We start from the raw sequence: 113,365 nt of genomic DNA, 5'->3' as shown, positions 1-113,365 counted from the left end.
AGCTCGCGCCGGATGGCGGCGGTGACCTGCTTGTCGTTGTAGCCGCCCACGTAGGTGAGCACCGGGTGTCGTTCCTCGGGCGGGGTGAGGATGGTCGACATCTCGCGGATGCCCGCCAGGCTCATCTCCAGGGTGCGCGGGATCGGGGTCGCCGACATGGTCAGCACGTCGACGTGCGTGCGCAGCGCCTTGATGTGCTCCTTGTGCTCGACGCCGAAGCGCTGCTCCTCGTCGACCACCACCAGGCCGAGATCCTTCCACCGCACGCCCGTCTGGAGCAGGCGGTGGGTGCCGACCACGATGTCGACCGCGCCGTCGGCCATGCCCTCGAGCACCGCCCGCGATTCGGCCGGATCGGTGAACCTGGACAGGCCCTTCACGGTGACCGGGAATCCGGCGACGCGCTCGGTGAACGTCTGCAGGTGCTGCTGGGCGAGCAGCGTCGTCGGCACCAGCACGACCACCTGCTTGCCGTCCTGTACCGCCTTGAACGCCGCGCGCACCGCGATCTCGGTCTTGCCGTAGCCGACGTCGCCGCACACCACCCGGTCCATCGGAACCGGCTTCTCCATATCCGACTTGACCTCGGCGATGGCGGTCATCTGGTCGACGGTCTCGGTGAACGCGAACGCGTCCTCCATCTCCTGCTGCCACGGCGTATCCGGCCCGAACGCGTGACCCGGCGCCGCCTGCCGCGCGGCGTAGAGCTGCACCAGCTCGCCCGCGATCTCGCGAACGGCCTTGCGCGCCTTGCGTTTCGTGTTCGCCCAGTCGGAGCCGCCCAACTTGGACAGGCTCGGCATCTCGCCGCCGACGTAGCGGGACAGTTGATCCAGCGACTCCATCGGCACGAACAACCGGTCGCCTGGCTGGCCGCGCTTGCTCGGCGCGTACTCGATGACCAGGTACTCCCGGCGCGCGCCGCCGACGGTGCGCTCGATCATCTCCACGAACCGGCCGATGCCGTGCTGATCGTGCACCACCATGTCGCCCGCGGTGAGGGCCAGCGGGTCCACCTGGTTGCGCCGTTTGGCGGGCAGCCGCTTGCCCTCGGCGGGCGCGGTGACGCGGTTACCGGTCAGATCGGACTCGGCGACCACGACCAGCCCGGCGCCGTCGAACACGAGACCGTCGTGCAGGGAGCCGCACAGCACGCCGACCACGCCCGGGTTGGGTTCGGCGCCCGCGTCCAGCGCCGCAGCGGGCACCTCCGCGTCGGCCAGTCGCTCCAGCACGCGCTGCGCGGTGCCGTGACCGGCCACGACGACAACGGCGCGACCACCGGTGGCCACGTGCGCGCGCAACGAGGCGAAGATCGTCGCGACCAGCTCGTCGGAGCCGCGTGCCGCGGGACCGGCCAGCACCGGAAGCACGACCTCGGCCGGATCGCCCGACTCCAGCGGGCTCAGGCTCCACCACGGCAGCCCGTGCCGATCGGCGCTCTCGTGGATCACCGGCAGCGCGCGATACGAGGAGGCCGCCAGATCGAGGCCGTTCCCGCCGAGCGGCGCGGCGCCGCCGAACGAGGCCGCCGTCCACGACGCCTCCAGGAACTCCTCGCCGGTGCGCACCAGGTCGGCGGCGCGGGTGCGGATCTTCTCCGGATCGCACAGCAGCACGTGCGTGCCCTCGGCGAGCTGCTCGGTCAGCAGCCGCAGCTCACCGGGCTGCAACACCGGAAGCAGCGCCTCCATGCCGTCCACCGGGATGCCCTCGGCCAGCTTCTCCAGCATCTCCACCAGCGCGGCATCGGCGGCGTTCGCCTCGGCGACCTCCGCCGCCCGCGCCCGCACCTCGGGGGTGAGCAGCAGCTCGCGACAGGGCGGCGCGACGACGACGTCCACCTCGAGTTCGCCGATCGACCGCTGATCGGCGACCGCGAACGGCCGCAGCTCGGTCACCTCGTCGCCCCAGAACTCGACGCGCACCGGATGGTCGGCGGTCGGCGGGAACAGATCGAGGATGCCGCCGCGCACCGCGAACTCCCCGCGCTTGCCCACCATGTCCACCCGGGTATAGGCGAATTCCACCAGGCGAACGAGCAATTCGTCGAAATCGAACTCCGCGCCGACCCGCAGCACGATCGGCTCGATGTCGCCGAGACCGGCCGCCATCGGCTGCATCAGCGAACGCACGGTCGTCACCACCACGCGCAGCGGCTCCGGGAACACCGAATCCGCCCGCCCGTCGCCCGACCCCCGCCCCTCATCGAAACGCTTCGCGTTGCCGTAGTCCAGCGCGAGCCTGCGCAGCACCTCCAGCCTGCGCCCGACCGTGTCGGCGCCCGGCGACAGCCGCTCGTGCGGCAGGGTCTCCCAGGAGGGGAACTGCGCGACCGTCTCGCCCAGCATCTCCTGCAACTCGACGGTCAGATCGTCGGCTTCGCGGCCGGTCGCGGTCACCACGACCAGCGGACGCTTGGCCGCCACCGTCGCCGCGACGAACGGCCGCACCGCCGACGGCGCCACCAACTCGACCGACGATTTCCCGATCAGCTCGGTGACCGTGCGCAGCGCGGCATCCGCCCCGGCCGCCGCGACCAGTCCTGCCAGTGGTGGACGGTGGGTGGACATCGACAACTCCTGAGCTCAAGCGGGCGTTTCGAGCGGCGAACCGAGTCTATTGGCGCGCCGACACGCGCAAGTTCGCAGGGGTTCCATTCCGGACGCGGGCCACGTTGACCACCCTCGCGATCACGGGACAGACCACTACCCGCGAGGGATTGTCCCAGGATCGGTGGGCCGGCCCCTGCCGGTCGTCCGACAGCACCTCGCCCAGCCATCACCTCTACGTCGGACGAGGGTCAGGCGGCGTGGCGGATGAAGCCGACCGCCAGTTGCTCGCCTTCGAACGCGAGGTTCAGTTCGGCTTCCAGAGCGATGGACAGGCGGTGCAGCAGGGGCAGTGTAAGGGTCACGTCGCCGCCTTCCATGCGAAGCCAATCACGGTCATACCTTGGCGCAGGCGGTCATTGGCTTTCAGGAGCGCCGAAGATGTTGCGCTACGCCGCTTCCCGCCCCTACGGCACGTAGCGGCGCAACCGTCGCGCGGCGAATTCGCGGAAGTACGAGAGCTTTTCCGTCGGGACGATGGACGGCAGCAGGAAGTACCAGGCACGTTCCATGCGGGTGGCCATCTGGTCGATCGACTCGGTCCCGACCGCGACGATGTGCACGCCCGCGGTGACCTCCTGCAGCAGCAGGCCGACGATCTCGGGATCCAGGTCGGATTCCAGATCGCCTTGGGCGATGGCACGTTCGGCCAGGAGGCGATAGGTATCGCCCCAGGTCTTGGCGATGTTGTCGCCCTGAGCGCCGCGGTAGTCGCCGATCTGGTGGGTGAGCTTGAGCATGGCGCCGACCATCGGGTCGTTCATCGACAGGTCGGCCACCACATAGGTGATGCCGATGCACGCCTCCAGCGCGGGCACTCGCGGATCGAAGAAGCCCTGGCACGAGCTGATCAATCTCTCGTTGCCCTGATCGACGACGGCGCGCGCCAGTTCTTCCTTCGAACCGAAGTGAAAGTACAAGGCGCCCTTGGTCACGTTGGACTGCGCGATGATCTCGCTCAGGCTCGCGTTCGCATATCCCAAGCGCAGAAAGACATCGGCAGCGCCCGCAAGGACGGAATCGCGGGTGATCTCCGCGCGCGCTTGCCTAGCCATCAGATCCGCCTGTCATCCCTAAAACCAGCCATCCTGAAGTAGACCGACATCCCGAAGTAAGACCGACATACCGCCCGAACAGCACCCAGAGGATGGGTGAACCGTACCACCAGGTGGGCGCACGACAGTCAATTCGAGCATTCGGCCGAGCCTCCATCGCAATTCGCTGGTTAACCACCGGTCAATCCGACGTGCCCGCGCGCCATTCCGAAACCAGCCGCGGATCGGCCTCCAAGTGGCTCAGGCCGTTCCAACAGAGATTCACCAGATGCGCTGCCACAACCTCTTTGGGTGGTTCCCGCACGTCCAGCCACCACGTCGCGGCTGTGGAGACCATACCCACCAACCCCTGCGCGTAGAGAGTCGCCAGGCTCGTGTCGAAGTCGCGCCGCTCGAAATCACCGGCGAGGATGTGCGCGACCTGGTTGACCGCCTCGTTGAGCAGGCTGGAGTAGCGACCGTCGTCGGTGGTCGCGACCTGGTCGCGCACCAGGATCCGGAACCCGTCGGTGCGCTCCTCGATATAGGTGAGCAGCGCGAGCGCGACCTGCTCGAGCCGCACCCGCGAACGGTTCTGTGTGAGCGAGGACGTGATCATGTCCAGCAGCATCGACATCTCGCGGTCGACGACCACCGCGTAGAGCCCCTCTTTGCCGCCGAAGTGTTCGTACACCACAGGTTTGGAGACCTGGGCGCGCTGCGCGATCTCCTCGATCGAGGTCGCGTCGTACCCGCGTTCCGCGAACAGCGCCCGGCCGATCTCGATCAACTGCTGGCGCCGTTGGGTTCCCGTCATCCGCGGCCGAGACACGCTGTTCCGCCTCTCCGTGTCATGTCGCCGGTCCTGAGCGCCTCGCCGGTTCCGCACCGAGCCACCGAGCGGGCCGTGCTCGGGTCCGGGCGTTCCGGGCGAGTTGTCCATGTTCTTGCGAAATCAGTCGTTGTGTCGGGGCGTCCGGCAGATACCTCGCCCTCGGGCAGAACCTTACCGTCAAACGGCAACTGTTCCAGACAGCGGAGTCCCCCGGGGCCGGCGAACGTGCTAACGCGCGCGTGGGACGGGATCGGTTCGACGTGAGACGGGTCTTCGTGCGAGGATTCAACCCGTGCCGAGGCACAGCGGCGGTTCCGTTGATCCGCCGGTGTGGCGATCCGCCGTAGTGTAATGGCAGCACCTCTGATTTTGGTTCAGATAGTTCAGGTTCGAGTCCTGGCGGCGGAGCACACCGGCACGGTGACTATCGTTGGCCCCGCACATCGCTGACCAAGCACTCATAGCCAGCACGATGACAGGCAGCCGAGGGAGATCCATGCCACAGCAGACCGCCGTCGTCGTTCTCGCCGCCGGAGCCGGGACGCGAATGCGGTCGAAGACCCCCAAAGTTCTGCATTCGCTGGCCGGCCGAAGCATGCTCGCGCACGCGCTGCATGCGGCGAACGAGATCGACCCCGCGCACCTCATCACGGTGGTGGGCCACGACAGAGAGCAAGTCGGCGCCGCGGTCGCCGAAGTGGCCGCCGAACTCGGCCGCGACATCACCCCGGCTCTGCAGGAGGAGCAGCTCGGCACCGGCCATGCCGTCCAGTGCGCGCTGCGCTCGCTGCCCGAGGACTTCACCGGCGATCTGCTGGTCACCTCCGCCGACGTGCCGCTGCTCGACGGACACACGCTGGCCGCGCTGCTCGACGAGCACCGCAGCTACACCGAGCGCTCCGCGGTCACCGTCCTGACCTTCGTCCCGGACGACCCGAACGGCTACGGCCGGATCATCCGGGACAAGGACGGTCAGGTCGTCGAGATCGTCGAGCACGCCGACGCCACCCCCGAGCAGGCCGCGATCAGCGAGGTCAACTCCGGTGTGTACGCGTTCGACGCCGCCGTGCTGCGCACGATGATCGGCAGGCTGTCCACCGCCAACGCCCAGCACGAGCTGTATCTCACCGACGTGCTGCGCCTGGCCCGCGAGGCCGGGCATCCGGTGCACGGCGCCCGCCTGGTCGACGCGGCCAAGGTCACCGGCGTCAACGATCGGGTGCAGCTCTCGCAAGCCGCCCGAACCCTGAACCGCTACATCCTGGAACGCCACATGCGGGCCGGTGTCACCATCATGGATCCGGCCACCACCTGGGTGGACGCGAGCGTGCGGATCGGCAGGGACGCGGTGCTGCGGCCCGGCGTGCAGTTGCTCGGCGCGACGGTCATCGGCGAGGACGCCGAGATCGGGCCGGACAGCACGCTGACCGACGTGCTGGTCGGCGACGGCGCGAAGGTGGTGCGCACGCACGGCGAGCAGTCCACCGTCGGACCGGGCGCGGCCATCGGACCGTTCAGCTACCTGCGACCGGGCACCGTGGTCGGCGATTCCGGCAAGCTCGGCGCCTTCGTCGAGACCAAGAACGCCACCATCGGCGCGCACTCCAAGGTGCCGCACCTCACCTACGTCGGTGACGCGACGATCGGCGAACACAGCAACATCGGCGCTTCCAGCGTCTTCGTCAACTACGACGGCGTGCGCAAGCATCACACCGTGGTCGGCTCGCATGTCCGCACCGGCAGCGACACCATGTTCGTCGCACCGGTGACCGTGGGTGACGGCGCGTATACGGCGGCGGGTACTGTACTGCGCAGAAACGTTCCACCGGGGGCGCTCGCGGTGTCGGGTGGAGCACAGCGCAATATTGAGAACTGGGTGCAGCGGTACCGGCCGGGGACCGCGGCGGCGATCGCGGCGGCGGCAGCCATCGCGGCCGACGAGATGTCGGGTCAGGCAATCGAGCAAAAGGATGGCAAACAGCAGTGACCGCGTCATGGATCGATAACCAGAAGAACCTGATGCTCTTCGCGGGACGCTCCCATCCTGAGCTGGCCGAGCAGGTCGCCAAGGAACTCGACGTCCATGTCACGCCCCAGATCGCGCGCGACTTCGCCAACGGTGAGACCTTCGTTCGCTTCGAGGAATCCGTCCGCGGTTCGGACGCCTTCGTGCTGCAGAGCTTCCCGGCGCCGGTGAACCAGTGGCTGATGGAACAGCTCATCATGATCGACGCGCTCAAGCGCGGTTCGGCCAAGCGGATCACCGCTGTGCTGCCGTTCTACCCGTACGCGCGGCAGGACAAGAAGCACCGCGGCCGTGAGCCGATCTCGGCCCGCCTGGTCGCCGACATGCTGAAGACCGCGGGCGCCGACCGCATCATCACCGTCGACCTGCACACCGATCAGATCCAGGGCTTCTTCGACGGCCCGGTCGACCACATGCACGCGCTGTTCCAGCTCTCCGAGCACGTGCGCGCCAACTACAGCCTGGAGAACATCACCGTCGTCTCGCCCGACGCGGGCCGCGTGAAGGTCGCCGAGAAGTGGGCCGACGCGCTGGACGGCGCGCCGGTGGCGTTCATCCACAAGACCCGCGATCCGCTGGTCCCGAACCAGGTGAAGTCGCATCGTCCGGTCGGTGACGTCGACGGCCGCACCTGCATCCTGATCGACGACATGATCGACACCGGTGGCACCATCGCCGAGGCCGTGCGCGTGCTGCGCGAGGCGGGCGCGGGCGACGTCGTCATCGCGGCGACGCACGGCGTGCTCTCCAACCCGGCCGCCGAGCGTCTCGCCGCCTGCGGCGCGCGCGAGGTCGTGGTGACCAACACCCTGCCGATCACCGAGGACAAGAAGTTCCCGCAGCTGACGGTGCTGTCCATCGCGCCGCTGCTGGCCCGCACCATCCGCGAGGTCTTCGAGAACGGTTCGGTCACCGGCCTGTTCAACGGCAACGCGTGACGCTTCCCTAGCAACACAGCGGCCCGGGCTTCGCGCCCGGGCCGCTGTCGTTTCGTCGGCCGGGTACGCGTCCTGCGCGTTCGCTCCGGCCTTGCGCGGGCTACTGACGGCCCCCGTCCGGCAGCGTCCTCCGGGTGTACCGCCGCATTCGCTCCGGCCGCGCGCGAGGCCGCCCACGGACTATGTCCGGTAGCGCCTGCAAGCCCGCGCTGGAGTTGGCCGGGCGAACGTGATACCCATGTGGGGCAATCGAACACGTAGAGGGGGGCGCCGCCATGACCACGCCGCAGGAACCGCGACCTGGCATCGACATCGGCAAGTCGGGGGCGCAGGACGACCGCCGGACGGCGGAGACCCAGGTGTACCAGCCGCCGAGCACGGCGCCGGAGACGCAGGTCTACCAGCCCGGGCAGGCGCACGGTTCCGGCACCGCGCCGGAAACGCAGGTGTACCAACCCGGTTCGCCCAGTCTCCCGGAAGCGCCGGTCTATCAGCCGCCGGAGCCGCCCGCGGCTCCGCAGTATCCGGCCGGTGGCGTGTACGGGTATCCGCCGCTCGACGGCGCTCCGGCGGGCACGCCGGCCGGGGGCTACCCGCAGCAGCCGAGCCCGTACGACGCGCCGCCCGCCTACCCGCCCGCGTACCCGGCGGCGCCCGCTCACCCTTCCGCGCCGGGCTATCCGCCCGCATCGGGCTATCCGGCCGCGCCGGGTTACCCTGCCGCACCGGGTTATCCGGCGGCGCCGGGCTACCCTGCCGCGCCCGGCGGCGGCTACTCGCCGTACCCGGCCGGACCCTACCGGCCGACTCAGACGCAGACGCTGTCGATCATCAGCTTCGTCTGCCTCGGCCTCAGCGTGCTGGGTGTCGGTTTCTGCTTCTTCCCCATCCTGCTCACCGGACCCGCGGGCATCATCCTCGGTTTCGTCGGGCACACCAAGAACGAATCGCTCGGCAAATGGGCGGCCATCGCCAACGCCGTGGTGTTGGTGCTGGCGGTCCTGCTGGTCGTCTTCGCCTTCGGAATAGCGAGCTACTCGTATTAGTCACGGACTCGACGGATCCGCGAATTCGCGGCGTCGAGTTACCCCCGTCCCGGCATCGGCGGGACGATACTGGGACCCATGAACCGTGACCCGCTGGACATGGACATGGGAGACGACGAGCAGGAAGACGAGATCCGCGAGTACGAGCGCTACATCGAGAATCCGCCGGAGAACCTCGCCATCCGCGATCGGGAGAGCGAGGACGACGGCAGGCTCGGCATCGGCGAGGACTTGGACGAGCGCTGGACCCGGCGCGGCCAGCGCGCCGAGGACGTGGACGACTCGACCCTGCCCGCCGAAGAGGCGGCGATGGGAATCATCGACGAATCCGACTTGGAACGGTAAAGCTCGAACCACGTGGTACCCGGGGGTTGCTAGGCGCATACGACCAGGAGGCCGCTGATGAGCACACCCAAGAATCCCGACGAGTCGTCCGAGGACAAACCGCTGACCGGCAGCGCACCGCAGTCGGGGCAGGAATCGGGGGCGTCGCTGTCGAAGAAGCCGGAAGAACCCGAGCCGACGGGCACCGAATGGGCGACTCCCGCGTCCGCACAGCCGGTCCCGGGCGAGTCGACGCAGCCGCCGTCGGCCTCCGGTGGGACCGAGGCGGCGAGCGAACCCTCGGCGACCTCGGGCGGTGGGCCGTCCTCGGCGTCCGGTAGCGCGACGGAACCGCCGGTGACCGGCTCGGCGCCGCAGTCGACCGGGCCGGAGGGATGGAATCAGCCGGGGGCGGGTCAGCCCGAGTATCCGTTCGGCGGGCAGCCCGGCTACCCCGGTGCGGGGCCCGCCAGCTATCCCTCGAGCGAGCAGCCCGGCGCACCGGGACAGCCCGGCTATGCGACGGGTGGGCAATACGGCTATCCAGGCGGCGAGAAGCCGGGCGAGCAGTCGTATCCCGGCGGCCAATACCCCGGCGGACAGGGTTATCCGCCCGGAGGCCCGTCCTCGTACTCCACTTCCGATCAGGCCGACTACCCGGCGGCGCAGCCTTATGGACAGCCGCAGCACGGCGGCGCGTATCCGCAAGGCCAAGGCGGCTATCCCTCCTATCCGCAGCAGGGCCAGCCCTTCGGCGCCGAGCAGCCGAGGAAGCCGGGCACCCAGACGATGTCGATCATCGGTTTCGTCTGCGCGGCGCTCGCGCTGTTCCTGTGCCCCATCCTGTTCGGCCCCGCGGGTATCGTGTTCGGCATCCTCGGCCACAACAAGGGCGAGCCGCTCGGCCGGTGGGCCGCCATCGCCGCGGGCGTGGCGCTGATCGTCGGGCTCATCCTGAGTTTCGCGGTACTCAACACCGATTTCGTCCCCGACCAGAATTGAGTCGGTGGCCCGCCGTAAGTTCTCGGTCATGAGTGGTTTCGGTGGATTTCCGTTGGCCGGACTCGATTTCTACGAGGACTTGGAGGCCGACAACTCCAAGGCGTTCTGGAACGCGCACAAGTCGGTGTACGAGGACGCGGTGAAAGCGCCGATGGTCGCGCTGACCGCGGAGCTGGAAGCCGACTTCGGCACCGCGAAGATCTTCCGTCCCTATCGCGACGTGCGCTTCGCCAAGGACAAGTCCCCGTACAAGACGGCGCAGGGCGCGGTGGTCGGCACCGCGCCGGGCGTCGGCTGGTACGTGCAGATCAGCGCCGCCGGGCTGTTCGTCGGCGGCGGCTTCTACTCCGGGACACCCGCCCAGGTCGCCCAGCTGCGCGCCACGATCGATGACGACGTGCGCGGCCCGGAGCTCGAGAAGATCCTCGCGAAGCTGACCAAGGCGGGGTTCACCATCGGCGGCGACAAGCTGAAGACCAAGCCCAAGGGCTACGAGGCCGACCACCCGCGCATCGACTTGCTACGACACAAATCCCTGACCGCGAGCCGCCAGTTCGGTGCGCCCGAATGGCTGGAGACGCCACGCGCCGCCAAGGAGGTCCGCAAGGCCTGGGAGACGATGCGCCCGTTCATCGATCGACTGACCTCGATCGTCGGACCGGCCAACGCGTAGGTGGAGTCCTGCACCGCCGAGCGCGGTACGACGCTCACCGCCCGGCAGACGTGCAGTCGGCACTGCCGGGCGAGGCACGGCGCGAGGAGGCCTTCGAGGACCTCCCACCGCTAGATCCGCGCGGCGAGCACCAAGGCGAAGCGATCGTCGTCGTCGGTCCACACCCGCTCGGTGCGGAAACCAGCGGCGGCGAGTTCGTCATCCAGCCCGTCGACGCGGAACTTCGCGGAGATCTCCGTGCGCAACTGCTCGCCGCGCGCGAAGTGCACCGTGAGGTCGAGGTCGGCGACGGTGACCGTCATGTCCTCGGTCGCCGCGAGGCGCATCTCGATCCACTCGCGCTCGGCGTCCCACAGCGCGACGTGCGCGAACTTCTCCGGATCGAAGTCGGCCCGCAGGCGGTGGTTGAGCACGTGCAGGACGTTCCGGTTGAACTCCGCGGTGACCCCGGCCGCGTCGTCGTAGGCGGGGACGAGCACGTCCGGATCGATGACCAGCCCGGCGCCGAGCAACAGCCGCTCGCCCGGCTCGAGCACCTCCCGGATGCCCGCGAGGAATTCGGCGCGCTCGTCGGGCACCAGATTGCCGATGGTGCCGCCGAGGAAGGCGATCATCCGGCGGCCGCCGCGCGGGAGGTTCCGCAGAGTGTCGGTGAAATCGCTGACCACGCCGTGCACGCCGAGCGCGGGGAACTCCGCGGCGACCTGCTCGGCCGCCGCCCGCAGCGCCGCCGACGAGACGTCCTGCGGCACATAGGTCTTCAGCGGACCTTCGGCGGTCAGCGCGGAGAGCAGCAGGCGGGTCTTGTGCGCCGAGCCCGCGCCGAGTTCGACGAGGACCTCGGCTTGCGCGATCCGCGCGATCTCGCCGACCACCCGTTCCAGCAGGGCGCGTTCGGTGCGCGTCGGGTAGTACTCGGGCAGTTCGGTGATGCGCTCGAACAATTCGCTGCCACGGGCGTCGTAGAACCACTTGGGCGGCAACCACTTCGGGTCGGCGGTGAGCCCGCGCCTGGCGTCGGTCCGCAGTGCCGTCGTGAGATCCTCGTCGGAGAGATGGACTTCCAGCGTCGGTGCGGTCATGGAGTGGACCTTTCGGTATCGGGCGGGATCAGCTCCTCGATCGAGAGCACCCCGGGCCTGGCGATCACCAGCTTCCGGTCGGGAATCGGCTGCCAGCGCGGATCGTCGTCGTACGGTTCTGAGGAGAGGATGGCGACATCGTCGGTGACGAGCGCGGACAGCGCGTGGTGCACCGTGGTGGCCCACACCTGTTCGCCGTCGCCGATCAGCAGGTTGAGCCGGGCCGTCGGCATGTGCCGGAGCACGGCGTCGACAAGCAGACGCAACGCGGTCGCCGGGGTTTTCGCGTAGTCGGCGGATTCGGTGGAGCGCAACAGGTCTCGCAGCAGCACCCACAGGGCCGCGGAGTCGGTCGCCGCTTCGGCCTCGAGCAGCCGGGCGGTCTCGAAGAGGCGGGTCGCGCCCGCGCGGGTCGCGGCCACGTCGAGGTCCGAGGTGACCGCGGTGAGCACCCGTCGCCACTCCGGTATCGCGCCGTTGTGGCTGAAGGCCCAGCGTCCATCGATGAAGGGCGCGCACGCGGCCCGTTCGACGGGCATCCCGACGGTGGCCGAGCGGATCGAGCCGAGCACCGCGCCCGAAACCAGCTGGGGCAGCACCTCTTCCACCGCCGGATCGGTCCAGATGGGGTCGGGATTGCGATAGCGGCTCACCTCGGGCGCGCCGCCCGCGCCGTTTCGCCACCACGCGACACCGAAACCGTCGGCGTTGATGGTGCCGCCGCCGCGCATCTCCTTCGGCGCCCACGCCTGCGTGCGCAGGGAATGCGTTCCGCGCGTCAACAATTCGCCGACCGCCGCCGGCGGGCCGACGTAACCCAGGTGCCGGCACATCAGATTTCGTCCCGCCCCAGGTCGCGGGCGAGGCGGAAACCGGAGAAGATCTGGCGGCGGATCGGGTGGTCCCAGTTGCGGAAGGTGCCGCGGCAGGCCACCGGATCGGTGCCGAACGAACCTCCGCGCAGCACGCGATAGTCACCGCCGAAGAACACCTCGGAGTACTCCTTATACGGGAACGCGCGGAAGCCGGGGTAAGCCTCGAAGCCCGACGACGTCCACTCCCAGACATCGCCGATCAGCTGGTGCACACCCGCGGGCGACGCGCCCGCCGGGTACGCGCCGACCTCGGCCGGTTCGAGATGGCGTTGTCCGAGATTGGCTGTGGCGGAGTCGGGTTCGGCATCGCCCCACGGGTAGCGGCGTTCGGCGCCGGTGTCCGGGTCGTACCGTGCGGCCTTCTCCCACTCGGCTTCGGTGGGCAGTCGCTTGCCCGCCCAGTTGGCGTAGGCCTCGGCCTCGAACCAGCAGACGTGCAGCACCGGCTGGCGCGGACGCAGCGGGGTCATCACGCCGAAGACCCGCCGCCACCAGTGTCCGGCCGGATCGCGGTCCCAGAACTGCGGCGCCACCAGCCCCGCTGCGGTGCGGTGCGCCCAGCCGCGCTCGGACCACAGTTCGGGGCGTTCGTAGCCGCCGTCCTCGACGAAGGCCAGGTACTGCTCGTTGGTGACCGGCGCGGCGTCGATCGCGAAGGCGGGCAGATGAACCCGGTGCGCGGGGCGTTCGTTGTCCAGCGCCCACGGATCGGTGGAAGTGCCCATGGTGAACTCGCCCGCCGGGATGATCACCTCGCCGGAGGCCGGGATCGCCGCGGCGGGCGCGCTCGGCGCGGCGAGCACCGCGGCGCCTGTGCGCAACTGGTGGGTGGCCAGCATGGTCTCGTCGTGCTGCTGCTCGTGCTGGGCGATCATGCCGAACGCGAAACCGCCGTCTACCAAGGGGTTTCCGCGCAACGCGCTGCTGTCGAGCACGTCGAGCACCTTGTCGCGAACGGTGCCGACGTAGCCGCGCGCCTCGGTGGGATCGAGCAGCGGCAGCCCGGGGCGATTGGACCGCGCGTGTTTGAAGGCGTCGTAGAGTTCATCGATGTCGGCTCGGACGGGATCGCGTCCGCCCACGTCGCGCACCAGCCACAACTCCTCCTGGTTGCCGATGTGCGCGAGGTCCCAGACCAGCGGGCTCATCAGACGGGAATGCTGGGCGACGAGTTCGGCCTCGTCCACGACGTCGGTCAGGCCGTGCGTCCTGGTGCGCGCGGTGGTGAGCACCTCGGCGATCCGCTCACGGAGTCGCTCGGTGCCGGAATGGTCGGTGGGGGCGAAAGTTGTCACGGTAACGCTCTCCGGGCGGTAGTCGTGCGGCGGGACGTGCCGCGTCCTCGTCGAATGATGCTGTGCGCGTGTCTGATTCGCGCTGTCACGACGCGGCCTCCACCCGGGTGTCGGCTGGAGTGCGGCCGCCGCGACATCGTTGCGAAGCGTCGTCCAATTCGCGGGCCGCCGACGGCGTGCGGGCGTGCGCGGCGGCGAGGTCGAGCAGGTCGACGGCGGCCTTCCTGATCTCCGTGTCCACGAGGCCGTAGCGGGCCGCCTGCAACCACCGGCCCGCGACGGGCGCGGCGAGCGTGGTCGCCTCGGCGACCACGGCGGGCGCGGACAGCAGCGCTTCGAACGCGTGGACCGGGACCGTCCAGGTGTCGCCCGGCTGCGCGTCCAGATAGCGGACCTCCAGGTGGCCCGAGGCTCTGACCTGCGGGAACAGGGTCGTCAGGTGGTAGTCGAGGTCGGCGGTGTCGGGGCGGCGGCCGATCTCGTCGTCCAGCGCGCCGGACAGCCAGTCGGCGAAGGTCGCGCCCGGCGGGGCCGTCCACCCGGCGCCATTGCCGTCCGAGGGCGCGTCCGGTCTTCGGACGCACAGCAGCGGCACGTCCAGCGCCCAGCGGGCGTAGGCGGTCACCGGGTCGGACCATTCCTGCACCGGCGGGCGGGTCCTTGCGTTGTCCAGGCGCAGCCAGGCGCGCATCCGCTGGGAGGCCCACGCGCCTTCGGGCGCGCCGCGGAGCGCGGGCGAACAGGCGAAGGCGGCGACCAGGGCCGGACCCATGGCGTACAACGCGGTCCACCTGGCGGTGACCTCGGCGCGGTCGGCGCCCGCGTCGACGCTGACCTGGGTGGCCGCGGTATTGCACATCATCAGCTTGCCGAAGGGGCCGATTCCGCCGAAGGACTGCTCCATGGCGCGGTAGCGGGGCAACTGCAACACCCGCTTCGGGCGGCGGTCGGCATCGGCGGAGAGGGAAAGTGTTCGGATGCACCGGGTTTCGAGCAGCTCGCGCAGCAGGCGGGCGTCGCCGATCAGACGCTCGCACAGCTCGGCGGCGGTGGCATACGGTGCGCTGGAGAGTTCGATCTGACCGCCGGGTTCGAGGGTGACCCGGCTGCCCCCTGGCAACGGAAGCGCCGGAGAATCGGGGGCGATGGACCGCGGTGCGTGCGGTCCGAGCGCGGCTGCGAAGGCAGACAGCTGCGGGCGGGGGGCCGCGGCGGACCCGGACGCCGAACACTCACCCTGCACGGTGAGCCACTCGAGCTCGGCGCCGATCAGCGTCGGTGGCCCCAGCTTGAAGCAGACGCCGCCGACGTAGGCCTCGGCGACCGCGCGCGAGGACAGCTCGCCGGGCTCGATGGCTTGCCTGGCCGATTCCGGATGTTCGAGCGTGATCGCCATGCCAACCTCCACCTGAGTTCGTGCGCGGGGCCGGACATCCGTCCGAACACCATGATCGTTGTTCGTGTCGCTGTCTCCGCGCCCGAACACCGATCCGAACGCGCTCTCACCGTGGTTCCGTTCAAACCAGGGTAGCCACGGATACCGACAAATATCCGTCCAGCAGTCGAACAGACGGTCCGACCTGGGGCGCTGCCGAGCGCCTGCGCGGGGTCTTCGGTACCGATAATGTCGTCGGCATGCTGGACGAGACGCGGGTACGCGAAGACACACCGGGCTGCCGGTCCGATTCCGGGCTGGTCTTCCTCGACAGCGCGGGTTCCTCGCTCCCGCCCGAGATCGTTCTGGACACCGTCGTCGACCACCTGCGCAGGGAGGCCGAGATCGGCGGCTACCGCGCCGCCAACGAACGCCTCGACGACCTCGCCGCGGTCAAGACCGCGATCGGCGCGCTGATCAACGCCGACCCGAGCGCCATCGCCCTCAGCGACAGCGCGACGCGCTCCTGGGCCGACTTCTTCTATTCCGTCCCGCTCGGACCGGGCGACCGCGTGCTCATCTCGGGTTCGGACTACGCCAGCAACGCCATCGCGGCGATCCAGCGGGCCCGCGCGGTCGGCGCCACGGTCGAGCAGATCCCCAACGACGGCAGCGGACAGCTCGATCTGGACGCGATGGCCGAGATGGTCGACGAACGGGTCGAGCTGGTGTCGGTGTTGCACGCGCCGACCAACGGCGGGCTGGTGAATCCAGCCGCCGAGGCGACCAGAATCGCGCACTCGGTGGGAGCGCTGGTGTTGCTCGACGCCTGCCAGTCGGCGGGCCAGATCCCGATCGACGTGGCCGAGCTCGGCGTCGACGCGCTCTCGGTCACCGGGCGCAAGTGGCTGCGCGGGCCGCGCGGCACCGGATTCCTCTATGTGCGACCGGAATTGGCCGCCACGATGGAACCGCAGCGACTGGACCTGCACAGCGCGGAGTGGACCGGTCCCGAGGAGTACCGGCTCGCGCCGGACGCCAGCCGCTTCGAGTTCTGGGAGTGCGACGTGGCCGCTCGGCTCGGGCTCGGCGCGGCCGTTCGATACCTGCTCGACCTCGGGCCGGAGGATGTCTACGCGGCGATCGGCGCGCGGGCGGAGTACCTGCGCAAGGCGCTGCCCGAGATCGACGGAGTCACCGTGCGCGACAATGGCGTTCGGCACAGCGGCATCGTCTCGTTCACGGTCGACGGCGTGTCCCCCGCCGAGGTGCGCGACCGGCTCGCGGCCCAGAACATCACGGTGACGGTCAGTCACGCCAGTTCCACCCTGCTGGACATGACCGCGCGCGGGCTGGACTCGGTGGTGCGCGCGTCGCCGCACTGCTTCGTCTCCTTCGAGGAACTCGACCGGTTCGTGGCCGCCGTCGCCGCCCTCTGATGTCGCAGCGCGAGCTCGTCGTCCTCGGCACCGCCAGTCAGGTGCCGACCAAACACCGCAACCACAACGGTTATCTGCTGCGCTGGGGTGCGGAGGGTGTGCTGTTCGATCCCGGCGAGGGGACCCAGCGGCAGATGGCGTTCGCCGGGCTGGCGGCGGGCGACATCACGCGCATCGCGGTCACGCACTTCCACGGCGACCACTGCCTCGGGCTGCCCGGCATCGTGCAGCGGATCAATCTCGATCGGGTCGCGCACCCCGTGGACGTGTACTACCCCGCGTCCGGCGAGGTGTATTTCGAGCGGTTGTGCAATGCGACGGCGTTCTACCGGACCGTCGAGCTGCGGGCGCGGCCGATCGCGGGGCCCGGTGCGTTGCCCGCGCCCGACGCGCCGTTCGGGATCGAAGCGGTGCCGCTGTCGCATCCGGTCGAGGCGTTCGGCTACCGGCTGACCGAGCCTTCCGGGCATCGGATGCTGCCGGAGCGGCTGCGTGCCCGCGGCGTGCGCGGACCTGATGTCGGTCGGCTGCAACGCGAGGGTTCACTCGTCGTCGACGGCGTGACCGTCACGGTCGACGAAGTCAGCGAACCACGGCCAGGCCAGAGTTTCGCCTTCGTCATGGACACCCGCCTGTGCGCGGGCGTGCACCAATTGGCTTCCGGCGTGGACGTTCTGGTGATCGAGGCGACCTTCCTCGACGCCGACGCCCACCTCGCCGACGAATACGGCCACCTCACCGCGGGCCAAGCCGCCCGCGTCGCCGCCGAAGCCGGCGCCCACACCCTCGTCCTCACCCACTTCTCCCAGCGCTACCGCACCCTCGACGGCCACCGCGCCGAAGCCGAGAAGTATTTCACCGGCGAGCTTTTCATCGCCGAAGACCTCGCCCGCATCCCCTTCCCCCCGCGCCGCTGATCCACGAACAGATCGTCGGCGAACTCGGCCACCGTCGCGCGGAAGGCGTTCAGAGAAGGTGTAATTCGAGGATTTGGTCGACGAGGGTCGGGTCGTCGGCGGTGGGGGCGATGAGGGTGAGGCTCTGGTTGGCGCGGAGGGTGGCGAGGCCGTGTAGGGCGGTCCAGAGGAGGAGGGGGCGGTCGGGGGCCGTGGGGCTTGCCTGGCTGACGAGGTCGGCGAAGCGGTCGAAGAGCGGGAGGGTGGTGGCGCGGAGGTTGGCGCCGGAGCCCTCGAGCAGGTCGTGGCGGAACATGAGGGTGAACATCTGCGGGCGGGTGGCCGCGAAGTCGACATAGCCGATCGCCATGCGGCGCAGGCGATCTCGGGACGGGGCGCCCGCGTCGTCGGTCGCGGCGAAGCGCGCGGCGAGATCGGCGAAGCCGCGCGCCGCGATGGCCGCGAGCAGCGCCTTGTGGGTGGGGAAATGCCGACGCGGCGCGCCGTGCGAGACGCCCGCGGCGCGAGTGATCGCGCGCAGCCCGAGTCGATCCGGACCTTCCTGTTCCAGCAGTTCGACGCCGACGGCGATCAGTCGTTCGCTCAGGGGTTCGTTCCCGGTCACGCAGACATTGTGCACGTCGGTCCGTCGGCCGACGAACGCCGGGTAGACAATGTCTACGCACTCCGGTAGACATTGTCTACACGTTTGTCGACGGAAGGTTCCCCGTGTGGTATCGCCTGTTCAAGCACGTCCTGCTCGGTCCGCTGCTGCGGATCATCGGCCGACCCGAGGTGGTCGGCCTGGAGCACGTGCCGCGCAGCGGGCCGGTGATCATCGCCGCCAACCACCTGGCCGTGATCGACTCGCTGTACCTGGCGCTCGTCCTGCCGCGCCGGGTCACCTTCCTGGCCAAGCAGGAGTACTTCACGGGCACCGGGTGGAAGGGGCGCTTCAACCGGTGGTTCTTCTCCGCCGCGGGCCAAGTGCCGGTCGACCGGACCGGCGGCACCGCGGCCGCTGACGCCTTGGCGGCCGCGACCCGAATCCTGGAGGCGGGCGGCGTCTGGGCAATCCACCCGGAGGGCACCCGATCGCCGGACGGCCGGGTCTATCGCGGGCGCACCGGCGCGCTGCGGGTCGCCATCGCGACCGGCGCCCCGGTGGTCCCCGTGGTGCTGTCCGGGACCGACCGGGTCAATCCGCGGGGCAGCCGGATGTGGCGATTCGCCAAGGTGCGCGTCCACTTCGGCGCGCCGCGCTACTACCCGCCCGCCGAGGCGCGGGCGGACGCGCGCACCGAGACCGACGCGCTGATGCGGGAGCTGGCGCGGCGATCCGGTCGGCAGTACGTCGACTCCTATGCGGCCACGTTCCACGGCACGACCGCGCGCCGGTCGTCCGCACGAGCGGACCTGAGGTCTCGCGACCACCACTGATGCGCCGCTAGGTCAGCGCTCGCGACCCCGCTGAGGCATCGACGTCACGGCGATCCGCCGGAATCACCGTCGCGCGGGCATGAGTACCGCCGTGCCTGCCACGGCAGGGGGATGAACCACCGCCGAGGGGTTAACGTCGCGGCGATTCGGCGGGATAGTGGGAGGAGGCCGGATGCTCGGTCGAGCTGTGACGAGGAGATCGACAAATGAGCAGGTTCACCGATGAGATGTACGCGACGGGGCGGTCCTCCGGACGCGGCCTGGTGACCGGGGAGCCGGGTGCTCCGCTGCGGCAGACCTGGAGCGAGGTCCATCGAATCGCGCGCCGGATGGCGGGCGGACTCGCGGAGGCGGGCATCGATTACGGCGACGCGGTGGGCGTGCTCGCGGGCATGCCGGTCGACATCGCACCGGCGTGCCAGGCGATCTGGATGCGCGGCGCGTCCATCACCATGCTGCACCAGCCGACTCCGCGCACCGACCTCGCGGTGTGGGCCCGCGACACCGAGACCGTGCTCGGCATGATCGAGGCGCGCGCGGTGGTGCTCGGCGCGCCGTTCGAGGCGGCGGAACCGCTGCTGCGCGAGCGCGGCATCACCGTCGTGCGGATCGACCAGTTGGCGGAGGGTCCCGAGATCGAACCGGTGCCGACCACCGAATCCGATGTGGCCCTTCAGCAATTGACCTCCGGCTCCACCGGATCGCCGAAGGCGGTGCGGATCACGCACGGCAACTTCTACGTCAACGCCTACGCGATGTTCGATCGGGTGAAGTTCCAGCTCGACAACGATGTGATGATCAGCTGGCTGCCGCTGTTCCACGACATGGGCATGGTCGGATTCCTCAGCGTCCCGATGCAATTCGGTGCCGAGGTGGTGTGCGTGACGCCGCTCGACTTCCTGACGCGGCCGCTGCTGTGGGCCGAGCTGATCGACAAGTACCGCGGAACCGTCACCGCCGCACCGAATTTCGCGTATTCGCTGCTGGCCCGCAGGCTGCGGCAGGCCGAGGACGGCGCGCTCGACCTGAGCAGCGTCCGGTACATGTGGAACGGCGCCGAACCGGTTGACCCCGACACCATGGACGCGCTGGCCGAGGCCGGAAAGCGCTTCGGGCTCAACCCGATGGCGCTCACCCCCGTATACGGCATGGCCGAGACGACGCTGGCCGTTTCCGTCCCGGACCCCGGCCTCGGCCAAGTGCTCGACGTCATCGACGCCGATCTGCTGGAGGCGCTCGGCAAGGCGGTTCCGGTGCCGGAGCAGCACATCGGCCATGCCAACGTGCGCCGCCTGCCGACCCTCGGCTACCTGGTCGATCACCTGGAGGGCCGGGTGGTGGACGGGGAACGCCAACCGCTGCCGACCCGCTCGGTCGGCGTCATCGAATTGCGTGGTCCCGCGGTGACTTCCGGATACGTGACGGTCGACGGCTTCCGTCCGGCCCAGGACGCGGACGGCTGGCTCGACACCGGCGATATCGGTTACTTCACCGAAGACGGCCTGGTGGTGGTCTGCGGCCGCAAGAAGGACGTCATCATCATGGGCGGGCGCAATATCTTCCCGACCGACATCGAGCGCGCCGCCATGCGGGTGCCTGGCGTGCGCCCCGGCAATGCGGTCGCGGTCCGGCTGGACGCGGGACAGAAGCGCGAGAGTTTCGCCGTGGTCGTCGAATCCAACGACCACCAGAATCCGGCCGAGGTCAAGCGCATCGAGCACGACATCGTGCACGCGGTCTTCTCCGAGGTCGGCGTCCGCCCGCGCACGGTGGCCGTACTCGGCCCCGGCGCCCTGCCGAAGACCTCGTCGGGCAAACTGCGCCGCTCCGCCACGGCGATTCATTTGCACTGAACGCGCCAGAGACACCCTCTCGTGCCTCGGTCGGAGGTCGACGCCGCGGATCTTCCGAATCAGCACCGAGCCCGGCACGCCACTCAGCTGCACGCGGTGTGGCACGGCGGTTCCGCACGATCGCGGGCAGCGACCAGGAAAGCCCTGTGCCTCAGTGCAATTGGTTCTGCGCCGTCTCCAGCCCGACGCGCAGCAACAGCTCGACCGCGTCGGCGGCCTGCTCGACGATCACCGGCACTTCCTTGCGCTCGGGCGCCGAGAACGGCTTGAGCACGAAATCGGCCGGGTCCTGCCTGCCGGGCGGCCGCCCGATGCCGATCCGGGTGCGCACGTAATCCTTGGTGGTCAGCGCGCTGGAGATGGATCGGAGGCCGTTGTGACCACCCTCCCCGCCGCCGCGCTTGAGCTTGACCGCGCCGAAGGGCAGATCCAGTTCGTCGTGCACGACGATCACCTCGGTGGGCGGCACCGAGAAGAACCTGGCGAGCGCGGCCACCGGCCTGCCGGAGAGATTCATGTAGGACCGCGGCTTGGCGATCAGGACCTGGCGACCGTCGAGGCGGGCCTGCAGCAGGTCGGCTCCGGACTTCTTGTGCACGGCGAAACGGCCGCCGACGCGCTCGGCGAGCACGTCGGCGACCAGGAAACCGACATTGTGCCGGGTGCGCTCGTACTCCGGACCCGGATTGCCAAGTCCGATGACGAGCGCGGGCCCGGTCGTGGATTCGGTCATCTACGAACCGGTTCCGGGCGTCCTTACTCGGCGCTCTCGGCCTCGGCTTCGCCCTCGCCGGCCTCCGGCTCGGCGGCGGGCGCGGCGATCACGTTGACGACCAGGGTCTCGGCGTCGGCGGCCAGGGCGACACCGGAGGGCAGCTGGATCTCGCCCGCGGTGATCTGGGTGCCCGCCTCGACGCCCTCGACGGAGACCTCGATGGCCTCGGGCAGGTTCAGCGCCTCGGCCTCGATGGAGATGGTGGTGGCTTCCTGGGTGACCAGGGTGCCCGCGGCGGCGTCACCGGTGACGGTCACGGCGACGTCGGCGGTGACCTTCTCGCCACGCTTGACGATGAGCAGATCGGCGTGCTCGATGTAGCGGCGAATCGGGTGCACCACAACGGATTTGGTCAGCGCCAGCTGCTGCTTGCCGTCGATGACGAGGTTCAGCACCGCGTTGGTGCCGTGCTCGCGCAGGATGGCGGCGAAGGCCTGGGCGTTGAGGGCGAGGTGCTGCGGGTCGGCCTGGTGGCCGTACAGCACGGCGGGGACATTGCCCGCACGACGGGTGCGACGCGCGGCTCCCTTGCCGAACTCGGTGCGTACGGCGGCTTCGAGAAGGTTGACGTCGGACATGACTGGATCTACTCCTACGGCTCTTCCGGGCTGTCAAAGGTGCCCGCCAGGGAGGGTGGCGCCCTGGGCTGGGGTTCTGGTCTACTCGTCGGGGCGAAGACCGAACGAGGACGGCCGGAAGCCGCGCCGCGTCGATCACGGTGTCGCAAAAACGTCTGCGGACACCCTCGCCGAGACAACCCGAACACCATACCCCAGCTCACGTGCGGCAGATGAATCGGGTGGTCAGACGCGGTTCGGCGGGTCGCAACCCTGGTCGCGTAATCTGGACCGGTTGTCTATTCGCCGAGCCTGCGAAAGGTTGCTCACGTTGACCGCCCCTGAGGACGTCGTCGCGCCCACCCCGCGCGGACTGCCCGCCGAGGTCGCCCGGCGCCGCACTTTCGCCGTGATCTCCCACCCGGACGCGGGCAAATCGACGCTCACCGAGGCGCTGGCGCTGCACGCCAGGATGATTTCCGAGGCTGGCGCGATCCACGGCAAGGCGGGCCGCAAGTCGACGGTCTCCGACTGGATGGAGATGGAGAAGGCGCGCGGCATCTCGGTCAGCTCCACCGCGTTGCAGTTCAACTACCGCGCCGCGGGCTCCGATGTCGACAGCGTCATCAACCTGGTCGACACCCCCGGCCACTCCGACTTCTCCGAGGACACCTACCGGGTGCTCACGGCGGTGGACGCGGCCGTGATGCTCATCGACGCCGCCAAGGGCCTCGAGCCGCAGACGCTGAAGTTGTTCCAGGTCTGCCGCCACCGCGGCATCCCGGTGATCACCGTGATCAACAAGTGGGACCGGCCCGGCCGCGCGCCGCTCGAGCTGCTCGACGAGATCGAGGAGCGCATCGGCCTCACCCCCACGCCGCTGTTCCTTCCGGTCGGCATCGCCGGTGACTTCCGTGGTCTGCTGCGCCGCGGCGCCGACGGCGCGGCGCTCGAATACATCCACTTCACCCGCACCGCGGGCGGCGCGACGATCGCGCCGGAGGACTCGATCACCCCGGAGTCGGCCGAGGTCCGCGAGGGCGAGGCGTGGACGACGGCGGTCGAGGAGAGCGAACTGCTCTCCGCCACCGGACAGGACCACGATCAGGAGCTGTTCCTCGCCGGGCAGACCTCGCCGGTCATCTACGCCTCCGCGATGCTGAACTTCGGCGTGCGCCAGCTGCTGGAGACGCTGGTGGCGCTGGCTCCCGCGCCCGGATCGCGCAAGGCCGTCGACGGCACGCCGCGCGCCACCACCGACCCGTTCAGCGCCGTGGTGTTCAAGGTGCAGGCGGGCATGGACACCGCGCACCGGGACCGGCTGGCGTTCATGCGGATCGTGTCGGGCGAGTTCGAGCGCGGCATGGTCGTGACGCACGCGCAGACCGGGCGACCGTTCGCCACCAAGTACGCGCTGACCGTGTTCGGTCGTGAGCGCGCCACCGTCGACACCGCCTACCCCGGCGACGTGGTCGGCCTGGTGAACGCGACCGCGTTGGCGCCCGGACACACCCTCTTCGTGGACAAGAAGGTGGAGTTCCCGCCGATCCCGTCCTTCGCGCCGGAGCACTTCGCGGTGCTGCGCGCGCGGACCGCTGGCAAGTACAAGCAGTTCCGCAAGGCCATCGACCAGCTCGATTCCGAGGGCGTGGTGCAGGTACTGCGCAACGACATCCGCGGTGACGCCGCCCCCGTGCTCGCGGCCGTCGGCCCGATGCAGTTCGAGGTGGTCACCGCGCGCATGCTCGCGGAGTTCAACGTCGAGACGAACATGGAGCACCTCGGCTACTCGCTGGCCAGGCGCACCGACGCCGCCTCGGCGGAGGAACTCGGCCGTCAGCGCGGCGTCGAGGTGTTCACCCGCAGCGACGGCGCGCTGCTCGCCCTGTTCAGCGACAAGTGGCGGTTGCAGTACATCGAGAAGGAACACCCGAAGCTGACGCTGGAACCGCTGGTCGCCGCCGCCGACAACTGACGGCGGCGCCCGCTTCAAGTGGAACCGCCCAGACCTGCTCGCGTAGCGATCCCGGTGCGGCGCAAGGATTTACGCTTCGGCGGCGGCCGGCGCGCCGATCGGCAGCGGGAACGAATGGTGTTCGTGGGTGACCTGCCAGCGGCCGCCGGACTCGCGCAGGCCGATGGTCAGCCGTAACCGGTTGGCCGGGTCGACGCGGAACTCCTCGGGCTTGCCACAGCGCAGCAGCGCGTACGCGAACGCCACGTCGCTGCCCGCGGTGACGTCCAGCGACACGATCTCGAACACCGCGCCCTCGGCGAGCCACCGGAAGAACGGCGGCCAGGTCTCCCGATAAGCGTCGATGCCGCGCACGCCGTCGTTCGGCGGGGGCACGTCGTACATGACGATGTCATCGGCGTGGTCGGCGAGCACTCCGGCGAGATCGCCCGCGCGCACGGCGGCGGCCCATCGTTCGATCAGCTCGCGAATCCGCGTTTCGTCGTCCATGGTCGGCATTCCCTTCGGTACGGCCGCCGGGTGCGGCGGCGTGCGGGTCCATCCCGTCGTCCGTACAACCCGGGCGCCGCGCCGAACTCATCGGTGCGCGCGAAAGTTCAAGGCAGTTCGACCGGCAGGCCGAAAGACGGGAAGAGCCCGGGCTCGAGGAACGAGACCACCTCCGCGATCCGGCCCTCGCGCACCGCGACCACGTCCAGCGCCATCGCCGCGAACACCGCGCGCTGCTCCTCCCAGAGATAGGTGCCGAACGCGAGCTGGCCGTTGGCGGAGGCGAGCACAAAACGCCAGCGGTACCGCAGCGGACCGTCGAGCAGGAACCCGCGAATGGCGGCCTGCCCGGCGTACCACTCGGGCAGCGGCGGCATGGAGTACTTCGCGTCCGCGCTGAGCAACGCGACGATCGCCGTGACGTCGCCCGACTCCCACGCGGCGGCGTATCGCACGGCCAAGTCGCGGATCTCGTGGTCGGCCATGGTGTGCAGCGCGCGCTGCTGAGACTGCGCGGGCAGCCGCGCCTCGACCCCGGCCCGCGCGCGCTGCAACGCGCTGTTGGCCGAAGCCACGCTGATCTCCAGCAGTTCGGCGGTCTCGCGGGCGGAGAAACCGAGCACGTCGCGCAGCACCAGCGCGGCCCGCTGGAGCCCGGGCAGATATTGCAGTGCGGCGACGAACGCCAGCTCCACCGCCTCGCGCGCCTCGTATCTGGCCTCGGGCGCCCTGCCGCGCACATCGGCATCGGGATAGGGCTCCAGCCAGGCGATATCGGTCAACGGCGCGCCGGGGCTCAGGTCCACCGGCAGTTCGCGGCGGCGACGAGTCTCGAGCAGAGTCAGGCAGCGGTTGGTGGCGATCCGGTAGAGCCAAGGCCGCAGCCCGGCGGGGTCGGTCAGCTTGTCGAGGTTGCGCCAGGCTCGCACCAGCGACTCCTGCACCGCGTCGTCGGCGTCGTGCACCGAACCGAGCATGCGGTAGCAGTGCACGCGCAGCTCCGCGCGCAGCGGGGCGACCAGCCGTTCGAACTCCGCTTCGGCCGTCCGCACGGAACCCGCCGTCATTCTTCTTCGGGTTCCCGCGGCGGCGGCCCGCTGCCCGGATCACGCTCCACCGGCGCGATGCCGTCTTCCCTGGCGATCAGACCCCAGCGGCTCGAGGTCAGGCGCAGGCTCGGCAGGTCGCTCAGCGAGACCACCACCTCGTAGGTGCGCTCGTACCCCGTGTGCGCGATCCGCCAGTGGCCGTCGTCGCAGCGCACGTAGCGGTCGGTGTAGAAGGCCGCGCCGCGCAGCAGCATGTTGTGCGCGGGGATCAGCACCGTGTCGGCGAGATACCAAGTGCCCGTTGCGGTGTCGCCGTCCACGTCGACCTCGGGATGGTCGCAGCGGTGCTCGGTGATGACGTGCGGGCCGAGCGTGTTGCGCATGAAGGCGAGGAAGGCGTCCCGCGATTCGAACTGGAGGTATTCGCTGTAGGTCGCGGTGGCCTCGGGAATCATGGTGTCGGCGAATTCTTCCCAGGACTTCGTGTCCAGCGCGCGCAGGTAGCGGAACTTCAGGCGGCTGATGGCCGCGACGTCGTCCATGCCCGGCCGATCGGCGGGCGGCCGGATGACGCGCCGCGGATCCAGGAGGTCACCCTCCTCCGCTTGCGCGCCGTTGCCCGGATCGGCGCGCTCGGCGGTCTGCTCCGTGCGCTCCGCGGTCTCCTCGGCCGCGTCGACGGTCGAGTCGCCGCGCCCCTGCTCGCCGCTTCCCTGATCCATACCTCAACAATCCCATCCGAAGCCGCCGAGCTTCACGGTTTGGGAGATCTGTATCAGATTGCTATCAACGGTCGGGCCTGCCGCCCGGGAAGATCAACTACCGATCGTAAAGCAGGTACGGCAGAAATCCTCGCCGAATTCGGTGAGCCGCAGACTCTTGCGCACGATTTTCGGCGCGCGACCGGCCTTCTTCAGCGCGGCCTCGACCACCGGCTGCACCTCGAGCACCATGTAGCGGCTGAGCACCACCGGATCGTCGGAGGTCAGCGTCAGGCCGAGCCGGTTGAGGTTGATCAGGTACGACCGCGCCCGGTCCGGATAGCGCACGCCGGCCTGCTCCGGCACCGAGGTCAGGTCGCCCTGGACGAGCTCGGAGCCGATGCCGAGCGGACGGTTGGTACGCACGTCCACCGCGGGCTGCGGCCCGTTCAGCGACATGAAGCGCAGGATGCGCGCCTCGTCGGGAGCCAGTTCGTCGAGGATCCGGTCGTAGGCCGGGTGCACGTCCTCGGTGAAGTAGACGTCGGCCGAACGCGCGAGCAGCGCGTCACCGCGGCGGCGCAGTTCCTCGGTGGTCGCCGAGCGCAGGTACGAACCCACCGCGATGGCCTGCTGTGGGCCGTTCGTGGGAGTCGGTACGTAACTGACGATTTCGCGCACCGAACCCTCGGTCACGCCGAGGGCGCTGCGCGCGATCGAACGCAGCGCGTTGCCGGTCCGCTCGGCGATCTCGGCCGAGGACTCGCCGTCCAGCGCGGCCTGGGCGATCTCCTTGGTGACCTCGTACGAGGTGTTCACCGCCCACTGGCCGCCGCGCACGGCGGTGCCCGCCGCCAGCCCGGCGGCTCGGAACACACCGCGGATCAGCCTCGCCTCGTTGCTGATCTGCCGCTGTTCGACATCCGAGCTGCGCTCTACCGCGCGGGAACCGGCCCGGGCCACGTCCTGTCCGGTCCTTTCGTCTGCCACGTCCTACTCCGAAGTGTCGCCAAGTGAACGAATCCGCCCACAGATTATTGCCCGATGGGCTTTCAGGTATAGCGAACCCCGACCGTTCGCGCGTCCCTGCCGACCCAACCGTTGGACCCGATCGCCAGCACCCCAGCATGTTTCATTCCGCGAAACGGATGTGGCGGACGCCATTCTCTCGCCCCGACCGAGACAATGCGGCATTCGAGGCACGTACTGTGACTGATGTCTCAGACACTACCGCGTCCTCCGGTGGACGCGGCGTCGCGTCTCACAATAGGGTCCAGCTGCCGACAGGGTGCTAGTTTGGGGTGCCGGTGAGGCGGCGATCACCGGTTTTTCGGCAGGAGGGTGTCGTTGTTAGAGAGTGTTTTCGGAGTTCACCCCACGATCCTCCTCGAGCTTTTGACCATTCCGCTTTTCACAGGAGTGATCGGCTATATCACCAACTGGACCGGCGTGCTCATGCTGTTCCAGCCCATCGCCTTTCACGGCGTCCGAGTACCCGGCCTCCGGGCGCTCTATCCTTTCCTGCCCAAGCGAATCCAGGTCCTCCCGCTGCTGAGCTACGACGGCAGGATGGGCTGGCAGGGCATCGTCCCCTCACGCGCCGACAAAATGGCCAGCATCGCCGTCGACAAAGGGCTCGCCAAGCTCGGAAGCGTCTCCGATTTCTATCGCGAGCTCGAACCCGACAAGCTCGCCGAACATTTGGCCAGCATCGCCGACGCGCAGATCACCGACATCGTCGAGGAGATCCTGCGCCGCGAGCACCCGCAGCTCTGGTACAACCTGCCCAGTCAGGTGCGCGACATGGTGCACGCGCGGGTGCGTCAGCAGCTGCCCGACATCCTGCGCGAACTGACCCAGGAACTCGGCGCGAACATCGATCAGTTGATCGACGTCAAGCAGATGGTGATCCGTTACTTCCAGGCCCGGCCGCATCTGCTCAACACGCTGTTCCAGGTGCTCGGCGCCAAAGAGCTTCGGTTCATGCAGAACTTCGGTTTCTACTTCGGCGCGCCGATGGGTGCGCTGCTCGTGCTCGTCCTGCACGTCACCGGGTGGTCGACCTGGGTGGTGCTGCCGATCGGCGGTGTGATCATCGGATGGGTGGTCAACTGGATCGGCATCAACATGATCTTCGCCCCGGCCTACCCGAAGTGGTGGTGCCCGTGGCGGCAGGGTTTGTTGATCAAGCGCCAGTCCGAGATCACCGACGGCTACGCCGAACTCGTGTCGAGCCAGGTGATGACGGTGGCCAACATCGGCGACGAACTGCTCAACGGTCCGCGTTCGGATCGCACCATGCAGATGCTGGAGGACACCCTGCGACCCGCCGCCGACCGGGCGCTCGGCCCGGCGCGGCCCGCGGTGAAATTCATGCTCGGCAGCCGCGAGTACGACTCGTTGCAGGCGACGCTGACCACCGAGGCGATGTCCATCGCGCCGATCGCGTTCGCCGATCCGGACTTCAACCTCCAGCAGGGCAAACAGATCAACGATTACATCGCCAAACAGATGTCCGCTCTGCAGCCTCCGGACTTCGTGGAAATGCTGCGCTCGGCCATCAAACAGGATGAATGGTTGCTTTTCGTCCATGGCGGCGCGCTGGGCCTCTTGGCCGGATACGCTCACATTCTGATCTTCGGAACGGGAGTGGCGACGACATGGGTATGACGGGCTCGGGCGAGAACAACGCGGGATCGGACGCCGACGCGGTCGGCGACGATATCCAGGCCACCGAGCATTCCGAGTCCGTCGCGCCGTCGACGGAACTCGCCCGGTGGCCGCTATCCGATATCGAACCCGTGGCCGAGAAGCCCGCCCGGCGGCGCGTGCCGACCCCGCGCCAGACCGTGCGCGCGGCGGGCGGGGTGGCCAAGGTCGCGTTCACGGCCGCGTCCGAGGTCACGGCATGGACCGTGGACACCGCGCTCGGCGTCACCGGAACCGTGGTCAAGGGCAGCATCGCCGGTGTGCCGCCGCGCGAGGTGCTCGCCGAGGCCGAAGCCGAGGTCCGCGACGCGGTGCGCCGGGCCCTCGGTCTGCCTCCCGCGACACCCGAACGCACCGACCCGGCCGTGCCCACGCTGCGCGAACAGGGCGCCGCACTACTACGCCTCTCGGCAAGCACGCACGCCGAAGCGTCCGAGATCCACCCGGCGTTCGCCGGAATGCTCGCCGAACTGACGCCCGACGAGGCGCGCATCCTGCGCTTCCTGCACGTGGACGGCCCGCAGCCGTCGATCGACATCCGCGTCGGACGGCCGAGGGCGCTCGGCGCGGAGCGCTACCTGTCCGGTCTCACGCTGATCGGCGACCAGGCGGGGCTGCGTTTCCCGAACCGGGTTCCGCAATACCTGACCAACCTGCGCAGGCTTGGGCTGATCGAATTCGCCAAGGAACCGGTCGACAACCCGAACCGCTACCAGTTGCTCGAAGCGCAGTCGCCGGTGCGAGAGTTGCTGAAGCGCTCCGGGTTCGGCACCAAGGTGCACTACCGCAGCATCGTGCTCACCACCTTCGGCGCGGACTTCGTCCAGACCTGCCTGCCGGTCGTCACCGAAGGCCGCGCCGAATCCAGCTGACCAACCTCGCCGCGCGGCTCAGGTGCCACACATCTCGCACACGCCTCACATAGGCATCGACTATGTGAGGCGCGCGAACGGTGTGTGGGACAGCCGCGGCGGTCAGACGCCTTCGGCGAGTTCGAGCCAGCGCTCCTCGGCGGTTTCCTTGTCGGCGAGGACTTGCTTGAGTTCGGCGCCGAGGGTGACGAGCTTGTCCGGTTCGGTGGCCGCGTCGGCGAGGGCGGCGTGCAGGCGCTCCTCGCGCTCGCTCAGCTTGTCGATGGCACGCTCGAGCTTGGCGAGTTCCTTGCGCGCCGCACGGTAGGCCGCGGAATCGGTGGCCGCGGCGGCGGGCTTGTCGGCGGACGCGCGGGCAGGCGCGGGTGCGCTCAGCGCGGCTCGCTTCTTCAGGTATTCCTCGATGCCGCCCGGCAGGTTGGTGAGTTTTCCGTCGCCGAACAGCGCCCAGGTGGAGTCGCAGATGCGTTCGATCAGGTAGCGGTCGTGGCTGATGACCACGAGGGTGCCCGCCCAGTTGTCCAGCAGGTCCTCGAGCTGTTGCAGGGTGTCGATGTCCAGGTCGTTGGTCGGCTCGTCGAGCAACAGGACGTTGGGCTCGGACATCAGGATGCGGGTGAGTTGCAGCCTGCGCCGCTCGCCGCCGGAGAGATCGCCGACCGGGGTGCGCTGGCGGGCCGGGGTGAAACCGAGCCGCTCGGCCAGCTGCCCGGCGGATATCTCCTTGTCGCCCAGCATGATTCGCTGCGCGACCTGCTGCACCGCTTCGAGCACGCGCATTTCGGTCGGCAGGTCGTCGAGTTCCTGGCGCAGCCAGCCGATCTGCACCGTCTGGCCCTGGACGCGCTTGCCCGCCGCGGGCTCGACGTCACCGGCCAGCGCGCGCAGCAGGGTGGTCTTGCCCGATCCATTGACGCCGACCAGGCCGACCCGCTCGCCCGGCGCGAGGCGCCAGGTCAGATCGCGCACGAGTTCGCGGTTGTCCGGCGTGGTGAGGGTGGTGTCCTCCAGCTCGATCACGACCCGTCCCAGCCGCTTCCTGGCGAACGCGGCCAGCGACACGCTGTCGCGCGGCGGCGGCACGTCGGCGATCAGCGCCTCGGCGGCCTCCACCCGGTAGCGCGGCTTGGACGTGCGCGCCTGCGGGCCGCGCCGCAGCCAGGCCAGTTCCTTGCGGGCCAGATTGCGTCGCCGCGCCTCGCTGGCGTCGGCCTGCCGCGCCCGTTCCGCGCGCGCGAAAATCCAGTCGCCGTAACCACCCTCGTAGCTCTCGACCTTGCCGCCGACGACCTCCCAGGTGTTGGTGGCGACGGTGTCGAGGAACCAGCGGTCGTGGGTGACGACGACCAGGGCGGAGCGGCGGCTCAGCAGGTGCTCGGCCAGCCACTGCACGCCCTCGACGTCGAGGTGGTTGGTCGGCTCGTCGAGGACGAGCAGGTCGAGTTCGCGCACCAGCGCCGCGGCCAGCGCGACGCGGCGGCGCTCACCGCCGGACAGGTTCGTCACCGGGGTGTCCATGCCGAGGCCCTGGATGCCGATGCCGTCCAGGACGGAGCGGATCCGCGGGTTCGCCGCCCATTCGTGTTCGGCGACGCCGTCGGTCATCTGGTCGTCGGCCAGACCGGCGAGCACCACTTCGCCGATGGTCGCGCCCTCGGGCAGCGTGCCGCGCTGGGTCACCACGGCGAGGCGCAACCCGCCGAGCCTGCTGACCCGGCCGCTGTCGGGCTCCTCGATGCCGGTGAGCACCTCGAGCAACGTGGTCTTGCCGCCGCCGTTCAGACCGACGACACCGATGCGTTCGCCCGCGTGCACGCCGAGCGAGACGTTGTCCAGGAGGGGCTTGATCCCGAAGCTCTTGGAGACCTGCTCGAGGTTGATCAGGTTGGACATGGACGCTGCTAGCCCGCCTCTCCGGGTGATTTACCGACCGTACGAGCCTACTCACCCGGCATCGCGCGCCCGCGCGCGCGTCGGCGGCGATGCGATCAGCGCTTGCCCGAGGTGTCGGTGTCGAGGATGCGCGCGCCGGGCACCGGTCCGCTCGCGGTGCGAACACTGCGAGCGACGCCCGCCCCCGCCAGCTCAGCGGCGACCGCGACGGCCGCGTCTTCGCTCTCGCAGAGGAACGCGCAGGTGGGCCCGGAGCCGGACACCAGTCCCGCGAGCGCGCCCGCGCCGACTCCCGCGCGCAAGGTTCGCCGCAGCTCCGGCTTCAGCGAGACCGCGGCCGCCTGTAGGTCGTTGCCGAGCAGCGGGGCGAGCTGATGCGGGTCGCCGGAGGCCAGCGCCTGCATCAGCCGCTGAGGTTCGCCGAGCCGCGGCGGGTCGCCGTGCTCGCGGAGCCGGTCCAGCTCGGCGAAGACCGAGGGCGTCGAAAGCCCGCCCTTGGCGAGCGCGAGCACCCAGTGAAACGTATTGCGGGACAACACGGGAAGTAGCCGTTCGCCGCGACCGGTGCCGAGCGCGGTGCCGCCGTGCAGCGCGAAAGGGACGTCGCTGCCGAGTTCCGCTGCGACCGAGGCCAATTCGTCGCGGGACAGGCCGATGTCCCAGAGTTCGTTCAGGCCGACCAGCGCGGCGGCCGCGTCCGCGCTGCCGCCCGCCATGCCGCCCGCGACCGGAATGCCCTTGCTGATGGTGATTTCCACCAGCGGCGCCCGGCCCGCGAGATGCGCGAGGCGCACGGCGGCCTTCCACACCAAGTTGTTGCGATCGGTGGGCACCTCGGCCGCGCCCTCGCCGGTCACCCGGACGGTCAGCGCGGCCGAGGGCGCCAGCTCGATGTCGTCGCTGAGCGAGAGCGCCTGGAAGACCGTGGTCAGGTCGTGGTACCCGTCCGCGCGCAGGTCGCCGACGCCGAGGTGCAGATTCACCTTCGACGGCGCGCGCACGGTGACGGGACTGGGCACAACTGACAACACGGTGTTCAAGCCTAGTGGGTGGGTCCGACAACCGCGGGGCTCGATATCCGCCATTCACCCGCTGTGATCCGTTCGGTCACAACAGCGCTGCGTGCGGTTACCACGGCGCCGCGCCGTTGGCCACTTGCGTCCATATACCCATGGGGGGTATATTCACATTCGTCGGATACCCCGGCACCGTACGATCGCAGCGACCGAAGGAGTTGGAGATGGCTACCACCACTTACACCGTCAAGGGAATGACCTGCGGGCACTGCGTCAGCTCGGTGAAGACGGAGATCGGCAAGATCGACGGTGTCACCAGCGTCGACGTCGACCTGGCGACCGGGGCCGTTCGGGTGGACAGCGCCGCGCCGCTCGCCGAGGCCGACGTCGTCGCCGCCGTCGACGAGGCGGGGTACGAGGTAGCTGTCTGATGCGGGATCGGCTGCGGTTCGCCGCGTTCGGTGGCGGGCTCGTCGTGCTGCTCGGAGCCGCGCTCGGCATCGGCGCCCTGGTGGGCGATCCGGGCGGGCGGACCCGGGTCCTCGACACCGCACAACACCGGTCGACCGGGTTGTCGGACTCCGAGTCCGGCTATGTCCTGGCCGACCTGAGCGCGCCCACCTCGCCGAACCGCGCCGGTCCCCTGCGCTTTCGCATCACCGGTCCGGACGGCGCGCCGGTCACCCGGTTCGCCATCCGGCACGAGAAGCCGTTGCATCTCGTCGTCGCCCGCACGGACGCGGCCGAGTACCGGCACGCGCACCCGACGATGGCGGCCGACGGCACCTGGTCCGTCGACTGGACCTGGGCCGCGCCCGGTACCTATCGGGTGTTCGCCGACTTCGCGCCGGGCGACGGATCGGACGACCTGGTGCTGAGCGGCACCGTCACGGTCGCCGGAGACGTGACCGCCCGGCCGCTGCCGCCCGCCGCCGAGACCGCGTCGGTGGACGGTTACCAGGTCCGCTTGCAGGGCGATTCCGACGACCTGCGTTTCACCGTGACCCGCGACGGCCGCCCCGTCACCGATCTCGAGCCGTACCTCGGCGCCTACGCCCACCTGGTCGGCCTGCACTCACCATCGCTCGCCTATCTGCACGCGCACCCGCAGGGCGAGGTCGGCCGGACGAATCCGGGACCGGAGGTGTCGTTTCACGCCGAGCCGCCGATGCCGGGGGCCTACCGGTTGTATTTCGAGTTCGCCCACGGCGGTTCAGTGCACACGGCCGAGTTCACCCGCGAGTTCGTAGCGGTTTCCCAGCCGGACCATTCGGGCGGCCATCACCGCTAGTGCCGCACGCTGGCCGAACCGAGCTACACGAACCGACTCGGCGTGCGCCACGACGGTGCAGTCGCACTACCTGTGCGTGACGGCGGCCGCTAGCCCGGCGGGGCGAGCGAGGCCGCGGTGTCCAAAGTTCCGTGCGCGAGCGGAGTCGGCGCATGCCCTGGTGCAACGGGCCGCCACTGGTGCGGCGACGCTACCCCTGCGCGGCGAGCCGGACGAAGGCCGCGGTATCCAAGGTCTCCCCGCGCGCGGTCGGATCGATGCCCGCCGCGGTCAGTCGGCGCTCGGCCTCGGCGGGTGATCCCGCCCAGCCGGACAGCGCGGCGCGCAACGTCTTCCGGCGCTGGGCGAAGGCGGCGTCGACGACCTCGAAGACGCGGCGGCGGTGTTCGTCGTCCATGGACCACGGGGGCTCGGCGAAGCGCTGCACGCGCACCAACCCCGATTCCACGCGCGGCACCGGCCAGAACACCTGGGTGCCGACCGCGCCCGCGCGGCTCACCTTGCCGAAGAAACCGGCCTTCACACTGGGCACGCCGTAGACGCGGCTGCCGGGCTCGGCGGCCAGACGGTCGGCGACCTCCGCCTGCACCATCACCAAAGAGGTTGTGATGCTGGGCAATTCGGCGAGCAGGTGGAGCAGCACCGGCACCGCGACGTTGTACGGCAGGTTGGCGACCAGTGCCGTCGGGGCGGCGGGCAGGTCGGCGGCGGCGACCCGCAGCGCGTCGGCACGTACCACGCGCAGCCGGTCGGCCAGGTCCGGCGCACGGTCGGCGACCGTCACCGGGAGGTGCTCGGCGAGCACCGGATCGATCTCGACCGCGATCACCGAGTCCACCACGTCCAGCAGGGCGAGCGTCAGCGAGCCGAGGCCGGGTCCCACCTCGAGCACGGTGTCGGCGCGACCGACCCGCGCCGCCGCGACGATCCGGCGCACGGTGTTGGCGTCGTGGACGAAGTTCTGCCCGAGCTGCTTGGTCGGCCGCACACCGAACCGCTCGGCGAGGACCCGCACCTCGGCGGGCCCGAGCAGCGCGGCACTCCCCCTGGCGGAAACATCGGCATCGGACACGCGAAGAACCTACCAATCCGCCCCGCCCACCGGACCCACCCGGCCGCGCGACGATCCGAAAGTCAGCCGAGCCCGAGCCTGCTGGTGCACGCGGGCCAGGCGCCCCAGCCCTGCCGGGCCCTGGTCACCTCGGCGATGGCGATCTGCTCCTCACGGGTGGCCAGGTCGGCGCGCGGCGCGTAGCGCAGGCCGCCCTGCCGCTCCCAGGTGCTCTGGTCGAACTGGATGCCGCCGTAGTAGCCGTTGCCGGTGTTGATGGCCCAGTTGCCGTTGGACTCGCAGCGCGCGAGCGCGTCCCAGATCTGGCCGTCACGCACCGGCGGCACCTCGGTGCCCGGCTTGGTCCCCTTGCGCACGGTCTTGGGCTGGGCGGGCACGGAGACCACCGACTCGACCTGCTTGCGCTCGACTTCCTCGCCGTTGACCCTGGTCACCGCGAAGGTCACGTCGTGCACGCCCGGCACGCCGGGGTTCTCGACGACGGTGCGGCTCATGTTCATCTCGGGGTCTTCGATGACGTTCTCCGGCGGATCCAGCGGCAGCGTCTCGGTGTGGTGCTCGACGCGCTTGCGGGTCACCACGATTCGCAGGCCGTCGGTCAGCGGAGTGCTCGGCGCGGGCTCGACGGTGTCCTGCTCGATCAGCGGGATGCCAGCGACGGAGAGGAATTCGCCGACGGTCGGCGCGGCGAGCCGCACGTCGACCGCGTTGCCGATGCCGTCGAGCAGCGACACCGAGCGCGGGCTGGAGATGCGCAGCGCCGCGCCGTCCAGCGGCAGCCGCTCGTCGCGGGCGGGCCAGACGTAGGTGTCGGCGGGGAGATTCAGCTGGGCGAGCGCCTCGCCCGCGGTGAGGCCTGTGGTCCACACCGTCTCGGCCCTGCCGTCCACGGTCAGCGCCACCTGACGCGCCCGGTTCAGCACGATCGTCGCGCCATCGGTCACCGTGGAGCCGCGGCCCGGGCGGACCAGATCACGTTCGGTCAGGTCGAACCCGGCCGCCCGCAGCACGCCGTCGACGTTGCGGGACATGGTGCTCAGAATGGACCGTTCGCCGTCCACGACCACCGTCACCGTCTTGCGGTTCACGATCGCCAGCGAGGCGCCGACGATCAGCGTCAGCAGCAGCGCCGCGACGGCCGCGTACAGCAGTGGCGACCGCGACTGGTTGATCCTCGTGAAGGGCGACATGGTCACAGTACGATAACGAAGCGACCTTGCCCCGACAACCGCATCTGGGCGAGCTGGAGAAGCTCAGATCACGGCAAGATATCGACGCCGCAGGTAGATAACAGCCTCGAGACACGAAGTGACCTGAGCCACACAACGGGTTTCCAGTCCCCTTACGCGCGGGTACGCGCACTCGCCTTCAGATTCCGTAGACGCGCCGTGCGTTCGCGGTGGTGATCTCGGCCAGTTCGCGCGGATCCTGTTCGCGCAGTTCGGCGAGCGCACGCACCGTGTAGGGCAGGCAGTACGACTCGTTCGGCGCGCCACGGAACGGGTGCGGCGTCAGATACGGCGCGTCGGTCTCCACCAGAATCTGCTCATCCGGCACCACCTTCGCTGCCTCGCGCAGCTCGTGGGCGTTCTTGAAGCTGACCGTCCCGGAGAAACTCAGCACATAGCCCTCGGCGACGCAGGACAGCGCCATGTTGGCGTCCGAGGAGAAGCAGTGGAAGATCACCGTCGACGGCGCGCCCTCGTCCAGCAGGACGGTCAGCAGGTCGTGATCGGCCTCGCGATTGTGGATCATCAGCGGCTTGCGCACCCGCTTGGCCAGCTCGATGTGCCAGCGGAACCCCTCGACCTGGGTCTCGATGTCGGCGCAACCGTCGAGCTTGCCCGGCCAGTAGTAGTCCAGACCCGTCTCGCCGATGGCGACGACCCTCGGGTCGACCGCCAGCCGCTCCAACTCGGCCTTCGCCGCGTCGTCCAGCGCGTTGGCCCTGGTGGGGTGCAGCGCGATCGCGGCGTAGACGCGCGAGTCCCAGTGCGCGGCCCCCACCGCCCACTGCGCGGCGGCGAGATCGTCGGCGACCGTGACCACCTTGCCGACGCCCACCGATTCGGCGCGATCCACGATGGCGGCGGTGGACTCGGCGTCGGTGGCGCCGCAGGCATCCAGATGGGTGTGCGCGTCCACCAGCGGCGCGAGCGGCTCGGGCAGATCGGGCGCGGGGCGCTTGCTGCTCACGACTCCGCCTCGCCAGCGCTCGGCTGCGTCGTGCGCCGCGTGGCGCTGTGTCGATGGTTCGCTCGCCGACGCTCGCTCATCGGCATTCGCTTCCACCCGGGATCGCCGCCGGGCGACGGCCGGGTCCTGCGGGGATATTCACGTGGGCGACGGAAAGCACGCGCATTACAGTAGACACACCATGAGCGCAGCTGAACGCCCCGCCTTCTACATCACAACGGCCATCGCCTACCCGAACGGTGCGCCGCACATCGGACATGCGTACGAGTACATCTCGGCGGACGCCATCGCCCGATTCAAGCGACTCGACGGCTACGACGTGTTCTTCATGACCGGCACCGACGAGCACGGCCAGAAGATGCAGCAGGCCGCGGCCGCCGAGGGCATTCCGGTGGAAGAGCTCGCGGCGCGCAACTCCGACGTCTTCGAGCAGCTCGACAAGACGCTCGACGTCTCCTACGACCGGTTCATCCGCACCACCGACGCCGACCACCAGACGGCCAGCATCGCGATCTGGGAGCGGATGCTCGCCAACGGCGACATCTACCTGGACAACTACTCGGGCTGGTACTCGGTGCGCGACGAGGCCTTCTACACCGAGGAGGAGACGACGCTGCTCGACGACGGCAGCCGCGTCTCCACCGACACCAAGACGCCGGTGGAGTGGACCGAGGAGTCCAACTACTTCTTCCGGCTGTCGAAGTACCAGGACCGGCTGCTCGCGCTCTACGAGGAGCATCCCGAATTCATCGCGCCCGCAACGCGTCGCAACGAGATCGTCAGCTACGTGAAGGCGGGCCTGAAGGACCTGTCCATCTCGCGCACCACCTTCGACTGGGGCGTGCCGGTGCCCGGCCATCCCGACCACGTGATGTACGTCTGGGTGGACGCGCTCACCAACTACATCACCGGCGTCGGCTTCCCGGACACCGAATCCGCTGCCTTCCAGAAGTTCTGGCCCGCCGACGTGCACATCATCGGCAAGGACATCACCCGTTTCCACACGGTGTACTGGCCCGCGTTCCTCATGTCGGCCGGGGTCGAGCTGCCGAAACGCGTGTTCGTGCACGGCTTCCTGTACAACAAGGGCGAGAAGATGTCGAAGTCGGTCGGCAACGTCGTCGACCCGCTCGAGCTCGTCGACGAATACGGCGTCGACGCGGTGCGGTTCTTCCTGCTGCGCGAGATCTCCTACGGCCAGGACGGCAGCTACAGCCACGACGCCATCGTCGGCCGGATCAACAGCGACCTGGCCAACGAGTTCGGCAACCTGGTGCAGCGCAGCCTGACGATGGTGAACAAGAACTGCGACGCGGCCGTGCCGACGCCGGGCGAGTTCACCGCGGAGGACCGCGAACTGCTCGACCGCGCGAACGGTCTGCTGGAACGCTGCCGCGCCGAATTCGACGCCCAGCAGATGCATCTCGCGCTCGAGGCGATCTGGCTGACGCTCGGCGAGACCAACAAGTACTTCTCGGCCCAGGCGCCGTGGGCGCTGCGCAAGTCGGGCACCGAAGAGGACCTCGCCCGCATGGCGACGGTGCTGTACGTGACGCTCGAGGTGGTCCGCATCGTCGCGATCCTGGTGCAGCCGGTGCTGCCCGGGTCGTCGGCCGAGATCCTCGACCTGCTCGCTCAGCAGGGCCGCACCTTCGCCGACATCGCGACTCCGCTCACGCCGGGTGTCGCGCTGCCCGCGCCGGAGCCGGTGTACCCGCGCTACCTGGAGAAGAAGGACTGACGAAACCGGAACGGCACGGCGATTCCCGGAGGAATCACCGTGCCGTTCCGCGTTTTTCGTGCCGCGCGGGCTCTACTTCCACCGCTCGAGCAGCCGGTTGGCCTCGGCCGCCAGCGCGAACTGGAGGTAGGGACCGAAGCTGATCCTGGCCACACCTTGCGCGGCGAGTTCCGCGCGATCCGACTTGTCCGGCAGGCCGATCGCGTTGACGGGCCGCGGCAGTTCCGAGGTCAGGCGGCGCATGTCGGCGTCGGAGTGCCTGCCGACCGGGTACAGCACGTCGGCGCCCGCGGCGGCGGCCAGCGTCAGCCGGGCGATGGCGCGGTCCAGGCGATCCGACTCGTCGCCGACCTGCTTGATGAACAGGTCGGTGCGGGCGTTGACCACGACGTGCACCCCGGCGGCGTCGGCGAATTCGCGCAGCCCGTGCACGAAGTCGGCGTGCTCTTGGTCGCCACGCAGGCGTCCGTTCTCGCTGTGCACGGTGTCCTCGATGTTCAGGCCGACCGCGCCCGCGTCGAGCAGTCCCTCGATCAGCTGGGCGGGCTCGAGGCCGTATCCGGCCTCGATGTCGACGGAGACCGGCACGTCGACCGCGTCGGTGATCTGGCGGACCCTGGTGAGCAGTTCGGTGAAGGTCATGCCCTCGTTGTCGCTGCGCCCGATCGAGTCCGCGACCGGGTGGCTGCCCAGCGTGAGGGCCGAAAAGCCCGCGGCGACAGCGAGATTCGCCGACCACGCGTCCCACACGGTGGGCAGGACGACCGGGTCGCCCGGACGGTGCAGCGCGAGCAGTTCTTTGGCCTTGCTTTCCACAGTGGTCATACACCGATCATGGACCCCGCCCGAGCCCGTCGCAGTGTGACACACCCCATCCCTGGAATCGGCTAGCTGCCGTAGCCTGCGCGGCGGGCGAAGTAGCCTGCATGGGCCGAGTCGGGCTAGCGAGATGGGATCCGAAAGTGCGAACAGTGGGGCGAGGACGCCGCAAGACGGTACGCGGCGCGAAGGTCTTGGTGACGGGCGCGGCGAGCGGCATCGGCAAGGCGACCGCGATCGCGGCCGCCGAGCAGGGCGCCGAGCTGGTGCTCACCGACATCAATGCCGAGGGACTGAGCGCCACGGTCGAGGAGATCCGGCGCGCGGGCGGGACCGTGCTCGACTCGCGGCCCTTCGACATCACCGACTACGACGCCGTGGCCGCCTTCGCCGCGGACGTCCACGACACCCACGGCAGCATGGACGTGGTGATGAACGTGGCGGGCACGTCGGCGTGGGGCACCGTGGAGAACCTCGAGCACCGGCACTGGAAGCGCATGGTGGACATCAATCTGATGGGGCCGATCCACGTCATCGAGAGCTTCGTGCCCGCCATGGTGCGCGCGGGCCGCGGCGGCGCGCTGGTGAACGTGTCCTCGGCGGCCGGGCTGCTCGCGCTGCCCTGGCACGCCGCCTACAGCGCGGGCAAGTTCGGTATCCGCGGCGTCTCCGAGGTGCTGCGCTTCGACCTCGCACGGCACGGCATCTCGGTGCACCTGGTGGCGCCGGGCGCGGTGAACACCCCGCTCGTGCACACCGTCGAGCTGGTCGGGGTGGACCGGGACGATCCAAGGGTGCGCAGGATGACCAAGGCGTTCACCAAGCACGCCGTGCCGCCCGAGCGGGTGGCCGCGGCGATCCTGCGCGGTGTCGAACGAAACCGGTTCCTGATCTACAGCTCGTTCGACATCCGCTTCGGCTACTGGTGGGCGCGCAAGTTCGCGTTCCCGTACGAGTTCGTGATCCGCCGGGCCAGCGCCCAGTTCAACAGGCTGCTGGCTTCGTCGGGCAGTTGAGGTGCGTGTCGAGCACCCTGGCGCCGGGACCTTCCTCGCCGAGCCGGTCGCGCTCGTTGACGAGTTTGCAGCTGCCGAGCGAGAGGCAGCCGCAACCGATACAGCCGGTGAGGTTGTCGCGCAGCCGGATCAGCTGACTGATGCGGTCGTCGAGATCCTCCCGCCACGCGGTGGACAGGGTCTCCCAGTCGCGCCGGGTCGGGGTGCGGCTCTCGGGCAGTTTGTCCAGCGCCTCGCGGATCTCGCTGAGCGGTATGCCGACCCGTTGCGAGATGCGGATGAACGCGACCCTGCGCAGCGTCTCGCGGTGGTATCTGCGCTGATTCCCGCTGGTACGACGGCTCGAGATGAGCCCTTCGCGTTCGTAGAAATGCAGCGCGGACACGGCCACTCCGCTACGCTCGGACAGCTGCCCGGGGGTCAGTTCCTTTGCTCGCCAATCGGCTGTCGACATCACACTCCTCCATTCACCTGAACAATACTTCAGGTTAGAGGTGCTCGGGACGAATTCGGACACCCCACGGCATTGGGAGGCCGATTTCCATCCTGTTACGCCGATCGCGAACTACGGTCGGAGGATGGGAGCAGACGCTGTGCCCGTCGACGATGCAAAGGACTGGCGCGGGGGCGGGCCCGACCGCGCCGGCGAACCGCGTTACGGGGTTACTTCCGAGGTGGGCGCCCTGCGCACGGTGTTGCTACACCGGCCCGGCGCCGAACTGCGCAGACTCACCCCGCGCAACAACGACCAGCTGCTGTTCGACGGCATCCCCTGGGTGGAGCGGGCGCAACAGGAGCACGACACCTTCGCCGACGTGCTACGCGACCGCGGCGTCGAGGTGCTGCTGCTGGCGGATCTGCTCGCCGAGACCATCGCGGCCAGCGGCGCGGCGCGCATCCAGGGCATCTCGGCCGCCGTCGACGCGCGCAGGCTCGGCCACGTGCTCGCCGACGAGCTGGCCGCCTACCTGCGCGGGGTGCCCGCCGAGGAGCTGGCCGAGATCCTGATGGCGGGCATGACCTTCGACGAACTGCCGTTCGGCCCCGACGCGGCCTCGCTGGTGCGGCGGATGCACCACGGCCACGACTTCGTCATCGACCCGCTGCCCAACCTGTTGTTCACCAGGGATTCCTCGTTCTGGGTCGGACAGCGCGTGGCGATCACCTCGCTCGCCCTGCCCGCCCGGATCCGCGAGACCTCGCTGACCGATCTCATCTACGCCTTCCACCCGCGCTTCCTCGGGGTGCGGCGAGCCTACGAATCGCACACCGCGCCGATCGAAGGCGGCGACGTGCTGCTGCTCGCGCCGGGCGTGGTCGCCGTCGGCGTCGGCGAGCGGACCACGCCCGCCGGGGCGGAAGCGTTGGCGCGCAGCCTGTTCGACGACGGACTCGCGCACACCGTGCTGGTCATCCCGATCGCGCAGACGCGGGCGACCATGCACCTGGACACGGTGTGCACCATGGTCGACACCGACGCCGTGGTGATGTACCCGGCCGTCCGAGACGAGCTGCGCGCGTTCACGATTCACCGCGAGGACGACTACGTGAGCCACGAGGGCGGCGGCGGGGTGACGATGCGCGGACCCGATCCGTTCCTGCCCGCGGCGGCCGAGGCAATGGGCATCGGCAAGCTGCGGGTGATCGACACCGGACTCGACGGCGTCACCGCCGAACGCGAACAGTGGGACGACGGCAACAACACCCTCGCCGTCGCCCCCGGCGTCGTGATCGCCTACGAACGCAACGAGATGACCAACGCTCGGCTGCTGGACGCGGGCATCGAGGTGCTGCCGATCCCCGGCTCGGAGCTGGGTTCGGGGCGCGGCGGCCCGCGGTGTCTGTCCTGTCCGCTGTCCAGGGACGACGTGTGAGCCGCCCATGTTCACACTCACGATCAGCCACGATTCGCCCATCCCGCCGTACGAGCAGCTGCGGCTCGCGGTCATCGCGCAGGTGCGCTCCGGCGAGCTGACCGCGGGCACGAAGATACCCACCGTGCGAGCGTTGGCCGCCCAGCTGAACCTGGCGCCCAACACCGTCGCGCGCGCCTACCGCGAGCTGGAGGCCGACGGCGTGCTGGAGACCAGAGGCAGGCAGGGTTCGTTCATCGCGTCCTCCGGCGACCCGACCCGCGACGCGGCCGGACGCGCCGCGACAGCGTACGTCTCGGCCATCCGGCGGCTCGGCCTGGACGACGAAACCGCGCTGCGCTACGTGAAATCCGCGCTCGAGTATTGAGGTACGCCCTAACGCCAGCTGGGCAGCCAGAGATGGTCGTGCCAGCTGGCGGGCGTGATCGGCAGCGCGGTCAGGATCGGCCACAGCCAGATGAAGTTCGCGACCACCAGGCCCAGATACAGGCAGACCGCGAGCAGGCCGAGACTGTGCCGCTCGCTGGGCATCTCGGGAAGGAAGGTGCCCAGCGGGCTGCGCGGTAGCGGCGACGAGCGCGCCGGTCCCAGGACGTCACCCAGCGCCAGCGCGACGCCCATCATCAGGAAGGGCGCGAGCGGCACCGCGTAGAAGTAATACATCTGCCGGTCCAGGGTCAGGAACCAGGGCAGCAGTGCCGCGCCGTAGCCGGTCAGCACCGCGGCGTAGCGCCAGTCGCGCCGGACGATACTGCGCCACAGCAGCCAGCCGACCACCGGAAGGGCGATCCACCAGATCGCCGGGGTGCCGATCAGCATCACGGCTTTCACGCACTGCGCCTGCCCGCAACCGGTGACATTGGTGTCGGCGTAGTAGTACAGCATCGGCCGCAGCCCCATCGGCCACGTCCACGGCTTGGACTCCCACGGGTGGTGGTTGCCCGCGGAATTCGTCAGTCCCTCGTGGAAGTGCAGCGATTCGCCGCTGTAGAACCACAGCGCGCGCAACGGCTCGGGCAGGAACGACCAGAGGCCGTCCGATCCGATCTGATTGCCGACCGCGTACCGGTACACGCCGGTCTCGCTCACGAACCAGGCCCAGTAGGTGGCCAGATAGACGCCGAGCGGGATCAGCACCAGCGCGTAGAGCGCGGGACCCACGTCGCGCAGTGCCGTGCCCACCCAAGGCTTGCGGACCCCGTACGCGCGGCGCGCCGCCACGTCGAAGCAGACGCTCAGGATGCCGAACGCGGCGATAAAATAGATGCCGGACCACTTGGTGCCGCATGCGAGGCCGAGCAGCACGCCCGCGCCGAAACGCCACCAGCGCACGCCTAGTCGCGGACCCCACGGCGTCGCGCCGATGCGTCCTTCGAGGTCGACCCGCGCCATTCTGGCCCGCACGTCGTCCCGGTCCAGCACCAGGCAGCCGAAGGCCGCGGTGATGAACAGCGCCATGAAGATGTCGAGCATGCCGATGCGGGAGGAGACGAAGAGCAGCCCGTCGGCGATCACCAGGATGCCCGCGATGGCGCCGATCAGCGTCGATCGGGCGAGCCTGCGCGTTATCCGGATGACGAGCAAGACCAGCACGGTTCCGGCGAGCGCGGCGGTGAACCGCCAGCCCCAGCCGTTGTAGCCGAACAGGAATTCGCCGATGGCGATCATCTGCTTGCCGACCGGCGGATGCACCACGAGCCCGTAGCCGGGGTTGTCCTCCACGCCGCCGCCGGTCAGCATCTGCCAGGCCTGCGGCGCGTAATGCTTCTCGTCGAAGACGGGGGTGCCCGCGTCGGTCGGGTAGTTCAGCATGGTGAACCGAGTCACCGCCGCGATCGCGGTCAGGAAGGCGGTGACCAGCCAGCCGCGCAGGGTGTCGACGGGCCCGAAATCGGGCGACGGCCGAAGCGGCGCGGGGCTCGACCAGGTGGGCACGGCCCCGGGTACGGTCGCGCGGGAGGTCACCTGGGTCACGCCCCGATCGTATTAGGTACACGCCCCGAGGTCCCGCATCGGTGACCCGGACACCGCCCGAATCACACTTCGTCGCTGCCGGACCGCGGGCGAGGATCGCATACCGGCATACTCGGAAACCGGACGGTATGTACTCCGCCTTCGCTCCGCCACGCGCGGACTGACGGCGGACTGCGTCCGGCAGCGCCCACGGGGTGTACTGCCCTTCGCTCGGATCGTGCGCGGGCAGGCGGCGGACTGTGTCCGGCTGCGCGCACTGGACGTCCGCCCACTCCGCCACGGCAGCGCGGGCGGCAGGATGTGTCCGGCTAGTGCCGACAGGCGTGTCGCCGCCTGCACTGCGGCCATCGCGGGCTGAGGACGGACTCCGTGCGGCAGCGCCCACTAGGCTGCTCGTGTCCGGAACTTGCCGGGTTCAGTACGAGACGGGAGTGCGGTGGGAGACCAGGCGACGGTGGGCGGCTCGGGCGGGCGGCTGGTGCTCGGGGCGACGCCGATGGGCGATATCGGGGACGCGTCCCAGCGCCTGCGCGACGCGCTGGGGTCCGCCGACGTGGTCGCCGCCGAAGACACCCGCCGCACCCGCGCCCTCGCCAAGGCGCTCGGCGTCGAGATCACCGGGCGGGTGGTGAGCTTCTACGACCACGTCGAGACCGCCCGCATCCCGGCGCTGCTGAGCGAGATCGAGGCCGGGCGCACCGTCCTGCTCGTCACGGACGCGGGCATGCCCTCGGTGAGCGACCCCGGCTACCGGATGGTCGCGGCCTGCGTGGAACGCGAGCTTCCGGTCACCTGCCTGCCTGGTCCGTCGGCCGTCACCACCGCGCTCGCCCTCTCCGCGCTGCCGGTGGAGCGCTTCTGTTTCGACGGCTTCCCGCCGCGAAAGTCGGGGCAGCGCAAGGAATGGCTCCGCACCCTGCGCGAGGAGCCGCGCGCCTGCGTCTTCTTCGAGGCGCCGCACCGGCTGGCCGACTGCCTCGCCGACGCCGTCGAGGTGCTCGGCCCCGACCGCCGCGCCGCCGTCTGCCGCGAACTCACCAAGACCTACGAACAGGTCGTCCGCGGCACGCTGGCCGAACTCGCGGAATGGGCCGTCGACAGCGCCCGCGGCGAGATCACCGTCGTTCTGGAGGGCGCACAGCCGAAAGCCGCCGACCCGGCCGACCTGGTCGCCGAAGTCGAAGCACTGACGGCCCAGGGCCTGCGCCTGAAGGACGCCTGCGCGCATATCGCCGGCGCCAACAACGTCTCCCGCCGCGAGCTCTACGACGCCGTCCTCGCCGCCCGCGACTAGCCCGCACCCCTGCGAACCCGCGAGCACTCCTGCTGCCACAGAGCGTTCGTACGCCTCACATAGCCACCGCCTATGTGAGGCGTACAAGTCCCGTGTGGGACCCGCATACTCGGCTGGCAGGCCCCCACACGGTGTTCGTGCGCGCCACAGGAGCACGGCCTGTGTGCCGGGTGCCGAACCTGGGACCCGGATCTTGCTGCCGCACAGCGTTCGTACGCCTCACACAGGCGGTGCCTGTGTGAGGCGTACGGAACCTGTGTGGGACGGCCGGATGGCGGCGGTCAGCGGTTGAGGATGTCGAGCATGCCCGCGACGGCGCGGGGCCAGGTGAATTGTTCGGCGCGGGTGCGGGCGGCGCGGCGGCGGCCGACGGCGGGCATCGCGAGCACGTCGCTGACGGCTTCGGCGAAGGCGGTCGGGTGGTCGTCGGCGACCGCGCCGCAGTCGGCGGTGACGATGTCGGCGAGCGCCGAGGAGCGGCTCGCGACAACCGGCGTGCCAGCGGCGAGCGCTTCCAGCGCGGCGAGACCGAAGGTCTCGTGCGGCCCAGGCGCGAGCGAGACATCCGCGGTGGCAAGCAATTTCGCGACCATCGCCCGATCGGTGATGAAGCCGGTGAAGTGCACGGCGGGCTGCCCGCTCGGCAGCGGAAGCAACGCACGCGCGCGCCGTTCCAGCGCATCGCGGCGCGGTCCGTCGCCCGCGACGACGAGGCGCGCCTCGGTGCCCGCCTTGCGCAGCTCCGCCACCGCCTCGATGCTGCGGTCGACGCGCTTCTCGACCGAGAGCCGCCCGCAGTGCACGAGCAGCGGATGCCCGGCCGCCGCGAGGTCGGCGCGCAGGCGGCGATCGCGGCGACGCGGGCTGAACAGGTCCAGATCGACGCCGAGCGGAACCAGTTCGACATTCGGCGCGCCGATCCGCAGGAACTCCGCGCGCGCGAATTCCGTTGTGCAGACCACGATGTCGTACTCGGCCGCGGTGTGCCGGTTGGCGATGTCGGCGCACCTACGAGCCAGCGAACCCGGCAGGATCTGGCCGAGCAGCCGGTCGAGCCGTTCGTGCGAGATCATCACGCTGGCCACGTCGCGGCGACTCGCCCAGCGGCCGAAACCGCGCAGCGTGAGCCGGTCGGACACCTCGAGCACGTCGGGCCGCAACCCGGTCAGCACGTCGGCGACCCGGCGCGGGTCGGCGGCACGGTAGCCGCCGGTCCACGGAATAGCCAAGGCGGGCAAGGTGATTCGCAGCGCGCCGCCGGGCAGCACCTCCTCGCTGCGGCGCGGTCCCGGCACGATCAGCACCACCTCGTGCCCGGCCGCCACGTAGCCCGCGCCCAGATGATGCAGTGCGGTGCGCAGCCCGCCGGACCGCGGACCGTAGAAGTTCGCCAGCTGCACGATGCGCACCCGCCGATCGTCGCAGCGCAACCGGATACCTGCGGCACCCTAGCGCTCAACGGGCGGTGAACAGCAGTGAAAGAACCGGGGAATCGGCGGTCAGTGCTTCGCGACGCCGCGCGCGGCACGCGGCAGGTCCAGATCCAGCGGAATCCGGCCGAGCGCGAGATGCGACTCGACCTGGTCGGAGGGCATCGGCCGGGCGATCAGAAAGCCCTGTGCCCGATAGCAACCGAGGCCGACCAACGTTCGGGCGGCCACCGCGGTCTCCACGCCCTCGCCGACCACGCCGAGTCCGAACGATCCGGCCAGGCCGATGATGGACTTCACGATGGCCAGGTCGTCGGTGCTCGCGCCGAGCCGCTGCACGAAACCGCGGTCGATCTTGACCGCGTCCACCGGCAGCGCTTTCAAATGCGACAGCGAGCTGTAGCCGGTGCCGAAATCGTCGATGGCGATCTGCACGCCCATCCGCTTGAGCCCGCGCAACGTCACCTGGGTGCGGGCCAGATCCTGGACGACGACGTGTTCGGTGATCTCCAGGCAGACCGAGCTGCCGTCGATGCCGAACAGCCGCAGGATGTCCTCGATCCGCTCCACGAAATCCAAGCTGACGAGCTGCACCGGCGAGACGTTGATGCGCATCACCACGTTGGCGGCCAGACCGCGGCGGCGCCATTCGGCGAACTGGGCGCAGGCCGAGCGGATGACCCACCGACCGAGCTCGCCCGCCAGATTCGTCGCCTCCGCGACGGTGACGAACGCGCCGGGCGGCAGCAGTCCCCTGGTCGGATGCATCCACCGCACCAGCGCCTCCAGCGCGACGATCCGGCCGGTGCGCAGGTCCACCTCGGGCTGGTAGTGCAGCAGCAGCGAGCCGTCGGAGACCGCGCCGCGCAGGTTCAGCTCCACGTCGTCCTGGAGTTCGAACTGGGCCCGCATGGCGTCGGTGAACACCGCGACGCCGTTGCCGCCGCCCGATTTGGCCGACAGCAGGGCGTGGTCGGCGCGACGCAGCACGTCGGCCACCGTGGTCTCGCCGGGGATGCCGACCGCCACACCGACACTCGCGCCCCGGCTCACCGATTCCCCGCCGACGGTCACCCGGCGGCCGATGAGCTGCTGGATCCTGGTGGCCTCCAGCTCGGCGGTGACCGCGTCCATCGGCTTGGCGGGCACGATGACGAACTCGTCGCCGCCGAGGCGGGCGATCATGTCGTTGGCGTCAAGGTTCTCTCTGAGGCGCGAGGAGAGCGTGCGGATGAAGTTGTCGCCCGCGGTGTGCCCGAGGAAGTCGTTGAGCGCCTTCAAACGGTCGAGATCGAGGAAGAACGCCGCCACCGGGCCGGGATTGCCGGGCCGTAGTCGGTCCTCCATGTGCTCGAGCAGCGCGCGGCGGTTGGCCAGACCCGTCAGATCGTCGTGCAGCGCGATGTAGCGCAGCCGCTCCTCGGCCACCACCCGCGCCTGCACCTGGGCGAACAGTGCGGCGATCGCCTTGAGCACGTTGAGTTCCCTGGTGCTCCAGTCCCGGTCGCCCTGTTTGATGAAACCGAGCACGCCGGTGGACTCGCCGCGCGAGATGAGCGGCACGCACGCCATCGCCACCTGGGGAATTCCGGAGGAGCGCCGGATCGTCTCCTGGTAATCGGCGGAGCGGTGGTCGGGGCGCACCACGATCGGTTCGGTGGCGAACTCGAGTTCGCGGAACACCGAGTCGGCGTTCTCGAACTGCACGACCTTCAGCGGATCGGGATCCGGGATCTCGCCGCGGTGCGGCCATTCCGCGACGAGCACGGTGGCGCGCCGTTCCCGGTCGGTGTGGCGCAGGTAGCTGAAGTCGACGTCGAAATGCTCGACCAGCTTGGCGAGCACGCGTTCGCTCGCCGCCACCATGGTCGTGGCGTCGACGCCCATCAACTCGGCGGCGACTTGCGTCACCAGTGAGTCGAGCGTTCGCCGAGGCACCTTGTCTCCGATCGTGCTAGCTGCGGTCGCCCGCACCCGGCACTGGAAGCCGCCTGCTGCGGACCGTGGCTGCTGCCGCGTAGCTCAGGCGAAGCACCAATGCCATGATCTCATGTCCAGGCACTCCCAGCAGGTCCAGGAAACGGCCCTGAAGTGACGTTAGTGTATCCGCGAAATCCGGGGAAATCGCGATCAGCTCGTCGGGGTGCCGCGCGTAGACGAAGACCGGGGACACCGGTTGCACGGCCAAACCGCGCCGTTCGGCCTCCAGCCAGACGCGCTGCAACGCCGCGCCCGCGGTGGCGTATTCGGCCAGACTCGCGCCTTCCGGCCCCGGTCGGCACGGCAGAGTCACCGCGACGAGAGCCGAGCTGGACAGCACCCGATCCCGGCTGTACTCGCCGAGCGCGGCGCCGCCGGACCACTCGTGCAATCTCGCCATCACATCGGCGCGTCCGGCGATCCGCATCTTGGCCTGTTCGTCCGGCGCCAGCTCCATGCCGCGCACGTCGATACCGGTGCGCAGGTCCTCGCCCGGCCAGCGCAGTTCGCCGTACATCTCCTGGTGCAGTCGCGGGGTGAGGTGACGGATCCGGTCGGACTCGCCGAGCAGCGTCGCCGCGTGGGCCAGCTCGGTGCGGCCCGTGATCGCGTGCACCACGCCGCCCGCCGCGGCGGCGGCCGCGGCGAGACCGGCCAGCACGCCGTCGGCGAGCGGCGCGCCGGTGCCGAGCCTGCGGTTGGTGTCGCGGGCGAGCGCCGCAGGATAGTCGCGTGCCAGCAGGGGATCCGAGCCCGCGCCGAACTCCAGCACCGCGGCGAAGCCGTCGTCCTCGACGAAACGATGACCGCCGAGGATGCCGTGCGCCGCGGCGGCCGCGCGGGCGTTGTGCAGCGCGGCGCCGATCGCGACCGCGCTGCCGCGGTAGCCGATATCCAGCGACGAGGACTTATTCCTGGCGAGTTCGATGCGCAGCGCGTCGTCCTCGATCAGCAGCCGCCACGGCTGGGTGTTGCCGCCCGACGGCGCACGCTGCGCGCAGTGCAGCACGTTCACCCGCGCGGGTCCGGACGGCGCGGCGGCGGGTTCGGATTCGTTGTCCCAGACCAAGTCTTCGGGTTCCGGCTCGGCGAGTCCGTCGAGTCCGCGTTCCAGGTCGATCCTGGTCCGGCCGGAAGAGAGCTTGTAGCCGAGGCCGATCCGGCGCACGGCCGTGGCGACGATGGCCGCGCCGAGCTGCACGTCACCGCCGAGCTGCGGCCAGGTCGTGACGGTCTCGTCGATCTCCACCAGGCTCGCCGCCATCCGCGCCGACAGTTCCTTCGGATCCAGGATCCGCATCACGTGCGGAGCTTTCTCCTTGGTGGACAACCCGCGCAGATCGGCCGCGGTCGTCGCGCCGAGCAGGCCGTGAAAGGGCGGTCGCTCCGGTTCCAGGTCGTAGCGCTCGACGTCGAACAGGCCGCGGTCGCTGGTGTCCATCAGCAGCGGCAGCCGGTGCCGACGCGCGCCCTCGCGGACCGCGAACTTGACGTCGAGCGAGTCGCATTCCTCGACGACGATCGATAGCCCGTACAAGAACTCGTCCACCGAGTGCTCGTCGACCCCCGCGGTGTACACCTCCACCGGCAGGTACGGATCGAGCTCGGCGATCCGCCGCGCGGTCACGATCGACTTGTTCACCCCGATGTCGAAGATGTTGCCCGGCACGCGATTCAGGTTCGACAGCTCGATGTCGTCGAAATCCGCCAGGCGTAGTAGCCCGCACGAGCCCTCCATCGCGAGGGTGTGCGCGATGGCGTGTCCGACGCTCTGCCCGATCACCCCGACAGCCAGGCCCGCGAGCCGCCGCTGTTCGGCGCGAGTCACCTTGTTGCGGTTGCGGTCCAGCCGGATCGCGCGGAAGGTTTGTTCGCCGGGCAATCCGACCAGCGTGCGCCGCCACGGGTAATAGACCCATCGGTCGTTTTCCGGGCCGCCCTGAGGCGGATTGTGCACCTTGCGGAGTTCGGCGTGCAGCACGTCACGCAAGTCGAGAATGCGGATCATCGGTGACTTACGCAGTTGCGTGAGGACGGACGCTTCGTCCGGCACCGTCTCGTCGAGGATCAGCGGCCGATAGTCCGCACCGGGACCAGGGTCACCGTTCATGCCTGCGCCAGTCCCCCCGTCCGAGCGTCGACCGCGGTGGACAGGCGGCGCGCCTGGGCGAACCAGGCGCCGAGCGCCGCGCGTTCGAGGGCGAGCAGCGACCCTTGCAGCTTGCTGGCGTTGGCGCGGTACGCGCGGGTGTCCCACCAGAGCGGGACGGTGCGATACCGATCGTCCGGATACGGCACCGGCGGCACGCCCTCGGCGATCCGTCCACCGCTGGATTCGTAGAGGCGGGCGGTGTGCGCCGCGGCGGTGACGAAACCGAACCGCGCGCCGAGCAACCAGGCCGCGTGCACCACACAGCGCGAGATCGCCGCGCCGAGTTGGGCACGGTGCGCGATGCCGTCGCGCGCCACCCACACCGCCTTGACCTCCACGATGCCCTCGCGAATCCGCTCGGAGATCATCGCGCGCAGGTCGGCTTCGCCGGGGCGTCCGGCCCACGCGCCGAGCCCGTGCACCTCGTCCTCGACGAGGTAGGGACCCTGCGCCCGCAGCCCGGCTACCACCTGGCCCGCCGGGTCGACCGCCGCGAAGAACAACGACGTCGAGCGCCCGTCGGCGACTTTCTCGTATTCCAATGCCGGATCGACTTCGTAGTGCCGGTAAACGCGCAGCGCACCGCGCAGATAGCGGCGCCACAGATCCGGATGTGCGTCCGGAGGAGCCACATGAAAGACATAACCGGAATGCATGTCGCGAAACCGCAACACCTCGGCATCGCGCGCGCCGAAGGCGCCGACTGCGACTGTTTCGACAGTCATGGTGTTCCTACTCCGTTGCTACCGCGCCCGCGCGCGGTTTTCGAGCCGGGCCGACCCCCTCACCCGCTGCCCGAGCGCTCCGGGAGAGTTTGCCTAGGGCAGTATCCGTCATCCGGCATGAATTGACCAGGCGTCTGGTTAATCTCCCGAAAACTAATCGTGTACCCCGAAATACATGCAGGTCAAAGGCTAGAAGGTATTCCTAAGTTAAAAAGGAGAGACCAGTCGGTTCACATTTAGTTAACCCGCAGCTATCACACCAGGATGGAGATGAACAACTCGACCGCGTCGGCTCCGCGCCAGACCTCGATCTCCTCCCGATAGGCCCGCGTGATTTCGGCGGACGCCGTCGCGTCGTCGACCTGCGCCCACACGTCCTCTACCGGGTCGTGATAGTCCCCATTCGGTTCGAACCGAGCGTAGACGCCCTTCGGTACCCGTACCAGCAGATCGCCGACAGGAACATCGCCCGGTTCCGCGTATTCGAAACAGACCATCGCGTTGTAGTTTCCGGCCGGATCCGGCACGTAGACGGTGTACATGGGTTGAGCGGCGGCCCCGCGATCACGCAACCGGTCCTTCAGGAACTCGATGAGGTCGCTGTTGCTGACCTTGAAGCTCGGCCGCACCCGCGGCACCACCAGTCCGCCGTAGAGCGCCTCGTTGCGGACGACGATCGCATAGGTCATCGGGGATCGACCGCCAGGTACAGATCGATCTTGTACGCGTGCGGGTAGCACTCGAAATCGCCGGTATAGGTCCGTTTGATCTGCTTGTGTTCCTCGGCGTAGGCGATCTGCGTCCAGAGGTCGGTCATCACCTGCGGAAAATTACCCACCGACGAGAACTTCGCGTAGCTGCCGCGCGGCAAGCGGGCGACCAGATGGCCACGAGTCACCTCGGCGAAGGAGCCGCACTGGTATCCGACGATCTGGGAGTTGTACGTGCCGAGTTCGCCGGTGTAGTCGGTGTAGGCGCTGGCGAGCGGTCCGCCGAGCTCCTGGTGCAGCACGGCCGCCCATGCCGCCTCCAGATCGTGGTCACGCAGTTTCCCGAGCGCACGCTTCGGGCTGCGCACCGGCAATCCGGCAACCCACGTCTCGTCCCGCTCGACGATTTCAAACTGCATGGAAAGACTCTTTCGAGGTGCATCCAGGGGTCCGCCCGCATCCGGTCGGCTAGAAACGCCATGCTATCAACATGATCCGGGTGGTACCGATCACATGTCCTACCGCCCGCCCGACCGGTTGGCCGCGCTGAACTGGACAGATGTCCTGCAAGACGGCGCCGCAGGGTGCCGAATGCGACGCCGTTGTCCACACCGACGCCGCCCCCGATCGCCCGGTGGAACCGGGCTCGGGCCGTCGAACAGCGAACTGATAGCAACGATCGAGCCACCCCTCGCGCGCCCCTGTCGGATCGAGCGCCGACCTGCCGCCGCCGCTCGACCCGACCGCGTCCCGTTTCCCTACTGGGGCACCGGATCCGACCCGACCGGCCGGATCAGGCAGATCAGAAACCGGGGCGGTCCGCCGGGCAGCCGGGCGCCGTACAGCTCGACGGACTGCCAGCCCTGGCGCAACGTCAGCAGCCGCACCGCCACTCTGGTTCGGTCGCTGCGCCGCTCGGCCAGTTCGCGCAGTGCGCCGAGGTAGCCGTCCACGTCGTCGGGATGCACGAGATGGGTAGTGGCCAAATTGAATTCGCGGCCGTCGTCCGGATCGAGGCCGCGCGAGGCCGGATGGTGCCGCCAGGCGATGCCCGCGAGCGGCGGGGTCAGCCATTCGATGATCTGCATGGTCTCGGCGTCGATCAGCGCGGTAGTGCCGCCGAGCAGCGTGACGGCCGCGTCGTCCCGATACGTCGCGGGCACCAGACCGGGGGCGCGGTCCGACGCCACCTCCAGCAAGAGTCCGCGCAGCGCGCCCTCGTCGTGATAGCGCAGGAAACCGAACACCCGCGCGATGCGGTCGCCGGGCGTGCGCACCTGCATGGGGCCGCGCCAGGCGACGCCGGGGCGCGGGGCGAGCGCCGCGGTCATCAGCCGGTCACGGTCCTCGCATTCGATGACGCGCGACAGGAACCAGGCGCCGTGCAGCATCGAATGCCCTTCGGGCAGTACCGATCCCCCGCCGCCGTGGTTGCGCAACGTCCACTGGCGGCTGTCCCACACGAACGCGTCGACGGCGGGCGGATCGGGCGGATCGGTACGCGACGGACCGGCCCACAGCAGCACGGCCAACACCGCGTCGTCCGGCCCCGGCACCGGAATCGCCAGCAGCCGATGCGTTTCGCCGCGCACGAGCACCGTTCGTTCGCACCGCCGCGCGCCCCCTACCGCCTGCTCGATGACCGCGCCCGCCGCCCCGACCAGCGCGGCCGGTCGTATCGCCCGGTGCAGCGCACGCGCGCGCACCGTCCCCTCCTTCGGCAGATGCCGAATCACCTTGTCCGGCTCCGCCGTATCGACAAGAAACCACATACGTCCTCCCCCTCACGTACTTCGGTTGCGTGTACTCCTAGCTGTTCTGCTCCCCATCGGCCGGATCCCCACGGCCACCAACGCCCCGAATACCGACTCTAACCGTCGCGGGAGCGGCCGGGTACCTCGCGAAGCTGCGGCGAGGCGTTCTTCGGTTCAGCCCCAGCCCGCGAAGCGGCCGATCGCGACGAACAGGGCGAGCAGCACCAAGACCAGGTTCACCGGCAGGTTCTTCGTCTCGCCGCGGCGATAGTGCACCAGCATCGCGCCGACCTGGAGTGCGGCAAGGCCGAGCGCGGCCAGCGGCGTGAGGACCTCGGCGATACCGGTGGCGCGGGGCAGGATCAGACCGGCGGCGCCGAGCAGTTCGGCCACGCCGATCAGGCGGACCGCGCCGGGCGAAAACTCCTGCGCCCAGCCCATGCTCGGGTTCGCGGTGAGCTTCTCGTACGGCTGGACGAGCTTCGCCAGGCCCGCGGCGAGATACACCACAGCGAGCAACCCGGCGACAATCCACAGCGCGATGTTCATGGCCCGTCCCTCGTCCGGAATGAAGTTCCTACACGTGGAGCCAAGTGCTCCCCAGAGCGTACTCGGGTACGGCGCGCCGCCCCGGCCAACCAATCGTTACCGGCGATAGTTGGAGGCGATGGACAGCGAGACACAGCAACATCCCACCGCGCCGGACCTGCGTCTCATCGGGATCGGCGTCGCGGCAGTCGCCTGCGTCGTCGGCTGGGCGGCGCTCGGAAAGAGCAGCTTCGGAGCGGTTTCGGACACCGCGCTCGACTGGGTGCTCGGCAACTTCGACTGGCTGTTCGTGGTGTCGGCCGACCTATTCCTCGTGCTCTGCGTGGTGATCGCCGCCAGCCGTTTCGGGCGTGTCCGGCTCGGCGCCGACGACGCCGAACCGGAGTTCAGCAACCTCGCGTGGATCGCCATGATGTTCAGCGCGGGCATGGGCATCGGCCTGATGTTCTACGGCGTCGGCGAACCGCTCCAGCATTTCGTGTCGCCGCCGCCCGCCGCCGACGTCGAGCCGCGAAGCACCGCGGCGGCCAGCACCGCGCTGCAATTCTCGCTGTTCCACTGGACGCTCACGCCGTGGGCGATCTACGGAATCGTCGGATTGGCCTTGGCGTACGCGGGTTTTCGCAAAGGTCGCGGCAATCGGCTGTCGGCCGCCTTCGTTCCGCTGCTCGGCGCGCGCCGCGCCGCGGGGTGGCAGGGACAGGCGATCGACCTGCTCGCGGTGTTCGCCACCGTGTTCGGCACCGCGACCAGCCTCGGACTCGGCGCGCTCCAGGTGGCAAAAGGGCTGAATCTCACGGTCGGCACCCCTGATTCGGTGACCGTGCAGCTGATCGTCATCGGCGCGCTCGGCGCCGCCTTCGTCGTTTCCGCGTTCTCCGGACTACACCGCGGCGTGAAATGGCTTTCGACACTGAACATCGCGCTCGCCGCCCTGCTGGCGCTGTTCGTCTTCACGCTCGGACCGACCGTCTACATCCTGGACACGATCCCGGCGAGCGTCGGCAACTACCTGTCGAATCTGCTGCCGATGGCCACTCGCACCGGCGCCTACGCCGACCCCACGTGGATGGGGACCTGGACGATCTTCTACTGGGCGTGGTGGCTGTCCTGGGCGCCGTTCGTCGGCACTTTCGTCGCCAGGATCTCGCGTGGTCGCACCATTCGGGAGTTCCTGGTCGGCGTGCTGCTGGTGCCGAGCGGAGTGACGGTGGTGTGGTTCTGCGTCATGGGCGGCACCGCGATCCGGGCGACCACCACGGGCGTCATCGATCTGACCGCCGACGCCGCCGACGCCGAGGCCGCGCTGTTCGGCATGCTGGAAGCGCTGCCCGCCGAAACCGTCACCTCGTGGGTCTCCATGGTTTTGGTGATGACCTATTTCGTGACGAGCGCGGATTCCGCGTCGCTGGTCATGGGTTCGCTGACCAGCCGTGGTTCGCTGCATCCGCCCTCCTGGCTGGTGGTCGTCTGGGGCACTCTGATGGCCGCGGTCGCCGCCGTCCTGCTGGTCGCGGGCGGGCTCGGTGCGCTACAGACCGCGACGATCCTGGTCGCCCTGCCGTTCGTGCTGGTAATGCTCGCGCTGTGCTGGTCGCTGCTGACGGAATTGCGCGAGGATCCCGGCGCCGGGCCCGCCGCCCACCACCCGCTCTACGGCCTGCGCGACGCGGTGCGCGCCATGGTCGGCGAGGCGATCAGCGAAGCCGACCGCGGCGGGCACCGCCCGCGCCGCGCATCGGGCCGCGGGATCGAGCACCCGATACAGCGGGAGCCCGGCCACTCGTCCTGATCAGCCCGACGGTAATTGTGTCGTAGAACACTCCTGCGCTACAGTCGAAATCTGAGACCGGACAGTTCCACAGATGACCGGCCCGAGCACCATGGGGGACCTCGATGACGAACGGCCCGGCGACGCGCGGCTGCCGCGCTGCTGATCGCGCTCGTGACGCTGGTGACCGCGCAGACCGCCGCGCAGGCCGAGGAGCCCGTGGCGTAACCCATTTCTCGCCCGTAGACGGCATCGAGCACTACCGCTCGGCACGCGCCGCGATCGCCTGGCTGCGCTACCTGGCACTCGGCGACGCCGTCGCCTGACACCGAACACCGCTTCGCAGAAAGAAATTCACCATGCTCTTCCGCCGCAACGCCTGGGTGACCGGGCTAGGCGCCGCCGTGCTCGTGACGGCGGCGCTGCTCTCCCCCGCCGCCGTGGCCGCACCCGAAGCCGGTTGCGCCGAACCCGCCGCGGGACAGGCGCCGGAACGAAGGGACGCCGCCGAGGTCGGGATGGATTCGGCGGCGGTGGCCGACGCGGTGCAGTTCGGCGCGCGCACCGGGTCGCACGCGGTGCAGATCTACCGGCACGGCTGCCTGGTCGGCGAGCACACGCCGACGGGCAATGTGCCGATGCCGCTGGCCAGCGGCAGCAAGGGTATGGCGGCGGTGGCCGTCGGGCGCGCGGTGACCATGGGCTATTTCGGCCTCGACGATCCGCTCGGCAAGTTCTTCCCGCAGGCCGACGCCGCGCACGCGGCCATCACCGTGCGTCAGGTACTCAACCAGACCACCGGCATCCACTTCAGCTGGCCCGCCGATCTCGCGGGGCTGCAAACGGATTCGGTGCGGCAAACCCTCGCCGCGCCGGTCGAATACGAACCGGGCAGCACGTTCCAGTACGCCCAGAACGTCCTCGCGCTGTTGCCGGAGATCATCGAGATCACCACCGGCGCGGACTTCCAGGACTTCGTCCAGCGCGAAGTCATGGGCCCCATCGGCATCGACCGTGGCAACTGGGTCTGGCTGCGCGACCGCAGCGGAAACACCGCGGTCAACGGTGGTCTGGCGATGCGTCCCGCCGACCTGGCCCGGATCGGCAGGCTGCTGTCGCAGGAAGGCCGGTGGGAAGAACGGATACTCATCGATCCCGGGTACATCCGGCAGGCCACGACTCCGACCGAAGCCAACGGCGGCTACGGGTTCCTGTGGTGGCTCAACGCGGGCGACACCTATCGCGGCGTGAATGTTCCCGTCGCGCAGCTGTATTCGCATCCGGTCTTCGTCGGCTCCCCGCGCGACACCTACGCGTTCTCCGGAGCGCTCGGCCAGTTCCTCACCGTGGTCCCGAGCCGCGATCTGGTGATCGTCCGCCTCGGCGTGCCCACGCGCTTCGAGCCGGGCAACCTCACGGGGATGCTCACCGGCACCAGCAATCCGGACAACAAGGAGCTGTTCCGGAGGGTGGCCGCGGCGGTCACCGATCTGCCCGCGCTGCCGTACGAAGATCCCTACGCCGTCCAGGATCCGAATCAGCCGCTGGTGCGGGACCCGGAGGATCTCGGCAAGCTCGTCGACCCGCTGAACGTCGCGGCCGTCCTGCTCGGCGTCGGGCCGTACGCGTCGACGGAATGCAATGTCTTGTGGTGCAACGGGAAACCGGTCCACGAGGATGTATTCCGGTTGATTCTCGACGTGGCGGGCCAGATCTCCGGAGCGGTGGCCGCGCTCGGAAACACACCCCGCTGAGGACGGCGAGGGTCGGCCAGTGCCAGCACTGCCACACACGGCGCTGCCGTCGCTCGCATGACACCGATGGCCGCCCGGCTCCTCCGTCGCCGGAACGCCTTACGGTACGGGCCGCGGAAAAATCAGTGGCCGCGCTCCGGACTCGGTTATACAGTTCCTCGCGCGCACAACCGCGCGGTGGACGCGACCCACCCGGTCGCCAAGAAGGAGGATGATGTATGCCCCGGCTCGCGCCGAGAGCGCCTCGACGCGTGGCTCGGAACCTCGACCACGCCGGTAACGCCGACCGCCACTGACCTTTTCGAGGCGCACTCGGCCTGCTCCCGCTGCTCTTCACACAGCCAAGGAGTAAGGAGAATCCGGGTGTCCCACCCCAACATCTCGACCCACCGCGGTCCGAGCCCCGCGCTACGGACCGGCACCTTCACCTGCGTGCGCTGCGGCCTCGTCGTCGCCACGCTCGCGCCGGACGACAGCAGGCGCAACCACTGCCCGAGCTGTCTCAACTCGCAGCACACCGTCGACCACGTCGAGGGCGGCGCCTCCGACTGCCACGGCCGGATGACTCCGCTGTCGATCGCGGTGCAGCGCAACGGTTCCTGGTCGGTGGTGCACCGCTGCACCCGCTGCCACGAGCTGTCGCTGTCGCCGGTGTGCGGCGACGACAATCAGCTCGTTCTGATGCGACTGGCCGTGCGTCCGCTCGCGGAACCGCCCTTCCCGCTCGAAGTCTTCGGCGATCTGTAGGGCGGGTGTGAGATGCCGCGAAGAAAGACGAAATCCGCTCGCGCGCAACGCCGTAAGGACGTGCTGCACGGGCCCGGCGGCGAATCCGGCGACGCCTTCCGCTGCGTCGGCTGCCGGATGGCGGTGTCGGTCGTGGCACCGGGCACCGCGCACCGCAACCACTGCCCGCACTGCCTGTCCAGCCGCCACGTCGACGGCCGGATACCTGGCGACCGCTCGTCGACGTGCGGCGGGCGGATGTCCGCGGTCAGCCTCTCGGCCCGCGACGACGGCGAGTGGCTGCTCGTACACCAGTGCGCCGCCTGCGGCGCGCTCAAGGCGAACCGCATCGCGGGCGACGACAATCCGCTGGCGCTGATGCGAATCGCGGTGCGGCCGTTGGCCGATCCGCGACTCGGCAGGCGCGCGCTGCTGGCGCTGTGACGGTCGGGGCCGGGCAGCCCGGCCCCGACTCACCACCAGCCGAGGATCGGCGCCAGCCTGCGACCGAGTTCGGGCGCGAGCGACCGCGAATAACTGGCGGTCAGATGGTGTTCGTCGTGATAGACGAGGATGTTGCCCTCGATCACCGGGCAGACCTCCGGCGTGCAGAGGGCGTCGGTCAGGTCGATCGGGAACACGTTGGGAAAGGACGCGGCGGGCTCGGCGGCGGGATTCACCTCGTCGAGCGCGTCGGTCCTGCGCATGCCGCAACTGACGCCGTCGCCGCTCTGGGCCAGGCAGTCGATGGCGCGGTAGCGGATGCCGTCGCGGCGCAGCCAAGGCGTGTCGCGCACGGCGAGCACATTGAGTCCGTGCTCGGCCAGCCGGGACCAGACCTCGAGGTAATCGGTCGGTGTCTCGTCGCCGATGCGGTCGCGCGGGCGGGTTCCGGTGGTGAACACCCACTGCGGCCGGTCGACGCCGAGCCGGTCGATCACCTCCGCCGACCAGTCGCGACAGTCGGGAATCGGCTCGCCCTTGTACATCGGCTCGGCCGCGACCGTCAGCGGGCAGCCCATCTTCAGGTACACCGTGATGCGGAAGCCGTGTTCGCGGGCGAGCACGTCGAGCGCGGGCACCCAGTGCTCGGCGTGCGAGCTGCCGACCACGGCGATAGTGCGTTCCGCGTCCGCGTCGCCGTAGGTGCAGGTGATCACGTCCCGGGTGTCCCAGTCCGCGATGCACTTGTCCCGCGACGGATACGCGGCGTCGGCGGGCGCCTCGAAGACCGTCGGGCGCATCTTGGCCCGCGGGACGGCCGCGCCCGCCGCCAACGCCTCGGCGCCGGGATAGCGCGTCGGATCCAGGTGCGCGACCGGCTGCGGCGGCAGGATCGCGGTCACCACCTGTGCGCCGACCGCCACCACGAGCAGCGTCGCGCCGACGCACGCCACCGCCCGGCCCGCTCGGCGGCGATACCCGGCGAAGCGGGCGACCGCGCCGGTCCGCAGCGGCTCCTCGACGAAGCGGTGGGTCAGATAGGCCAGCGTGAACGACGCCGCGAGCACCACGAGCCCGCCTTCGATGCCCGCCGTCGGCGTACCGCGCTCGGCGAGCACGAAGATCAGGATCGGCCAGTGCCAGAGGTACAGCGCGTAGGCGAGCTCACCGAGCCGGACCATCGGCGCGGCGGCGAGCAACCGGTTCGGCAGCGGCTGCGCGGCGGTCGGCAGACCGGCGCCCGAGAGGATCAGCGCGACGGCCGCGCCCACCGGGATCAGGGCGGCGGGCCCGGGAAACTCGTTGGCGCCGTTGGTCAACCAGCCGCAGCTCAGCACGACGAGCGCACCGGCCACCGCCAGCAGTACCCGAAACGCGCGCGGCAGTGCCAGTTTCGGCGCGAGCACGGCGAGCAGCGCACCGGCGAGCAGTTCCCAGCCGCGCGCCAGGCTGTCGTAGTAGTTCCAACCCTGGTGCAGTTCCGCGCCGCGGGCGGCGTAGAGGAACGAGGCCACCGCCAGTCCGCCGAACACGACCGCCGTCGTCGGCCGCAGCGCGGTCACCCGGCCGAACCTGCGAACGACGGCCACCAGCAGCGCGATTCCGGCCAGCGCGACGAGATAGAACTGACCCTGTACCGACATCGACCACAGGTGCTGGAGCGGACTCACCGACGGGTCGGCGGCCAGGTAGTCCGACCAGGACAGCGCCAGATACCAGTTCTGGTAGTACAGCAGCGAGGCCAGCGTCTGCGTCGCCGCCTCGGTCCACTGCGTGTACGGGCGAATCAGCACCGTGCCGATCGCTACGACGGCCAGCACGAGCACCAAGCCCGGCAGCAGCCGCCTGCCCAACCGCCGCGCCGTGGCGCCGAGTTCGACAGCGCCGGTCGACTCCGCGCGCCGCAGCAGCGATCCGGTGAAGAAGAAGCCGGACAGGACGAGGAACACGTCCACGCCGCCGGAGACCCGGCCCAACCAGATGTGGAACACCACCACCAAGGCGATCGCGACGCCGCGCAGTCCGTCGAGGTCGTGCCGGTAGGCGTGCTTCCGCTTCGCGCGGAGCCGCCGACCGGCTTCGTCGGGCTCGATGGGCCGTCCCGGCGCCGGAGCAGGACGTCGTCCGATCACGCCCGGCGCAGTGGTCGCCGAACTCCCACGCCGATCGTCGACCTCGCCGGAGCCGACCGCCGGAGACCCCCCTTCCACCGGCCTCATCGATGCATCGACCGGCGCCGGACCCGCGCGCCGCGGCCTCTGGTGTCCGCGAGGCGGACACACGGTGAACATGACATGACAACCCTCTTATCACGTGCGGAGAAGCAAAATCCAACCGGACATAAGCGCGACTAATCGGACAAATGTCACCAATCAGTTCTTGCTTCGTTCAAGCGGTGCTAATACGCTGCGCCCCTTGTGAGCACAATCGCGGCGATCGAACCGCGCCGAGTAGGGCTGAAGTGGGGGGCGATTACCTCACTAGGAGTGATCGCGGGATATCTGGCGGTGTTGCTTGCCGATCCGCGGCACTACTACACCGACGATACCGAGGCCCAGTACGCCCCCATGTGGGTGGCACTCGGAAACCAGCTGCGCGAAGGGCGATTGCCGATCCTCGTCCCGCACGAGTGGATGGCGGGCAACTACACACTCGAGGAGGCGGGGCTGCTCAATCCGGCCCACCTGCTCGTCTTCTTCATCGCCCCCTCGATGGACGACCTCGCCCTCTACGCGACCCTGGTGAAGCTGGTCTTCTCGATCATCGCGGGCCTCGGCGTCTTCCGTATCTGCCTCGCGTACGGCGCACGCGCGCCGTGGGCGGCGGTCGCGGGCGCGGCGTTCCCGCTCAGCGGCTGGTTCCTGTTCTTCGACGAGGCGAGCTGGTTCACCCCGCACGTCGCGACCGCGTGGATGGTGCACGCCTGGGCCTCGGGCGTGAATTACGCGCGCGGGCGCAGCGGACCCATTCCGGTGTTCGTCTTCCTGTATCTCACGCTCACCGTCCAGTACGCCTTTCCCGCGGTGGAATCGGCGCTGGTGATCGTCGCCGTCGCGGCGGGCGAGATCGTCCACCAGCAGCGCTGGGCGCCCGCGGTGCGGCTGATGCTCGCTTCCGGCTGCGCGGCGCTGACGGCGGCGATCGCGAACCTATCCGGAATCCTCTCCTCGCAGGTCACCTGGCGCGGTAGCGCGCAGATCCACAACGATCCGTTCCTGACGGTGCCGTGGTCGGAGTCGCTCAACGCCAGCCTGCCGAGCACCACACCGGCGTTCACCGCCTGGTGGGGTCACGTGCAGCCGCTGCCGATGGTCTACATCGCGTGGTTCCTCATTCCCGCGCTCGCCTTCGTCGACTGGCGGGCGGCGCGCCGCTCCGCACGGGAGTTCAGCGGCATCGCGTTCTTCGCGACGGCGGTGCTGATGTGGACCGCGGGCCCCGGCGCGATCGGCCCGCTGCGCTGGCCCGCGCGGGTGCTGCCGATGGTGGCGATCGCGCTGCTGGTGCTGGTCTGCGTATTGCTCAGCCGGTACGGCGCTTTCGCCGCCTCGCGAAGGCGGATGGTCGCCGCCGGGGTGTTGATCGGGCTGCTGTTCGTCCGATCGTTCTCGGCCGCACCGCTGTTGGCGCTGCGGCATCTGATCGCTGCTGTCGTGGTCGCCGCCCTCGGCTTCGCGGTCGTGTGGCTCGCGCGGCACCGCGGCATCGTCGCGGCGTGCGCGCTGACCATGGTCGCCATGTTCCCGATCGCTTTCACCCAGGTGGCGATCGCGCCGCTGACCCCGCTGTCGTACAACTTCCCGGAGAAGCGCTCCGAGATGCGTGCGGCCTTCCCGGATTTCGACGGGCTCACTTTGCAGCTCGCCGACCGGGCGATCATCGCCCCCGAGGACCGCGGTCTCGACGGCGCGTACGGATCGCTGGCCATCGGCAACTACGCCAAGGCGCTCGAACTCGACTACGTCAACGCCTACACGCCCATCGGCCACACCGGCATCGCCGGACTGCTCTGCATGGCATGGGACGGCAGCACCTGCCCGGACGCGTTCCGCCGCGCCTTCGCCGACGAACCGTCGACCGGAGTTCCCGTCGTCGACCTGATGAAGGTCGATCGAGTCGTCCTCCACCGCGCGCAGTATCCCGACGCGCGCGATCACCCCGCCCCGCCGGGCTGGCAGTGGGTGGACTACCGCGGACACGAGCGCTTCATCTGGGTGCTGGAACGCCAGGACGGTCCGGCCTCCACCCGCGACGGCGCCATCGCGCACACCTCCGGCGTCACCGCGTCGTCCACCGGCTCCTACGACGACATCACCACCCGCGCGAAGGTCAGTTCCGCGACCGGAGGCCGGGTCGTGTTCTCCCGCCTCACTTGGCCGGGCCACCGCGTCACGCTGAACGGCCGCGAACTGTCCACGTTCGCCGTCGCCCGCACCTTCCTTGCCGTCGACATCCCGCCCGGCACACAGAACGCCGAACTGGTCGTCGACTGGCGGCCGCCGGGCTGGCAGATCGGAATCGGCACGGCGCTAGCCGGTTTGGCCGGGCTCGGTGTGTTGCAGTGGGCCTACCTGCGCGCACGCCGGCGGACGGACGATACGCCGGACATCGCGGAACCGGATGTCGCCGAGGAGATGGCCGAGGCGAAGGGCTGACCCGCGTCCGACGCGAAACAGACCGCGCGGGACGCGGTGTGTGAAATTCGTTTCATCCGAATGCGATGCGGCTCCGAATCAGATGCGTAGGAAACTCCGCTTCTGCGAATGAGGACGCCGCATGGCCAACAAGGCAGTTATCCCGTTCCGTTCCTTCTCACTGCGCACGACGACGCTGGTCGTCGGCGCGATCTCGGCCGCGGTCGTCACGGCCGCGCCCGCGATAGCCGACGCGCCTCCGCCCGGCGAGGCCGTTCCGGTCGGCGCCGTCGCCGAACAGTTCCCGTTCGGCGCGAACATCTTCGGCGCGGTGATCCCGCTGCCGATCGTGCCGGCGCCCGCCGCCGACCCGATCGAACCCGCGCCGCGGACGGCCGTGGACGACGAGTTCGAGGCGGCCACACCGGTCGTCGAGGCCGCGCCCGTCCCGGCGCCGACGAACGTGCTCCGCGTCGGCAACGTCGAACTCGGACGGCCCGACTGGATCACCCCGGAGCAGGCCGATCAGATCAACGGCGCCACGATGGTCGCGCAGAACGGCCTGTCCGGCGCACTCCAGTCCTCGGGCATGGAACGCTCGCGGTCCGACCAGATCTCGGCCGACGTCATCGGCACCGCGGCCCAGGGCGCGCTCGTCGGCGCGGCCGTCGCCAGCCCGATCGCGGTCGCCTCCGCGGTGATGGGCGCGGCCATCGGCCTCGTCGTCGGCATTCCCTTCGCCCCGGCCGGGCTGTTCTTCATGCCCGTCCTCGCCGCGACCCTGGCCGTCGGCATGATGTCGCTGCCGTTCGTCGCCGCCGGAGCGGGCATCGGCGCGATCGTCGGCGCCGTGGAAGGCTCGATGGCCCCGCCCATCGCACCCGCCGGCGAGCTTCCCGCCGCCTGAGTTTCGATTTTCGTTAGTACACAACCCAATACGTCAGGGGCGGGCTCGACTTGATCGGGCCCGCCCCGCTGAAGAACGCATCGACTCGGCTCAGCCGGGGCGATGCGGTGGCCGAAGATGCCCCGCAGGTTTCAGTTGGCCCCGCGGGTTTCAGTCGGCCCCGCGGGTTTCGGTCCGCGCCGCGGGTTTCGGTCCGCGCCGCGGGTTTCGGTCCGCCGAGCCGATCGGTCCATCGTGTCGAGAACCCCGAAGGGTCCCCGGCCGCACAGCCGTGATCCGAATCAGGCCCGACGATCCACCGTCGCCCAAGCGGCGACGGCGACCACACCCGACACCACAGCCACCGACGGCCACGCGCCGATCTTCTTGGCCAACGGGTGCGAGGCGCCGAGCGCGCCCACCGACAGTCCCGTCAGCGCCGCCGCCCCACCGGTGCCGACCGCCTTCCGCCACCGCGGCAGCGCGGCCGCCGTCGCCGCAGCGAAAACCACACCGCCGAGCTCGCGCTTCTTCGTCGCCTGCGCGAGCGCGAAACCACCGCCGAGTCCACCGGCCGCCAACAGCGCCGTGGGAATCCGAGCCATGTCCAACTACCTCCTCGTAACGATCACTTCCTCAGCCATAGTGCCAACGCGCTGCGCGGAAGCTTCCAACGTGCGCCCGAAACGGGCGAACACCGCAGGTCAGGAGGGCCGGGATCGGCTCCGGCTCGGTAGCGGGGACATCGAATCCGCGCTGGTTCAGGAGCCGGGCCGGACGATCATGAGCACGACGACGACCACCCACAACAGGTTGTAGACACCGGCGAGCATCCCGAGCACGCGCAGCCGCCGACCGTCGTCCGGCGCCGCGAGCGCGTCACGCTGCATCGGATGGATCTGGACCGCGAGCAGCCCGCCCGCGACGGCCGTGAGCACCATGGCCAGCGTGATCCAGATTTCGCCCATCCGGCCCTGCACCGCGGCCAGCACGATGCCGACCACCGGCACGATGACCCCGAGCGCCGCGTAGACACCGGTCACCCGGTGCATCGCCTGCGCGACGGGGACACTGCGTTCGGCCCCGTCGCGCGTCGGCGCGCCCGCCGCGACCGGGGCGTACCGGGGGAACAGACTCGACGCCACCGCCGAGCCACCCACGAACACGATGGCCGCCACCACGTGAACCGACAGCAAGACATGCTTCACCGATCGACTCCTTCATCCTTCAGTTGGACTGAAGCCTAACGGAAAGCTTCAACCAAACTGAAGGACGTGCGCGGAATCACCGCGCGGTGCGCGATTCGGGAGACTCTCCGGCAAAGGCCGCGAGGATGGCCGCGCCGATCTGCCGTCGGATCGGGTCGGCTTCCGCGCCGAACAATCGCTCGTCCACCTCGGCGACGACCCCCTCGGCCTTGCGGAGCAGCCGAGAACCCTTGGGCGTCAACTCGATCGTCGACGCCGACCCGGCGCGGGCCGTGCGGTCGCGCACCAGCCCCGCGGCGACCAGCGCCTTCACCGCCGTGTGCACGCTCTGGACGCTGATGCCCGACATCCGCGCCAGATCACTGAACGACGCGCCGGGCACGCCGGAGATATGACCGAGCAGCCCTAGCCGGGCGATGGTGAGATCCAGCGGGGCGAGGGCGGCGCCGAGCTCGGTCTCCACCATGCGCGCGAGGGTCAGCACGATGATGGATGTGCTGATCGCGGGCGGTCCAGGTCGGGCGTTCTCGGTGGTCACGCCTTCAGTTTCGCGCATCTCGACCCCCGAGCGCGGCACGGGTGAACAAGTCGCTAACCTTCAGTCTTATTGAAGGATTGCTCGCGCGCCGTTACGCTGTGGCGCATGAGCGAAAGTACTACAGGCAGTAGTAATTCCGATTCGCCAACCGGTCGAGTCTCCCGCCGCACCTTGTTCGGCGCGAGCCTCGTCACGGCGGGAGCGGCAGCTGTCGGCGCGGTCGCCGGTCGAGCGACGGCGCCCGATCCCGCGCCGCCCTCCCGCACCGAGTCTTTCCACGGCCCCAGGCAAGCCGGTATCGCCACCCTCACCCAGTCGCACGCGCTGTTCCTGTCCGTCGACGTCGCGCGGCCGGATCGAACCGTGCTCCGCGAACTCCTGACCGGATGGACCGCGACGGCCGCGGCATTGACCCACGGCGACCCCGTCCCGGAAACTCCGGACACCGCACGCGGTTTCAGCGCGCATACCGATTTCGCCACCGATCTCGATCCGGCTCGACTCACGATCACCTTCGGGCTGGGACCCGCGCTCTTCGACGAGCGCTTCGGCCTCGCGTCCCAGCGCCCGAACCACCTGCACCCGCTCCCCGAATTCCGCGGCGACGCACTGAATCCCGCGTGGAGCGGCGGCGACGTCCTCGTTCAGATCTGCGCCGACGACGCCCAGATCGTGAGCCACGCGTTCCGCGCCCTCCGCGCACGCATGCCCGGCCTCGGCCGCATGCGCTGGACCCAGCACGGCTTCCTCACCAGACCGGCGGACGGCGGTACTCCGCGAAACATGTTCGGCCACAAGGACGGCACGGCGAATCCACGAGCTGGGACCGCCGATTTCGATCGCGCCGTGTGGATCGACTCCCCTGACGAACCCGATTGGCTGCGCGGCGGCACCTACCTGGTCTTCCGCAAGATCCGCATGAAAACGGCCGACTGGGACCAGCTTCCACTCGCCGAGCAAGACCGCATCATCGGCCGCCGTCGCGGCGACGGCGCACCGCTGCACGGCGAACGCGAGTTCGATCCGCTCGACCTCGAGTCCCGCACGGCCAGCGGCGAACTCGCCATTCCCGCCGGAGCGCACGTCCGCCTCGTGCACAACATCCCCATGCTGCGTCGCAGTTACAACTACGACTACGGCACCCTCATCGCCAACGCGGGCGGCGTCGCCGAGGAACCGCACACCCACGCCCCGGGGACGCCGGAGCACACCCACGGCGGACACAACCAGCTCGACGCGGGCCTGCTCTTCGCCGCCTTCATGAACAACCCACCCGAGCAGTTCATCAAGGCCCAGCACGCACTCGCGAACGGCGACCGCCTGAATCCGCTCATCCAGCACACCGGCAGCGCGTTCTTCGCGATACCGCCCGGCATCGAGCCAGGCGGGTCTGTCGCTGACGCTTTGTGGAGCTGAGCGGCCCGCATCCGCTCCGGTCTCGGCTCTGGTGCAGCGCAGCAGCTTCATTCCGGCAAACGTGCCGTGTATCGTGGGCGACCTGACACCGTATTTGTGATGGGGGTCACTCCCCAGTGCTTGCCCCGAGGCGGCGCGTGCCGCATCTCGCCGGGGATATCGGAGCCGCGACAACGGAGCCATCATGAGTTCACCGAATCGATTCGACCAGCTTCAGCACCGGGTCGCCGACATCGCGCCGGTGTTCCGCAAGCCGCTGGATTCGCCGTACGACATCTCGAACGAGCTTTTCGAGGCCCTGCGCCACGTGCTGCACGACGTCGGCGGGCAACCGGACATTCCGGTGGCGTACCAGGAAAAAGTCGAAGAGCCGTGGGAGATGAGCACCTACGTCACCTGCGAATGCCTCGGCTGGCGCGGGGTGTGGAACTCCGAGGAACGCCGACGCGCCGAGAACGACCTCGGCGCGACCCTCTACTTCGGGCTTCCCTACTACGCACGCTGGGCGACGGTCGCGGCGAAGGTCCTGATCAACAAGGGCCTGATCACTCCGGACGAGCTGTCGGCGAAATTGGACGAGGTGCGCGCGCGGCTGAAGGAGCGAGCATGACCCGCAAGTACAGCATCGGTGAGCGCGTGACGGTGCGCGACGCGACGTCGATGTTCCACACCCGGACCCAGAGCTACACCCGCGGCCGCACCGGCGTCGTCGTCGAATACCGGCCGGAGTGGATCATCCCGGAAGACGAGGCGTGGGGACGCGACGACGGCCGCGTCGAGCCGTTCTACGTCGTGCGGTTCCGCCAGAAGGATCTGTGGCCGAATTACACCGGCTTCGACGCCGACACCCTGGAGACCGAGGTCTCCGAGCGCTGGCTCGAGCCCGCAGAGGAGGACGATTCGCAGTGAGTCACACCCACGACCACGGGGCGCACGCGCCGATCCAGGCGAGCGAGGAGATCAGCGAGTTCGAGGTGCTGGAAACGGCGATCCGCGAACTCGCCATCGAGAAGGGCCTGTTCTCCCAGGAGGACCACCGGCGGTTCTCCGAATGGGCCGAGGCGGTCGGCCCGCACGGCGGATCGAAACTGGTCGCGAAGGCGTGGCTGGACCCTGATTTCAAGGCGCGCCTGCTCGCCGACGGCACCGAGACCTGCAAAGAGATCGGCATCGACTGGCGCGACCCCACCGGTTCGGGCACGCCGAGCGACTACACCTACTTCTACGTCCTGGAGAACACCCCCGAGGTGCACAACGTCATCGTGTGCACCCTCTGCTCGTGCTACCCGCGACCCGTCCTCGGCATGTCACCCGACTGGTACCGCACCCCCAATTACCGTCGCCGCCTTGTCCGTTGGCCGCGCGAGGTGCTTGCCGAATTCGGCCTGCACTTCCCGCCCGAGGTCGAGATCCGAGTCCACGATTCGAACCAGAAATCCCGCTTCATGGTCATGCCGATGCGCCCCGAGGGCACCGAGGGCTGGACCGAGGAACAACTCGCGGCGATCGTCACCCGCGACACCATGATCGGCGTCGCTCTCCCCCAAGCCGACTGGACCGCCCAGAAACCACCCGACCAGGTCGAGGACGCCATGCGAAGGGAGGGACGCCGGTGACCGGCCCCTACGACGTCCTGCTGAACACCCTCGCCCCCGGAACCACCCGCGAATCCACCCTCCCCCAACTCGACCGCAAACCCGACCCGTGGGAGTCGAGCATGCAGGCGACGTGCGAATGCCTCTCCTGGAGAGGAGCTTTCGACAACCTCGAACGCCGGCACGCGGAAGACGCACTCGGCGAGACCATCTACCACGACTTTCCGGTGCGAGCGCGGTCGGCGGTGATCACCGCGCATACGTTGATGGATCGCGGGGTCATCAGTCCCGAGGAACTCCGCGCCCGAATGGATTTGGTGCGGGAAAGGTTTCATCGGGAGTAGAGCCCGTAGAGCAGCCCGGGCAGCGATCTACCGCGCTGGCCGGTTGTTCGATGTTCGCCCTTCGATACTTCGATCACCCAAGTCGCCCTTCAATTTTCATTACTCGTTAATCGGCCCGCTTCCAGTTCGCAGTCGATCCGGTCTCAGCGCTGTCACGGGTATATCGCCTGGTCACTGATACTTCCGGACGGCATGATGTGGAGCGAATCACCGATGCCCGCTCCGGGTGGTAGCTTCCCGTACCCCTTGGTAGGTTTCGGCTTGTTCGCGCAGCGTCGCGCAACCTTCAGGCTTTGACCCTCGGAACGTTCCTCCGATCTACAGTTCGCGCGCCTCTCTCGTCGACTAGAGGCGGGAATTGTCATACCCACCCACCCGCAGCCGTTTTCGCGGTCGTTCTCGACGGCGGAGGCGGTGGCGGCATCGATGGAGCTTTCATGACACGCACCATCGCGCCGGCATCAGAACGTGCGCGAGATATACCCGACGCCGTAGTGCGGAGCCGGGGTTTGTTGACGGGGTACTTCGCCGGACTCGGCGTTGTGATGGCCGTCTGGGGAACCAGGATTCCGGCCATCCAGGAGTCCGCCGGGCTGGACACCGCTGGGCTTGCCGCGGTACTGTTCGCCGCCGCGGTCGGCATGGTCGCAGGCCTCCAGATAGGGGGTCGGCTCGCCGAACCCGCCCGACTTCCCCAGCTGTTGACCAGCGGCGCACTAGGTCTCGCCGTAAGCCTCGCGGTGCTCGGCACCTGCCGAACTCCGATCACGCTGGCCGCCGCGACGCTGCTTTTCGGGGCCGCGCACGGTGTGCTGGACGTCGCCGTGAACGGAGCGGCGGTTCGGTGCCAGCAGGCATACGGTCGCCCGATCATGTCGGGCCTGCATGCGGCCTACAGTCTCGGCGCGCTCGGCGGGGCCGTGCTCGCCGCTGTCACCGCACACGATTCGCACACATACGTTTTCGGCGTCACCGCGGGTGCGGCGATCGTGGCGACAGTCGCGGCCGCACCGGCTACCCGCTGCATCGGATTTCCGGACCTCGGTTCGGCGGAAACGGTCACGCCGGAGCGTTTGCCGGAACTGTCCCGGTCCCGGCTCTGGCTGTTGGGCTTGCTGGCCGCCGCGTGTCTGCTCGGCGAAGGCGCTGCCGCCGATTGGTCGGCAGTCCATCTCAGCGGGTTGCACGCGTCCCCCGCGATCAGTGCCGCGGCGTACGCCGGATACAGCGCGGCCATGGCGGCCGGGCGTCTCGTCGGCGATCGACTCATCGCAGGCTTCGGCGCGCCGAAAGTGGTTCGCACGGGCGCGCTTCTGGCCTCGTTCGGACTCGTCGCGGGTCTGGTGGTGACCGACGTGCCCTTCGCGTTGGCCGGTTGGGCCGCATTCGGTCTCGGCCTGTCCGTCACGATTCCTTCGCTGTTCAGCGCGGCCGGCACGGGTGGTCCGCGCGCGGTCGCCACCGTGGCCGTGGCCGGCTACCTCGGTCTGCTCGCGGGCCCGGCGCTCATCGGCGCCCTGGCCACCGCGACGACCCTGCCCCTCGCCCTCATGCTGCCCGCCCTGCTCGCCGCGGGCGTGGCCGTCCTGTCTCATCGAGCACTGGAGAACCGGTGGTAACCGCACTATCTCAGCAGCCCGCGGAACTCGACGCGGTCATCTTCGACTACAACGGCGTCATCGGCCTACAGCCCACTGTTCCCATGTGGACCGGCCTCGCCGAACTCGCCGGCTGGCCCGCCGATCAGCTCGGACACTTCCAGAATGCTTTCTGGAGCGCCCGAGAACCCTACGACTCCGGCGAGTCCGACGACGCCGACTTCTGGACCGCCGTACTCGGCCACCGCCCGGACCCGGAATTGCTCACCCGGTTGCGTGCCGTCGACACCGCGATGTGGACCTCGACCGACGCCCGCGTCGTCGCACTCCTGCACCAGGCCCGACAGGCAGATCTCCCAATGGTGCTGCTCTCCAACGCACCCCATCCGGTGAGCGATGCCCTCGACGCCTCCGCCTGGCGCCCCCTGATGACCGACGCCCTCTACTCCGCCCGGCTCGGCAAGAACAAACCCCACCCCGACACCTACCTAAACGCCTTCGACGCCACCGGAGTACGCGATCCCGGCCGCGTCCTGTTCATCGACGACCGCGCCGACAACTGCCGAGCCGCCGCCCATCTGGGCCTGCGCACCCTCCACTACACCGGCTCACCCGCCGATATCGAGGATCACCTCCGCCTCGCCACCGTCGCCGCGTAGATCCCCCCGCTCGGGCCGCACACGGGATTTCGGGGTCGGCGTAATACAACCGTCAGCACTACGAGGCCTGCCGAACGCTCGGCTGGGATGACCCAGCCGAGCGTTCGAATCGACAGCTCTACCGCGTCGTGCCAGGTCAAGACGCTGAAAACGCCTGGCGTGGTTGGGTAGAACACGGTCTCGGTGGCCGTGTCAGGCGGCTGTCAGCGCGTTGTCAGGCCAGCCGCCGATAGTCGTTGCCATGACAAAGAACAGCGCTTCCTCCATCACCCTCACCGACCAGGACAAGGCCACCCTGCGGACCGCCGCGTACGGCGCCGTATCGCTGCTGGCCGCCGCCGGTGGCAAGCCGCACAAGATCGCCACCGACGGCTCCATCGCCCTGTACTCCGCGACCGGCCTGGTCGGGCACGTGCTCGCCGCGAAGTCGAAGGACATCGAACTGAAGGGCAAGTCCGTCGCCGAACTCGCCGACCAGGTGCTGCCCGCCCTGACCGCAGCGATGAACCTGCTCGCGGAACAGGATCCGGCCGAGGCCGACAACTTCCGCAGCACCGTCCTCGTCGCCATCGACGCCGCCCAGGCCCGTGCGGGCTCGCCCAGCCCCACCGTCGCCGAGATGACCCGCAAGATCACCGCAGCCCTCGACGCCGCTTGATGGAATGCCGACCACGTACATCTCACGCACAGCCAGAGGAAATATCGCCGTGTCCAAGTTCGCCCCGGCCACCACGCTCGCCGCCGCGTTGATCACCGCCACCATCGGCTTCGGCGCGGCCACCGCGCAAGCCGCCCCGGCCGCCCCGGCTCCGGTCGGATACACCGCCGCCACCGACGCCGAGTCCGCCACCATCACCGTCGACTCCGGCACGCTCTCCGTCGCGGACGGTGCGTTCACCATCAGAGCATCCGATGGTGCCGTGCTGGCCGGAACCGAATTGTCCTTCCGCATAGACGATTTCGTCTTTCCGATCGCGGCCGAGATCTCCGGGCGCACCGCCGTCCTCACTCCGCAACTCGATCCGGCCAAGGCCTCGTACCAGCCGGTGGCCCTGCCCTACGAGGACCAGGCCGGATGGCGCAGCCCGTACGAGCGAGAGCAGGCAGCCTGGAGCCGGATGGCCAGCACCATCGGCCTCGGCGTCAGCCTCGGCGCCCTGGTCGGCGGGATCGGCGGCGCGGCGGTGGGCTGCGTGCTCGGCGCGGTCGTCGGCGGCACCGTCGCCGCCGCCACCCTCGTCGGATTGTTCGGCCCATTCCTCCCGGCCGCGGCCGTCGGCTGCCTGGGCGGCGTCGCCGCGATCGGCGCCCTCGGCACGATCGCCGGCCAGCTACTCATCACCGCCCCGGTAGCCATCGCCGCCGCCGCGCAGTACCTCACCACCATCAACCAGCCTTTCCCCGCCACGAAGTAGTCCGCGGACGTAACACCAAGGCCCCGAACGGAACACCGATCGGGGCCTTCGGTCATGATCCCGCCGTCCCGACGGCCCGATGCAATCAGCGCAGATCACGCAAGAGGTAGGCCGGACGCGCTCCGTCGGGTAGGGCCGTGCCGAGTCCAGGACCCGGCTATCAGGCGGCGGATCTGAGAGGCCCTGGGCACGGCTCCGGCGTCAGCAGTCCGTATGCACGAAGACCTTTCGCGTCTCGCCGCCGCTGTTGTGGATGACGACGTACCGCCGCGGATCGCGATAGTCTTCCACCGAGTGCTCGTTTCCAGTGTCTGTCGATAGCAGGTCGTTCATTCCGGTCGCGGCCCAGTAGGACCTCCACGATGACGGAACGCCTGGGGCGAACTTCGCGAAGTCGGATTGCCGTTTGAACTCGTCGACGGAGCCGGCCGGAATATCGACAACGGCTACCGTGGTCGACTCCCTGAAACCGCTGTCATGCTCGTACCAGATGACATCGGCACCAGCTGGGAAAGCGACGTTCGCACACTTCGACAGGTGACCCAAATCGTCCCCTTGGTCCGAGGAGCACCCCCCGACCACGACCGACATCGCACATGCGGAGATACACAGGACGACAGGACGTTTGTGACTCATGCAGGCTCATTCGTAAGCACGTCCGGCGTGAGTGCCGCATCTGATGCGCTGTTGATCGACGTCGATGCCGACTCGCCGGAACTGATCCGGTGACCGCTGTTGCCAGGCCGAAGCAGCGCAGGTCAGCTCGATTCCGTGCCACCACCCGACGAAAGAAACGCTTCGAGCCGGTCGACGAAACCCGGTGCCGCCGGGACGAAATGGCCCGAACCTGGTGCGATGAGCCGTTGCGCCCCGAGTGCGTCGGCGAGCAGGTCGCAGATCCGTTCCAGGCCGGGAGAGTGTCCACCCGATGCGACTAGAACAGGGACATCGGCCGCCCGCAAAGCGGTCAGGTCCGGTCGTGCTTGCCCCGGTAAACGAGCGCCCCACGCGCGGCGCACGGCTCCATCGGACAACCGACTCCCTCCCCCATCCGGTGCCCCTGCGAGAATGAGGAATTCGCGCAGTATTGCGGGGTCGGCGTCGAGACCGTGGGTGAGCACCGCGTTTCCCAGACTCTCCAGCCGAGCCACTTCCGGATCATCAGGGGCGAGAAAGTACAGGGGCGGTTCGATGAGGGTGAGCGAGCGCACGGTCTCGGGTGCCTGAGCGGCGGCGAGGAGCGCCCCAAGTACCCCGTAGGAATGGGCGACCACATGCGGGCGCCGATCCTGGAATATACGTCCGAGATCGGCCGCGTCGATCTCGAAGTCCTGTTGCCCACCCGGTGGCGGCGGACTCGCACCGAAGCCGCGTCGGTGCACAAGCAGCAGCGTCCACCGCGCGGACAGCGAGTCCAGCCCGGTCCAAGTTGCCTTCGGCCCCGCGCCACCGTGTACGAGTGCCACCGCCGGTCCGGTCCCGTGCTCGAGGATCGTCAGAGCTTGCATGACTTCGAGTGTCCGCCATGCGGTCGAAACCGGGCTACCCTGGACTTACTTCCCCTGAGATTTACTGAGCCACACAGCCTTCCACTAGCTCAATGAATATGCCTTCCAGCTCATCCTGCATTTGCCGGCATGAGGTTCATTGGTACAGGAAGGGCAGCACCTGTGGTAATGAGACGTAAGTGCTGCGACAGGTAACAGACTTCCGCGCGATCGCGTGTTGCGAGGGTTGACGTAGCGGGTCCGGCGCCCCTCCCTGGAGCCTAGGGACAGGGTGCGCCGACCAGGGCACAGGCCAAGGCGACCGCGTTGGATGCTGGCGTTGGGGAAGTGCTCCATGCTCGGGGCTATGACGCCCGGTCCGGGAATCGCAGATGGCCAAGAACATCGAGGCCAAGGGCCGCACCGGTGGCGCGCGCGATCTCACCATCGATGAGTTGCGGTTCGTCCTCACCGCTGTACGAACCTCGCAGGTGCCGTGCCCGCGCAAGCTGTCCAAGGCCGAGCACAACCGGGGCACACCGGTCAAGGCGTACACCCCGCCCACGGTCGCCGACTACTGCGACAGCGCCGACCTGGTGATCCGCTGATGTCCTCAGCCACGCCGACCCGGCGATGACACAACGGCACTACATGGCACGGGGAGGAACACCCTGCGGCGGGGAGGCGTACCCGAGGCGGCGAACAAGAACGTGTCTCTCGTCCAGCGAGCAAGGGCGAACCAACCCGAGCAGGCACACCTGGGAGGGGGTCCGGGGGGCGAAGCCCCGCCGGGTGGGGTGTGGGGGCTCCGCCCCCACAAAACACGCGGAACCAACCAAAAAGGCGAGCGCTCTCCGCGAGCACTCGCCTCCGTTGGTGGAGCTAAGGGGAATCGAACCCCTGACCTTCTCGATACCGAGCGGCATGGCTACTACGAACTACTTAGGACTGTCAACAGACGTACGGAAATGGGCAATGACCTGCTGAAACGACAACAATTGACTACTTGCCACGATCGCATATGCGTTCGAGTTCGAACGGCGGCGTGACAATTTGTTGTGACTTAGTTGGAAGGTCGCGCAGGGCTAGCTCGGCGTGTCACCCGAGGGACACGCCGGAGATCAAGTGATGTAGCAAATGTTTGGCAACATTATCGGATCGCCGCAGCGCGCTCAGGGACACTAGGTAGGCATCACTAGATGTTGTGGCTTCCTATTGTGTCAGACCCTAGGTGTAGGGTTTCGGAACCGGCTGTGTGGAGCGTTCAAGGAGGAACCTCATGCATCGCTACAACCTGCACCGACCGACCAACGCCGTGTGTCTGTGCTGCAAGATCGAGAAAACATTCACCTTCAAGTCGACTAGCGATCTGGTGATCTGCTCCGGCTGCCAACGACACCTCGGGGACACCCTGAGCAAGTCGAAGCTTCGGGATTCCGACCACCTCGAAATGTGGGCAGCGGAGATGAACCTGACGAACGCTGACCACAGCGACCAGGTTGCGCAGTTCAGGAAGCAGGTGGAGTTGCTTCGAAAGCAGGTAGCCGAGAAGAACAAGCTCCTGGAAGATGTCCGCTGGTCTTACAAAAATGAGCGCGGACAAGAGGCTGAGTCCGTCCGCCGGTGGCTTGACGCTCAAGAGGTCACGGAGGCGCATGACCAGCGTGACGCGGCCTACCGATCAAGGGACCGAGCGATGGCGCACTTACTCGCCCTCGATGAGCTACACCACGCGGTCGACGGCGAGCACACAAAATGCTCCTGCGGCAAGCGAACCAGCGTCTGCAAGGAATGGGATGCGCTCGCGACAATCACAAGTTCGCTGTACAGCTGGGAGCGAAAGCAGAAGGAACGGCGAGATGCCGGGCTCCCGCACGGTCTGCCAGACGAGCGCTTTCCTTCGCGGTTCCGATCCGCGGGATAGAGCCTGAGGCACATCCGATTCAAGGGTGGCAAGCCCCGGAGGGGCGCGGCAGGACCCTGCGTCTCGAGACCGTAATTGCTGCGGAGAGTACCGGTTTCCGCGCGGTTGCGCTGCGAGGTGAGTGTGATGGTTCGGTTCCCCTCCTGGGTCTGGGCCAGGGTGCGCCGTCCGGAGCGGAGCGGAGGGCGGGGCGACCCTGGGCGGCGCGCGTAGCGCGCCGCTCTTGACTCTGTAGAGAGAAATTCGGCAAGTTCTGATCTGTTGGGTTACCGGTTATCTTCGCCTTCTTTTTCCTACTGATTCCCGGGGGTTCCCAACTTCTCTCACTCTCTCCCAACAGAGCCTTCAAGACTGCGGCACAATAGATTCCGCGAATCAGATCACTGGTTGCCATGCCTGTCGCGACGCGCCGGAACGGCCCAGCCCTGGACCCCGGGAAACCAGTGAGGTGGTGGCCGAATCCGGCGCGGTCAGCCGTCGCTCAGTCGCTTGGCCTAGAGGTCAGGTGGTGCCGGGGTTGCGGCCATGTATGCGTTCGTGGCGTGCGCGTTCGTCGCGTTCGCGGGCTTCGCGTTCGTTGCGTTCGCGTCGATTGCGGTCGGCGGGTGTGGTGGTGGTGCGGTAGCGGTCGGGCGTTGGTTGGGGGCCGCTGAGGTTGAGCACGTGGGTGACTTCCGGTGTCAGTCCGAGTGGTGCGGCGGTCGGCGCTCCGCCCGTTGTCTAGCCAGGCCCTGCTATGCGCTTCCCTCTGGTTCCCGTCCCAGCCCTCGTTGGCGTTGGCGTTCCTGTTCGCGCTGTCGTTCTTTGGCGATGTCGTAGTGCAACCGCGCCTGACTCACCTCGTGCCCCGGCGCAGGCCGTGGCGTCTCGCCCGGCTGCGGCCTCCCCAGCTCCAGGATCTGCGCCACCTCGCGCGGCAGCGGGCTACGTTCGACACGATCGCGGACCTGCTCACGTTGACGCTCGATCTCTTCGCGCCGCTGCTGGGCTTTCGCGGCGTCTTGTGCAGCAGCACCAATCGCGTCGATGTCGCGGATCATGGTCTGCCGCTGGTCCTCTCGGCTCTGTTTGAGGCTGGGCTCTATCGCGTGTATGTGCGCCGCGGGTATCCCTGCCTTCTCCAGCATTGTGCGGGCTTGGGCGTCCTCCATCGCCCGGACGGCGTCGAGCTGCTTGGCGATGCTCTCGTGCGACTTCTTCAGGTCCAGCGCGGAGATAGACCGCCCTTGCTCCCTCGCTTCAGCGAGCCGTCGAGTCTGCGCGTCGACGTCGCGTGACAACTTCGTCTGCGCCTCCCGGAGCTGCGTTGCGCGTTCGCGCTCTTTCCGTTGCCGCGCGTCCTCGCTTCGTCGCGAGCGGTCCCGCTTCTGTTCCTCTGTGCGGACGAGGGAGACCGCGGGCGATTCGCGTTTCTTGACCAAGGACACAGCGGGCGCTTGCCGCTGTCGTTCCTTCTGCTCTCGCGCTTTCTCACGAACACCGGGCAATTCGATCTGCTGACCCGGTTCTCTTTGCAGCCCCAGCGCCCAGATTGCATGCGCATCTTCCCTGGAAATGACTTGATGCGTGAACTCGTCCTTGAAGTCGCGCTTCAGCCCATCGATGAGTTCCTGCACGTCTTTCGCGATGTACTCGCCTTCGACGGTTCGTAGGAGGTGATGGTGGATCTCACCTCTTTCGATGAGTGCACGCACCACTTCCAGTTGCTTCTTGTCTTTGTCTCCCTCCATTCTGCCGGATTTCTCCTCAATGGATGAGACTTCCCCTCGGTCATCCGAAAGCTTGTCGAAAGTTATCTTACCAACACCTTCGACTACATACTTTCTCGACTGTTGAACGTAGCCGTGTTCGCGGTCGCGGAAGTATTGGTAAGAACCATTCTCGAATATTCTTCCACGCGCATTCGATTTGAAATCTTTGCGGTCTTTATCGTATCCATCCGGCAACGCTGAACCACACCCCCCCGATAGGTGGAACGTAGTGGTTAACCTCTATCGACGGCGAACCGTCGTATCAATCGCTACTCCTCGCTGCGCTTCTCCTCGTGCTCACTCGCATACACACGCAACGCTGCCGCGAAATAGGAGAACATTCCAGAATATTCGCCGGGATGATAGTTGATCATGTCTTTCACCAACTTCCACAGGACGATTTCATCTTCGTCGTAGGTGTCGCATTCCACTGCGGGGTTCACGTCCTCATAGAAGGAGTTTTGACGTCCAAACCAATCGCAGTCGATCCAACGTCCGCCTGTAAACTTGACGAAGCATTCGCCTGCGAAGCAAACGAAAGCGTCGGTCATGTCCGCGTTTTCGGGTGCCATCGCGGTCTCCATGTCTGGGAACAGCTCGGCGACGATAGGGTCCAGGCGCTTCACCTCCGGCGAGTCCTCCGGCCACGGCTCGGACGGAATGCGGCGTATGCCTGCGTGGTCCATGAACTTCTGCATCTGGACCTTCCGGCGATCAGGGTCGACCCATTTGCCCCACGCGGTCTGCTCAACCTCGAACCCGAGGTCCAACTGATCCTTGCCCATGCTGTTCCTCCTCCGCCGATCTGTATTCGGTTGCCGCTCATGGTCGCAGACCCGGCTGACAGCGGCAGCGAGCCTCTATTGCGTGTTGTTGCCTAGTGGGGGAATGGCGCGGGTGGGCGTCACCAGGGCACAGGCCAAGGCGACCGCATTTTGGATGCTGGTGCTGGGAAAGTGCTCCACGCTGGGGGCGACGACGACGGTCGCGTCGTGCTGGTGTGCGGTCCACACGATCAACGTGGTCGGCATGTAGGTGTCGGCGTCGATGGTCACCGTGCGAGTCAGCCGGTATCCGCGCGCGTGGCTCAGGTCGATGATCACTCGCTCGTCTCGCAACCAGGAGTGGCTGACGCTGCGGTTGAGCAGGCCGATTGCATTGATGGGCAAGCGATATCACGTCCTCGATTCAGGGGCCTCTGGCGGCCGGGCTGCTGGCGGGTTGGTGTTGAGCCGCTGATAGGTGGCGTTGCCCTCGTCGGTCAGTTCATAGACCGGCTCCGGGCGTTCGGCGCCTGTTGGTTGGCGGATCTCGGTGCGGGCGTGGCCCTTGGTGACAAGCCATTGCAGAGTCAAGGTGATCGGGCCGATGTGGTGCCCGCCCGCCAGTTCCCGCGCCGAGCACGCCCGCCCCGCTTGGGCCAAAGCCGTCAGCGCGGCGGCTTGGGCGCGGCTGAAGGCGTCCAGGTTCTCTTTCAGATGTAATGTGTTCCTGCGCATTTCGTGTTCGCGATGATTCTGTTGGCTGGTGTGGTTGGTCACGGGGTGTTACCTCTCGAGGTACAGGCGCTCGTTTGGAAGGCGCGGGAACTCGCGCTTGTCCAAGTCGACGGTCACCGCGTCGACGTAGTGGCGGGCCTGGTGCTCCTGAACGAAGATCAACGCGGCGGTCAGGCAGGCAACGAAATCCATGCGCTGCCCGTGCAGGAACACACTCAGGTGCACATCGGCTTCGGTGGGCGAGGGCGACCCGTCCATGCTCGGCGCGGGGGTGCTCACAGCGCGGGCTGTCGGGTCGGGGCCAGGCAGGCGTGCACCGCATACAGCACCGCACGTCCAGAGGGGCGGAACACCGAGTGCGCGGCGGTAATCCACCCGCGATACTCCGCGCCCTGATCGGCCGGGGACGGCAGGGCCACGTGATCGCCGTTACCCAAGATCGTGATTCGGCGAGCGCGGAACAACGCCGCTTCGGCAGCGATCATCGTGGCCGGAATATCCGAGCGCACCAGGAAGATCCAGGTGTGCGAGCGAGGATGGGTCACAATCGGCCCACCGCCGTGTTTGTTGCGTTCGAGGTGGACCTTGACCAACTGCCCAAGGTCCGAGGGCATCGCGACCGCCCACACCATGCCCGCGGTGAAACCGATCCGGCCTGTGTCCGGTTGCAGCACGGCGGGCAGGTGACACACGCTGCGGTAGTAGCCCACCCGCGAACGAGGGGTGTCTGCCACCGGAGGAGTATTCGACGACTGCTGCCCAGTCTTCGGGTCACCCGAACCCATCTCATTCGCCAAACTCATCGGTGAAACCCCTCCCTGCTAAGCCAACACGTGGGAAAGCACCCGCCGCCGGGGAACGATGAGGGGCACCGCATCAACTCGGCGGCGGGGCTGACCACAAGCTTTCTCGGCACCGGGAAGATTCGGAACGACTACGCTGTTTTCCAGATCACACGAGCGACACTGAAAACAGGGGGCGTAGGCCGGGTGAGCTCGACGGTGGCACGATTGCCAGGGATGGATCCTCAGCGCACTGGACGGACACTGAAGCAGCTGCGGCTGCGGCAGCGGCTCAGCCTGCGCGAACTCGCCGCACTTCTGTACTGCGACTACTCCTGGTTGTGCAATATCGAGGCTGGACGACGCTGGCCCCGAGATAGAGGCTGGGCCGAACGGACCGACCTAGCTTTGAACGGTGGCGGTGTATTGGTCGCGGCATGGGACGCAGACCAACGCGAGTACGCGCGTGCGGCAGATACGATGCGGATGCTCGATCGGGCGCGCCGGGACTCGCAGGCTCTGTTAGTCGCCCCAGATGGCGCTGCGCTAGACGAGATCAACGATCAGATCGTGCACGTCGCCAAAGGGGCACGATTCGAGCCGTACGAGGAGACTCTGTCGTATGCGCTGGATCTACGGTCTGAGCTGACACGTCGGATCAGAGCGGGTGCGTGCCGTCCGGAGGAAATCCGCGATCTCTACGTTGGCCTGGGTCGGGTATGCGGCGTATTGGCCTATCTGACATTGGATCTGGGCCAGGCCGACACGGCGCGAGTCCACGCTGAGGCCGCGTTCACACTTGGAGATCGCGCCGACCATGATCAGCTCAGAGCTTGGGCACGGGGCACCCAAGCGCTGGCGTTCCGATTCACAAAGGACTTCGAACTGGCTCGGGACGCCGCGACCGATGGACTGCGCTACGTCGGCCGATCGACCGGGACCGCCGAACCCCGCTTGCTGTGCGGCCTGGCGGCCTCGGTTGCGAATCTGGGTGATTCGGGCAGCGCTCTCGAACTGCTTGGTCAAGCCGACCGGGCGCGTGATGCGTGTGGCCCGGATGAAGTACCGGGGCTGTTCAGCTTCAGCCCAGCGAAGCAGATCTACTATCACGGGTTTTCGTTGATGTGGGCCGACGAACCGAAGATTCTGAGGAAGTCGGTGCAGGCTTCGAACGATGCCATCGCGGCATGGCAGGTGCAACGCTCGCCGGGCGATGAGATGCTGAGCCAGATCTATCTCGCATCGGCAAGTGCGCGGCTGGGTGACCTGGACGGAAGCATCTCCGCCGTGTCACCGGTCTTGGAGACACCGATCTCCGCACACTTCTCCTGGGTCAGAAAGCGTTTGAAGCAACTGGAAGCGCTACTTGCCCAGCACTTTCCCGACTCCCGGGTAGCTGCCGAGACCAGGGAAACGCTCAAGGCATACGTGCACTCGGCCTGACCCTGGTCTACTGCTGGGGCCTCGATGATGGATACGAGACAGAAAGCCCTCGTTTTTGCGAAATGAGGGCTTTCTTTGGCATCTGTCAACCCTGACACGGCTTCACTAATCGGCCACCTCTGTCCATTTTCCGCTATACCGAAAAATCGGTACATTCCACCCAAATTGGGTGGCCTTTATCCCTTGACCTTGGGGTATTCGCCGGGATGATTGGGGTAGGGAGAGGTTCAGGACTCGACGGGCAAAGAGTACAGAAAGGATGTGTACGTCGTGTCAGTCTCCCTTGCGTTTGCTCGGGTCGGTCGAGGGGGCCGTGTGGCGATCCCGGCCCGTGCTGGCGTAGGAGCTTCCGTATCGCTGAGTGAGTCGCGGTACGTCACGGGTTCGCTGCGAACTCCCAGATGGGGCCTACCGCATAACGGGTCCGACCCGTCCCCTTCCACACCTGGCGTGTGGATCGGCCTGGCGGATTGTCCGATAAATCGGACCATTGGGTTGCGGCACGAGAGACCGATTGATGTCAAGATGGATAGGGAAGATTGGAGGCAAGTTATCGAATGATTCACTTCGGCTGAGAGCTGACAAGTTTTCGCGGCTGTCCCCCCGCGCCAACGAGGGGACAGCCTGAACGAAACCAACTCCGATGGGCATATGGGTTCACGGCCCGCCCGTTTGGAGTCCCTCTTTCATTCGTGTGCAGAAACGAGGTCTCTGCCATGTCCAGAGTAGTCCATGCACTCAATTGGGGTGACTTCTCGGAGCGTGAAATTTATCCGGTCCGGTTGCGCCTGGCGGGTGTCGGGGCGTGTGCGGTGCGAGCAGGGCCGGGCGGGGTTGGGGGGCGTGATCCACCGGTTCGCGCCGGTAGTGCCCTGCGGATGCGGCGCGGGTGCCGTACCCGAACTCCCCCGCCTTGGTGCGGGATTCATCCAACAACCGACACATCACAACCCTTTGGAGGTGGCCGAGGTGGCCAACGACATCACACCCGACACTCGCAAGAACCTTCGATTCGCCGTGGAGTTCGCGGACTTCTTCCCGGATGGGCTGTATCAGATGGGGCCTGTGAGCCCTGATCTGGTGTACACGGGTGATCCGAACAGGCCCGGTCCGCAGAAGCGCGACGAGCTGACCGGGGCTCTGGTGTGGAAAGCCACCGTGAGCGATCCGGCCGTGCGCAAGGCACGGCGTGCGAGCTATGAGGTTCTGCTGCTGTCGGAGACCGAACCGGCACCCACCACTGCGGAGATCGGCCCGAACCTGCGGCCAATCGAACTGGTGGGCGTCACCGTCCAACCGCGCATCGCTGGCCAGGGCGAATACAAGTACCTGGACTACACGGTGCGCGCGACGGGCTACGCGACCCCGCCGGGTGGCGGTAACCGGTCAGCGAGCGGAGCGGGCGCGGGCAAGACCCCGGCCTGACCCTGACTCGCGGTCGGAGAATTCGGCGGGTCGGCTCGGGCACAACGGGTCGACCCGCCCCCGCACGTCCGTCATATCGAACTGTGCGGCAACAACATTCGCAACAAGATAGTTGGAGTTGATAGACGTGGTTCGTTCCGCGGAGTACGAAAAGCCGCCGACCCGTCCGCCCACGATCCTCGATGATCTGGGGCAAGGGCTGATGCTGCTGCTGGAAGCGATGGTGTTGGGGTTGGCCCACCTGTTGTGGTGGGCGCTGCTGTTCCCGATGATCTCGCTACCGATCGCAGCCGCAGGCGCGGGCTGGTGGTTCCTGGGCTGGCCGATCGGCGCGACTATGGCGGGGTGCTCGGTTGCGGCCTGGGCGATGTGGTGGGCCTGGTGGCCCGGTTCGTGGCGGCGCTGGGTGTGGGGGCGGATGCGCACGCGGTACTTGTCGTGGAAGCGCTACAAGCGGCGCTGGAAGACACTGACCGCGATCCACGGGCTGACCAAGATCCTCGACAACGGCGTACAGACACCGGTCCTGGTCAAGGTCGATAACGGTGACACCGCTGATGAGCTGTTGGTCAAGTTGGTCGGTGGTCAGACGGTGCAGCACTGGGCCAAGCAATCCGACGCGCTGCGCCACGCGTTCGGCGCGGTCGGAGTGCGGGTCCGCCACACGGAATCGGGATTCGTGCGGCTACAGGTGATCCACACCGACCGGCTTACCGAACCGATCCCACTGCCTCGGGTAGAGGCGAAAACCGTTGACCTGGAAGCGCTCACCATCGGCATGACCGAGCTCGGGGAACCCTGGAAGATACGTTTGCTCGGTAACCAACTGCTCGTCGCGGGAAAGATGGGCTCGGGTAAGGGGTCGGTGATCTGGTCGCTGATCGCGGCCCTGGGTCCAGCGATCCGGGACGGGCGGGTGGTGCTGTGGGTCATCGACCCCAAGGGGGGAATGGAGATGGGCGCGGCCCGAGAGTGGTTCGCGCGCTTCGCCTACGACAACGGCCCGCAGGCGCTCGAGCTGTTGCGGGATGCGGCGGCGTTGGTGCAGCAGCGGGGGCAGATCTACATGACCAGGGCCGAACGCAAGATCACTCCGACTGTGGCCGAACCGCTGGTTGTGGTGATCATTGATGAGGCCGCGAGCCTGACCGCGTACTACTCGGATCGCAAGATCAGAGACGAGATTCTGCGGCACATGGGTACCGTGCTCACCCAATCACGCGCGGTGGCGGTGCCGATGGTCGGCAGTCTCCAGGACCCGTCGAAGGACGTGCTCGAACTTCGGCAGCTCTACCCCTATCGGGTGGGCTTGCGCATGAGTGAGCCGACACAGCCGAACATGCTGTTCGGACCGAGTGGGCGCGATCGGGGGGCACTGTGCGATGAGATCCCCGAATCGACACCGGGTGTGGCCTACGTCGAACACGAAACCTCGGTGGAGATCACCAGGGTTCGCGCCTACTGGGTCACCGATGAAGACATCGACTGGATCATGCGCACCTACCCGCCCCTGCCTCGTCACCCTGACGGCACACCAAAACTCGACACCGACACCGACACCGACACCGACAACTGATAGCCCCGCGACCTGGGGAAACGATCACTTCCAAGAACGCACGATAGCCTGGTATAGCCGCGCCAGGTGACCAACAACATCCTTTGCGAGCGGCGAATATGCAGCGCGGATAGCGCATTCACAGTCTTCTGATTCCTGCGCGGGTAGCGCTCGTGACCGTCGTACCGGCGGCGGCACACCCCTTTGAAACCTGCTCCGGTAGTTCGCATTTCACGTTTCACGCGGCACCGGACCGACCGCGCTCGTTCGGCGTTGTCGGCCTGGTGCCGCGTGTGGGACTACGAGACAGGTGATCTCATGACAACCACTGTCTTCGACGACGCGCCACGAGTGACCGATGAGGATGGGAAACCAGCCGGGCGCGGTCCGTCGTTTCTGGACATCGCGATAGCAGCGGCCGACCGGCACGGGGTGTGTGTGCGGCCGATCGTGCTCGAACAAACCGACACCGTGACCGGACGCGTGGCCTACGTTCCGGTGCCCTGCGGGGCCACGCGGGAATCCCAGTGCGGCCCATGCGCGCGTAAGGCCAAAGCGCTTCGGCAAGCTCAATGCCGGGAAGGCTGGCACCTGAGCGAAGAACCGACCAAGCCGCGGGCACGGCCCACCTTCGACCAAGAGGGATTGATCGGCTATCGCGCTGATCTGCTCGCCCTGCTGGGCCAAGCACGCCAACAGCAGCACGCCGCCGACATCGCCGAGCTGGAGGCCGAAATAATCTGGGCCGACAAGCAACTGACCGCGCTCGGGATGCGGGGAACCCCGCCGGCATCGGCCAGCGAAGAATCCGCCGGCCGGGATAGTGAAGAGAGTTCGGCAACCGAGAAACGGCGTCGCTCGACACGTCGGCGCCAAGACGCACCGGACCTGCCCCGCAATCCGGTCTCCGATCGCACCATCGGACGCGAGTTCGGCGGTCACTACTCCTCGATGTTCGTCACCCTCACCATGCCCAGCTACGGCAAGGTCCACAGCGACGGCAGCGCCCGCAACCCAGAACACTACGACTACCAGCGTGCGGCATGGGATGCGATCACCTGCGCCCGGTTGTTCTCCCGCTGGATACAGAACCTACGCCGCGTGGTCGGCTGGAACGTCCAGTACTTCGCCGTGGTCGAACCCCAGAAACGCGGCGCACCGCACATCCACATGGCATTGCGCGGGGCCATCTCCCGCGCGGTGATCCGCCAAGTCAACGAAGCCACCTACCACCAAGTGTGGTGGCCGCAACTGGGCGAGATGCGCTATCCCGGTGCCGTCGTGCCGGTGTGGGACCCGCGCCGCGAGACCTTCATCGACCCCGGCAGCAAAGCGGGACTGACCGACTGGGACGACGCCTTAGACACCATCGGCCTCACCGACGAACCCGCGCACAAAGCAGCGTTCGGGCCGCGCATCGACATCCAAGGCATCGCCGCAGGCACCAAAGCCGCCAGCGAGGCAATCGGGTACCTGTGCAAGTACCTCACCAAATCGGTCACCGAGGTTCTACACGCCCGCACCGCACGCCAGCACGACCACTACGACCGACTACACGCCGCACTGTGCCGCACCCCATGTAGTCCGCGGTGCGCTATCTGGCTGCTCTACGGCATCATCCCCAAGGGCGCCACCGCCAAAACCGTGCCAGGAATCTGCAAGGCACGCGCACATCGGCGCGAAACCCTCGCCCTGCCAGGTAACCGGGTGCTGACCTCGGAGCAGTGGACCGGCAAGACGCTCGGCGACCACAAGGCCGACCGGATGGAGTTCGTCCGAAATCGCCTGGCCGCCGTCGGCATCGAGAAGCCTGCCACCGATCCGCGCCGCTACACCTGGGCCACCATCGCCCCCGGCACCCGAACACCATCACGCGCGAAACTGCTTATGACCGCCATCGCCGAACGCATCACCTGGCGAGCCGAATACGACCGAGCCCTGCTCGCTGCCGCCGATCCACCACGACCGGACGAGGACGGGTGTTCGGCAACACCGACTTGTGCCACACCCACAGTGCAGCAAATATTCAGCAACGACAATGGTGTTGACCGGACAGGAGCCCCCGATGTCTGCTGAGCACGAACACACCGTGCCGATTCGCCGGTGGGCAACCACCAAAGATGCTGCCGCACACATCTGCGTGAACCCGGAAGTGCTCCGGCGCTGGAACCGCAATCGTGACAAGTACCCGTGGCTACCGAGACCCAAGCGGGTCGGAAAGGATTTCCGTTGGGATCTGAACGCGCTGGACGCGGCCCTGGAGGCCCGCGAGGAACCGTGACGCACCCAGCAAAGGGACGGCAGTGAAACGAGGCAGACCCGCCCGTCCCATCGGTGTCCCCGGTGCCCCGATGTTGACCGAATTGTCCCCTGGACGTTGGGAGGCAAGGATTTTGGTTCGCGATGCCTCCGGCAAGAGGCGAGACCTTAAACGTGTCTCGCCTGTCAAGCTCGACGCACGCGGCCGAAAGATCCCCGACCGCAATGGTTCACGCGCGCTGGATGCGGTCATGGCGGCGGCCACGAGCATCCGTGTGGACCTGGGCGGGGAGCTGTCGGAGTCCACGAGCGTTCGGCAACTGTGGGCGCTGTATCGGGCACATCTGGTCGAACAGGGCCGTGCGGGTAACACGCTGGATCGCTACGACGTGGTCGCGGAGTTGTTCAACACCGCGTTCGGTGAGCGGCGGCTTCTCGAGGTCACCACCTCAGCGGTGGAGGCGTTCCTCAAACAGGTAGGCGAAGCCAAGGGGCCGTCCTCGATGCGCACGGCCCGAAACGTGCTGTCGGGGATGTTCCGTTACGCCGTGCGCAAAGATGCACTGACCGTGAACCCAGTCCGGGAATCGCAGATGGCCAAGAACATCGAGGCCAAGGGCCGCACCGGTGGCGCCCGCGATCTCACCATCGATGAGTTGCGGTTCATCCTCACCGCTGTACGAACCTCGCAGGTGCCTTGCCCGCGCAAGCTGTCCAGGGCCGAGCGCAACCGGGGCACACCGGTTAAGGCGTACACCCCGCCAACGGTCGCCGACTACTGCGACAGCGCCGACCTGGCCGACCTGGTGACTCTGCTCGCGGCAACCGGGCTGCGGCGCAGTCAGATACTCGGCCTGTTGTGGGCGGATATCGACCTCGAGGCACGCACCCTGCGCACCACTGGCAAGGTCGTCCGCGTGAAAGGTGGCGGCTTGGTCCGCCTGGAGGTGGAGGACGACCCGAAGAACCGGCGCAACACCATCGCCTTACCCGACTTCGCCGTTCAGATGTTGAAGCGGCGTCGAGCGGCACTCGCGGCCCGGAAACTCGCGTCACCTCCCGACTCGGACGCACCAATGCTCGATCTGGTGTTCCCCTCGGCGGTGTGGACGCTGCGCGATCCGCAGAATGTCGGCCACGAATGGCAGCGCGTTCGTGACGCCCTCGGCATGGCCGACGACATCACTGCACACAGCTTCCGTCATGCGGTGGCGACGATCCTCGATGACGCCGGACTGTCGGCGCGAGTCACCGCTGATGTCCTCGGCCACGCCGACCCAGCGATGACACAACGGCACTACATGGCACGCGGGCGAACCCACCATGCCGCCGCCGAAGCACTCGAACGCGCGGTCACCGGGGCAGGGACATAGTTGGGACTTAGTTGGAAGATGCGAAAGGGCGGGTTCCCGAGTCTGACTCGAAAACCCGCCCTTACCTGCGAGAACTGTGGAGCTAAGGGGAATCGAACCCCTGACCTTCTCGATGCGAACGAGACGCGCTACCAACTGCGCTATAGCCCCGTGCGGTTCCCGGGGGAACCGCGCTGTGCCACTGTAGCAGGCGATGCGGCGAGATACCGAATCGCCTGCCTGAGCTGCGGTTATTCGCCTACTGCCCGGCGCATGTCGCCGCTGGTGCGGCCGCGGAGGGCGCGGGCGGTGGCGGGGTCGAAGGTGTCGAGGTGTTCGAACATCGGGTCTTCGTCGACGGCGTCGAGGAGGGCGGAGCGGCGGCGCAGGGCGCGGGCGGTCTCGCGGTCCATGCCGCGGCGGGTCTCGGTGTCGTCGTCGTGCTGATCCTCGTGGTCGTCGCGGTCCCGGGTGAGGCGGGACGCGCGGCGGCGGCGGATCTCCTCTTCCATGCGGACCTGCCTGCGCAGGTACGCAAGGTAGGTGCCGAGGACGACGGTGGACAGTCCGCAGGCCCACCACAGCAGCGGGCTGACGACGATCGCCAGCGCGCCGCAGAGGATGCCGGTCAGCAGCAGGCCGAGGACGGCGCGCTGCCGGAAGGTGTAGCGGGCGGCGCGGGCCATCGCGTCGGCTTCCGGGTCGAAGCCACCGCGGCCGCGCCGGGTCGGGACGAATTCCGGTTCGTCCGAGTCGGTGTGGTATTCGGGGTCCGAGGCGCGCGCGGGTGCGGCGGAACGGGCGGGCGGGATACGTGCCGTGGTGGGTTCGTAATACGCCGCGGCCTCTTCGTCGTCATCGGCCACGTCGTCATCATCGGACGCGGCGTCCGCGTCCGCAGGCGTTCGGGCCGTCTCGGTGTCGTTCTCGTCCGAATCGAGATCCGAGTCGAGAGCCGACTCGGAATCCGGCTCGAGATCCGACTCGGAATCCGCCGCACGGTCGGCCTCGCTCGTCACGGCGTCCTCGTCCGTGTCGCCCGAATCCGCTTCGGCGGGTTCGTCTTCGGCGTTGTCGGAGCGGACGGCGGACGCGGGGCCCGCCTCGAGCGCCGGGAGGTCGTCCCGCGCTTCGTTGTCCTCGTCGACCTCGGTGACTTGCTCGTCGGCCGGTGCGCTCATCCGGTCCTCCGCATCATCGCTGTGGAAACGCTTTCTCTGCACTCGGGTCGGCCGATAGTCCGGGTCGCTGTCGTGCCCGGCCGCCGGCCCCTTCTTCATGCGCCGCTTGGAGCCGCCGCGGTGCAACACGCGGGTCGCCAGTGCCGCGTCGGTGGTCTGCCGGATCCTGGGGTGCCGGTCGGCCAAGATCGGGAACAGGACGAAGACCCAGAGCACGACGAGCCCGATCCAGAGAATCGAGTTCGGCATCAGGTCAACACCTCCGTCCCCACCTGTTCGTCCGTTCGGCCCGCGCCCGGATGGCGTACCGCGTCGTGCGTTCGCTACCGCTCACGCGCTCGGACGCGGCCCTCGGTCCGAAGACGCCTCTCAGGCTCCCTGCCGGTACCGCAAGACGCGGTACCGACGTCCGTAGGTTAATTCGGCGCACCACGCGAATACGGCAGGCGCGCCGTGCACATCCGCCACATCTGTCACAAACACTGCCCTCCGTCCGCGTGCCTCGCGGGAGTTGACGTGTCACGCCGGTATCGTCCTGCTGATCCCGTATCGATTGCCCGGCCGAAGGCCGTCCTGAGACCCGTGCATGGCCGCGGCGAAGGCGAATCGAGGATCTCAGGGCAGGATGACCCGCCCGTCTCGCACCAGCCGATCCATCACGGTTCCGCTGATTTCCTCGACCGTCAGACCGACGAGCAGATGGTCACGCCAGGCGCCGTCCACATCGAGGTAGCGGCGAAGCAAGCCCTCCTCCCGGAAGCCCACATTGCGCAGAACCGCCTGGCTGGCAAGGTTTTCCGGACGCACGGTCGCCTCGACGCGGTGCAGGCCGACCGGCCCGAAGCAGTGGTCGAGTCCGAGCGCGAGCGCGGCGGTGGCCACGCCCTGCCCGCTCAGGTCCTTGGCCACCCAGTAACCGATCCACGCCGAGCGCAGCGCCCCGCGCACGATGTTGCCGACGGTCAACTGGCCGCTGAAAGCGCCGTCCACCTCGATGACGAGCGGGATCATCGCACCACGTCTGGCCTCGGCCTTCAGGCTCGACCACAGCGAGGGCCAGTTCGACGCGTGATTGCGTGCCTCCCACGCGCCCCGTCCGGTCGGCTCCCACGGCTCCAGATGCTCGCGGTCGCGTAGCCGGATGCGGCTCCATGCCGTGGCGTCGCGCAACCGCACGGGCCGCAGCGTGACCTGTCCCGCGGCGACGCGCACCGGACCGAGACGCGCGGGCCACCCCGGATGCTGGGTCACCCGGAAGACGTTCATCGACTCCACGCTTCAGCCGCGCTGGGAGAGAAAGGCGACCTGCACCTCGTCACCGGTCCTGACCTCGGTGTCCTCCGGGTCGATGATGATCAGGCTGTTCGCCTCGGCCATGGTGGCCAGCAGATGTGAGGAACCGGCGCCGCCGCCGAGGGGCTGCACCAGGTAGTCGCCGGTGGCTTCGTCGCGCATGAGCTGGGCGCGCAGAAAGCCTTTGCGCCCGACCATCGAACTGATGGGGGTGATGGTTCTGGCCCGGATGATGCGGCGCATCGGATGTCTGCGGCCCAGCGCGATCCGGATCAGCGGACGCACCATCACCTCGAAGACCACCAGCGAGCCAACGGGATTCGACGGCAGCAGGAAGGTCGGCACCTCGTCGCGCCCGAGCCTGCCGAAACCCTGCACCGAACCGGGATGCATGGCGACACGGTCGATTTCGAGATCGCCGAGCCCCTCCAGCGCCTCGCGCACCTGCTCGGAGGCCCAGCCGCCGACCGCGCCCGCGATGACGACGACCTCCGAACGCACCAGCTGACCCTCGACGACATCGCGCAGCCGACGCGGATCCGCGCTGACGATGCCGACGCGATTCACGTCCGCGCCCGCGTCCCTGGCGGCCGCGGCCAGCGCGTAGGAGTTGACGTCGTAGACCTGGCCGGGGCCGGGCGTGCGATCGATGTCGATCAGCTCGCCGCCGACCGAGATCACCGACAGCCGCGGCCGCGGATGCACGAGCACCTTGTCCTGGCCCACCGCGGCGAGCAGACCCACTTGAGCGGGACCGATGATGGTGCCCGCGCGCACCGCGACATCGCCCGGCTGCACGTCGTCGCCGATGCGCCGCACGTAATCGCCGGAGCGGACGGGCTCGTAGACCTTGATCCTGGCCCGGCCGCCGTCGGTGAAGTCCAGCGGAAGCACGGCGTCGGCGAGCGTCGGCAGCGGAGCGCCGGTGTCGACGCGCACCGTCTGGCGCGGCTGCAACCGGATCGGCTGCCGGGAACCCGCGACCACCTCGCCGACCACCGGCAACGTCAGATCGACCAGTTCGCCGTCCTCGTCGCGGATATCGGACCCGGCGGCGGCCACGTCGACGCTGCGCACCGCGTAACCGTCGATGGCCGCCTGGTCGAAACCGGGCAGCGGCCGCTCGGTGACCACGTCCTCGGCGCACAGCAGGCCCTGGGCCTCGGAGATCGCGACCCGGACCGGCCGGGGCGCGACCGCCGCCGCGGTCACCTTGATCTGCTGATCCTCAACCGAGCGCATCCAGCCCTTCCTGATCTACTCCGCACATCGAACCGATTCCGCCGCACGCGCTTCGGACGCAACCGCGTTCGGTGAACCATCATTCGTACCCGACGGTCCAGTGTCGACGAAAGCCGAGCTTTCGCTCAGTCGTCCGTCGTCAGCTGCGGATCCCAGTCCGGACCGAGCCGGTGCTGCAGCCACTCCCGCAGGGCGGGGCCGTATTCCTCTCGTTCCAAAGCGAAATCGACCGCAGCACGAAGATAACCGCCCGGGTTGCCCAAATCGTGGCGCGACCCACGGTGCACGACGACGTGAACCGGGTGTCCCTCGTCGATCAGCAGCGCGATGGCGTCGGTGAGTTGCAGCTCACCTCCGGCGCCCGGCTCGATCCGCCGCAGCGCGTCGAAGATGGCCCGGTCCAACAGGTATCGGCCCGCGGCCGCGAAGGTCGACGGCGCGTCCGCGAGCGCGGGCTTCTCCACCATTCCGTTGACTCGCAACACGTTCGGGTTGGTCGCGTCGGGCACCGGCGCGACGTCGAAGACGCCGTAGGCGCTGACCTGGTCCTTCGGCACATCGATGGCGCACAGCACGCTGCCGCCGCGCTTGCGCCGGACGCGGCTCATCACGTCGAGCACGCCGCAGGGCAGCACCAAGTCGTCCGGGAGCAGGACCGCGATCGCGTCCTCGTCGTCGTCGAGCGCCTGCTCGGCCTGCGCCACCGCGTGACCGAGGCCGAGGGGCTCCTCCTGCACCACCGAGGTGACGTCCAGCAGGGCGGGCGCCTTGCGCACCTTCTCCAGCAACTGGAATTTGCCGCGCTCGGCGAGGGTGCTCTCCAGCACCAGGTCCTCGACGAAGTGGGCGACGACACCATCCTTGCCCGGCGAGGTCACGATCACGAGCCGGTTCGCGCCGGAATCGGCGGCCTCGCTCGCGACCAGCTCGATGCCCGGTGTGTCGACCACCGGCAGCAACTCCTTGGGCACCGTCTTGGTCGCGGGCAGGAAACGGGTCCCGAGCCCGGCCGCGGGCACGACTGCCGTGCGGAAACACGACGTCGGCGCACCATCCGCGGACTGTCCTGCCTGTGCTGTCATACGCATACCCTATCCATCCATCACACCGCCCGACCGCCGTCGCGGCGACCTGGCACCCGGTGAGCTTATGGTGATCCCCATGGAGATGCCCGGCGAGCGGGACAAACATGCATGGCGTGGCGAAATTCTCGCCCGGCGGGCGGCGGTGCCCGCGGACGAGCGTGAGCGGGAGGCGCTGGCGCTGGCCGAAGCGATCGGCAAGTTCGAGACACCGCTGGTGTCCGAATGGGTGTGCGCCTACGTGCCGGTACGCGACGAGCCCGGGTCGATGGCCCAATTGGAAGCGCTGCGAGAGTCCGGGGCGCGCATACTCCTGCCGCTCACCGGCGATTCGGGACCGTTGAACTGGTCCGAGTACACGGGCCCCGCCGACCTGCGCCGGGCCAGGTACGGGCTGCGGGAGCCGAGTGGGCCCCCGCTGGGCGTCGAGGCCGTCGCGCTGGCCGAGCTGATCCTGATTCCCGCGCTCGCGGTGGACCGGCGCGGCGTCCGGCTGGGGCGCGGAGCCGGGCACTACGACCGCACGTTGGGCGCCGCGCGGCCGGGCGCCCGGCTGGTCGCGGTGGTGCGCGACGACGAATTCGTGGACCGGCTGCCGGAAGAACCACACGACCTGCGGATGGGCTGGGTGCTCACGCCGCGCGGTGGATTGCGGCAACTCGGCGGCGATCGGGTCGCGGAATGAAGGACCGATTGGCGGCGTTGGCACTGTCGACTGTAGAGTGCTAGTCGACGAACCCTGCGGAGGATCCTGTGCCAACTTATTCATACGCGTGCACCCAGTGTGACAACCGCTTCGACATCGTGCAGTCCTTCACCGACGACGCACTGACGGTCTGCGAGAACTGCTCCGGGAAGCTGCGCAAGCTGTTCAACTCGGTCGGCATCGTGTTCAAGGGCAGTGGTTTCTACCGCACCGACAGCCGCGGCGGCGCGTCCACCGCGAGCGAGCCCGCGAAGTCCGACAGCGGCTCCAGTTCGTCGAGTTCCGATTCGAGCTCGTCGAGCAGCTCGAGCTCGACCACCAGCACAGCCGTCGCCAGCTGATTTCCCGGCTTATCCACAGCCTCTCGCCCATCCACAGATCGCCTTTCGGTGACCGGCGCGGTGTGATCCTGGCCATAGGATCCGGCCATGACTCGCGCACTCGCCGATCTCGGTCGCGGCAGCCCGCTGCGCTTCGCGCTGTGGAATCGGCCGCCTTGGCTCGATGGACTGCTCGCCCGCCGTGTCTTCGCGGCGGCTCTGACGCTCCTGGCCGTGTTTCTCTTCGCGCGCGGGAATCCGAGCGCGGAGCGGGCGGAGGTCGTCGTCGCCGGGCGTGATCTACCGCCCGGCAAGGTGCTCGAATCGGGGGATCTGAGATTTGTGCCGCGCGAATCCGGCACGCTCCCCGTCGGTGCGGTGCGCGACCCCGCGAGGCTGCTCGGCGCCACATCGACCGGCGCGATGCGAGCCGGTGAGGTGTTCACCGATCTGCGGGTGATCGGTCCGCGCTTGGCCGAGGTGGCAGCGGGCGCACGTGACGCGCGAATAGTTCCGATCCGGCTGGCGGACACGGCGGTGGCGGAGATCCTTCGGCCGGGTGACCGCGTCGACGTGATCGGCGGCGACGAGCAGCAAGGACTCGGCGCCCGACCGGCTCGCACGCTGGCCAGCGACGCCGCCGTGGTCTTGGTCTCCCAGCCCGGCGAGCGGCGGGGCGCGGGGGACCGGGTGGTGCTGGTCGCCATGGATTCGGAACACGCCACGGTGGTCGCCGCCGCTTCGCTGCACACCGCACTCACGGTCGTCTTCCATTGACGCCCGGCTCCCCGTATTTCGTGACACGGGCTTCGGCGGGTTGCCGAAGCGCCGGAACCACTGCTCGGTGGTCAGGTCGGCGATATCGCCTTGGTTCGCCGAACATTAACCAACTAGGTCGAAAAACATCGCCTGATACCCGGCACGGCAAGCTTCTCCGAGGGCGACCCCCAGCTCCGCCGAAGAGGAGAAACCGGTAATACTCGAGGGGTCGAGCGATTTGTTCTCTGCACAAACATCGTCTACCTGGCAATTTCGACAGCAATCGGCACCGCTTTCGTCGCGCTCGCCACCGAGACCACCAACGGAATCAACGATTCGCTATTCGCCGTTCTCGACGGAAGTCAGGAACCCGGCGCGGTTTCTACTTGATTGCCGACAAGCCATATGCGTTCAGATCGATACGTCGTCACCACGCCCATGGAGTTTCGCTATTACCGAAACGGCGCTGAATTCCATGCTGGAACTGGCCGCCGCGAAGATGAAAGCGTTTCGGCGGCCACAGGGAAGAGATACTGCGATACCGCGATTCTGGCGCAGATCCGCGACCCGCTAGCAGAGGGCCGCATGAGCGCGGGCGGCGCGCGCCGAAACGAACGGGAAGCGGGCTCCGGAGCTGCGGCCCCGGGAAGCCCGCTTCCGCCGGCCGTCCGGTTTGTCCCCTCCGAACGACAGATCCAGCCTAACGCGAGCGAACACTCGGCATTAACCAGCATGTCACTCGGCGTTCCACCGATGATCATGTTCGGCCCTCGGAGGCCGCCCACAGGGACGAAAACGGGCCCGTCGCCGAAACGACGGGCCCGTTCATTCGAGACGTCAGGCGTACTCGAGAGATCGGCGCAGCCGGACGAATTCCGCCGACGACCAACACGTGGCCGCGGCGGAGGGTGCATCAGCCGAGGCTGAAGGGCTGACCCCACAGCGTCACCCAGGTGACGACGTTGTCGGTCTCGACCTCCACGCTGACGAAGGCGCGGGCCTGCGCGTAGCCACCGCAGCCCGCGAGGCCGATGGTGGAGTCGGACCAGGTGACCGAGCCGTTGCTGCCCTTGAACTTGTTGCGCTTCTTGTGCGCCTCGTTGCCGAAGTCGTCGGCCTCCTCGATGTCGAGGATGTAGAACGAGGTCGCCTGGCCGGGGCCGAGCGACAGGTTGCCGCCGCTGCTCGCGCCGATGCTCGGGCTCTCACCCTGCCAGTCGCTACCGGCCTCGACGCCGCCCTCGGCGCCGCCGCCCGCGATGTTCACCTGGCAGCCGACGGTGTAGCCCGGGAAGATCTTGCCGCCGGCTTCCGAACCGGTGCCGGACAGCTCGACCTGAGCGGAGCCGGAGACCCACGCGTTGCGGTGCACCGGGGTGGAACCCATGGACGGGCTGATGAGCGCGGATTCGCCGACCAGGCGGACGGTCACCACGGTGCCGTCGGACAGGTGCTTGACGATCTCGCCGCCCGGCAGCGGAACGAAGGTATCGGCGTTGGCGGCGCCGGTGGAGAACAGGCCCATGGCGATGGTGGCGGCGGCACCGACACCGGCCATCCGCGCCACGTTCTTACGGTTGATCATTTCGTTGTACCCCTCGAGGGTTGATTCGCTTGAGCGAGAAGATTTTTCGTGTTCGATCGACGGCGGCCCCAGGCACGTCTCGGTCACTCGCGCGACCGCTTCCGGCCCGAGCACGCCGCTGGGGACTCGACAGACGTCAGCCGATGCTGAACGGCGCTCCGTAGAGGGTGGTCTTCGAGTAGTGGTCACCGATGATCTCGACCACGGTGTAGGCGCGCGCCTGGGCGTAGCCGGCGCAGCCCTGGATCTCGATCTCGGCGTCCTGGTACTCGACCGAGTACACACCCGGCTTCAGGATGTCCTTGTAGTCGATCTGCACGAACTTCACTTCGCCCGGGCCGAGGTTGAGGCCGATGGAGCCGCCCATGCTGAAACCATCGAGGTTGACGCCGCCGGAGACGCCCGCGGAGATGGCGTCGTCCGCGATGCTGACCTGGCAGCCGACGATGTAGCCGGTGCTCAGCTGGGACGCGCCGTGCGTCGAGGAGTTGTTGCTGCCCGGGCCGCCGGCGGGGCCGTTGTTCGGGCCGACTTCACCCTCGGGGGTGACGGTCACATCGGCGGTGGCGTTGCCCGAGACCCAGACGACGCGACCGGCGCCGTTGGCGGCAAGGGACGGCGAAATCAGGGCGCGCTCACCCGTGCGGGTGATCGTCACGCCATGACCGACCTTCTGACCGTCCGGCAACGGCACGAAGGTGTCGGCATTGGCAGCACCGGTCGACAGCAGGCCCATGGCAACGGCCGCGGCGGCGCCGACGCCCGCGACGCGGGCACCGCGACGCAGACCGTTGGTGCGGTTCTCGCTCATACTTCCCCTCATCAGGTTCAAACAGTCAACCTCGACCATCGAGGCTGGACAGTGGTCCTCTCAGGCCCAGCTCAGTTTGTCGCCCCTTTGTTGCCGGTATGTAACCGGCTGTTATTTCGGCGCAACGCCCTCACTGGCAACGGAACCGAGCCTTGTTCCGCCGGATCGACGACGTACGTGCCGTATCCGGACCCGCGGGGACCTTCGTTTGGGTGGCCCGTGGCGAAGATTAAACCGTCGGTAACTGCCTGGCAACGTAAAGAATTGTAAAGATCAATGTGATGTAGATCATAGGTGCCCACATGCCAATATCGCTTGACGTGCATAAATGCAGGCGGGAATCCCGCGCATTCGCGGAAACGATCGGCTCGAGTCGCAACGAGGCCATCGGCTGTGTACGAGACAAGGCCGTAATCGATGGCGCAGATCACAGCGCGTTATAGAAAACGGTGAGGAGGTAACGGACCCATATCGCCCGAAAGTACGTACTTAAATAGTAGGAATTAGCTCAACCGTGGTGCGGAGGCACCTGGGAGCGCAACCAGTCGTCGCCGGAGCGGCGATCGTCCGGGTCGTCACCGCGTTCGTCGCGGGTGGTGTCCGGCAGGGTGTCGCCGAAGATCCGCGCCAAACGCGCGGCGTCCCTCGCCCGGCGCGCGGCGGAGCGAGGGACGTCGGAAGAGTCGGCGGCCGGAATTATTCGGCCAATCCGGACAGTTCGCCGATCACTTTGCTGGCGAGCGGCGAGAGGGTTGCCATACCGTCGCGGATGGCGGAGCGGGTGCCCGGCAGGTTCACGACCAGGGTGCTGCCCGAGATGCCCGCCAGACCGCGCGAGAGACCCGCGTCCAGGGAGCCCGCGACTCGGCCGGAGGAGCGCAGGGCCTCGCTGATCCCGGGCAGTTCCCGGTCCAGCACCTGTGAAGTCGCCTCGGGGGTCACATCACGCGGCGACATCCCCGTGCCGCCGACCGAGATGACCAGGTCGACGCCGCCGATCACCGCCGTGTTCAGCGCGTTGCGGATCTCCACCTCGTCGGCCTGCACCGACACCGACGCGTCCACGAGGAAACCCGCCTCGGTGAGCAGCTCGGTGACCAGCGGCCCGAGCGAGTCCACACCTCCATGCGCCGTTCGATCGTCGACGACCACCACCAGTGCACGCCCCGCCACAGGAGCATCGATTTCCATGGTGCTCACCGTAGCGCCTGTGCCGAGCAACCCGGCGGCGGCGCTGGACAATTCCGCGTCACCGAGCCGCCTCACCGGCCACCGTCCGCGGGTGCGCCGGTGAGGGTGACCTCGACGGTCTTGGGGTTGTTGCCTTGTTCGTCGGTATAGGTGACTTTCACCTTGTCTCCCGGTTGGTGTGAGCGGACGGCGGCGATGAGCGCTTCGCCGGAATCGATGGGCCGATCGTCCAGCTTGGTGATGACGGCGCCCGCCGGAATGCCAGCCTTGGCGGCGGGGCCGTCCGGGGTGGCCTCCAGCACCAGCGCGACGCTGTCCTGCGGCCGCAGCTTGATGCCGATCTGGGCGTAGGTGGCGTGGCCGTTCTTGATCAGTTCGTCGGCGACCCTGCGGGCCTGGTCCACGGGGATGGCGAAGCCGAGACCGATCGAACCGCTCTGCTGGCCGCCGAGCTCGCCGACACCGAGGCTGGCGATGGCGGTGTTGATACCGATCAGCTTGCCGCTCGCGTCGACCAGCGCGCCGCCCGAGTTGCCCGGATTGATGGCGGCGTCGGTCTGGATCGCATCGATCACCGGCTGCGGGGCGTTCGGGTTCTGGCCGCCCTCGCCGCTGGTCGACACCGGACGGTTCAGCGCGGACACGATGCCGGTGGTGACGGTGCCCGCCAAGCCAAGCGGCGAGCCGATGGCGATCACCGGCTGGCCCACCTGCAGATTCGACGAGCTGCCCAGTTCGATCGGAGTCAGGCCGCTCTTGCCCTGCACCTTGATGACCGCCAGGTCCGAGACCGGGTCGGCGCCGACCAGCGTGGCGGGCGCGCTGCTCCCGTCGGAGAACATGACCTCCATCTTCGCGCCGGCGCCCCCGCCCGCGGCCACGTGATTGTTGGTCAGGATCAGGCCGTCGGAGGAGAGCACGACGCCGGAACCCTCGCCCTGCGCGCGGTTGCTCGCCACTTTGATCATCACGACGCTCGGCAGCACCTTCTGCGCCACCGCCTGGGTCGAACCCGCCGGGGCGTTGGACGCGTTTCCGACATTCGGCTTCGGGGCGTCGAGCGCGTTGGTCACCGAGGCTCTGCCGTCGTCGGACCGCGTGGCCAGCGCACCGACCGCACCGCCGACGCCGCCGCTGAAGAGCGCCAATGCCACCGCGCCCGCGACAAGACCAGCACTGAACGAGCGCTTGGGGGGCTGCGGGGGCTGTGCGCCGAAGGCCGCGCCGGGCACGGTGTACGGGGGCGGCGGCCCGCCGGGAGCGCCGAAGCCCGGACCCGGTTCGGGGAACGGTTGCGTCTGATAGTGCTGCTGCGGCTGATGGTGCGCCGCGCCGGGCGCGGCCCATGCCGCGTGCTCGGCATGGCCCGCGGCCGGGAACTGCTCGGCATGGCCCGCGACCGGGAACTGCTCGGTCGGCCGGGGACCGGAGGCGTCCGCCTTTCCCGGTTCCACGTTTCGGTTCTGGAAATCCTCCGTCATGGCTTCTCGCTTCTCCTCACGTCTGCCGACCAGCGTGCCGACGACGGCTTAGAGCCGACTGAGACCGTGCTTTCAGTTCTCCGAGATCTGCTGAGTCGACGCGGGACCGTCACCCTCACCAGGTAACACGATACGGATCAGCGCGCCGCCGCGGTCGGACGTATCGATCGTTATCGTGCCGCCGTGCTTGGTCACCACCTGCTTGACGATGGCCAGTCCGAGCCCCGAGCCGGGCATCGAGCGGGACGCGGTGGTCCGGTAGAACCGCTCGAACACCAGCTCCCGTTCGTCCGAGGGGATGCCCGGGCCCGCGTCGTCCACCGCGAGTTCCAGCAGACCCCGTCCGGCCTCGCGCATGGTGACCAGCACCTGGGCGCCCGCCGGACTCCACTTGGCGGCGTTGTCGAGCACGTTCAGCACGGCCCGCTCCAGTCCCGCCTCGTGGCCGTAGACGAACCACGGCCGCAGTTCGGCGACGAACTCGATGGCGCCGCGGCGACGCCTCGCGCGCTCCAGCGCCCGTTCGGTCACCTCGCCGAGATCGATCCGGTCGTAGACGGTCTCCGGCGCGTCTTCGCGCGCCAGGTCGACCAGGTCGCCGACGAGGGTGGACAGCTCTTCGATCTGGGCCATCACGTCCTGGCGCAGCTCGGCCATGTCCTCCTCGGGAATGGCGGGCGCGCCCGGCCTGCTCGAGGCGATGAGCAGCTCCATGTTGGTGCGCAACGAGGTCAGCGGCGTGCGCAGCTCGTGCCCGGCGTCGGCGACCAGACGCCGCTGGCGATCGCGTGATTCGGCGAGCGCCCGCAGCATCGTGTTGAAACTGTCGGTGAGCCGGGCCAATTCGTCGTCGCCGGTGACCGGGATGGGCGTGAGGTCGTCGGTGCGCGCGACGCGCTCGGTCGCGGCCGTCAGCCTGGCGATGGGTCTCAGGCCCGTGCGGCCCACCGCGGTGCCCGCGGCGGCGGCGAGCACGACGCCGCAGCCGCCGACCACGAACAACAGCCAGGCCAGCCGGTCGAGCACCTCGCGGGTCGGCTCCAGCCGCTGTGAGATGACCAGCGTCGCACCGGAATTCGTGCGCACCGCGAGCACGCGCTGATTGCTCACCGTGCGCAGCGAGGAGTTCAGCTTGCCGTCGGCGACGGCGAACTCCTGCTCGCCCACCGGCGGAATCGTCTGCTGCGGCGGCATATAGGGCTTGTGGTCGGCGAAGATCAGCGCGACGCCGACGTCGTTGGAGAACAGACCCGCCAGGATGATCGACTGAAAGCCCATGCTCTCGAAGTTGTTGTCGATCATCGTCGACGCGCGCGCCCGCAACTGCGAGTCGACGTCGGCGTAGAGGGCCCGCGCCACCATCGCGTAGGCGGCGATGGAGGTGAAGGCGACCGCGATGGCCACCACCGACGCGGCGAGCAGGGTGACCCGCCAGCGCAGCGACACCGAGCGGGTCAGCGGCATCGGCGGCCGCATCTCGGTCGAGTCGGGCTGGCCGAGGGTCGCGATGACGGGTCGCCGTGGAACGCTTCGTGCCATTGTCGCGCGGCCTAGGGTGGGGTTTCGCGCAGGACGTAACCGACGCCGCGCACGGTGTGGATGAGCCGCGGTTCGCCCTCGGCCTCGGTCTTGCGGCGCAGGTAGCCAATGTAGACCTCGAGCGCGTTGCCGGAGGTCGGGAAATCGTAGCCCCACACCTCTTCCAGGATCCGGCTGCGGGTGAGCACCCGACGCGGGTTGGCCATCAGCATTTCCAGCAGCGAGAACTCGGTGCGGGTCAGGCTGATCGAGCGGGAGCCGCGGGAGACCTCGCGGGTCACCGGGTCCAGCGACAGATCGGCGAACAGCATCGCCTCGGAGGTATCGCCCTGCTCGGGCGCGCGGCGGCGCAGCAGAGCGCGCAACCGGGCCAGCAATTCCTCGAGCGCGAATGGTTTCGGCAGATAATCGTCGGCTCCGGCATCCAGTCCGGCAACCCTTTCGGAAACCGAATCGCGCGCCGTCAAAACCAGAATCGGAAGATCATCACCGGTGCTGCGCAGCCGTCGGCAAACTTCGAGCCCGTCCAATCTCGGCATCATCACGTCCAGCACGAGTGCGTCCGGCCGTTGGACGGTCGCTTTCTCCAAGGCGTCCACACCATCCACCGCGAGATCGACCGAGTAGCCGTTGAAGGTCAGCGACCGACGCAGCGATTCACGGACGGCGCGATCGTCGTCGACTACCAGAATGCGCATGCCACCAGTTTGACCGCACCGACTGAGAGTCGACTGAGAGGCCATGCCCGACACGCCGCGAACGGGGCCGGTCGGGTGACGCAGCGGAGCACCACCGATGACCTGGGGCTTTCACCGGCGTGCGCGGATTTCGGTCGTTGCGAGTCTCGCAATGGGACCGAAACTTGTTCTGCGTAGCCATATTAGAGAATTATCGCGCCGAGTCCCCCAGATTGCCGTTACCCACTCAGCACGGTATGTTCCCAGCGGTAAAAACAAGACCTCGAGTTGGTTCTCAGCGGGTTGGTCCCATACTTATGTGAAACAGCCACTAGCCATCCGGGGAACCCGCGCGGAGTGGAGGCGACGGAAGCGGATGGATGCAGCACCGCGTTCCCGGCAATTCAGGCTGTCGAACTGGTCCGTCACCCGCAAGGTCGGGATCGTGCTACTGCTGCCGGTGGTGCTCGCCTCGACGTTCGCGGTATTGCGAATCAACGACGAGTTGAACACGATCGGCGACCTCGACGCGGCGACCGACCAGGCCAGGATCATCCGGCCGATGCTCGGTTTCGCCTCGGCCACCGAACAACTCGCCGTCACGACGGCGACGACCTGGGAGAACCAGACGTCCGACGCCGACCTGGACCGCATCGCGGGCCGGTTCGATCAGGCGGCCGCCGATCTCCAGACGGCACTGCGCTCGACGGGAGCGCCGACGGAAGTCTCCAACGAGCTCGACGCGGCGCTGACCGCGGGCCGCGCGATGCGCAACGGCCTGCGCAACAGTTCGCCGGTGGCGATCGGCCAGCAGGCCGACGAGGTCGCCGCCCGCATCGGCAACGCGATCGCGCGCTCGACCTCGCTGGAGGAGATCACCATCCAGCGCTACTTCCTGCAGCTCGGTGTGACCACCAACGCGCGCAGGCTGCACACCCAGCAGTACCTGCTGATCGGTTCGCCGGGCGCGGACCGCAACCCGGCCGTGCGCCCGACGGTCTTGATCACCGCGGGTGGTGAGCTGGTGTTGCTGAGCCAGTTCGCCCAGCTGCAACCGTCTTCGGCGCTCAACGCCAGCGTGTTGATCGACGCGGTGAACGTCCGCCTCGGCGCCTTCAGCCAGAACCTCGGCGACCCAGCGGGCAGCCAGCCGGTCATCGACTCGCTGCGCACCAGTGCCACCGCCTACGACCAGACGACGCTGAACCTGGTCGACACCATCGACGCGCGACTGGCCGACCGGACCGCCGAAGTCCGCGGCATCGTGTTGCGCGATATCGCGATCGTGGTCGCGACGCTGCTCGCCGGTCTGGCCCTCGCGCTCGCGGTCGCCCGCTCGCTCGTCGTCCCGATTCGCCGCCTGCGCCACGGCGCGCTCCAGGTCGCGCACGTCGACCTGCCCAACGAGCTCGAGGTCGTGCGTTCCGGCAACGCGACACCGGAGCCGACCCGAGTCGACGTGCACACCACCGAGGAGATCGGCCAGCTGGCCCGCGCCGTCGACGACATCCACAACGCCGCGCTCCACCTCGCCGCCGAGCAGGCCCGTCTGCGCCTGCAGATCGGCAGCATGTTCGAGACCCTTTCGCGCCGCAGCCAGTCGCTCGTCGAGCAGCAGCTGACGCTGATCGAGGAACTCGAACACGACGAGGACGACTCCGAGCGCCTGCAGAGCCTGTTCCGCCTCGACCACCTCGCCACCCGCATGCGCCGAAACGGCGACAACCTGCTGGTGCTCGCGGGCACCGCGCTGCGCCGCGGCCACCTGCCGCCCGTTCCGCTCTCGGACATGCTGTGGAGCGCGGTCTCCCAGGTCGAGGACTACCAGCGCGTCGAGATCGGCAGCGCGCCCGACGGCATCGTGCCCGGTGAGCCCGCCGTCGACGTCGAGCACCTGCTCGCCGAGCTCATCGACAACGCACTGCGCTACTCGCCGCCCACCACCCCGGTGGCGGTCTCGGTGGCCCGCGCGGTGGACGGCGGCTACCTGATCGAGATCATCGACCGCGGTCTCGGCATGTCCGCCGAGGACCTGCAGACGGTCAACGAGCACCTCGCCTCCGGTGGTGAGGTCACCGTCGAAACCGCGCGCCGCATGGGTCTTTTCGTGGTCGGCCGACTCGCCAAGCGGCACAACATCACGGTCAACCTGCGCCGGACCTCGGCGATGGCGCAGCAGCCAGGCATCACCGCGAGCGTGCACCTGCCCGGCACCCTGGTCTCGCCGGTGCCGATCAGCGACAAGGCGCCGCAGCTCACCGCGCCGCAGCCGCTGGAAAGCGCGCCCGAACCCACGGCCGCGCCGCCGCGCATGCTGGTCCCGGTGCCGAGTCTGGCATTGCCCGAGCACACTTCCTCGTTCGAGATGAGCAGCACCGGCCTGCCGCAGCGGCGTCCGGCGATCCGGGTCGCCACCCCGGCCGACCGCCGCCCGTCGGTGATCGATGCCGAGACCACCGATCCCGGCCGCGGCGGCCCGCTGCCGATCCGGACGCGCAACGAGAACGGCGCGCCGCGACCGGTGGAGTCGCTCGCGCTGCCCGCGCCGGCGGGCGAACCCGCCGAGCCCGCGCAGGTCGACGTGTGGGCCGAGACCGCCGTCTACGAGGTGCCCGAGCCCGCGGCCGTCGCGAACGCCGCCCAGGCCACGGTCACCGGGCTGCGTCCGGTGAACCCGGAATCCCCGACGCCGATCTACCAGCGCATGGTCTCGGAGTGGCTGGTCGAACCCGCCTCCGCCGGATCCGAGAACGAAGGCGGCGCTTGGTCGTCCCCCGCCGACGTCGGCTGGGCCGCCGCCGCGGAGGCGAGCAACCCGACCACCTCCGGCCGCACCTCCGGCGGCCTGCCCATTCGGCAGCCGGGCGCGCAGCTGGTCCCCGGCGGTTTGGCGCCGGCCAACGAATCCAACACGCGGAATCCTGATGAGATCCGCAACAGCTTGACCAGGCATCTCAGCGGGGTCCGCAGCGGGCGGGCCGACGCCCAGTACAACGACGGAGGGCTTGCATGACCGACAAACCAGGCAACACCACAGACGAGAATCTGAACTGGCTGGTCACCCGTTTCACTCGGGACGTGCCGGGTGTCACCCACGCGGTGCTGGTGTCGGCCGACGGCCTGCTGCAGGCGACCAGCCCGCACCTGCCCGCCGATCGCGCCGAGCAGCTCGCGGCGGTCACCGCGGGCCTGGCGAGCCTGTCCAGCGGCGCCGCCCAGTTGTTCAACGGCGGCAAGGTGATGCAGTCGATCGTCGACATGCAGCGCGGCTACCTGCTGGTGATGACGGTCGGCAACGGCTCGCATCTGGCGGTGCTCGCCAACAAGACGCACGACATCGGCCGGATCGGTTATGAGATGGCGCTGCTCGTCGATCGTGTCGGTTCGGTGGTCCAAGCCACCGCCCGGACGGCCGTGTAGAGCGTGCGATGTCCAACCCAACCGGCGGGGGGCCGGGCATACCACCCACCCGCGTTCGTCCCTACGCCCTGACCTCGGGGCGTACCGAACCCGCGGTCGACCTTCCCCTGGAGGCGGTCATCGAGACCATCTCCTACACTGCACATTTCGAATGGCCGGTCGGCGATATCCGGACCGATATCGTGCGGCTGGGCACCGCACGTCTGTCGGTCGCTGAGATATCGGCTCAGCTACAACGGCCGCTCGGCCTGGTCCGAGTCGTGATCGGCGATCTCGTCGTCGCCGGGACGCTGCGCGTGCATTCGACCCTGAGCGACCAGGCGAGCTACGACGAGCGCCGGACCCTGATGGAGAGGACTTTGCGTGGACTCCGCGCCCTATAACTCCCAGCCGTACGGCTCGGCATCCATGGACAATCGCACCGCGTCGACGAAAATCGTTGTCGCAGGGGGTTTCGGCGCGGGCAAGACCACCTTCGTCGGCGCGGTGTCGGAAATCGTCCCGCTGCGCACCGAAGCCATGGTGACCGGCTTCTCCGACGGCATCGACGACCTGGCCGCGACGCCGGGCAAGGAGACCACAACGGTCGCCATGGATTTCGGCCGCATCGTGTTGCCGGGGAACCTGACGCTGTACCTGTTCGGCACGCCGGGCCAGCGCCGGTTCTGGTTCATGTGGGACGACCTGATCCGCGGCGCGATCGGCGCGGTGGTGCTGGTGGACACCCGCCGCATCGAGGACAGCTTCGCCGCCGTCGACTTCTTCGAGGCACGCGGACTGCCGTTCCTGGTGGCGGTCAACCGTTTTCCGGACGCACCGCGGTTCCCGGTGGCCGAACTGCGTGAGGCGCTATCGGTGCGGTCGGGGGTGCCGATCGTCGACATCGACGCGCGCAACGCGATGGAAGTGCGCCAATCCCTGGCCGCTGTCACGGAATACGCGATCCAGCGGCTCGCGGCGCAGCAGCACGAGCAGCCCGTCGGACAGGTGTGAGGGTCGCTGTCTTGTCCTACTTCTCCATGGGTTATTGGGTCCTAGGACTGTCGATCCTGGTGGCGATGGCGGGCGCGCTGATCGGTCTGATCTGCATCCGCCAGTCGACCAAATCGGTGACGTCCAAGTTCCGGCTGGTCTGGCTGGCCTCGGCGGCGGTCTCTATCGGCGGAATCGGCACCTGGCTGGCGGTTTTCGTCACGATGCTCGGCGTCACGCCCTCGGGCGACGCGCTGATCCGCTACGACGTCGCCCGGCTCACCGGAGCGGCGGTGCTCGCGGTGCTTTCGGTCTTCGGTGGACTGATGGTGCTCGGGCGGACGCTGCAGCTGTCCCGCCTGCTCGCCGCGGGCGTGCTGATGGGCACCGGACTGAGCCTGATGCTCGCCTTGGGGATGAGCGCCGTGCAGGTGCGCGGCGACATCGAGTACGGACTGTGGCAGGTGATCGTCTCCGGCCTGCTCGGCGTCGTGATCTCGCTCGGCACACTGTGGTTCGTGCTGCGCTCGTGGCCGACGATCGCCGTCGTCGGCGCCTCGGCGCTGTTCGGATGCGCCGTCGTCGGCATGCACTACCTGCGGATGGCCGGACTGGAGTTGCGGATCAATCCGCGCGCGGCGCTCCCGACCGGTGAAGACCTGTTCTCCTTCCTGGTGCCGATGTTCGTCATCGGCATGCTCTCGCTGGCCGTGCCGATCACCGCGGTTCTCGTCGCTCCCGATCGACGCACACCGTCCACGCCGCCCGCACCGGCGCGGCGGCCCGAGTTCACGCGCTGAACCCCGGCGAACCGCACCGTCCACGTCTTACAGTGGGAGACATGCGGTTCGGCCTGGACTACGCCGGTGGACGGCCGGGCGGCGCCGCTATCCGGGCGGCGGGTTTCGATTTCGTGGTGCGGTATCTGACGCCCGGCGGTCCGAGTCTGCCCGGCAAGCTGCTCACCCCGGCGGAGGCCGACGACCTTCGGGCGCACGGCATCTCCATCGTCTCCAACTGGGAGACCACCGCCGCCCGCATGCTGGACGGCTACAACGCGGGCATCGTCGACGCGCGCGCCGGTCTCGCGCAGGTACTGCGCTGCGGCGGTCGCCCCGACCGGCCCGTCTACTTCTCGGCGGATTTCGACGCCACTCCACAAGACCAGGTGCCGATCAACGCGTACCTGGACGGCGCGGCCACGGTGCTCGGCGACGCGAATGTCGGTATCTACGGCGGGTATTGGTCGGTGAGCCGGGCGCTGGACGCGGGCAGCGCGGCCTGGGTGTGGCAGACCGACGCGTGGTCGGGCGGCAATGTGGAGACCCGCCGCAACATTCATCAGACGCTGCGCCAGATCCGGGTCAACGGCGTGCTCTGCGACGTGAACGTGGCCGAGACAGCGGATTTCGGCCAGTGGGATTTCGGACAGGAGGAGCCGGACATGACGCCGGAGCAGGACGCGGTGCTGCGCGACATCCAAACCCAGTTGCGCGGCCCCGGTCTCGCGGGGTGGCCGCAGCTGGGCACGGACGCCGAGGGACGGCACCTGACGCTGGTGGACGGGTTGGCCGCGGCGTTGCGTCGCATCGACGCGCTGGAGGGCGACACCGAGGCACTGCGCGCCCAGATCGGCGAACTGCGTACGGAGATCAGCGAACTGGAGGCCACCACCGCCGATCTGGTCGAGCAGGTGCGGCAGCTGGAGGGGCACCGCTGGCCCTGGCCGCTCTCCTTGATCGAGGGGCCCGCGGAGTTGATCGGCGCTCAGCTCGCGCGATTGGAGTCCCTGCTGCCGGATTTGCCCGGATTGCCGGGACATTCGGAGGCGGAATCCGAATCGCGAAACGGGAAGCCGTAAGCGCGCGAAACAGGTTTCGCGAGAGTGCTTTACGGGAGAATGCCGAAGTTTGGCGATGAGCGGGTTCTTCCGAGAAACCGGAAGAACCCGCCCTCTCGGATGAGGGTACCGGCGCGTGAGCACGAAATCATCACTGCACGGAGACTTTTAAGGCCGCTAAAAACAAACTTTGGGTATGCATTTCATCGTCCAGTTACCTTGCCGCACGCGATAATTCAGGAATAGCCGCATGTGACGCAGAGCACATCGGGTAGCTGATCAGTTGCCGCAGTATCACGATCGCAACGAACCGTCCGGTCCGCCACCGCAGCCTATGGGCACCAATCCGCCTGGCGCGTTCGGCACACTGGCGGCCATGGGGCGGGTTGCGGCCGACCTGGCCGGCAAGCAGGGCTGACTTCCACTCTGCGGCACGACAACGCGTAGGGCCCGGCGGTGGATCCGCCGGGCCCTACGCGTTCGACCGGAGCTGGATCAGAGGCGGTCCAGGTCGATCAGTCCGCGGCGCACAGCCTGCACCAGGCGGCGCGGCACCTGATGCACCACTCCCCCGACGGTCACCGGCACCAGCGCGGGCGGGGCCGCCTTCCACTGGGCGCGACGGCTGCGCGTATTGGACCGCGACATCCTCCGCTTGGGCACCGCCATCTCAGGCCTCCTGTCCGGCGCGCACGCGCCTGCCGTACTTGCGCTCGAACTTCTCGACCCGGCCCTGGGTGTCCAGCACGCGGTGCGCGCCGGTCCAGAACGGGTGCGAGTCGGCGGTCACGTCGACCACCAGCAGCGGATACGTGTTGCCGTCTTCCCACTCGACGGTCCGCGCGCTGGTGGCGGTGGACCTGGTGAGGAACCGCTTGCCGGTGCTCGAGTCCTCGACCACCACCGGGTGGTAGTCCGGGTGGATACCTGTCTTCACTTTCCTTCTCCTCTCCGACTTTTCGGTTCCGCGACCTCGTCGACCAGCTCGCCCGCGTCCTCGCACGGGTCGGCGTGCCAGTCGCCGAACGGGTCGTCCCACAGCGCGACGCGCTCGGGCGCGCGCTCGACCAGTCGCAGTTCGTCGTCCTCGACCAGCGCCCAGTGCAGGGCCCGGCGAATCTCGCCGGGATCGGCGTCGTGCGCGAGGATCACCAGTGAGACGTCCCGATCACCGAAGCGGTCGTCCCAGCGCAGCGCGGCGAGCGCCCGCCGAGTCGGATCCGCCTGTGCCAGTTCGTCTTCGCTCATCGCGGCGAGCCAGCGCCCCGCGCCGCCGACGCGCAGCCCGCCACCCGCCGACTCCAGCCACACCACCTCGTCGGGCTGGGTGGCCAGCCAGAGCCTGCCGCGCGCGGTGACCACACCTTCGAAGAGCACGTCGAGCGCGTCGTGCAACCTGCCGGGATGGAAGGGCCTGCTCGCGGCGAACTCGATCAGGCTCACGCCGTGCTCGGCGACCAGCGGCGGCTGCCCGCGCAGCAGCGGTGCGTGCGCGTCGAAGATCCGGCCGCGCCGCGACTGCGCCGGAATCCGGGCGAGCAGGGCTTCGATGTCGGTGGCGGCGACGGCGTCCAGGTCGTCGATCCAGGCGACAGGCGCGTCCGGCACCAGGCGGGTCAGCACCGCGCCGAGCCTGCTCTGCTCCACGGCGTCGAGCGCGGGGCCGATGGCCAGCACCGCATCGGCGAAATCGACTTGGCCGACGGCGACCTGCGCGACGGTGCGGTCGTCGTCCGCGGCCGCGAGCCCGCGCTCGGCGAGCGTCTCGTCGCCGGTGGCGTCGTTCAGCCACTCCTGGTTGTCCAGGCAGGTCAGCACCGCCTCGACGCGCACGTCGCGCCCGGCGGGGCCGTCCACCCGGCCGACGACTCCGGTGACCACGACATCACCGATGGCCTGGCACACGGCCTCGGCCTCGAAGGCCGGATCGAGCGCGAGGACGATGCGCCGCACCGATTCCCGCGCGGCCAACGTGCACAGCAGCGGAAGCAGGTCGGCCCGCAACGTACAGGAGACGCAGCCGTGCGCCAGCTCGAGCACGGCGGTCTTGGCGTCCGTCGCGGTGCGCACCGTGCGGCGCACGACGCCCTCGCGCAGCTCGCTCAGCTCGTGGCGCACGACGACGGTGCCATCGCCGCCGAGCAGCGCGTCGGCGACACGGTCGACGCCCGCTGCCGCGCGTCCGGGCAGACCGGCGACCAGCACGACCGGCGTCCGGCGATCGGGCTCGGGCGGGAGCAGGGCGGGATCAGGCACAACCACCAGAACCCCTTTCGATAACGATTTTCATTTACCGGAGGGCAACGGTACAGTGTCGGACAGCCGTTGTCGAAAATGATTGTCATCTCGCTCTACTTACCCCCGAATGGAGGGAGCCCACATGTCGGCCCACTGCCAGGTCACCGGCCGCAAGCCGGGGTTCGGCAAGTCCGTGTCGCACTCGCACAAGCGGACCAGCCGCCGTTGGAACCCCAACATCCAGCGCAAGACCTACTACCTGCCCAGCGAGGACCGCCGCGTCACGCTGAACGTCTCGGCCAAGGGCATCAAGACCATCGATCGGGACGGGATCGAGGCCGTGATTTCCCGCATCCGCGCCCGCGGCGAGAAGATCTAGGAGCTCTCATGGCATCGAAGTCCACCGACATCCGCCCGATCGTCAAGCTGAAGTCCACCGCGGGCACCGGCTACACCTACGTCACCCGCAAGAACCGGCGCAACGACCCGGACCGCCTGGTGCTGAAGAAGTACGACCCGGTGGTGCGCAAGCACGTCGACTTCCGCGAGGAGCGCTGACGTGGCGAAGAAGTCGAAGATCGCGCGCAACGAGCAGCGCAAGGCCGTCGTCGCCCGCTACGCGGCCCGCCGCGCCGAACTGAAGGAACTCGTCCGCAAGCCGGCCACGTCGGACGCCGACCGGGCCGCCGCGCAGGCCGCCCTGCAGCGCCTGCCGCGAGATGCCAGTCCGGTACGATTGCGCAACCGGGACGCCGCGGACGGACGTCCGCGGGGTCACCTCCGGAAGTTCGGTCTCTCCCGTGTGCGTGTGCGCGAGATGGCCCACCGGGGAGAGCTGCCCGGTGTGCACAAATCGAGCTGGTAAGAACCACCGATCCCGTAGAAGGAACCCCTGATATGGCAGTCAAGCGAGCACCGTCGAAGAAGGTCCGCGCGGAACAGGCCCGCCGCCCCAAGAAGAACCCGCTGATCGCCGCGGGGATCGAGACGGTGGACTACAAGGATGTGAACCTGCTGCGCACGTTCATCTCCGATCGCGGCAAGATTCGCAGCAGGCGCGTTACCGGGCTCACCCCGCAGCAGCAACGTCAGGTCGCCGTCGCGGTGAAGAACGCCCGCGAGATGGCCCTGCTGCCGTTCACCAGCCGGTAGCGCGAGCCCTTCCGCTCTCGACGGCGGGGGTTCGGGTGTGTGACACACCCGAA

Annotated in this window: 112 protein-coding genes and 2 tRNA genes (1 of these 114 cut by a window edge); 57 read left to right on the top strand and 57 right to left on the bottom strand. The window is 68.4% G+C overall.

What is annotated here, in order from left to right; genetic code table 11:
- The 3 genes from mfd to AB0H49_RS11930 all read right to left on the bottom strand — a co-directional run.
- Positions 1-2,573 carry the 5' portion of a transcription-repair coupling factor gene (mfd, locus tag AB0H49_RS11940; protein ID WP_357250303.1) on the bottom strand. The gene continues 1,096 nt to the left of window position 1, outside the view, so only the first 2,573 of its 3,669 coding nucleotides appear in the window; its start codon is at positions 2,571-2,573; its stop codon lies beyond the left edge, outside the window.
- A 446-nt stretch (positions 2,574-3,019) separates the two neighbouring features.
- Positions 3,020-3,667 (bottom strand): TetR/AcrR family transcriptional regulator, encoded by a 648-nt coding sequence (locus AB0H49_RS11935; protein ID WP_355002025.1) that lies wholly within the window; start codon positions 3,665-3,667, stop codon positions 3,020-3,022.
- Between the two features lie 181 nt (positions 3,668-3,848).
- Positions 3,849-4,463 (bottom strand): TetR/AcrR family transcriptional regulator, encoded by a 615-nt coding sequence (locus tag AB0H49_RS11930; protein WP_355002026.1) that lies wholly within the window; start codon positions 4,461-4,463, stop codon positions 3,849-3,851.
- Positions 4,464-4,818: 355 nt separating this feature from the next.
- Here AB0H49_RS11930 and AB0H49_RS11925 point away from each other — a divergent pair.
- The 7 genes from AB0H49_RS11925 (at position 4,819) to AB0H49_RS11895 (ending at position 10,490) form a co-directional block, all read left to right on the top strand.
- Positions 4,819-4,889: transfer RNA gene (locus tag AB0H49_RS11925), tRNA-Gln, on the top strand.
- 88 nt (positions 4,890-4,977) lie between these two features.
- On the top strand, positions 4,978-6,468 hold the full coding sequence (glmU, locus tag AB0H49_RS11920; protein ID WP_357250299.1) for a bifunctional UDP-N-acetylglucosamine diphosphorylase/glucosamine-1-phosphate N-acetyltransferase GlmU: 1,491 nt from the start codon (positions 4,978-4,980) through the stop codon (positions 6,466-6,468).
- A complete protein-coding gene (locus AB0H49_RS11915; protein ID WP_067784493.1) occupies positions 6,465-7,445 on the top strand; it encodes a ribose-phosphate diphosphokinase in 981 nt (326 codons plus the stop codon). Before glmU ends, AB0H49_RS11915 begins: the two co-directional genes overlap by 4 nt.
- 275 nt (positions 7,446-7,720) lie before the next feature.
- A complete protein-coding gene (locus AB0H49_RS11910; protein ID WP_357250296.1) occupies positions 7,721-8,491 on the top strand; it encodes a hypothetical protein in 771 nt (256 codons plus the stop codon).
- Between the two features lie 78 nt (positions 8,492-8,569).
- Positions 8,570-8,836 (top strand): hypothetical protein, encoded by a 267-nt coding sequence (locus AB0H49_RS11905; protein ID WP_357250293.1) that lies wholly within the window; start codon positions 8,570-8,572, stop codon positions 8,834-8,836.
- A 57-nt stretch (positions 8,837-8,893) separates the two neighbouring features.
- On the top strand, positions 8,894-9,817 hold the full coding sequence (locus tag AB0H49_RS11900) for a hypothetical protein (protein WP_357250290.1): 924 nt from the start codon (positions 8,894-8,896) through the stop codon (positions 9,815-9,817).
- A gap of 28 nt (positions 9,818-9,845) precedes the next feature.
- A complete protein-coding gene (locus AB0H49_RS11895; RefSeq protein WP_355002031.1) occupies positions 9,846-10,490 on the top strand; it encodes a DUF2461 domain-containing protein in 645 nt (214 codons plus the stop codon).
- A 110-nt stretch (positions 10,491-10,600) separates the two neighbouring features.
- Here AB0H49_RS11895 and egtD read toward each other — a convergent pair whose 3' ends face one another.
- The 4 genes from egtD to egtA form a co-directional block, all read right to left on the bottom strand.
- Positions 10,601-11,572: an L-histidine N(alpha)-methyltransferase gene (egtD, locus tag AB0H49_RS11890; protein ID WP_357250287.1), complete on the bottom strand. Its 972-nt coding sequence runs from the start codon at positions 11,570-11,572 to the stop codon at positions 10,601-10,603.
- Positions 11,569-12,405, bottom strand: coding sequence for an ergothioneine biosynthesis protein EgtC (egtC, locus tag AB0H49_RS11885; protein WP_355002033.1), 837 nt, complete (start codon positions 12,403-12,405; stop codon positions 11,569-11,571). The genes egtD and egtC overlap by 4 nt, the downstream gene beginning before the upstream one ends.
- Entirely contained in the window at positions 12,405-13,742 is a 1,338-nt protein-coding gene (gene egtB / locus AB0H49_RS11880; protein ID WP_355002034.1) for an ergothioneine biosynthesis protein EgtB, read from the bottom strand. Before egtB ends, egtC begins: the two co-directional genes overlap by 1 nt.
- An 85-nt stretch (positions 13,743-13,827) precedes the next feature.
- A complete protein-coding gene (gene egtA / locus AB0H49_RS11875; protein ID WP_357250284.1) occupies positions 13,828-15,138 on the bottom strand; it encodes an ergothioneine biosynthesis glutamate--cysteine ligase EgtA in 1,311 nt (436 codons plus the stop codon).
- A gap of 239 nt (positions 15,139-15,377) precedes the next feature.
- Here egtA and AB0H49_RS11870 point away from each other — a divergent pair, with 239 nt between their 5' ends.
- Both AB0H49_RS11870 and AB0H49_RS11865 read left to right on the top strand, forming a co-directional pair.
- Positions 15,378-16,556, top strand: coding sequence for an aminotransferase class V-fold PLP-dependent enzyme (locus AB0H49_RS11870; RefSeq protein ID WP_355002036.1), 1,179 nt, complete (start codon positions 15,378-15,380; stop codon positions 16,554-16,556).
- Positions 16,556-17,473: a ribonuclease Z gene (locus AB0H49_RS11865; RefSeq protein ID WP_355002037.1), complete on the top strand. Its 918-nt coding sequence runs from the start codon at positions 16,556-16,558 to the stop codon at positions 17,471-17,473. The genes AB0H49_RS11870 and AB0H49_RS11865 overlap by 1 nt, the downstream gene beginning before the upstream one ends.
- A gap of 49 nt (positions 17,474-17,522) precedes the next feature.
- Here the strand turns inward: AB0H49_RS11865 and AB0H49_RS11860 are convergent, their stop codons facing one another.
- Entirely contained in the window at positions 17,523-18,077 is a 555-nt protein-coding gene (locus AB0H49_RS11860) for a TetR/AcrR family transcriptional regulator (protein ID WP_357250281.1), read from the bottom strand.
- A gap of 104 nt (positions 18,078-18,181) precedes the next feature.
- On the opposite strand from AB0H49_RS11860, the gene AB0H49_RS11855 reads away from it, so the two are divergent.
- Together AB0H49_RS11855 and AB0H49_RS11850 are read left to right on the top strand one after the other, a co-directional pair.
- Entirely contained in the window at positions 18,182-18,892 is a 711-nt protein-coding gene (locus tag AB0H49_RS11855) for a lysophospholipid acyltransferase family protein (protein WP_355002040.1), read from the top strand.
- 206 nt (positions 18,893-19,098) lie between these two features.
- Positions 19,099-20,745 (top strand): fatty acyl-AMP ligase, encoded by a 1,647-nt coding sequence (locus tag AB0H49_RS11850; RefSeq protein WP_357250278.1) that lies wholly within the window; start codon positions 19,099-19,101, stop codon positions 20,743-20,745.
- Positions 20,746-20,896: 151 nt separating this feature from the next.
- Here AB0H49_RS11850 and pth read toward each other — a convergent pair whose 3' ends face one another.
- Entirely contained in the window at positions 20,897-21,478 is a 582-nt protein-coding gene (gene pth / locus AB0H49_RS11845; protein WP_355002042.1) for an aminoacyl-tRNA hydrolase, read from the bottom strand.
- A 23-nt stretch (positions 21,479-21,501) separates the two neighbouring features.
- Complete coding sequence (locus tag AB0H49_RS11840; protein WP_355002043.1) at positions 21,502-22,098, bottom strand: 50S ribosomal protein L25/general stress protein Ctc; 597 nt, start codon at positions 22,096-22,098, stop codon at positions 21,502-21,504.
- A gap of 310 nt (positions 22,099-22,408) precedes the next feature.
- On the opposite strand from AB0H49_RS11840, the gene AB0H49_RS11835 reads away from it, so the two are divergent.
- The gene (locus AB0H49_RS11835; RefSeq protein ID WP_355002044.1) at positions 22,409-24,052 is read left to right on the top strand and encodes a peptide chain release factor 3; all 1,644 of its coding nucleotides are present in this window, start codon (positions 22,409-22,411) and stop codon (positions 24,050-24,052) included.
- A 69-nt stretch (positions 24,053-24,121) separates the two neighbouring features.
- On the opposite strand, the gene AB0H49_RS11830 is transcribed toward AB0H49_RS11835, so the two are convergent.
- From AB0H49_RS11830 to AB0H49_RS11815, 4 genes are all read right to left on the bottom strand, one after another.
- Positions 24,122-24,550, bottom strand: coding sequence for an SgcJ/EcaC family oxidoreductase (locus AB0H49_RS11830; protein ID WP_357250273.1), 429 nt, complete (start codon positions 24,548-24,550; stop codon positions 24,122-24,124).
- Between the two features lie 98 nt (positions 24,551-24,648).
- A complete protein-coding gene (locus AB0H49_RS11825; protein WP_357250270.1) occupies positions 24,649-25,608 on the bottom strand; it encodes a sigma-70 family RNA polymerase sigma factor in 960 nt (319 codons plus the stop codon).
- Positions 25,605-26,132: a nuclear transport factor 2 family protein gene (locus AB0H49_RS11820; RefSeq protein WP_355002223.1), complete on the bottom strand. Its 528-nt coding sequence runs from the start codon at positions 26,130-26,132 to the stop codon at positions 25,605-25,607. The genes AB0H49_RS11825 and AB0H49_RS11820 overlap by 4 nt, the downstream gene beginning before the upstream one ends.
- Positions 26,133-26,405: 273 nt before the next feature.
- A complete protein-coding gene (locus AB0H49_RS11815) occupies positions 26,406-27,281 on the bottom strand; it encodes an Abi-alpha family protein (protein WP_355002047.1) in 876 nt (291 codons plus the stop codon).
- Between the two features lie 405 nt (positions 27,282-27,686).
- Here AB0H49_RS11815 and AB0H49_RS11810 point away from each other — a divergent pair, with 405 nt between their 5' ends.
- Positions 27,687-28,961 carry a hypothetical protein gene (locus AB0H49_RS11810; RefSeq protein WP_355002048.1) on the top strand — a complete coding sequence of 425 codons (1,275 nt, stop codon included), beginning with the start codon at positions 27,687-27,689 and terminating at the stop codon, positions 28,959-28,961.
- Positions 28,952-29,872 (top strand): Abi-alpha family protein, encoded by a 921-nt coding sequence (locus AB0H49_RS11805; protein WP_357250267.1) that lies wholly within the window; start codon positions 28,952-28,954, stop codon positions 29,870-29,872. Before AB0H49_RS11810 ends, AB0H49_RS11805 begins: the two co-directional genes overlap by 10 nt.
- A 102-nt stretch (positions 29,873-29,974) precedes the next feature.
- On the opposite strand, the gene AB0H49_RS11800 is transcribed toward AB0H49_RS11805, so the two are convergent.
- On the bottom strand, positions 29,975-31,765 hold the full coding sequence (locus tag AB0H49_RS11800; protein ID WP_357250264.1) for an ABC-F family ATP-binding cassette domain-containing protein: 1,791 nt from the start codon (positions 31,763-31,765) through the stop codon (positions 29,975-29,977).
- A 95-nt stretch (positions 31,766-31,860) separates the two neighbouring features.
- A complete protein-coding gene (locus AB0H49_RS11795; RefSeq protein ID WP_355002051.1) occupies positions 31,861-32,796 on the bottom strand; it encodes a 4-(cytidine 5'-diphospho)-2-C-methyl-D-erythritol kinase in 936 nt (311 codons plus the stop codon).
- Positions 32,797-33,005: 209 nt separating this feature from the next.
- On the opposite strand from AB0H49_RS11795, the gene AB0H49_RS11790 reads away from it, so the two are divergent.
- Together AB0H49_RS11790 and AB0H49_RS11785 are read left to right on the top strand one after the other, a co-directional pair.
- On the top strand, positions 33,006-33,212 hold the full coding sequence (locus tag AB0H49_RS11790) for a copper ion binding protein (RefSeq protein ID WP_067784434.1): 207 nt from the start codon (positions 33,006-33,008) through the stop codon (positions 33,210-33,212).
- Positions 33,212-34,072 (top strand): hypothetical protein, encoded by an 861-nt coding sequence (locus tag AB0H49_RS11785; RefSeq protein ID WP_357250260.1) that lies wholly within the window; start codon positions 33,212-33,214, stop codon positions 34,070-34,072. Before AB0H49_RS11790 ends, AB0H49_RS11785 begins: the two co-directional genes overlap by 1 nt.
- A 190-nt stretch (positions 34,073-34,262) precedes the next feature.
- Here AB0H49_RS11785 and rsmA read toward each other — a convergent pair whose 3' ends face one another.
- The 3 genes from rsmA to AB0H49_RS11770 all read right to left on the bottom strand — a co-directional run bounded on the left by rsmA (position 34,263) and on the right by AB0H49_RS11770 (position 37,340).
- Positions 34,263-35,144: a 16S rRNA (adenine(1518)-N(6)/adenine(1519)-N(6))-dimethyltransferase RsmA gene (gene rsmA, locus AB0H49_RS11780; protein WP_357250257.1), complete on the bottom strand. Its 882-nt coding sequence runs from the start codon at positions 35,142-35,144 to the stop codon at positions 34,263-34,265.
- Positions 35,145-35,206: 62 nt separating this feature from the next.
- A complete protein-coding gene (locus tag AB0H49_RS11775) occupies positions 35,207-36,334 on the bottom strand; it encodes a transglycosylase family protein (RefSeq protein WP_355002054.1) in 1,128 nt (375 codons plus the stop codon).
- A 178-nt stretch (positions 36,335-36,512) separates the two neighbouring features.
- Positions 36,513-37,340, bottom strand: a complete 828-nt coding sequence (locus AB0H49_RS11770; protein WP_357250254.1) for a TatD family hydrolase — start codon at positions 37,338-37,340, stop codon at positions 36,513-36,515.
- Here AB0H49_RS11770 and metG point away from each other — a divergent pair.
- Positions 37,228-39,081 carry a methionine--tRNA ligase gene (metG, locus tag AB0H49_RS11765; protein ID WP_357250251.1) on the top strand — a complete coding sequence of 618 codons (1,854 nt, stop codon included), beginning with the start codon at positions 37,228-37,230 and terminating at the stop codon, positions 39,079-39,081. The two genes, AB0H49_RS11770 and metG, sit on opposite strands and share 113 nt — an antisense overlap.
- A 72-nt stretch (positions 39,082-39,153) precedes the next feature.
- Here the strand turns inward: metG and AB0H49_RS11760 are convergent, their stop codons facing one another.
- A complete protein-coding gene (locus tag AB0H49_RS11760; protein WP_357250248.1) occupies positions 39,154-39,906 on the bottom strand; it encodes an isocitrate lyase/phosphoenolpyruvate mutase family protein in 753 nt (250 codons plus the stop codon).
- A gap of 146 nt (positions 39,907-40,052) precedes the next feature.
- On the opposite strand from AB0H49_RS11760, the gene AB0H49_RS11755 reads away from it, so the two are divergent.
- On the top strand, positions 40,053-40,916 hold the full coding sequence (locus AB0H49_RS11755) for an SDR family oxidoreductase (RefSeq protein WP_357250245.1): 864 nt from the start codon (positions 40,053-40,055) through the stop codon (positions 40,914-40,916).
- On the opposite strand, the gene soxR is transcribed toward AB0H49_RS11755, so the two are convergent.
- Positions 40,885-41,370, bottom strand: coding sequence for a redox-sensitive transcriptional activator SoxR (gene soxR / locus AB0H49_RS11750; protein WP_067784413.1), 486 nt, complete (start codon positions 41,368-41,370; stop codon positions 40,885-40,887). The genes AB0H49_RS11755 and soxR overlap by 32 nt on opposite strands.
- A 124-nt stretch (positions 41,371-41,494) precedes the next feature.
- Between soxR and arcA the strand changes: the two genes are divergently transcribed.
- Together arcA and AB0H49_RS11740 are read left to right on the top strand one after the other, a co-directional pair.
- A complete protein-coding gene (arcA, locus tag AB0H49_RS11745) occupies positions 41,495-42,790 on the top strand; it encodes an arginine deiminase (protein ID WP_357250242.1) in 1,296 nt (431 codons plus the stop codon).
- A gap of 7 nt (positions 42,791-42,797) precedes the next feature.
- Positions 42,798-43,157, top strand: coding sequence for a GntR family transcriptional regulator (locus tag AB0H49_RS11740; RefSeq protein ID WP_355002060.1), 360 nt, complete (start codon positions 42,798-42,800; stop codon positions 43,155-43,157).
- 8 nt (positions 43,158-43,165) lie between these two features.
- Here the strand turns inward: AB0H49_RS11740 and AB0H49_RS11735 are convergent, their stop codons facing one another.
- Complete coding sequence (locus AB0H49_RS11735; protein WP_357250238.1) at positions 43,166-44,764, bottom strand: phospholipid carrier-dependent glycosyltransferase; 1,599 nt, start codon at positions 44,762-44,764, stop codon at positions 43,166-43,168.
- Between the two features lie 436 nt (positions 44,765-45,200).
- Between AB0H49_RS11735 and rsmI the strand changes: the two genes are divergently transcribed.
- Positions 45,201-46,058, top strand: coding sequence for a 16S rRNA (cytidine(1402)-2'-O)-methyltransferase (gene rsmI / locus AB0H49_RS11730; RefSeq protein ID WP_357250235.1), 858 nt, complete (start codon positions 45,201-45,203; stop codon positions 46,056-46,058).
- Between the two features lie 281 nt (positions 46,059-46,339).
- On the opposite strand, the gene AB0H49_RS11725 is transcribed toward rsmI, so the two are convergent.
- The 8 genes from AB0H49_RS11725 to AB0H49_RS11690 form a co-directional block, all read right to left on the bottom strand.
- A complete protein-coding gene (locus AB0H49_RS11725; protein WP_357250232.1) occupies positions 46,340-47,467 on the bottom strand; it encodes a glycosyltransferase in 1,128 nt (375 codons plus the stop codon).
- Between the two features lie 90 nt (positions 47,468-47,557).
- Complete coding sequence (locus AB0H49_RS11720) at positions 47,558-49,375, bottom strand: EAL domain-containing protein (protein ID WP_355002224.1); 1,818 nt, start codon at positions 49,373-49,375, stop codon at positions 47,558-47,560.
- A 67-nt stretch (positions 49,376-49,442) separates the two neighbouring features.
- Positions 49,443-51,578, bottom strand: coding sequence for an Rv1355c family protein (locus AB0H49_RS11715; RefSeq protein WP_357250229.1), 2,136 nt, complete (start codon positions 51,576-51,578; stop codon positions 49,443-49,445).
- On the bottom strand, positions 51,575-52,345 hold the full coding sequence (locus AB0H49_RS11710; RefSeq protein WP_355002065.1) for a hypothetical protein: 771 nt from the start codon (positions 52,343-52,345) through the stop codon (positions 51,575-51,577). The genes AB0H49_RS11715 and AB0H49_RS11710 overlap by 4 nt, the downstream gene beginning before the upstream one ends.
- 254 nt (positions 52,346-52,599) lie before the next feature.
- Positions 52,600-53,034 carry a GyrI-like domain-containing protein gene (locus AB0H49_RS11705; RefSeq protein ID WP_355002066.1) on the bottom strand — a complete coding sequence of 145 codons (435 nt, stop codon included), beginning with the start codon at positions 53,032-53,034 and terminating at the stop codon, positions 52,600-52,602.
- The gene (locus tag AB0H49_RS11700) at positions 53,031-53,474 is read right to left on the bottom strand and encodes a GyrI-like domain-containing protein (protein WP_355002067.1); all 444 of its coding nucleotides are present in this window, start codon (positions 53,472-53,474) and stop codon (positions 53,031-53,033) included. The genes AB0H49_RS11705 and AB0H49_RS11700 overlap by 4 nt, the downstream gene beginning before the upstream one ends.
- A 339-nt stretch (positions 53,475-53,813) precedes the next feature.
- Positions 53,814-54,827, bottom strand: a complete 1,014-nt coding sequence (locus tag AB0H49_RS11695) for a GAF domain-containing protein (protein WP_357250225.1) — start codon at positions 54,825-54,827, stop codon at positions 53,814-53,816.
- Positions 54,828-54,983: 156 nt separating this feature from the next.
- Complete coding sequence (locus AB0H49_RS11690; protein WP_355002069.1) at positions 54,984-55,358, bottom strand: DoxX family protein; 375 nt, start codon at positions 55,356-55,358, stop codon at positions 54,984-54,986.
- Positions 55,359-55,476: 118 nt separating this feature from the next.
- Between AB0H49_RS11690 and AB0H49_RS11685 the strand changes: the two genes are divergently transcribed.
- The 4 genes from AB0H49_RS11685 to AB0H49_RS11670 all read left to right on the top strand — a co-directional run bounded on the left by AB0H49_RS11685 (position 55,477) and on the right by AB0H49_RS11670 (position 60,053).
- A complete protein-coding gene (locus tag AB0H49_RS11685; RefSeq protein WP_357250221.1) occupies positions 55,477-57,150 on the top strand; it encodes a BCCT family transporter in 1,674 nt (557 codons plus the stop codon).
- A gap of 338 nt (positions 57,151-57,488) precedes the next feature.
- Positions 57,489-58,883 carry a serine hydrolase gene (locus AB0H49_RS11680; protein WP_357250218.1) on the top strand — a complete coding sequence of 465 codons (1,395 nt, stop codon included), beginning with the start codon at positions 57,489-57,491 and terminating at the stop codon, positions 58,881-58,883.
- A 363-nt stretch (positions 58,884-59,246) separates the two neighbouring features.
- A complete protein-coding gene (locus AB0H49_RS11675; protein WP_355002073.1) occupies positions 59,247-59,630 on the top strand; it encodes an RNHCP domain-containing protein in 384 nt (127 codons plus the stop codon).
- Between the two features lie 12 nt (positions 59,631-59,642).
- Positions 59,643-60,053 (top strand): RNHCP domain-containing protein, encoded by a 411-nt coding sequence (locus AB0H49_RS11670; protein ID WP_357250213.1) that lies wholly within the window; start codon positions 59,643-59,645, stop codon positions 60,051-60,053.
- Positions 60,054-60,082: 29 nt separating this feature from the next.
- On the opposite strand, the gene AB0H49_RS11665 is transcribed toward AB0H49_RS11670, so the two are convergent.
- Positions 60,083-62,146: an acyltransferase family protein gene (locus AB0H49_RS11665; protein ID WP_357250958.1), complete on the bottom strand. Its 2,064-nt coding sequence runs from the start codon at positions 62,144-62,146 to the stop codon at positions 60,083-60,085.
- A gap of 324 nt (positions 62,147-62,470) precedes the next feature.
- Between AB0H49_RS11665 and AB0H49_RS11660 the strand changes: the two genes are divergently transcribed.
- Positions 62,471-64,708, top strand: a complete 2,238-nt coding sequence (locus AB0H49_RS11660) for a hypothetical protein (RefSeq protein WP_357250210.1) — start codon at positions 62,471-62,473, stop codon at positions 64,706-64,708.
- A gap of 121 nt (positions 64,709-64,829) precedes the next feature.
- Positions 64,830-65,594 (top strand): hypothetical protein, encoded by a 765-nt coding sequence (locus tag AB0H49_RS11655; RefSeq protein ID WP_357250208.1) that lies wholly within the window; start codon positions 64,830-64,832, stop codon positions 65,592-65,594.
- A 281-nt stretch (positions 65,595-65,875) separates the two neighbouring features.
- On the opposite strand, the gene AB0H49_RS11650 is transcribed toward AB0H49_RS11655, so the two are convergent.
- From AB0H49_RS11650 to AB0H49_RS11640, 3 genes are all read right to left on the bottom strand, one after another.
- Positions 65,876-66,178, bottom strand: coding sequence for a hypothetical protein (locus tag AB0H49_RS11650; protein WP_355002077.1), 303 nt, complete (start codon positions 66,176-66,178; stop codon positions 65,876-65,878).
- Between the two features lie 156 nt (positions 66,179-66,334).
- Entirely contained in the window at positions 66,335-66,781 is a 447-nt protein-coding gene (locus AB0H49_RS11645; RefSeq protein ID WP_357250204.1) for a hypothetical protein, read from the bottom strand.
- Between the two features lie 76 nt (positions 66,782-66,857).
- The gene (locus AB0H49_RS11640) at positions 66,858-67,319 is read right to left on the bottom strand and encodes a MarR family winged helix-turn-helix transcriptional regulator (protein WP_357250201.1); all 462 of its coding nucleotides are present in this window, start codon (positions 67,317-67,319) and stop codon (positions 66,858-66,860) included.
- Positions 67,320-67,424: 105 nt separating this feature from the next.
- Here AB0H49_RS11640 and AB0H49_RS11635 point away from each other — a divergent pair, with 105 nt between their 5' ends.
- The 9 genes from AB0H49_RS11635 (at position 67,425) to AB0H49_RS11595 (ending at position 74,346) form a co-directional block, all read left to right on the top strand.
- On the top strand, positions 67,425-68,735 hold the full coding sequence (locus tag AB0H49_RS11635) for a Dyp-type peroxidase (RefSeq protein ID WP_357250198.1): 1,311 nt from the start codon (positions 67,425-67,427) through the stop codon (positions 68,733-68,735).
- A 184-nt stretch (positions 68,736-68,919) separates the two neighbouring features.
- Entirely contained in the window at positions 68,920-69,345 is a 426-nt protein-coding gene (locus tag AB0H49_RS11630; RefSeq protein WP_355002081.1) for a hypothetical protein, read from the top strand.
- The gene (locus tag AB0H49_RS11625) at positions 69,342-69,644 is read left to right on the top strand and encodes an SH3-like domain-containing protein (RefSeq protein WP_357250194.1); all 303 of its coding nucleotides are present in this window, start codon (positions 69,342-69,344) and stop codon (positions 69,642-69,644) included. Before AB0H49_RS11630 ends, AB0H49_RS11625 begins: the two co-directional genes overlap by 4 nt.
- On the top strand, positions 69,641-70,351 hold the full coding sequence (scnC, locus tag AB0H49_RS11620; protein WP_355002082.1) for a thiocyanate hydrolase subunit gamma: 711 nt from the start codon (positions 69,641-69,643) through the stop codon (positions 70,349-70,351). The genes AB0H49_RS11625 and scnC overlap by 4 nt, the downstream gene beginning before the upstream one ends.
- On the top strand, positions 70,348-70,674 hold the full coding sequence (locus AB0H49_RS11615; RefSeq protein WP_357250191.1) for a ScnB: 327 nt from the start codon (positions 70,348-70,350) through the stop codon (positions 70,672-70,674). The genes scnC and AB0H49_RS11615 overlap by 4 nt, the downstream gene beginning before the upstream one ends.
- A 509-nt stretch (positions 70,675-71,183) precedes the next feature.
- Positions 71,184-72,293, top strand: coding sequence for an MFS transporter (locus tag AB0H49_RS11610; RefSeq protein ID WP_357250188.1), 1,110 nt, complete (start codon positions 71,184-71,186; stop codon positions 72,291-72,293).
- Entirely contained in the window at positions 72,287-72,931 is a 645-nt protein-coding gene (locus AB0H49_RS11605; RefSeq protein ID WP_357250185.1) for an HAD-IA family hydrolase, read from the top strand. Before AB0H49_RS11610 ends, AB0H49_RS11605 begins: the two co-directional genes overlap by 7 nt.
- Before the next feature lie 241 nt (positions 72,932-73,172).
- A complete protein-coding gene (locus AB0H49_RS11600; RefSeq protein ID WP_357250182.1) occupies positions 73,173-73,589 on the top strand; it encodes a hypothetical protein in 417 nt (138 codons plus the stop codon).
- A gap of 43 nt (positions 73,590-73,632) precedes the next feature.
- Positions 73,633-74,346, top strand: coding sequence for a hypothetical protein (locus AB0H49_RS11595; protein ID WP_357250955.1), 714 nt, complete (start codon positions 73,633-73,635; stop codon positions 74,344-74,346).
- 201 nt (positions 74,347-74,547) lie between these two features.
- On the opposite strand, the gene AB0H49_RS11590 is transcribed toward AB0H49_RS11595, so the two are convergent.
- On the bottom strand, positions 74,548-74,982 hold the full coding sequence (locus AB0H49_RS11590; protein WP_357250179.1) for a hypothetical protein: 435 nt from the start codon (positions 74,980-74,982) through the stop codon (positions 74,548-74,550).
- A 122-nt stretch (positions 74,983-75,104) separates the two neighbouring features.
- The gene (locus AB0H49_RS11585; protein ID WP_357250176.1) at positions 75,105-75,854 is read right to left on the bottom strand and encodes an alpha/beta hydrolase; all 750 of its coding nucleotides are present in this window, start codon (positions 75,852-75,854) and stop codon (positions 75,105-75,107) included.
- A gap of 371 nt (positions 75,855-76,225) precedes the next feature.
- On the opposite strand from AB0H49_RS11585, the gene AB0H49_RS11580 reads away from it, so the two are divergent.
- Both AB0H49_RS11580 and AB0H49_RS11575 read left to right on the top strand, forming a co-directional pair.
- On the top strand, positions 76,226-76,441 hold the full coding sequence (locus tag AB0H49_RS11580; RefSeq protein ID WP_357250174.1) for a hypothetical protein: 216 nt from the start codon (positions 76,226-76,228) through the stop codon (positions 76,439-76,441).
- Between the two features lie 671 nt (positions 76,442-77,112).
- Positions 77,113-77,757, top strand: a complete 645-nt coding sequence (locus tag AB0H49_RS11575; protein WP_357250172.1) for a hypothetical protein — start codon at positions 77,113-77,115, stop codon at positions 77,755-77,757.
- Positions 77,758-78,491: 734 nt separating this feature from the next.
- Here AB0H49_RS11575 and AB0H49_RS11570 read toward each other — a convergent pair.
- The 6 genes from AB0H49_RS11570 to AB0H49_RS11545 form a co-directional block, all read right to left on the bottom strand.
- Positions 78,492-79,703 carry a hypothetical protein gene (locus AB0H49_RS11570; RefSeq protein WP_357250169.1) on the bottom strand — a complete coding sequence of 404 codons (1,212 nt, stop codon included), beginning with the start codon at positions 79,701-79,703 and terminating at the stop codon, positions 78,492-78,494.
- Between the two features lie 74 nt (positions 79,704-79,777).
- Entirely contained in the window at positions 79,778-80,293 is a 516-nt protein-coding gene (locus AB0H49_RS11565) for a hypothetical protein (protein WP_357250166.1), read from the bottom strand.
- A gap of 75 nt (positions 80,294-80,368) precedes the next feature.
- Complete coding sequence (locus AB0H49_RS11560) at positions 80,369-80,677, bottom strand: hypothetical protein (RefSeq protein WP_357250164.1); 309 nt, start codon at positions 80,675-80,677, stop codon at positions 80,369-80,371.
- Positions 80,678-80,683: 6 nt separating this feature from the next.
- Positions 80,684-81,049 carry a hypothetical protein gene (locus tag AB0H49_RS11555; RefSeq protein WP_357250161.1) on the bottom strand — a complete coding sequence of 122 codons (366 nt, stop codon included), beginning with the start codon at positions 81,047-81,049 and terminating at the stop codon, positions 80,684-80,686.
- A 6-nt stretch (positions 81,050-81,055) separates the two neighbouring features.
- Positions 81,056-81,286, bottom strand: coding sequence for a hypothetical protein (locus AB0H49_RS11550; RefSeq protein ID WP_357250158.1), 231 nt, complete (start codon positions 81,284-81,286; stop codon positions 81,056-81,058).
- Positions 81,283-81,741: a DNA-directed RNA polymerase subunit beta gene (locus AB0H49_RS11545; protein WP_357250155.1), complete on the bottom strand. Its 459-nt coding sequence runs from the start codon at positions 81,739-81,741 to the stop codon at positions 81,283-81,285. The genes AB0H49_RS11550 and AB0H49_RS11545 overlap by 4 nt, the downstream gene beginning before the upstream one ends.
- A 285-nt stretch (positions 81,742-82,026) precedes the next feature.
- Between AB0H49_RS11545 and AB0H49_RS11540 the strand changes: the two genes are divergently transcribed.
- The 6 genes from AB0H49_RS11540 (at position 82,027) to AB0H49_RS11515 (ending at position 89,844) form a co-directional block, all read left to right on the top strand.
- Positions 82,027-83,232: a helix-turn-helix domain-containing protein gene (locus AB0H49_RS11540; protein ID WP_357250152.1), complete on the top strand. Its 1,206-nt coding sequence runs from the start codon at positions 82,027-82,029 to the stop codon at positions 83,230-83,232.
- Between the two features lie 969 nt (positions 83,233-84,201).
- The gene (locus tag AB0H49_RS11535; protein ID WP_357250150.1) at positions 84,202-84,657 is read left to right on the top strand and encodes a hypothetical protein; all 456 of its coding nucleotides are present in this window, start codon (positions 84,202-84,204) and stop codon (positions 84,655-84,657) included.
- A 127-nt stretch (positions 84,658-84,784) separates the two neighbouring features.
- Positions 84,785-86,233, top strand: coding sequence for a cell division protein FtsK (locus tag AB0H49_RS11530; RefSeq protein WP_357250148.1), 1,449 nt, complete (start codon positions 84,785-84,787; stop codon positions 86,231-86,233).
- A 297-nt stretch (positions 86,234-86,530) separates the two neighbouring features.
- Positions 86,531-88,288 carry a replication initiator gene (locus AB0H49_RS11525; RefSeq protein WP_357250145.1) on the top strand — a complete coding sequence of 586 codons (1,758 nt, stop codon included), beginning with the start codon at positions 86,531-86,533 and terminating at the stop codon, positions 88,286-88,288.
- Positions 88,278-88,493 (top strand): hypothetical protein, encoded by a 216-nt coding sequence (locus tag AB0H49_RS11520; RefSeq protein WP_357250142.1) that lies wholly within the window; start codon positions 88,278-88,280, stop codon positions 88,491-88,493. The genes AB0H49_RS11525 and AB0H49_RS11520 overlap by 11 nt, the downstream gene beginning before the upstream one ends.
- Positions 88,494-88,563: 70 nt before the next feature.
- On the top strand, positions 88,564-89,844 hold the full coding sequence (locus AB0H49_RS11515; RefSeq protein ID WP_357250139.1) for a tyrosine-type recombinase/integrase: 1,281 nt from the start codon (positions 88,564-88,566) through the stop codon (positions 89,842-89,844).
- 77 nt (positions 89,845-89,921) lie between these two features.
- Here the strand turns inward: AB0H49_RS11515 and AB0H49_RS11510 are convergent.
- The 5 genes from AB0H49_RS11510 to AB0H49_RS11490 all read right to left on the bottom strand — a co-directional run bounded on the left by AB0H49_RS11510 (position 89,922) and on the right by AB0H49_RS11490 (position 94,621).
- Positions 89,922-89,994, bottom strand: a tRNA-Ala gene (locus tag AB0H49_RS11510).
- Between the two features lie 80 nt (positions 89,995-90,074).
- Positions 90,075-91,253 carry a gephyrin-like molybdotransferase receptor GlpR gene (glpR, locus tag AB0H49_RS11505; protein WP_357250136.1) on the bottom strand — a complete coding sequence of 393 codons (1,179 nt, stop codon included), beginning with the start codon at positions 91,251-91,253 and terminating at the stop codon, positions 90,075-90,077.
- 366 nt (positions 91,254-91,619) lie between these two features.
- Positions 91,620-92,270: a GNAT family protein gene (locus AB0H49_RS11500; RefSeq protein ID WP_355002099.1), complete on the bottom strand. Its 651-nt coding sequence runs from the start codon at positions 92,268-92,270 to the stop codon at positions 91,620-91,622.
- A 12-nt stretch (positions 92,271-92,282) separates the two neighbouring features.
- Positions 92,283-93,539, bottom strand: a complete 1,257-nt coding sequence (glp, locus tag AB0H49_RS11495) for a gephyrin-like molybdotransferase Glp (RefSeq protein ID WP_357250133.1) — start codon at positions 93,537-93,539, stop codon at positions 92,283-92,285.
- Positions 93,540-93,664: 125 nt separating this feature from the next.
- Entirely contained in the window at positions 93,665-94,621 is a 957-nt protein-coding gene (locus AB0H49_RS11490) for a UTP--glucose-1-phosphate uridylyltransferase (protein WP_067784322.1), read from the bottom strand.
- Between the two features lie 79 nt (positions 94,622-94,700).
- Between AB0H49_RS11490 and AB0H49_RS11485 the strand changes: the two genes are divergently transcribed.
- The 3 genes from AB0H49_RS11485 to AB0H49_RS11475 all read left to right on the top strand — a co-directional run bounded on the left by AB0H49_RS11485 (position 94,701) and on the right by AB0H49_RS11475 (position 96,424).
- Entirely contained in the window at positions 94,701-95,306 is a 606-nt protein-coding gene (locus AB0H49_RS11485; protein ID WP_355002101.1) for a 5-formyltetrahydrofolate cyclo-ligase, read from the top strand.
- Between the two features lie 68 nt (positions 95,307-95,374).
- A complete protein-coding gene (locus AB0H49_RS11480; RefSeq protein WP_355002102.1) occupies positions 95,375-95,668 on the top strand; it encodes an FmdB family zinc ribbon protein in 294 nt (97 codons plus the stop codon).
- Positions 95,669-95,755: 87 nt separating this feature from the next.
- Positions 95,756-96,424 (top strand): SAF domain-containing protein, encoded by a 669-nt coding sequence (locus AB0H49_RS11475; RefSeq protein ID WP_357250128.1) that lies wholly within the window; start codon positions 95,756-95,758, stop codon positions 96,422-96,424.
- Positions 96,425-97,319: 895 nt separating this feature from the next.
- Here the strand turns inward: AB0H49_RS11475 and AB0H49_RS11470 are convergent.
- From AB0H49_RS11470 to AB0H49_RS11440, 7 genes are all read right to left on the bottom strand, one after another.
- A complete protein-coding gene (locus AB0H49_RS11470) occupies positions 97,320-97,991 on the bottom strand; it encodes an MspA family porin (protein ID WP_357250125.1) in 672 nt (223 codons plus the stop codon).
- Between the two features lie 136 nt (positions 97,992-98,127).
- On the bottom strand, positions 98,128-98,802 hold the full coding sequence (locus AB0H49_RS11465) for an MspA family porin (protein WP_357250122.1): 675 nt from the start codon (positions 98,800-98,802) through the stop codon (positions 98,128-98,130).
- Between the two features lie 508 nt (positions 98,803-99,310).
- Positions 99,311-99,433: a hypothetical protein gene (locus AB0H49_RS11460; RefSeq protein ID WP_357250119.1), complete on the bottom strand. Its 123-nt coding sequence runs from the start codon at positions 99,431-99,433 to the stop codon at positions 99,311-99,313.
- Positions 99,434-99,498: 65 nt separating this feature from the next.
- The gene (locus AB0H49_RS11455; protein ID WP_067784792.1) at positions 99,499-99,993 is read right to left on the bottom strand and encodes a MogA/MoaB family molybdenum cofactor biosynthesis protein; all 495 of its coding nucleotides are present in this window, start codon (positions 99,991-99,993) and stop codon (positions 99,499-99,501) included.
- 71 nt (positions 99,994-100,064) lie between these two features.
- A complete protein-coding gene (locus AB0H49_RS11450; RefSeq protein ID WP_357250116.1) occupies positions 100,065-101,474 on the bottom strand; it encodes a trypsin-like peptidase domain-containing protein in 1,410 nt (469 codons plus the stop codon).
- A 72-nt stretch (positions 101,475-101,546) separates the two neighbouring features.
- Positions 101,547-103,013 (bottom strand): HAMP domain-containing sensor histidine kinase, encoded by a 1,467-nt coding sequence (locus AB0H49_RS11445; protein ID WP_355002107.1) that lies wholly within the window; start codon positions 103,011-103,013, stop codon positions 101,547-101,549.
- Between the two features lie 11 nt (positions 103,014-103,024).
- Positions 103,025-103,711, bottom strand: coding sequence for a response regulator transcription factor (locus AB0H49_RS11440; RefSeq protein WP_067784307.1), 687 nt, complete (start codon positions 103,709-103,711; stop codon positions 103,025-103,027).
- A 355-nt stretch (positions 103,712-104,066) separates the two neighbouring features.
- On the opposite strand from AB0H49_RS11440, the gene AB0H49_RS11435 reads away from it, so the two are divergent.
- From AB0H49_RS11435 to AB0H49_RS11410, 6 genes are read left to right on the top strand one after another with little or no spacing between them, the layout of a single operon-like run.
- Positions 104,067-106,703, top strand: a complete 2,637-nt coding sequence (locus AB0H49_RS11435) for an ATP-binding protein (protein ID WP_355002108.1) — start codon at positions 104,067-104,069, stop codon at positions 106,701-106,703.
- Positions 106,700-107,110: a roadblock/LC7 domain-containing protein gene (locus tag AB0H49_RS11430; RefSeq protein ID WP_067784303.1), complete on the top strand. Its 411-nt coding sequence runs from the start codon at positions 106,700-106,702 to the stop codon at positions 107,108-107,110. The genes AB0H49_RS11435 and AB0H49_RS11430 overlap by 4 nt, the downstream gene beginning before the upstream one ends.
- Positions 107,111-107,118: 8 nt before the next feature.
- Positions 107,119-107,493, top strand: a complete 375-nt coding sequence (locus AB0H49_RS11425) for a DUF742 domain-containing protein (protein WP_253812816.1) — start codon at positions 107,119-107,121, stop codon at positions 107,491-107,493.
- A 25-nt stretch (positions 107,494-107,518) separates the two neighbouring features.
- Positions 107,519-108,103, top strand: coding sequence for an ATP/GTP-binding protein (locus AB0H49_RS11420; RefSeq protein WP_067784299.1), 585 nt, complete (start codon positions 107,519-107,521; stop codon positions 108,101-108,103).
- 11 nt (positions 108,104-108,114) lie between these two features.
- A complete protein-coding gene (locus tag AB0H49_RS11415) occupies positions 108,115-108,882 on the top strand; it encodes an MHYT domain-containing protein (protein WP_355002109.1) in 768 nt (255 codons plus the stop codon).
- Between the two features lie 41 nt (positions 108,883-108,923).
- A complete protein-coding gene (locus AB0H49_RS11410; protein WP_357250110.1) occupies positions 108,924-109,943 on the top strand; it encodes a glycoside hydrolase domain-containing protein in 1,020 nt (339 codons plus the stop codon).
- A 474-nt stretch (positions 109,944-110,417) separates the two neighbouring features.
- Here the strand turns inward: AB0H49_RS11410 and rpmF are convergent, their stop codons facing one another.
- From rpmF to AB0H49_RS11395, 3 genes are read right to left on the bottom strand one after another with little or no spacing between them, the layout of a single operon-like run.
- Complete coding sequence (rpmF, locus tag AB0H49_RS11405; RefSeq protein ID WP_141808758.1) at positions 110,418-110,591, bottom strand: 50S ribosomal protein L32; 174 nt, start codon at positions 110,589-110,591, stop codon at positions 110,418-110,420.
- Between the two features lies 1 nt (position 110,592).
- Complete coding sequence (locus tag AB0H49_RS11400; RefSeq protein ID WP_355002111.1) at positions 110,593-110,859, bottom strand: type B 50S ribosomal protein L31; 267 nt, start codon at positions 110,857-110,859, stop codon at positions 110,593-110,595.
- Positions 110,856-112,184 (bottom strand): GTP-binding protein, encoded by a 1,329-nt coding sequence (locus tag AB0H49_RS11395; protein WP_357250105.1) that lies wholly within the window; start codon positions 112,182-112,184, stop codon positions 110,856-110,858. The genes AB0H49_RS11400 and AB0H49_RS11395 overlap by 4 nt, the downstream gene beginning before the upstream one ends.
- Positions 112,185-112,302: 118 nt before the next feature.
- Here AB0H49_RS11395 and rpmB point away from each other — a divergent pair, with 118 nt between their 5' ends.
- From rpmB to rpsR, 4 genes are read left to right on the top strand one after another with little or no spacing between them, the layout of a single operon-like run.
- The gene (rpmB, locus tag AB0H49_RS11390) at positions 112,303-112,539 is read left to right on the top strand and encodes a 50S ribosomal protein L28 (RefSeq protein ID WP_357250102.1); all 237 of its coding nucleotides are present in this window, start codon (positions 112,303-112,305) and stop codon (positions 112,537-112,539) included.
- 8 nt (positions 112,540-112,547) lie between these two features.
- Complete coding sequence (gene rpmG, locus AB0H49_RS11385) at positions 112,548-112,718, top strand: 50S ribosomal protein L33 (RefSeq protein WP_067841459.1); 171 nt, start codon at positions 112,548-112,550, stop codon at positions 112,716-112,718.
- Position 112,719: 1 nt separating this feature from the next.
- Positions 112,720-113,025 (top strand): 30S ribosomal protein S14, encoded by a 306-nt coding sequence (gene rpsN / locus AB0H49_RS11380; protein ID WP_355002114.1) that lies wholly within the window; start codon positions 112,720-112,722, stop codon positions 113,023-113,025.
- A gap of 32 nt (positions 113,026-113,057) precedes the next feature.
- Positions 113,058-113,312, top strand: a complete 255-nt coding sequence (rpsR, locus tag AB0H49_RS11375) for a 30S ribosomal protein S18 (protein ID WP_011211513.1) — start codon at positions 113,058-113,060, stop codon at positions 113,310-113,312.
- The last annotated feature ends 53 nt before the right edge of the window (positions 113,313-113,365 follow it).

Source organism: Nocardia sp. NPDC050713 (assembly GCF_040654315.1).
Classification (GTDB): Bacteria; Actinomycetota; Actinomycetes; order Mycobacteriales; family Mycobacteriaceae; genus Nocardia.
Note: the sequence above shows the minus strand (reverse complement) of the source record. Positions and strands in the feature narration are given on the sequence as shown.

What these genes read in the sequence shown, in the direction of transcription:
- AB0H49_RS11435 (WP_355002108.1), top strand. Translation starts at nt 104,067, where the DNA reads ATGGATGCAGCACCGCGTTCCCGGCAATTCAGGCTGTCGAACTGGTCC.
- AB0H49_RS11425 (WP_253812816.1), top strand. Translation starts at nt 107,119, where the DNA reads ATGTCCAACCCAACCGGCGGGGGGCCGGGCATACCACCCACCCGCGTT.
- AB0H49_RS11490 (WP_067784322.1), bottom strand. Translation starts at nt 94,621, where the DNA reads ATGACAGCACAGGCAGGACAGTCCGCGGATGGTGCGCCGACGTCGTGT.
- AB0H49_RS11715 (WP_357250229.1), bottom strand. Translation starts at nt 51,578, where the DNA reads ATGAACGGTGACCCTGGTCCCGGTGCGGACTATCGGCCGCTGATCCTC.
- AB0H49_RS11895 (WP_355002031.1), top strand. Translation starts at nt 9,846, where the DNA reads ATGAGTGGTTTCGGTGGATTTCCGTTGGCCGGACTCGATTTCTACGAG.
- rpmF (WP_141808758.1), bottom strand. Translation starts at nt 110,591, where the DNA reads ATGGCGGTGCCCAAGCGGAGGATGTCGCGGTCCAATACGCGCAGCCGT.
- AB0H49_RS11650 (WP_355002077.1), bottom strand. Translation starts at nt 66,178, where the DNA reads ATGGCTCGGATTCCCACGGCGCTGTTGGCGGCCGGTGGACTCGGCGGT.
- pth (WP_355002042.1), bottom strand. Translation starts at nt 21,478, where the DNA reads ATGACCGAATCCACGACCGGGCCCGCGCTCGTCATCGGACTTGGCAAT.
- AB0H49_RS11450 (WP_357250116.1), bottom strand. Translation starts at nt 101,474, where the DNA reads ATGACGGAGGATTTCCAGAACCGAAACGTGGAACCGGGAAAGGCGGAC.
- AB0H49_RS11840 (WP_355002043.1), bottom strand. Translation starts at nt 22,098, where the DNA reads ATGTCCGACGTCAACCTTCTCGAAGCCGCCGTACGCACCGAGTTCGGC.
- AB0H49_RS11865 (WP_355002037.1), top strand. Translation starts at nt 16,556, where the DNA reads ATGTCGCAGCGCGAGCTCGTCGTCCTCGGCACCGCCAGTCAGGTGCCG.
- AB0H49_RS11445 (WP_355002107.1), bottom strand. Translation starts at nt 103,013, where the DNA reads ATGGCACGAAGCGTTCCACGGCGACCCGTCATCGCGACCCTCGGCCAG.
- AB0H49_RS11585 (WP_357250176.1), bottom strand. Translation starts at nt 75,854, where the DNA reads ATGCAAGCTCTGACGATCCTCGAGCACGGGACCGGACCGGCGGTGGCA.
- AB0H49_RS11870 (WP_355002036.1), top strand. Translation starts at nt 15,378, where the DNA reads ATGCTGGACGAGACGCGGGTACGCGAAGACACACCGGGCTGCCGGTCC.
- egtC (WP_355002033.1), bottom strand. Translation starts at nt 12,405, where the DNA reads ATGTGCCGGCACCTGGGTTACGTCGGCCCGCCGGCGGCGGTCGGCGAA.
- AB0H49_RS11540 (WP_357250152.1), top strand. Translation starts at nt 82,027, where the DNA reads ATGGATCCTCAGCGCACTGGACGGACACTGAAGCAGCTGCGGCTGCGG.
- AB0H49_RS11465 (WP_357250122.1), bottom strand. Translation starts at nt 98,802, where the DNA reads ATGAGCGAGAACCGCACCAACGGTCTGCGTCGCGGTGCCCGCGTCGCG.
- glp (WP_357250133.1), bottom strand. Translation starts at nt 93,539, where the DNA reads ATGCGCTCGGTTGAGGATCAGCAGATCAAGGTGACCGCGGCGGCGGTC.
- AB0H49_RS11600 (WP_357250182.1), top strand. Translation starts at nt 73,173, where the DNA reads ATGACAAAGAACAGCGCTTCCTCCATCACCCTCACCGACCAGGACAAG.
- AB0H49_RS11910 (WP_357250296.1), top strand. Translation starts at nt 7,721, where the DNA reads ATGACCACGCCGCAGGAACCGCGACCTGGCATCGACATCGGCAAGTCG.
- AB0H49_RS11680 (WP_357250218.1), top strand. Translation starts at nt 57,489, where the DNA reads ATGCTCTTCCGCCGCAACGCCTGGGTGACCGGGCTAGGCGCCGCCGTG.
- rpmG (WP_067841459.1), top strand. Translation starts at nt 112,548, where the DNA reads ATGGCATCGAAGTCCACCGACATCCGCCCGATCGTCAAGCTGAAGTCC.
- rpsR (WP_011211513.1), top strand. Translation starts at nt 113,058, where the DNA reads ATGGCAGTCAAGCGAGCACCGTCGAAGAAGGTCCGCGCGGAACAGGCC.
- AB0H49_RS11695 (WP_357250225.1), bottom strand. Translation starts at nt 54,827, where the DNA reads ATGTGGTTTCTTGTCGATACGGCGGAGCCGGACAAGGTGATTCGGCAT.
- AB0H49_RS11520 (WP_357250142.1), top strand. Translation starts at nt 88,278, where the DNA reads ATGTCTGCTGAGCACGAACACACCGTGCCGATTCGCCGGTGGGCAACC.
- AB0H49_RS11900 (WP_357250290.1), top strand. Translation starts at nt 8,894, where the DNA reads ATGAGCACACCCAAGAATCCCGACGAGTCGTCCGAGGACAAACCGCTG.
- AB0H49_RS11475 (WP_357250128.1), top strand. Translation starts at nt 95,756, where the DNA reads ATGACTCGCGCACTCGCCGATCTCGGTCGCGGCAGCCCGCTGCGCTTC.
- AB0H49_RS11830 (WP_357250273.1), bottom strand. Translation starts at nt 24,550, where the DNA reads ATGCCGACCATGGACGACGAAACGCGGATTCGCGAGCTGATCGAACGA.
- AB0H49_RS11905 (WP_357250293.1), top strand. Translation starts at nt 8,570, where the DNA reads ATGAACCGTGACCCGCTGGACATGGACATGGGAGACGACGAGCAGGAA.
- AB0H49_RS11710 (WP_355002065.1), bottom strand. Translation starts at nt 52,345, where the DNA reads ATGACTGTCGAAACAGTCGCAGTCGGCGCCTTCGGCGCGCGCGATGCC.
- egtD (WP_357250287.1), bottom strand. Translation starts at nt 11,572, where the DNA reads ATGACCGCACCGACGCTGGAAGTCCATCTCTCCGACGAGGATCTCACG.
- AB0H49_RS11685 (WP_357250221.1), top strand. Translation starts at nt 55,477, where the DNA reads ATGGACAGCGAGACACAGCAACATCCCACCGCGCCGGACCTGCGTCTC.
- AB0H49_RS11515 (WP_357250139.1), top strand. Translation starts at nt 88,564, where the DNA reads ATGTTGACCGAATTGTCCCCTGGACGTTGGGAGGCAAGGATTTTGGTT.
- AB0H49_RS11635 (WP_357250198.1), top strand. Translation starts at nt 67,425, where the DNA reads ATGAGCGAAAGTACTACAGGCAGTAGTAATTCCGATTCGCCAACCGGT.
- arcA (WP_357250242.1), top strand. Translation starts at nt 41,495, where the DNA reads ATGGGAGCAGACGCTGTGCCCGTCGACGATGCAAAGGACTGGCGCGGG.
- glmU (WP_357250299.1), top strand. Translation starts at nt 4,978, where the DNA reads ATGCCACAGCAGACCGCCGTCGTCGTTCTCGCCGCCGGAGCCGGGACG.
- glpR (WP_357250136.1), bottom strand. Translation starts at nt 91,253, where the DNA reads ATGCCGAACTCGATTCTCTGGATCGGGCTCGTCGTGCTCTGGGTCTTC.
- AB0H49_RS11690 (WP_355002069.1), bottom strand. Translation starts at nt 55,358, where the DNA reads ATGAACATCGCGCTGTGGATTGTCGCCGGGTTGCTCGCTGTGGTGTAT.
- AB0H49_RS11410 (WP_357250110.1), top strand. Translation starts at nt 108,924, where the DNA reads ATGCGGTTCGGCCTGGACTACGCCGGTGGACGGCCGGGCGGCGCCGCT.
- AB0H49_RS11930 (WP_355002026.1), bottom strand. Translation starts at nt 4,463, where the DNA reads ATGACGGGAACCCAACGGCGCCAGCAGTTGATCGAGATCGGCCGGGCG.
- AB0H49_RS11485 (WP_355002101.1), top strand. Translation starts at nt 94,701, where the DNA reads ATGGAGATGCCCGGCGAGCGGGACAAACATGCATGGCGTGGCGAAATT.
- AB0H49_RS11430 (WP_067784303.1), top strand. Translation starts at nt 106,700, where the DNA reads ATGACCGACAAACCAGGCAACACCACAGACGAGAATCTGAACTGGCTG.
- AB0H49_RS11625 (WP_357250194.1), top strand. Translation starts at nt 69,342, where the DNA reads ATGACCCGCAAGTACAGCATCGGTGAGCGCGTGACGGTGCGCGACGCG.
- metG (WP_357250251.1), top strand. Translation starts at nt 37,228, where the DNA reads ATGGCGGCGGTGGACTCGGCGTCGGTGGCGCCGCAGGCATCCAGATGG.
- AB0H49_RS11820 (WP_355002223.1), bottom strand. Translation starts at nt 26,132, where the DNA reads ATGGACGACGTCGCGGCCATCAGCCGCCTGAAGTTCCGCTACCTGCGC.
- AB0H49_RS11790 (WP_067784434.1), top strand. Translation starts at nt 33,006, where the DNA reads ATGGCTACCACCACTTACACCGTCAAGGGAATGACCTGCGGGCACTGC.
- AB0H49_RS11700 (WP_355002067.1), bottom strand. Translation starts at nt 53,474, where the DNA reads ATGCAGTTTGAAATCGTCGAGCGGGACGAGACGTGGGTTGCCGGATTG.
- AB0H49_RS11800 (WP_357250264.1), bottom strand. Translation starts at nt 31,765, where the DNA reads ATGTCCAACCTGATCAACCTCGAGCAGGTCTCCAAGAGCTTCGGGATC.
- AB0H49_RS11455 (WP_067784792.1), bottom strand. Translation starts at nt 99,993, where the DNA reads ATGGAAATCGATGCTCCTGTGGCGGGGCGTGCACTGGTGGTGGTCGTC.
- AB0H49_RS11500 (WP_355002099.1), bottom strand. Translation starts at nt 92,270, where the DNA reads ATGAACGTCTTCCGGGTGACCCAGCATCCGGGGTGGCCCGCGCGTCTC.
- soxR (WP_067784413.1), bottom strand. Translation starts at nt 41,370, where the DNA reads ATGTCGACAGCCGATTGGCGAGCAAAGGAACTGACCCCCGGGCAGCTG.
- AB0H49_RS11470 (WP_357250125.1), bottom strand. Translation starts at nt 97,991, where the DNA reads ATGATCAACCGTAAGAACGTGGCGCGGATGGCCGGTGTCGGTGCCGCC.
- AB0H49_RS11565 (WP_357250166.1), bottom strand. Translation starts at nt 80,293, where the DNA reads ATGGGCAAGGATCAGTTGGACCTCGGGTTCGAGGTTGAGCAGACCGCG.
- AB0H49_RS11590 (WP_357250179.1), bottom strand. Translation starts at nt 74,982, where the DNA reads ATGAGTCACAAACGTCCTGTCGTCCTGTGTATCTCCGCATGTGCGATG.
- AB0H49_RS11775 (WP_355002054.1), bottom strand. Translation starts at nt 36,334, where the DNA reads ATGTCGCCCTTCACGAGGATCAACCAGTCGCGGTCGCCACTGCTGTAC.
- AB0H49_RS11935 (WP_355002025.1), bottom strand. Translation starts at nt 3,667, where the DNA reads ATGGCTAGGCAAGCGCGCGCGGAGATCACCCGCGATTCCGTCCTTGCG.
- egtA (WP_357250284.1), bottom strand. Translation starts at nt 15,138, where the DNA reads ATGGCGATCACGCTCGAACATCCGGAATCGGCCAGGCAAGCCATCGAG.
- AB0H49_RS11825 (WP_357250270.1), bottom strand. Translation starts at nt 25,608, where the DNA reads ATGACGGCGGGTTCCGTGCGGACGGCCGAAGCGGAGTTCGAACGGCTG.
- AB0H49_RS11630 (WP_355002081.1), top strand. Translation starts at nt 68,920, where the DNA reads ATGAGTTCACCGAATCGATTCGACCAGCTTCAGCACCGGGTCGCCGAC.
- AB0H49_RS11850 (WP_357250278.1), top strand. Translation starts at nt 19,099, where the DNA reads ATGAGCAGGTTCACCGATGAGATGTACGCGACGGGGCGGTCCTCCGGA.
- AB0H49_RS11705 (WP_355002066.1), bottom strand. Translation starts at nt 53,034, where the DNA reads ATGACCTATGCGATCGTCGTCCGCAACGAGGCGCTCTACGGCGGACTG.
- AB0H49_RS11525 (WP_357250145.1), top strand. Translation starts at nt 86,531, where the DNA reads ATGACAACCACTGTCTTCGACGACGCGCCACGAGTGACCGATGAGGAT.
- AB0H49_RS11580 (WP_357250174.1), top strand. Translation starts at nt 76,226, where the DNA reads ATGGCCAAGAACATCGAGGCCAAGGGCCGCACCGGTGGCGCGCGCGAT.
- AB0H49_RS11740 (WP_355002060.1), top strand. Translation starts at nt 42,798, where the DNA reads ATGTTCACACTCACGATCAGCCACGATTCGCCCATCCCGCCGTACGAG.
- AB0H49_RS11655 (WP_357250208.1), top strand. Translation starts at nt 64,830, where the DNA reads ATGGCCAACAAGGCAGTTATCCCGTTCCGTTCCTTCTCACTGCGCACG.
- AB0H49_RS11785 (WP_357250260.1), top strand. Translation starts at nt 33,212, where the DNA reads ATGCGGGATCGGCTGCGGTTCGCCGCGTTCGGTGGCGGGCTCGTCGTG.
- AB0H49_RS11420 (WP_067784299.1), top strand. Translation starts at nt 107,519, where the DNA reads ATGGACAATCGCACCGCGTCGACGAAAATCGTTGTCGCAGGGGGTTTC.
- AB0H49_RS11760 (WP_357250248.1), bottom strand. Translation starts at nt 39,906, where the DNA reads ATGACCACTGTGGAAAGCAAGGCCAAAGAACTGCTCGCGCTGCACCGT.
- AB0H49_RS11575 (WP_357250172.1), top strand. Translation starts at nt 77,113, where the DNA reads ATGCATCGCTACAACCTGCACCGACCGACCAACGCCGTGTGTCTGTGC.
- AB0H49_RS11670 (WP_357250213.1), top strand. Translation starts at nt 59,643, where the DNA reads ATGCCGCGAAGAAAGACGAAATCCGCTCGCGCGCAACGCCGTAAGGAC.
- AB0H49_RS11440 (WP_067784307.1), bottom strand. Translation starts at nt 103,711, where the DNA reads ATGCGCATTCTGGTAGTCGACGACGATCGCGCCGTCCGTGAATCGCTG.
- AB0H49_RS11720 (WP_355002224.1), bottom strand. Translation starts at nt 49,375, where the DNA reads ATGGGCGTCGACGCCACGACCATGGTGGCGGCGAGCGAACGCGTGCTC.
- AB0H49_RS11805 (WP_357250267.1), top strand. Translation starts at nt 28,952, where the DNA reads ATGGGTATGACGGGCTCGGGCGAGAACAACGCGGGATCGGACGCCGAC.
- rpmB (WP_357250102.1), top strand. Translation starts at nt 112,303, where the DNA reads ATGTCGGCCCACTGCCAGGTCACCGGCCGCAAGCCGGGGTTCGGCAAG.